92 protein-coding genes, 1 tRNA gene, 1 pseudogene and 1 riboswitch are annotated in these 96,914 nt (G+C 35.8%); of the genes and pseudogenes, 64 read left to right on the forward strand and 30 right to left on the reverse strand.

The features are described 5' to 3' along the window. Positions 1–199: 199 nt before the first annotated feature. On the reverse strand, positions 200–607 hold the full coding sequence (locus DRF65_RS21430; RefSeq protein WP_228407563.1) for a thioredoxin family protein: 408 nt from the start codon (positions 605–607) through the stop codon (positions 200–202). A gap of 50 nt (positions 608–657) precedes the next feature. Beyond that, positions 658–2,727 (reverse strand): TonB-dependent receptor plug domain-containing protein, encoded by a 2,070-nt coding sequence (locus DRF65_RS21435; RefSeq protein ID WP_115972783.1) that lies wholly within the window; start codon positions 2,725–2,727, stop codon positions 658–660. Positions 2,728–2,849: 122 nt separating this feature from the next. Between DRF65_RS21435 and DRF65_RS21440 the strand changes: the two genes are divergently transcribed. From DRF65_RS21440 to DRF65_RS21480, 9 genes are all read left to right on the forward strand, one after another. Beyond that, entirely contained in the window at positions 2,850–4,001 is a 1,152-nt protein-coding gene (locus DRF65_RS21440; RefSeq protein WP_115972784.1) for a homogentisate 1,2-dioxygenase, read from the forward strand. 184 nt (positions 4,002–4,185) lie between these two features. After that, on the forward strand, positions 4,186–5,697 hold the full coding sequence (locus tag DRF65_RS21445; protein WP_115972785.1) for a succinate CoA transferase: 1,512 nt from the start codon (positions 4,186–4,188) through the stop codon (positions 5,695–5,697). A 220-nt stretch (positions 5,698–5,917) separates the two neighbouring features. Then, complete coding sequence (locus DRF65_RS21450) at positions 5,918–7,192, forward strand: acetyl-CoA hydrolase/transferase family protein (RefSeq protein ID WP_115972786.1); 1,275 nt, start codon at positions 5,918–5,920, stop codon at positions 7,190–7,192. Positions 7,193–7,330: 138 nt separating this feature from the next. Then, complete coding sequence (locus tag DRF65_RS21455; protein WP_115972787.1) at positions 7,331–8,125, forward strand: hypothetical protein; 795 nt, start codon at positions 7,331–7,333, stop codon at positions 8,123–8,125. A 235-nt stretch (positions 8,126–8,360) separates the two neighbouring features. Beyond that, positions 8,361–9,491, forward strand: a complete 1,131-nt coding sequence (gene hppD / locus DRF65_RS21460; RefSeq protein WP_115972788.1) for a 4-hydroxyphenylpyruvate dioxygenase — start codon at positions 8,361–8,363, stop codon at positions 9,489–9,491. A 73-nt stretch (positions 9,492–9,564) separates the two neighbouring features. After that, positions 9,565–10,026 carry a hypothetical protein gene (locus DRF65_RS21465; RefSeq protein ID WP_115972789.1) on the forward strand — a complete coding sequence of 154 codons (462 nt, stop codon included), beginning with the start codon at positions 9,565–9,567 and terminating at the stop codon, positions 10,024–10,026. 56 nt (positions 10,027–10,082) lie between these two features. Further along, on the forward strand, positions 10,083–11,330 hold the full coding sequence (gene fahA, locus DRF65_RS21470; RefSeq protein ID WP_115972790.1) for a fumarylacetoacetase: 1,248 nt from the start codon (positions 10,083–10,085) through the stop codon (positions 11,328–11,330). 57 nt (positions 11,331–11,387) lie between these two features. Next, entirely contained in the window at positions 11,388–12,125 is a 738-nt protein-coding gene (locus DRF65_RS21475; protein WP_115972791.1) for an FRG domain-containing protein, read from the forward strand. Positions 12,126–12,133: 8 nt separating this feature from the next. Then, complete coding sequence (locus tag DRF65_RS21480; protein WP_115972792.1) at positions 12,134–12,955, forward strand: flavin reductase family protein; 822 nt, start codon at positions 12,134–12,136, stop codon at positions 12,953–12,955. A gap of 198 nt (positions 12,956–13,153) precedes the next feature. Here the strand turns inward: DRF65_RS21480 and DRF65_RS21485 are convergent, their stop codons facing one another. Together DRF65_RS21485 and DRF65_RS21490 are read right to left on the reverse strand one after the other, a co-directional pair. Then, complete coding sequence (locus DRF65_RS21485) at positions 13,154–13,669, reverse strand: hypothetical protein (protein WP_115972793.1); 516 nt, start codon at positions 13,667–13,669, stop codon at positions 13,154–13,156. Positions 13,670–13,852: 183 nt separating this feature from the next. Continuing rightward, on the reverse strand, positions 13,853–14,695 hold the full coding sequence (locus DRF65_RS21490; RefSeq protein ID WP_115972794.1) for an alpha/beta hydrolase family protein: 843 nt from the start codon (positions 14,693–14,695) through the stop codon (positions 13,853–13,855). 61 nt (positions 14,696–14,756) lie between these two features. Between DRF65_RS21490 and DRF65_RS21495 the strand changes: the two genes are divergently transcribed. The 9 genes from DRF65_RS21495 to tenA all read left to right on the forward strand — a co-directional run bounded on the left by DRF65_RS21495 (position 14,757) and on the right by tenA (position 23,375). Further along, the gene (locus DRF65_RS21495) at positions 14,757–16,010 is read left to right on the forward strand and encodes a T9SS type A sorting domain-containing protein (protein WP_165852289.1); all 1,254 of its coding nucleotides are present in this window, start codon (positions 14,757–14,759) and stop codon (positions 16,008–16,010) included. A gap of 15 nt (positions 16,011–16,025) precedes the next feature. Continuing rightward, the gene (locus tag DRF65_RS21500; RefSeq protein ID WP_115972795.1) at positions 16,026–16,799 is read left to right on the forward strand and encodes a HipA family kinase; all 774 of its coding nucleotides are present in this window, start codon (positions 16,026–16,028) and stop codon (positions 16,797–16,799) included. Next, positions 16,786–17,169 carry a DUF3037 domain-containing protein gene (locus DRF65_RS21505; protein ID WP_115972796.1) on the forward strand — a complete coding sequence of 128 codons (384 nt, stop codon included), beginning with the start codon at positions 16,786–16,788 and terminating at the stop codon, positions 17,167–17,169. The genes DRF65_RS21500 and DRF65_RS21505 overlap by 14 nt, the downstream gene beginning before the upstream one ends. A 22-nt stretch (positions 17,170–17,191) precedes the next feature. Beyond that, entirely contained in the window at positions 17,192–18,229 is a 1,038-nt protein-coding gene (locus DRF65_RS21510; protein ID WP_115972797.1) for an alpha/beta hydrolase, read from the forward strand. Positions 18,230–18,423: 194 nt separating this feature from the next. Further along, positions 18,424–20,265: a carbon starvation CstA family protein gene (locus DRF65_RS21515; protein ID WP_185148478.1), complete on the forward strand. Its 1,842-nt coding sequence runs from the start codon at positions 18,424–18,426 to the stop codon at positions 20,263–20,265. A gap of 59 nt (positions 20,266–20,324) precedes the next feature. Next, positions 20,325–20,417: riboswitch (TPP riboswitch) on the forward strand. A 61-nt stretch (positions 20,418–20,478) separates the two neighbouring features. Beyond that, entirely contained in the window at positions 20,479–21,276 is a 798-nt protein-coding gene (gene thiM, locus DRF65_RS21520) for a hydroxyethylthiazole kinase (protein WP_185148479.1), read from the forward strand. After that, positions 21,273–21,908 carry a thiamine phosphate synthase gene (gene thiE, locus DRF65_RS21525; RefSeq protein WP_115972798.1) on the forward strand — a complete coding sequence of 212 codons (636 nt, stop codon included), beginning with the start codon at positions 21,273–21,275 and terminating at the stop codon, positions 21,906–21,908. Before thiM ends, thiE begins: the two co-directional genes overlap by 4 nt. Continuing rightward, the gene (thiD, locus tag DRF65_RS21530) at positions 21,905–22,738 is read left to right on the forward strand and encodes a bifunctional hydroxymethylpyrimidine kinase/phosphomethylpyrimidine kinase (protein ID WP_115972799.1); all 834 of its coding nucleotides are present in this window, start codon (positions 21,905–21,907) and stop codon (positions 22,736–22,738) included. The genes thiE and thiD overlap by 4 nt, the downstream gene beginning before the upstream one ends. Continuing rightward, complete coding sequence (gene tenA / locus DRF65_RS21535) at positions 22,725–23,375, forward strand: thiaminase II (protein ID WP_115972800.1); 651 nt, start codon at positions 22,725–22,727, stop codon at positions 23,373–23,375. Before thiD ends, tenA begins: the two co-directional genes overlap by 14 nt. Before the next feature lie 139 nt (positions 23,376–23,514). On the opposite strand, the gene DRF65_RS21540 is transcribed toward tenA, so the two are convergent. Together DRF65_RS21540 and DRF65_RS21545 are read right to left on the reverse strand one after the other, a co-directional pair. Then, entirely contained in the window at positions 23,515–26,292 is a 2,778-nt protein-coding gene (locus DRF65_RS21540) for a TonB-dependent receptor plug domain-containing protein (protein WP_115972801.1), read from the reverse strand. A gap of 246 nt (positions 26,293–26,538) precedes the next feature. Then, entirely contained in the window at positions 26,539–28,872 is a 2,334-nt protein-coding gene (locus tag DRF65_RS21545; protein WP_115972802.1) for an ATP-dependent helicase, read from the reverse strand. Positions 28,873–29,091: 219 nt separating this feature from the next. Here DRF65_RS21545 and DRF65_RS21550 point away from each other — a divergent pair, with 219 nt between their 5' ends. From DRF65_RS21550 to secG, 3 genes are all read left to right on the forward strand, one after another. After that, positions 29,092–30,405, forward strand: coding sequence for a M16 family metallopeptidase (locus DRF65_RS21550; protein ID WP_115972803.1), 1,314 nt, complete (start codon positions 29,092–29,094; stop codon positions 30,403–30,405). A gap of 7 nt (positions 30,406–30,412) precedes the next feature. Further along, positions 30,413–32,443 (forward strand): M16 family metallopeptidase, encoded by a 2,031-nt coding sequence (locus DRF65_RS21555; RefSeq protein WP_115972804.1) that lies wholly within the window; start codon positions 30,413–30,415, stop codon positions 32,441–32,443. 275 nt (positions 32,444–32,718) lie between these two features. Continuing rightward, the gene (secG, locus tag DRF65_RS21560) at positions 32,719–33,072 is read left to right on the forward strand and encodes a preprotein translocase subunit SecG (protein WP_115972805.1); all 354 of its coding nucleotides are present in this window, start codon (positions 32,719–32,721) and stop codon (positions 33,070–33,072) included. A gap of 234 nt (positions 33,073–33,306) precedes the next feature. On the opposite strand, the gene DRF65_RS21565 is transcribed toward secG, so the two are convergent. Further along, entirely contained in the window at positions 33,307–34,146 is an 840-nt protein-coding gene (locus DRF65_RS21565) for a glycosyltransferase family 2 protein (protein WP_115972868.1), read from the reverse strand. Beyond that, complete coding sequence (recR, locus tag DRF65_RS21570) at positions 34,142–34,753, reverse strand: recombination mediator RecR (RefSeq protein ID WP_115972806.1); 612 nt, start codon at positions 34,751–34,753, stop codon at positions 34,142–34,144. The genes DRF65_RS21565 and recR overlap by 5 nt, the downstream gene beginning before the upstream one ends. Positions 34,754–35,125: 372 nt before the next feature. On the opposite strand from recR, the gene DRF65_RS21575 reads away from it, so the two are divergent. The 4 genes from DRF65_RS21575 (at position 35,126) to DRF65_RS21590 (ending at position 38,557) form a co-directional block, all read left to right on the forward strand. Continuing rightward, positions 35,126–35,731, forward strand: coding sequence for an LURP-one-related/scramblase family protein (locus DRF65_RS21575; RefSeq protein ID WP_115972807.1), 606 nt, complete (start codon positions 35,126–35,128; stop codon positions 35,729–35,731). 20 nt (positions 35,732–35,751) lie between these two features. Further along, on the forward strand, positions 35,752–36,243 hold the full coding sequence (locus DRF65_RS21580) for a hypothetical protein (RefSeq protein ID WP_115972808.1): 492 nt from the start codon (positions 35,752–35,754) through the stop codon (positions 36,241–36,243). Between the two features lie 122 nt (positions 36,244–36,365). Further along, positions 36,366–37,808 (forward strand): aminoacyl-histidine dipeptidase, encoded by a 1,443-nt coding sequence (locus DRF65_RS21585; RefSeq protein ID WP_115972809.1) that lies wholly within the window; start codon positions 36,366–36,368, stop codon positions 37,806–37,808. A gap of 167 nt (positions 37,809–37,975) precedes the next feature. Beyond that, complete coding sequence (locus DRF65_RS21590; RefSeq protein ID WP_115972810.1) at positions 37,976–38,557, forward strand: LOG family protein; 582 nt, start codon at positions 37,976–37,978, stop codon at positions 38,555–38,557. A gap of 74 nt (positions 38,558–38,631) precedes the next feature. Here the strand turns inward: DRF65_RS21590 and DRF65_RS21595 are convergent, their stop codons facing one another. After that, complete coding sequence (locus tag DRF65_RS21595) at positions 38,632–38,961, reverse strand: 2Fe-2S iron-sulfur cluster-binding family protein (RefSeq protein ID WP_115972811.1); 330 nt, start codon at positions 38,959–38,961, stop codon at positions 38,632–38,634. Between the two features lie 12 nt (positions 38,962–38,973). After that, on the reverse strand, positions 38,974–40,029 hold the full coding sequence (locus DRF65_RS21600) for an NAD(P)/FAD-dependent oxidoreductase (protein WP_115972812.1): 1,056 nt from the start codon (positions 40,027–40,029) through the stop codon (positions 38,974–38,976). Between the two features lie 150 nt (positions 40,030–40,179). On the opposite strand from DRF65_RS21600, the gene DRF65_RS21605 reads away from it, so the two are divergent. After that, a complete protein-coding gene (locus DRF65_RS21605; RefSeq protein WP_115972813.1) occupies positions 40,180–40,950 on the forward strand; it encodes a DUF3108 domain-containing protein in 771 nt (256 codons plus the stop codon). Positions 40,951–41,031: 81 nt separating this feature from the next. Here DRF65_RS21605 and DRF65_RS21610 read toward each other — a convergent pair whose 3' ends face one another. After that, positions 41,032–41,583: a hypothetical protein gene (locus tag DRF65_RS21610; RefSeq protein ID WP_115972814.1), complete on the reverse strand. Its 552-nt coding sequence runs from the start codon at positions 41,581–41,583 to the stop codon at positions 41,032–41,034. 807 nt (positions 41,584–42,390) lie between these two features. Between DRF65_RS21610 and DRF65_RS21615 the strand changes: the two genes are divergently transcribed. The 6 genes from DRF65_RS21615 (at position 42,391) to DRF65_RS21640 (ending at position 47,945) form a co-directional block, all read left to right on the forward strand. Continuing rightward, the gene (locus tag DRF65_RS21615) at positions 42,391–42,657 is read left to right on the forward strand and encodes a hypothetical protein (protein WP_115972815.1); all 267 of its coding nucleotides are present in this window, start codon (positions 42,391–42,393) and stop codon (positions 42,655–42,657) included. Positions 42,658–42,729: 72 nt separating this feature from the next. Beyond that, the gene (locus DRF65_RS21620) at positions 42,730–43,326 is read left to right on the forward strand and encodes a hypothetical protein (protein ID WP_123947413.1); all 597 of its coding nucleotides are present in this window, start codon (positions 42,730–42,732) and stop codon (positions 43,324–43,326) included. Then, positions 43,292–44,194 carry an HTTM domain-containing protein gene (locus DRF65_RS21625; RefSeq protein ID WP_115972817.1) on the forward strand — a complete coding sequence of 301 codons (903 nt, stop codon included), beginning with the start codon at positions 43,292–43,294 and terminating at the stop codon, positions 44,192–44,194. The genes DRF65_RS21620 and DRF65_RS21625 overlap by 35 nt, the downstream gene beginning before the upstream one ends. Next, positions 44,184–46,724 carry a TonB-dependent receptor gene (locus tag DRF65_RS21630; protein WP_115972818.1) on the forward strand — a complete coding sequence of 847 codons (2,541 nt, stop codon included), beginning with the start codon at positions 44,184–44,186 and terminating at the stop codon, positions 46,722–46,724. The genes DRF65_RS21625 and DRF65_RS21630 overlap by 11 nt, the downstream gene beginning before the upstream one ends. Positions 46,725–46,728: 4 nt before the next feature. After that, on the forward strand, positions 46,729–47,514 hold the full coding sequence (locus tag DRF65_RS21635; RefSeq protein ID WP_115972819.1) for a GLPGLI family protein: 786 nt from the start codon (positions 46,729–46,731) through the stop codon (positions 47,512–47,514). Between the two features lie 50 nt (positions 47,515–47,564). Next, the gene (locus DRF65_RS21640; protein ID WP_115972820.1) at positions 47,565–47,945 is read left to right on the forward strand and encodes a thiol-disulfide oxidoreductase DCC family protein; all 381 of its coding nucleotides are present in this window, start codon (positions 47,565–47,567) and stop codon (positions 47,943–47,945) included. Positions 47,946–48,278: 333 nt separating this feature from the next. Here the strand turns inward: DRF65_RS21640 and pheS are convergent, their stop codons facing one another. After that, a complete protein-coding gene (pheS, locus tag DRF65_RS21645; protein ID WP_115972821.1) occupies positions 48,279–49,289 on the reverse strand; it encodes a phenylalanine--tRNA ligase subunit alpha in 1,011 nt (336 codons plus the stop codon). A gap of 127 nt (positions 49,290–49,416) precedes the next feature. Continuing rightward, positions 49,417–50,076 carry a YceI family protein gene (locus DRF65_RS21650; RefSeq protein ID WP_115972822.1) on the reverse strand — a complete coding sequence of 220 codons (660 nt, stop codon included), beginning with the start codon at positions 50,074–50,076 and terminating at the stop codon, positions 49,417–49,419. Between the two features lie 75 nt (positions 50,077–50,151). On the opposite strand from DRF65_RS21650, the gene DRF65_RS21655 reads away from it, so the two are divergent. Next, on the forward strand, positions 50,152–51,087 hold the full coding sequence (locus tag DRF65_RS21655; RefSeq protein ID WP_115972823.1) for a sulfate/molybdate ABC transporter ATP-binding protein: 936 nt from the start codon (positions 50,152–50,154) through the stop codon (positions 51,085–51,087). Positions 51,088–51,443: 356 nt separating this feature from the next. Here DRF65_RS21655 and DRF65_RS21660 read toward each other — a convergent pair whose 3' ends face one another. Further along, positions 51,444–51,788 carry a zinc ribbon domain-containing protein YjdM gene (locus DRF65_RS21660; protein ID WP_045493665.1) on the reverse strand — a complete coding sequence of 115 codons (345 nt, stop codon included), beginning with the start codon at positions 51,786–51,788 and terminating at the stop codon, positions 51,444–51,446. Positions 51,789–52,138: 350 nt separating this feature from the next. Here DRF65_RS21660 and DRF65_RS21665 point away from each other — a divergent pair, with 350 nt between their 5' ends. From DRF65_RS21665 to DRF65_RS21725, 13 genes are all read left to right on the forward strand, one after another. After that, the gene (locus DRF65_RS21665; RefSeq protein WP_115972824.1) at positions 52,139–53,344 is read left to right on the forward strand and encodes an RsmB/NOP family class I SAM-dependent RNA methyltransferase; all 1,206 of its coding nucleotides are present in this window, start codon (positions 52,139–52,141) and stop codon (positions 53,342–53,344) included. 810 nt (positions 53,345–54,154) lie between these two features. Continuing rightward, positions 54,155–55,822 (forward strand): asparagine synthase B, encoded by a 1,668-nt coding sequence (gene asnB, locus DRF65_RS21670; protein WP_115972825.1) that lies wholly within the window; start codon positions 54,155–54,157, stop codon positions 55,820–55,822. A 300-nt stretch (positions 55,823–56,122) separates the two neighbouring features. Beyond that, a complete protein-coding gene (locus DRF65_RS21675; protein WP_228438874.1) occupies positions 56,123–56,965 on the forward strand; it encodes a hypothetical protein in 843 nt (280 codons plus the stop codon). Between the two features lie 140 nt (positions 56,966–57,105). Beyond that, positions 57,106–58,509, forward strand: coding sequence for an MFS transporter (locus DRF65_RS21680; RefSeq protein WP_115972827.1), 1,404 nt, complete (start codon positions 57,106–57,108; stop codon positions 58,507–58,509). A 108-nt stretch (positions 58,510–58,617) separates the two neighbouring features. Next, the gene (locus tag DRF65_RS21685; protein ID WP_115972828.1) at positions 58,618–59,493 is read left to right on the forward strand and encodes a pirin family protein; all 876 of its coding nucleotides are present in this window, start codon (positions 58,618–58,620) and stop codon (positions 59,491–59,493) included. A gap of 224 nt (positions 59,494–59,717) precedes the next feature. Beyond that, positions 59,718–60,029, forward strand: coding sequence for a GNAT family N-acetyltransferase (locus DRF65_RS21690; RefSeq protein WP_115972829.1), 312 nt, complete (start codon positions 59,718–59,720; stop codon positions 60,027–60,029). A 47-nt stretch (positions 60,030–60,076) separates the two neighbouring features. Then, positions 60,077–60,976: a pirin family protein gene (locus DRF65_RS21695; protein WP_115972830.1), complete on the forward strand. Its 900-nt coding sequence runs from the start codon at positions 60,077–60,079 to the stop codon at positions 60,974–60,976. Positions 60,977–60,994: 18 nt separating this feature from the next. Beyond that, entirely contained in the window at positions 60,995–61,531 is a 537-nt protein-coding gene (locus tag DRF65_RS21700) for an NADPH-dependent FMN reductase (protein WP_115972831.1), read from the forward strand. Further along, positions 61,524–62,102 carry a TMEM175 family protein gene (locus tag DRF65_RS21705; protein WP_115972832.1) on the forward strand — a complete coding sequence of 193 codons (579 nt, stop codon included), beginning with the start codon at positions 61,524–61,526 and terminating at the stop codon, positions 62,100–62,102. Before DRF65_RS21700 ends, DRF65_RS21705 begins: the two co-directional genes overlap by 8 nt. A 1-nt stretch (position 62,103) precedes the next feature. Then, positions 62,104–62,322, forward strand: coding sequence for a (4Fe-4S)-binding protein (locus DRF65_RS21710; protein ID WP_115972833.1), 219 nt, complete (start codon positions 62,104–62,106; stop codon positions 62,320–62,322). Then, positions 62,322–62,717 (forward strand): OsmC family protein, encoded by a 396-nt coding sequence (locus DRF65_RS21715; RefSeq protein WP_115972834.1) that lies wholly within the window; start codon positions 62,322–62,324, stop codon positions 62,715–62,717. Before DRF65_RS21710 ends, DRF65_RS21715 begins: the two co-directional genes overlap by 1 nt. Positions 62,718–62,720: 3 nt before the next feature. Next, entirely contained in the window at positions 62,721–63,008 is a 288-nt protein-coding gene (locus tag DRF65_RS21720) for a GNAT family N-acetyltransferase (protein WP_185018954.1), read from the forward strand. Between the two features lie 532 nt (positions 63,009–63,540). Further along, positions 63,541–65,100, forward strand: a complete 1,560-nt coding sequence (locus DRF65_RS21725) for a sodium:solute symporter (RefSeq protein WP_115972835.1) — start codon at positions 63,541–63,543, stop codon at positions 65,098–65,100. A gap of 99 nt (positions 65,101–65,199) precedes the next feature. Here the strand turns inward: DRF65_RS21725 and DRF65_RS21730 are convergent, their stop codons facing one another. Further along, complete coding sequence (locus DRF65_RS21730) at positions 65,200–67,431, reverse strand: reprolysin-like metallopeptidase (RefSeq protein WP_115972836.1); 2,232 nt, start codon at positions 67,429–67,431, stop codon at positions 65,200–65,202. A 345-nt stretch (positions 67,432–67,776) separates the two neighbouring features. On the opposite strand from DRF65_RS21730, the gene DRF65_RS21735 reads away from it, so the two are divergent. The 3 genes from DRF65_RS21735 (at position 67,777) to DRF65_RS21745 (ending at position 70,246) form a co-directional block, all read left to right on the forward strand. Further along, positions 67,777–68,295 (forward strand): hypothetical protein, encoded by a 519-nt coding sequence (locus DRF65_RS21735; protein ID WP_115972837.1) that lies wholly within the window; start codon positions 67,777–67,779, stop codon positions 68,293–68,295. Positions 68,296–68,402: 107 nt separating this feature from the next. Beyond that, positions 68,403–69,257 (forward strand): transketolase, encoded by an 855-nt coding sequence (locus DRF65_RS21740; protein ID WP_259081184.1) that lies wholly within the window; start codon positions 68,403–68,405, stop codon positions 69,255–69,257. 41 nt (positions 69,258–69,298) lie between these two features. Then, on the forward strand, positions 69,299–70,246 hold the full coding sequence (locus tag DRF65_RS21745; RefSeq protein ID WP_115972839.1) for a transketolase family protein: 948 nt from the start codon (positions 69,299–69,301) through the stop codon (positions 70,244–70,246). Positions 70,247–70,446: 200 nt separating this feature from the next. Here the strand turns inward: DRF65_RS21745 and DRF65_RS21750 are convergent, their stop codons facing one another. The 9 genes from DRF65_RS21750 to DRF65_RS21790 form a co-directional block, all read right to left on the reverse strand. After that, entirely contained in the window at positions 70,447–70,962 is a 516-nt protein-coding gene (locus tag DRF65_RS21750; RefSeq protein WP_228438876.1) for a hypothetical protein, read from the reverse strand. After that, on the reverse strand, positions 70,940–71,419 hold the full coding sequence (locus DRF65_RS21755; protein ID WP_115972840.1) for a hypothetical protein: 480 nt from the start codon (positions 71,417–71,419) through the stop codon (positions 70,940–70,942). Before DRF65_RS21755 ends, DRF65_RS21750 begins: the two co-directional genes overlap by 23 nt. 41 nt (positions 71,420–71,460) lie before the next feature. Next, a complete protein-coding gene (locus tag DRF65_RS21760; RefSeq protein WP_123947414.1) occupies positions 71,461–72,009 on the reverse strand; it encodes a hypothetical protein in 549 nt (182 codons plus the stop codon). Between the two features lie 22 nt (positions 72,010–72,031). Further along, positions 72,032–72,571, reverse strand: coding sequence for a DMP19 family protein (locus DRF65_RS21765; RefSeq protein ID WP_115972842.1), 540 nt, complete (start codon positions 72,569–72,571; stop codon positions 72,032–72,034). 37 nt (positions 72,572–72,608) lie between these two features. Further along, on the reverse strand, positions 72,609–73,142 hold the full coding sequence (locus tag DRF65_RS21770; RefSeq protein WP_115972843.1) for a DUF4303 domain-containing protein: 534 nt from the start codon (positions 73,140–73,142) through the stop codon (positions 72,609–72,611). Between the two features lie 112 nt (positions 73,143–73,254). After that, positions 73,255–73,431, reverse strand: a complete 177-nt coding sequence (locus DRF65_RS28590; RefSeq protein WP_165852290.1) for a hypothetical protein — start codon at positions 73,429–73,431, stop codon at positions 73,255–73,257. A gap of 24 nt (positions 73,432–73,455) precedes the next feature. Beyond that, positions 73,456–74,415, reverse strand: a complete 960-nt coding sequence (locus DRF65_RS21780; protein WP_115972845.1) for a DUF3829 domain-containing protein — start codon at positions 74,413–74,415, stop codon at positions 73,456–73,458. 16 nt (positions 74,416–74,431) lie between these two features. Then, positions 74,432–74,905, reverse strand: coding sequence for a hypothetical protein (locus tag DRF65_RS21785; RefSeq protein WP_115972846.1), 474 nt, complete (start codon positions 74,903–74,905; stop codon positions 74,432–74,434). A 20-nt stretch (positions 74,906–74,925) separates the two neighbouring features. Next, positions 74,926–75,246: a DUF4870 domain-containing protein gene (locus DRF65_RS21790; RefSeq protein ID WP_115972847.1), complete on the reverse strand. Its 321-nt coding sequence runs from the start codon at positions 75,244–75,246 to the stop codon at positions 74,926–74,928. Positions 75,247–75,485: 239 nt separating this feature from the next. Between DRF65_RS21790 and DRF65_RS21795 the strand changes: the two genes are divergently transcribed. The 5 genes from DRF65_RS21795 to gwsS all read left to right on the forward strand — a co-directional run bounded on the left by DRF65_RS21795 (position 75,486) and on the right by gwsS (position 81,273). Then, positions 75,486–77,333, forward strand: a complete 1,848-nt coding sequence (locus tag DRF65_RS21795; protein ID WP_115972848.1) for a helix-turn-helix transcriptional regulator — start codon at positions 75,486–75,488, stop codon at positions 77,331–77,333. A 581-nt stretch (positions 77,334–77,914) separates the two neighbouring features. Continuing rightward, positions 77,915–78,112, forward strand: coding sequence for a hypothetical protein (locus tag DRF65_RS21800; RefSeq protein ID WP_115972849.1), 198 nt, complete (start codon positions 77,915–77,917; stop codon positions 78,110–78,112). Positions 78,113–78,194: 82 nt separating this feature from the next. Beyond that, a complete protein-coding gene (locus tag DRF65_RS21805; protein ID WP_115972850.1) occupies positions 78,195–79,103 on the forward strand; it encodes a hypothetical protein in 909 nt (302 codons plus the stop codon). A gap of 12 nt (positions 79,104–79,115) precedes the next feature. After that, a complete protein-coding gene (gene gwsG / locus DRF65_RS21810) occupies positions 79,116–80,018 on the forward strand; it encodes a grasp-with-spasm system ATP-grasp peptide maturase (protein WP_115972851.1) in 903 nt (300 codons plus the stop codon). Between the two features lie 175 nt (positions 80,019–80,193). Then, positions 80,194–81,273 (forward strand): grasp-with-spasm system SPASM domain peptide maturase, encoded by a 1,080-nt coding sequence (gene gwsS, locus DRF65_RS21820; protein WP_115972853.1) that lies wholly within the window; start codon positions 80,194–80,196, stop codon positions 81,271–81,273. A 53-nt stretch (positions 81,274–81,326) separates the two neighbouring features. Here gwsS and DRF65_RS21825 read toward each other — a convergent pair whose 3' ends face one another. The 3 genes from DRF65_RS21825 to DRF65_RS21835 form a co-directional block, all read right to left on the reverse strand. After that, complete coding sequence (locus tag DRF65_RS21825; protein ID WP_115972854.1) at positions 81,327–81,704, reverse strand: hypothetical protein; 378 nt, start codon at positions 81,702–81,704, stop codon at positions 81,327–81,329. A gap of 69 nt (positions 81,705–81,773) precedes the next feature. Further along, on the reverse strand, positions 81,774–82,244 hold the full coding sequence (locus DRF65_RS21830) for an Lrp/AsnC family transcriptional regulator (RefSeq protein WP_115972855.1): 471 nt from the start codon (positions 82,242–82,244) through the stop codon (positions 81,774–81,776). Between the two features lie 134 nt (positions 82,245–82,378). Next, positions 82,379–87,181 carry a translocation/assembly module TamB domain-containing protein gene (locus DRF65_RS21835; protein WP_115972856.1) on the reverse strand — a complete coding sequence of 1,601 codons (4,803 nt, stop codon included), beginning with the start codon at positions 87,179–87,181 and terminating at the stop codon, positions 82,379–82,381. Positions 87,182–87,185: 4 nt separating this feature from the next. On the opposite strand from DRF65_RS21835, the gene tsaD reads away from it, so the two are divergent. Genes tsaD through DRF65_RS21850 form a run of 3 tightly spaced genes read left to right on the forward strand, consistent with a single transcriptional unit; the run spans position 87,186 to position 89,286 of the window. Further along, on the forward strand, positions 87,186–88,202 hold the full coding sequence (gene tsaD / locus DRF65_RS21840; protein WP_115972857.1) for a tRNA (adenosine(37)-N6)-threonylcarbamoyltransferase complex transferase subunit TsaD: 1,017 nt from the start codon (positions 87,186–87,188) through the stop codon (positions 88,200–88,202). Then, positions 88,199–88,594 (forward strand): hypothetical protein, encoded by a 396-nt coding sequence (locus tag DRF65_RS21845; RefSeq protein ID WP_115972858.1) that lies wholly within the window; start codon positions 88,199–88,201, stop codon positions 88,592–88,594. Before tsaD ends, DRF65_RS21845 begins: the two co-directional genes overlap by 4 nt. Continuing rightward, positions 88,591–89,286 (forward strand): RsmE family RNA methyltransferase, encoded by a 696-nt coding sequence (locus DRF65_RS21850; RefSeq protein ID WP_115972859.1) that lies wholly within the window; start codon positions 88,591–88,593, stop codon positions 89,284–89,286. Before DRF65_RS21845 ends, DRF65_RS21850 begins: the two co-directional genes overlap by 4 nt. Positions 89,287–89,356: 70 nt before the next feature. Here DRF65_RS21850 and DRF65_RS21855 read toward each other — a convergent pair whose 3' ends face one another. Further along, positions 89,357–90,031 (reverse strand): TrmH family RNA methyltransferase, encoded by a 675-nt coding sequence (locus tag DRF65_RS21855; protein ID WP_228438878.1) that lies wholly within the window; start codon positions 90,029–90,031, stop codon positions 89,357–89,359. A 164-nt stretch (positions 90,032–90,195) separates the two neighbouring features. On the opposite strand from DRF65_RS21855, the gene DRF65_RS21860 reads away from it, so the two are divergent. From DRF65_RS21860 to DRF65_RS21890, 7 genes are all read left to right on the forward strand, one after another. Beyond that, complete coding sequence (locus tag DRF65_RS21860; RefSeq protein ID WP_115972861.1) at positions 90,196–91,224, forward strand: asparaginase; 1,029 nt, start codon at positions 90,196–90,198, stop codon at positions 91,222–91,224. Positions 91,225–91,270: 46 nt separating this feature from the next. After that, a tRNA-Ser gene (locus tag DRF65_RS21865) sits at positions 91,271–91,357 on the forward strand. Between the two features lie 268 nt (positions 91,358–91,625). Beyond that, positions 91,626–93,014, forward strand: a complete 1,389-nt coding sequence (locus tag DRF65_RS21870; RefSeq protein ID WP_115972862.1) for a site-specific integrase — start codon at positions 91,626–91,628, stop codon at positions 93,012–93,014. A 563-nt stretch (positions 93,015–93,577) separates the two neighbouring features. Next, on the forward strand, positions 93,578–93,844 hold the full coding sequence (locus tag DRF65_RS21875) for a transposase (protein ID WP_115972863.1): 267 nt from the start codon (positions 93,578–93,580) through the stop codon (positions 93,842–93,844). A 178-nt stretch (positions 93,845–94,022) separates the two neighbouring features. Continuing rightward, positions 94,023–94,346, forward strand: a complete 324-nt coding sequence (locus tag DRF65_RS21880) for an IS3 family transposase (RefSeq protein WP_262511440.1) — start codon at positions 94,023–94,025, stop codon at positions 94,344–94,346. Positions 94,347–94,437: 91 nt separating this feature from the next. Continuing rightward, positions 94,438–94,599 carry an integrase core domain-containing protein gene (locus DRF65_RS29300; RefSeq protein ID WP_394337825.1) on the forward strand — a complete coding sequence of 54 codons (162 nt, stop codon included), beginning with the start codon at positions 94,438–94,440 and terminating at the stop codon, positions 94,597–94,599. 56 nt (positions 94,600–94,655) lie between these two features. Next, positions 94,656–95,801, forward strand: a complete 1,146-nt coding sequence (locus DRF65_RS21890) for an IS481 family transposase (protein WP_115972865.1) — start codon at positions 94,656–94,658, stop codon at positions 95,799–95,801. 280 nt (positions 95,802–96,081) lie between these two features. Here DRF65_RS21890 and DRF65_RS28595 read toward each other — a convergent pair whose 3' ends face one another. Together DRF65_RS28595 and DRF65_RS29305 are read right to left on the reverse strand one after the other, a co-directional pair. Further along, positions 96,082–96,243, reverse strand: a complete 162-nt coding sequence (locus DRF65_RS28595) for a hypothetical protein (RefSeq protein WP_165852291.1) — start codon at positions 96,241–96,243, stop codon at positions 96,082–96,084. Between the two features lie 189 nt (positions 96,244–96,432). Continuing rightward, positions 96,433–96,540, reverse strand: a pseudogene (locus DRF65_RS29305) (hypothetical protein); the annotation flags it as partial. Between the last annotated feature and the right edge of the window lie 374 nt (positions 96,541–96,914).

Consider the following 96,914-nt stretch of genomic DNA (forward strand, 5'->3'; position numbering starts at 1 on the left):
CATTCGTTTAGTTCACTTTATTTTCTCTGGTTCTTCAGTATTTAATTATTATCTAATTTACTTCTAAATCCTTTTGCAAATCTAAAGGCATTCGTGGCATTAAAATAAGCAGCATTCAATTTTATCGGAGATAAAATCCTAGCGCCTTAAAAACATATTAAAAAAGAAAAAACTTCGCGCCTTAGCGTATTCCAACATATTACAAAGCAGAAATCTCCAACAATTTCTGTTTCATTTTTTCCGGAGTAAGCAATCCCTCCTGGTAGTATACTAAATTCTGATTCTTATCCAGAAAAATCCACAACGGATACACAGGCTGTTCTTTATTTTTAGACAAAGCCAAAGCTAATTCATGAATTCCCGAATTTCCATTGGATAAATATTCAAATTCTTTTCCTTGAAAACTGATTTTTTCCCTGGTCTTTTCAGCCTCAAAATGAATCAGGTAAAAGTGATCGTTCATTATTTCCACCAGATCTTTATCTTTATTCAAACGATAAGATTCTATTTTACACACTGAGCACCAATCTGTATAAAGATGGATCACAACAGGCTTGGGAGATTCTTTTTGCAGATGCTCCAGTTCAGAAAAAGTCCCTGTCTTCATCTGAGACAAATAAAGACAGGGCACAAACATTAAAAATAAAGCAAAAGGTCTCATTTCAGTGTATATTTTACTCCCAGGAATCCTCTGATACGCTGCATGGGAGCATAGCCGTATGCTGTATCGAAAGTATAATGGTTGGGATTGCTGATGGGATCATCAGCATGTTTATCAAACGGGTCAAAAGGCCTCATCAAAGGATCTTTAGGAGTAAAGTTGAATAAATTTTTCACTCCGCAATAGACTTCAAATCCGGATTTGAAGCTCTTTGAAACCTGGATATTCGCTAAAGAATAGAATGGTGAATACTCAGGACGGAAGTCATTCGGTAAAACCGGAAGTCTCATTGGCCCATAAAACTGGCCTGTAAAATCTATCGTCAGATTACTAGGAAATTTATAGGTTAAATTATAGGTTCCACTCCACTTTGGAGCGTGAAGCTGCTGTGTTTTTTCATTGGCATCATCATATTTCTGGTAAACGTCAAGATATGTTACTCCCAAATTGACGCTTAACGGAAATGAAAAACTGAAATCCACATTCAATGAAGCTCCTCTGGAAATTCCGTATCCGTTGAGATTATCATAAATAATTTTATTCGGGTCGGAATCAAAATCACCTACAATTTTATTACTGAAATAGGTATAGAACGCAGATGCATCAAGATTCACCATTCTTGTTCCTACCGGAATTTTCCAGATATAGCTTACATTTCCGTTGACAGATCTTTCAGGCTTCAGATCTGATTTCACCACCACTTCTCTGGAACCAGTCAATGCTGCATGATCTTCTGTAAAAAGGTTGACCACTCTAAATCCTGTTCCAAAATTAAATCTTAGTGTGTGATATGGGTTCGGAGAAAACTTCCAGGCAAATCTTGGAGAATGTACAGAATGATGCACCTTATCATAATCATAACGGTAGCCTAATAGCAAAGTGTTCTTATCATTAATCTCCCATTGATCCTGCACAAACATACCCCAGATAGGAGATTTCATCGGTGCATTGGTTACGCCATCTGAAGCCAGCGTTCCCGGAGTATTGTCATCGTAAAAAGTTCTTTTAAAAGTTACCCCTGCTGTAATATCATGCTTTCCAAAACTTCTGTCCCAATAGGTTTGCACAAAAGCTACCTTCTGAAGCGCATTGAACGGGTTAGCTCCGTAAAAAGAATTCTGATCGTGATAATTATAGGAAAACTGAGTGACAATATGCTCTTTCATTGGCCATTCATACAACCCGAAAACTTCCGCTCTGTTGGTATAAATACTTTCTCCATACACTTCATCACTTCCGCGGAAAGATTTATTCCACTGCATTTCGCCTCCAAAACGGTCTTCATATAAATATCTCATAGCAAAACTCGCCTGTCTGTTTTCCTTTCTTTTAAAATTCCATTTATTAAACACTGAAATTCGGCTTTGCAGAGTAGTATCTGTAAAATTATCCTTGTTCTGATCTATCTTCTCCTGAAAGCTGAAATAATTTAAACTTAATAATGAAGCTGCATTCTTTCCAATATTAAACTTTGTGGAAAGATCCAGGTTATTCTCAGCCCAAGAGCTGGTCATCATATCTATACTCAGCTTTGGAGCTGTTAAAGCATTTTTAGTGATAATATTAATCACTCCCCCCATTGCCTCAGAACCATAAATAGAAGATGCCGGACCTTTTACCACTTCTATTCTATCCACCAGACTGTTTGGAATTCCACTCAATCCATATACTGTGGAAAGAGAGCTTACAATAGGCATTCCATCAATCAAAATCATTGTGTATGGCCCTTCAAGACCATTGATGTGAATATCTCCGGTGTTACAGACGGAACAATTCAGTTGTGGTTTTACTCCATTTACCATACTGATGGCTTCAAAAATACTTGGAGTAGGATTTTTCTGGAAAAATTTCTGACTGTAGATCTCTACCGCCACCGGGCTTTTAGATCTGCTCATCGGTTTTATGGTTCCGGTAACCACTACATCATCAATATTACTTGTCTTGAACTCCTTCTTGGAAACCTTTACAGAATCCATGCTTTTATGTTGATTTAAACTTAAACTGTCTGTCTCCTGGGCAAAACAATAAGAGGATAAAAAAGTAATAGAAAATAATATTCGCTTCATGAAATTAAAATTGTTAGACAAATCTAACAATTATTTTTGAAATACAAAACTTGTTCATAAATATTTGATTGAGCCAATTCATGAAAAATGATTAAATTTGAGAAACTACATATCAAAGTAAAATGAGATATCATCTATCGGGAAACATCCCACAAAAAAGGCATACAGTCTTTAAATCTCCGGAAGATAAATTTTACTATGAACAGCTTTTCGGAACCGAGGGTTTTCATGGAATCTCTTCTCTATTGTATCATATTCACCGTCCTACGCAGATCAAATCAATCGGGGAACCGAAAGATGTAACGCCGAAAATTGCAGTGGATAAAAATATTACGCCAAGAATGTTCAAAGGAATGAATGTAACTCCTGAAGATGATTTCATGGACAGCCGTAAGATCCTTTTGATGAACAATGACCTGAAAATGGGATTGGCCAAGCCAAGGAAATCGATGGATTATTTATACAAAAATGCAGAATGCGACGAACTTTTATTTGTACATGAAGGCACCGGGATTTTGAAAACGTTTGTAGGAGATCTTGAATTTGTAACCGGCGATTATCTTATTATTCCGAGAGGAACCATTTACCAAGTGGAATTACAGTCTGAAAATACAGTATTCTTCGTACTGGAAAGCCACTCTCCTATTTACACTCCGAAAAGATACAGAAATGAATTCGGACAGCTTTTGGAACATTCTCCCTTCTGCGAAAGAGACATTATTGCTCCTGTTTTCAAAGAACCTAAAGATGAAAAAGGAGAATTCTTAATTAAAGTAAAGAAAGAAAACCAGATCACAGACTTCATCTATGCAACACATCCTTTTGATGTTGTAGGCTGGGACGGGTATTTCTACCCTTATAAATTTAATATCAAAAACTTTGAACCCATTACGGGAAGAATTCACCAACCGCCACCGGTTCACCAGAATTTTGAAGCACATAACTTTGTAGTGTGTTCATTCTGTGCAAGAATGTATGACTACCACCCGCTTGCTGTTCCTGCCCCTTACAATCACTCCAATATTGATTCTGATGAGGTATTATTCTACACAGAAGGTGATTTTATGAGCCGTAATCACATCGATTTAATGGATTTCACTCTTCACCCGGGAGGAATTGTTCACGGACCTCACCCAGGAGCTATGGAAAGAAGTATCGGGAAAAAATTCACGGAAGAATATGCCGTAATGGTAGACCCTTTCCGTCCCTTAAAAATTACGGAAGAAGCTTTAAAAGTGGAAGATCCGTCTTACAAAACTTCATGGTTGGAATAAAATTGTAATAGTGTTTTCATAAAATAAGAAAAAACTATTACTGAATACATATAAAAGCTGCTTTAAATCCTTTATTTAAAGCAGCTTTTTTTGTAAATTTGTAAGGTATGGTTCACATATATTACCATCATTATTTTTCATAACGCATCCTAAGTAATGGTGGTTTAATAAAAATCAATATTACATGTTAGAAAGAATCAGATTAGAAAGTCTACACGAAAAGGTAACAACAGCTGAAAACGCTGTAAAAATGATTAAAGACGGTATGACCATAGGGTCCAGCGGCTTTACCAAAGCAGGTGACAGCAAAGCCATTTTGCCGGCACTTGCAGAAAGAGGAAAAACAGAAGATCTTAAAGTCACTTTAATGACCGGAGCATCCTTGGGACACGGTACAGACGGGAAACTGGCGGAAGCCAATGTCTTAAAAAAAAGAATGCCCTTTCAGGTAGATCCTACTTTAAGAAACAAAATCAATAAAGGTGAAATTCTCTTTATCGATCAGCATTTAAGTGAAAGTGCCGAACTTCTTCACACCAAAAATCTTCAGAGCATTGACGTAGCCGTTATAGAAGCTGCTTATATCGAAAGAGACGGAAGTATTGTTCCTACCACTTCAGTAGGAAATTCAGTGACTTTTGCGGCTCTGGCTAAAAAAATCATCATTGAAATCAATACGGAAGTTCCTGAAGAAGTATATGGTATCCACGATATTTATCAGGCTGAAGATTATCCCTACAGAAACGTTATACCTATCGTAGCTCCATGGAATAAAATCGGAAGAAAAAGTATTCCTGTTGATCCCAATAAAATTGAAGCCATTGTTTTCACCAATCTTAAAGACAGTCCCGCAGATATTGCAGAACCTGACGAGAAAACAACAGCCATCGCCAAACACCTTCTCGGGTTCTTTGAGAATGAAGTACAGCTAGGACGTCTTACAGACAGACTGCTCCCTCTTCAGGCAGGAATCGGAAAAGTAGCTAATGCTGTACTTACAGGTTTTAAAGACAGTAATTTCTACGATTTAACTATGTTTTCTGAAGTGCTTCAGGACAGTACCTTTGATCTGATAGATTCCGGTAAATTAAGTTTTGCATCTGCATCATCTATTACCGTTTCTAAAGAATGCTATGAGCGCGTACTTGGAAACCTTTCAAAATATAAAGACAAGTTTGTTCTAAGACCCCAGAATATTTCCAATACACCAGGATTAATCAGAAGACTTGGAGTAATCGCAATCAATACAGCGATTGAATTTGATATCTACGGAAATGTAAACTCAACGCATATTGGCGGAACAAAGATCATGAACGGAATCGGAGGCTCGGGAGACTTTGCAAGAAATGCTTACTTAAGTATTTTTGTAACGCAGGCAGCTTCCAAAGGGAATAATATTTCACACGTCCTTCCAATGGTTTCTCATACAGATCATACTGAACATGATGTTGATATCTTGGTAACAGATGTCGGATTGGCTGATTTAAGAGGCCTTGCACCCAGAGAAAGAGCTCAGAAAATTATTGACAACTGTGTTCATCCGGATTACAGGGAAGAATTACAGTCTTATTTTGACAGAGCCTGTGAACGTGGAGGGCATACTCCTCACTTACTGGAAGAAGCTTTCAGCTGGCATTTACGTTTCTCTGAAACAGGAAGCATGAAGCAAACCATGGCAGCCGAAGTTTCCAATTAGAAACTTTCACAAGCTTACTAAAATCTATAAAAGGATCAGATGTTAATCATTTGGTCCTTTACTTTTTTATTAGAATTATATGAATTAATATGATAAAAATCTTCTAAAATCATTGAAAATATTTAAAATAAATAAGGATATAAAGGTTATCTTTGAGAGAGAGGTTAGGCATTTTATGAAATAGAAATTAGTCAGGAATTTTATAATAAAAAGATAAAATATGAATAATTACATCAGCGCAGAAGAAGCGATATATACGATAAAAAGCGGTAACCGTGTGTTTTTCCACGGCAGCGCATGTACTCCCAATTACCTTATTGATGAACTGGCAAGACAGGCTCACAGACTGGATAAAGTAGAAATGGTTTCTATTACCCAACAGGGAAATATAGAAATTGCAAAACCGGAGTATAAAGACAAATTCTTTGTCAATTCCCTATTCGTATCTACGCCGGTGCGCGATGCTGTAAATTCAGACAGAGGTGACTTTGTTCCTGTATTTTTAAGTGAAATCCCGATCTTATTCAGAAAGAATATCCTTCCGCTGGATGTTGCTCTGATCACTGTTTCTCCACCTGACAAACATGGGTTCTGTACATTGGGAACCTCAGTAGATATTGCAAGGGCTGCCGTAGATACAGCGAAAACTATTGTGGCAATGGTAAACCCAAGAATGCCAAGAACTCATGGGGATGGAATGATCCATATCAGCAGAATCCATAAGCTGGTTTGGCATGAAGAAGAGCTCCATACTGTAGATTACAGTTCTAAAGTAGGCCCTGAAGAAATGCTGGTTGGAAAAAATGTAGCGGAACTTATTGAAGACCAATCTACCCTTCAAATGGGTATCGGGACTATTCCTGATGCTGTTTTACAATGTTTACATAACCATAAGGACCTTGGCATTCATACCGAAATGCTGAGTGACGGAGTGATAGACCTTATTCAGGATGATGTAATCAATAATAAATATAAAGGCTACAACGATAATAAAACCATTACCAGCTTCTGCTTCGGAACCAGAAAGCTCTATGATTATGTGGATGATAACACCGTCTTTGCATTCAGAGATGTAAGTGAAGTGAACTTCCCGATCAATATCATGAAGAACAAAAAACTGGTAGCTATCAACTCTGCCATTGAAATTGACCTTACCGGACAGGTATGTGCCGATTCTATCGGAACTTTACAATATAGTGGCATTGGCGGGCAAATGGACTTCATGCGTGGGGCTGCTTTAAGTGAAGATGGAAAACCTATTATTGCCATCACAGCAAGAACTAAAAAAGGAATTTCAAGGATTGTTCCTTTCCTGAAACAGGGGGCAGGTGTAGTTACCACAAGAGGGCATATCCATTATGTGGTTACAGAATACGGTACCGCTTATCTGTATGGAAAGAATCTTCGTCAGAGAGCGCAGGAGCTCATTAGTATTGCCCACCCTGATGACAGAGAAATGCTTGAAAGAGCTGCTTTTGAAAGGTTTAAACACTGATAATCAAACATTAATACTTTTTAACTTTAATTTTTGTTTAGAATTTAAAAATATATATTTAACTTATACCAGCAAAACATAAAAAAGCCTTAATATTTTGGCAATGTTTTTGATAAAAATCTTTCTAAAACAAGGAAATTGAAGACTATATATAATTCGATAAGAGAAGAAGTGGTAAAGCATTCAAAAGTAAGGAATTCAGTTTTGGGGAATGTGAATGAATGGAAGAGAAGCCATTATATTATTCTTTCCGAAATTATTAAAGATGAACTTTCTGATGCAGAAGAACTTAAAGGAGGTAAAAAATTTGAGATCGGGAACACTATTTCTCATGTTACCCTACAGCGTTTTTTTGAAAATGACTATCAGGATAAAACCCACAGTGATTTAAGATTCTTAAAAACACTGGATAAAATATGCATTTTTCTGGGGCACAAAGATCTTAATGACTATATCCTTTCTGTAAGGCATAAGAAACCAAACCAGCTGGAAACAGGTGATTTGTCATTATTGACCAGGTTGGTATATGATTATTGTGCGAGAGCCTTTGAATTCTATAAACAGTTTCCCAATCATAATACCGAAGTTTTTAAAGATCTGGTATTTAATGATTCTCCATTTCTGGAAAGGGTTTCACAATTCAGTAAAGAACTATGTGACAAAGATTTTCAGTTGGTAACAAAAAATAACCGTTCCAACTATGAAGTTTTTGACATTCATGTAGTGACAGATGAACCGGATAAAAAAATACTGGAATCCCAGGAATTCTGGAATCTTTTATTTAAAACAGGTGGAACCGGAGAGGAGCATTTTGTGAACCAACTCAGTACACAAATCTATTTTTTCAAAAAAATAGACAACACCTGGAAAATCTGGGACAATTACAATCCGGATGCAGGAATGCTCAACCGAAAGATAGAAACCGTATCATAATAAGAAAGCCGCAGAGATAATCTGCGGCTTTCATGTTCGAAATATTTTTTTCTCACTTGTTTTTTGTTCTACAAATGTAGTCAGCTTATTTCAAACATAAGAAACTTAAATATACTTAAGTGAACACTTCTTGAACTTTATGTTAAATATATTCAATGAATCAACGGTAATATTTTCGCTATATCCAAGAATTTTGTAATTTGCATACCAATAAAATAAAAGTAAAAGAGAAAATATGTCAACACTTACATTTGCCGAGAAGATTGCTCAAGCAGAGAATTTCTTACCGATCAACGGTACAGATTACATTGAGTTTTATGTAGGAAATGCAAAACAGGCGGCCCACTATTACAAAACCGCTTTTGGTTTTCAGTCTGTAGCATATGCGGGTCCTGAAACAGGAGTAAGAGACCGCGCATCTTATGTGCTTCAACAGGGAAAAATCAGATTGGTACTTACCACAGGGCTTAAATCTGACTCTTCTATCAGCGAACACGTAAAAAAACATGGTGACGGAGTAAAAATTTTGGCACTTTGGGTAGATGACGCGTATGCAGCATTCGAAGAAACAACTAAAAGAGGTGGTAAGCCTTATTTAGAGCCTGTAACTTTAACTGATGAGCATGGTGAGGTAAGAATGTCCGGTATCTATACGTACGGAGAAACTGTTCACATGTTTATAGAAAGAAAGAATTACAATGGTGCTTTCATGCCAGGGTATGAGAAATGGGAAAGTGCCTACCAACCTGAAGAAGCTGGTTTACTGTATGTAGATCACTGCGTAGGAAATGTAGACTGGAACAGAATGGTCCCTACTGTAGAATGGTATGAAAAAGTAATGGGATTTGTGAACATCCTTTCTTTTGACGACAAACAGATCAACACAGAATATTCTGCATTGATGTCTAAAGTAATGTCAAACGGAAACGGATATGCAAAATTCCCTATCAACGAACCTGCAGAAGGCAAAAAGAAATCTCAGGTAGAAGAATATCTTGATTTCTATGAAGGTGAAGGAGTACAGCACATTGCTGTAGCAACAAAAGACATTATCCATACTGTAACCGAGCTTAAAAAGCGTGGTGTAGAATTCCTCTCTGCTCCACCAGAAGCTTATTACGACATGGTTCCTCAAAGAGTTGGCCATATTGATGAAGATCTTAAAAAACTTCAGGACTTAGGTATACTTATTGATCATGATGAAGAAGGGTATCTATTACAGATCTTTACCAAGCCTGTAGAAGACCGTCCTACTCTATTCTTCGAAATCATTGAAAGACACGGTGCACAGAGTTTTGGTGCCGGAAACTTCAAAGCATTGTTCGAAGCATTAGAAAGAGAGCAGGAAAGAAGAGGAAATCTTTAATTTTACAATCAGAAATAGTAAGTTTTGTCAGGATGCAAGGTTCTGACAAAACTTTTTTATAAAACACAGCATAATGAGAAAACTTTTAATTGGAATTTTATTCTTTGGAACCTTAGGCGTAAAAGCACAATACGGATCACTGAATGCAATTCTGGACAGACTTGAAGCAAGAAGAGGTATCAATCAGAATCTTGAAAAGGTAGATATCAACAACAAAAAGTTTGTTTTCATTAAAGATGAAGCAGACCACACAGAAAGAGATTTTATTGTTATTAAAGGAAACAGTGCAACCTATGTAGAGGTTTTTGATGATAAAGCCACTGGTGAAAGCAGTTCTAATGTCTTTACCGGCGATATTGTCAGAAAAAAGAACATCGTTTCTTTGCGGGCAGATGTACTTGAAGGTAAAAAAATCCCGATGCCTGTTACAAAAACGTTATTGCTTACTCAACAGGACAATATCCTCTATCTTATCGATGTCAATACCAGAGACCGATGGATTGATGAAGCCTCTTACTCAAAAAAGGCAAAATAAACATCTTGGGGAACGTTTCTCAGGATGATATTTTAATCTAACTAAAATCTAAACTTATGAAATCATTTGTAGACTATTCCTCAAATTCGGATTTTTCTATACATAATATTCCTTTCGGAGTGGCAGTATTCAACAAGGAATACATCGGATGCTGCACAAGAATCGGAGATCAGGTTATTGATCTTGCTACCCTTTACGACCTTGGCTATTTTGAAGATATTGAAGGCTTAAATGACAATGTTTTTGAAGCCTACACCATCAATGAATTTATTGAATTAGGTAAACCAGTTACCAACGCGGTTCGTATCAAAATTCAATCTTTATTACAGGAAGGTTCTGCATTATCAAAAGACCAGAAAACAATTGAAGAGGCTTTCTATGACCTTGATAAGGTAAAAATGATGATGCCGGTTCACATTCCAAACTATACAGATTTCTACAGTAGCATTGAACATGCTACCAATGTAGGAAAAATGCTTCGTGATCCCGCGAATGCATTATTCCCTAACTGGAAACACTTACCGGTAGGTTACCATGGAAGAGCATCCTCAATCGTTGTTTCCGAAACGGAAATCAACCGTCCGAAAGGTCAGACGAAACCTGCTGATGCAGACAAACCTGTTTTCGGACCTTGCAAGCAATTGGATTTTGAACTGGAAATGGCTTTCATCATCAACAGAAATACGGAAATGGGAGAAAGTATTTCTACTCAGGATGCTGAAGATGCAATCTTCGGAATGGTGATCTTCAATGACTGGTCTGCAAGAGATATCCAGGCATGGGAATATGTTCCTCTAGGGCCATTCCTTGCGAAAAACTTCGGTTCATCTATTTCTCCATGGGTCGTTACCCTTGAAGCTTTAGAACCATTCAGAACTGGTTCTCCTACACAGGATCCTGAAGTTTTAGAATATTTAAAATTTGAAGGTGATAAAAACTATGATATCAACCTTGAGGTGTATATCCAACCTGAAAATGGGGAAGAAAACTTAATCTGTGAAAGCAACTATAAGCACATGTACTGGAATATGGCCCAGCAACTGGCTCACCACACCGTAAACGGTTGTAATGTAGAAGTAGGTGATATGTATGCAAGTGGAACCATCTCAGGAAGTGATCCAAAATCTTTCGGTTCTATGATGGAATTAACCTGGAGAGGGCAGAATCCTTTATCATTAAGCAATGGGGAAGAAAGGAAATTCATTGAAGATAATGATACGGTTACCATAAAGGCATGGGCTGAAAAAGAGGGTGTGAGAGTAGGTTTCGGTGAAGTTACCGGTAAAATTATTCCAACACTTTAAAACTAATTGTTTTTATTATTAAATATTAAATCCCTCTAAATTTTATTTTTCAAATATATGAAGAAGCCTCTTAGCTTAAAAAATGGTATAAAAGAATTCATATTAGACGATTGGAATGATTTTCATGATCTTATAATATCAGATATTACAAGAAAAAATTATGTTTATCGTGGACAAAAAGATGAAAAATGGAAATTAGAGCCAACATTACATAGGAATCTAAAATCTTTATCTGAGGACAAATTTATCATACAAAAAACCAAACTGTTAGAGGCATTTAAAATCTCCTTAAGAGGTAAAACTAATTACTATAAAGATGTAATAAATGATGAAAATGAATTATGGGCTATTGGTCAACACAATTTTCTACATACTCCACTTTTAGATTTTACACTATCTCCATATGTTGCTGCATATTTTGCTTTCTATGAGAAAGAATATGATGGTGAATATAGAATAATATATGCTATTTCTCAAAAAAATATTATTGAAAATCATGATGATTCTTTGGAAGTTTTTAAACCTACAACAGATTATAATAACAGATTAATTAATCAAAGTGGTCTTTTTGTCAATTTTAAATCGAAAGATGATATTGAAACTCTAGTTACAAAAAAATATGCTCTAAATAAGGACGGGAAAATTAAAATGTATAAAATTAAGATCAAAAATGACCAAAGAGAAAAATGCTTAATCTCTTTAAATAAAATGAATATCAATCATAATACATTATTCCCGGATTTGTATGGAGCAGCATTATATTGCAATTTAGGATTACAAATAAATAACTATTAAACAAAAACATGAAAACAGTAATCCCTTCTGAAATCACCTCCGTACAACTTCAGACCATTATGCAGACTGCCGTTTCACCGCGTCCTATTGCATTGGCTTCTACGGTGGATAAAGACGGAAACAATAATTTATCTCCATTCAGTTTTTTCAATATGTTCAGTACGGTTCCTCCGATTCTGATTTTTTCACCATCGAGGAGGGTGCGTGACAATACAACAAAACATACTCTTGAAAATGTATTGGAAGTACCGGAAGTAGTGATTGGAACAGTCAATTTCCCGATTGTACAGCAGATATCTTTAGCTTCTACAGAATATGAAACAGGAATTAATGAGTTTGTAAAGTCTGGACTTACTATGAAAGATGCTGATCTGGTGAAACCCAAACTGATTGAGGAATGTCCTGTAAACTTTGAATGTAAAGTTTTAGAGGTGAAATCTTTAGGAGACCAAGGTGGAGCAGGAAATCTTGTCATCTGTGAGGTTCAGAAAATTCATATCAGAGAAGAATACCTGAATGAAGCGGGAAATCTGGATCAGCAAAAGCTTGATATGGTAGCCCGTTTAGGAAGCAACTGGTATTCCAGAAGTAATGAAAACAGTCTTTTTGAAGTTCCAAAACCATTGGTAACAAAAGGAATTGGATTTGATCTTTTGCCGGATGATATCAAATACAGCAAAGTATTTACAGGAAACGATCTGGGAATGCTTGCTAATGTTGAGGTATTGCCTTTAGGAGAATATCATTCGGATGAGAATATTCATCAGGATGCTCAAAAATTATTACTGGAAAGTAAAATTGAAGAAGCCTGGAAAATTTTAATCAGATAATCTGAATGCAGCGTATTCTGAATGCCTGCTAGACAAAGATAAAAAGGCTACCATTCTCACTCCAACAAGTGAGATGATAACAATAAAAAACTTCAGAAGCCTTTTAAAATTAGTAAGAAAATAATGCAATATAAAATAGGCTGCCTCACTTTTGAGACAGCCTATTTTGTATTTTTAATAGGTTAATAGCCTTAATTTTTATTTTGATTTTAAAGCATCTGTTACTGTGATTTTTCCCTTTTCTGCAAAGTCTGTTACTTTACTATTTTTATCAATGGAAACGTTCAGGTTATCATTTTTAGAATCATAATACATGTAGGTAGCATATCCCGGGCAATCGTGTTGTTTACATCCGTGAAGTTTATAAATCCCGTTATCAGATACGATAGGTCCTTCTACATCGAAGTTTTTTACCATTTCATCATATTCTTTTCCAACGAGCTTTTTCACTCTTTCGGCAAAGCTTTTATCTTCAAATAATTTAATATCATGGGGGTACTTTCCTTCATTTTTGGTAATTGCTTCAATGGTAGCAGCTGTAGAAGGGACTGCAGCAGTTACTGAATCTGTCTTTGGAGCCACAGTAGAATCATTTGTCATTACTGTAGCCAGTGTGTCTGTACTTACAGAAGACTGGATTGGAGTTTCTTTTTTACAGGAAACAACAGCTCCCAATAATAGCAATGCAATACTGCCTGTAATAACTTGTTTCATAATAATATTTAGTATGGTGGTTAATATAATACAACGTAATTTTAGCCGTTTTATTTTAGATTCTTTCCTGTATTCAACACTTCCAAAACGGTAATTTTCCTTTTTCTATAAACTCATTGATCTTTCCATCTTCAATCAGAACAAAGAACTGTGCCGAAAAATATCAATCTTTTCATCAGACCTCTATTTTATGTTTTTATTTAAAAAATCAATGCACTTTTTTGTTACCGTATACAGATCCTTTGGCAAATCGGGATCTGTCCAGGGTTCTTTTGCTCCAAAGGTATGATTTCCGTTTTCAATAAGAAAAAGCTCTGAATTCGGATTAAGAATATGAAGATGTTCTGCATGCTTTGCATTTACAGCTTCGTCTTCTGTTCCATGGATAATCAGCATATAAGCCTTAGCCATTTCCGCAGCCCGTTCTACATCAAAACGGTGTATATTCTGTTCATAATCTTCATAAAACTGATAGTAATGGGGCATTTCCTGATTTGTACGACCATTCAGGGCATAATAAACGCCTTCCTTTTTCCAGTTTTCAAAAGAATCACCTGTTGGAAAGCGGTCTAGCGTATCTACACTAGCCAGCGTAATCAATCCGTTGATCCTTTCGTCTTCAAAAGTTTTGATAATAGAGATGCCTCCTCCCCTGCTGTGTCCTATCAGGATTACTTTTTCATGATCTACATGCGGGTCCTGGATAAAATGGTCGATAACAACCCCCAAATCAGACAGTTCTTTTGTATAATTATTATTTCCAAAAGCCTCAAGATCAGCAAAATCATGAGGGGCATCTACCGTTGTTCCGTTATGGGAAAAATTAAATTTCACAAAGAAAAAACCGGCCTGGGCAAACATTTCAGCCATTAAATCCCATGCTCCCCAGTCTTTATAGCCTTTATACCCATGCACAAAAATGACCAGAGGCAGTTTTTTTTGAGTGTCATTATAAAAAGCATCAGCAAGAAAACCTTTTGTTTCCTTATTTTCTAAATAAATATTCTTTTCACTAATCAAATTCATAAAATAATTGGCTTTTATTCAATATTCTTTATATTTAGAATACTAATTTTAATTGAAATTTATGAAAAAAACTCTACTCTTTTTATTTTTAATTGCGTTTTCTGACATCTTTAGTCAGACCAGCAAAAAAGTCTTCTTTATTGGGAATAGTTATACCTATTTTAACGACTTACCCACTTTAATCCAAGATATTGCCCAATCTACAGGGGATATTCTGGAACACCAAAGCCAGACTCCCGGAGGTTCAACTCTTCAACAGCATGTTAACAGTACTACAGTAACAACTCTCATGCAGGGAAATTGGGACTATGTGGTATTACAGGAACAAAGCCAGCTTCCTTCTTTTACAGATCAGCAGGTGCAAAACTTAGTGTATCCTTATGCAGCCCAGCTTTCAGATCTTATTAAAAGTACAAACGGGTGTGGCAATGTTATTTTCTATATGACATGGGGACGTAAAAACGGAGATGATTCCCGTTGTAATGTACAGCCTTCAGTTTGTACTTATGAGGGAATGGATGATTTGATTTCTCAACATTATATTGAAATGGCAAAAATGAATGAAGCCTTATTGTCTCCCGTAGGTAAAGTTTGGCGGACAATCAGACAGCTGGATCCGGCAATGGAGCTTTATGATCAGGACAAATCACATCCCAGCTATATAGGCTCAATGGCAGCAGCATATACATTTTATGCAGTTATATTTAAAAAAGACCCTACCCTTGCTCCTTATAACGGAAACCTTACTGCAGCAGAAGCACAGTTCATCAAAAATACGGTAAAGGATGTTGTTTATGATTCAATGGATACCTGGAATATCCCTTCCAATGATGTATACAGCAGATTCAAATATGAATTCACAGGAGGCTTTACAGTAAAGTTTACCAACAAATCTAAAAATGCAACAACCTATTTATGGGATTTTGGAGACGGAAAAACTTCTACCCTGGAGAATCCTGAGCACACATATTCTGCTCAAGGAAATTACAATGTACAGCTTACAACCAATGCCTGTGGAGGCAATAGTACCAAAACCAAACTATTAACCCTCGGCAGCCTTAGTACAAAAGAAACAGACATAGAAGATCCTGCTCAGATCTATCCTAATCCAACACAAAACTTTATTACTATTATCACCAGAAAGAAAGCAGAGATCCTTTCTCTTACTGATGCCAGCGGAAGAATGGTATCTTATCTTCTGAATACAACAGATTCAGGATATACTGTACAGCTCCATCATTTATCTGCCGGAGTTTATTTTTTAAAGTATAAAACAGGAGAAAAAGAATTCACTAAAAAAATTATTAAAAAATAACCTTATTTTTGCTTCATGCAGAATTTAAGAACAGTAACTGTAATGCGTTACATTCTGCCATTAAGAGAGGGAGGTTCACTTCCTGCTCTGGCAGAAGCTGATGATGATTTTAAATATGTCTTAAAATTCCGTGGCGCCGGTCATGGAGTTAAAATGCTCATCTCCGAATTTATAGGAGGAAGGATTACAGAGGCTTTAGGATTAAAGATTCCTGAGCTGGTTTTTGTAAATCTTGATGCAGACTTCGGCAGGACGGAAGCTGATGAAGAGATACAGGATCTGCTCAAGTTTTCTGAGGGGCTTAATCTCGGTTTACATTATCTCTCCGGCTCTATCACCTATGATCCCGGAGTAAGTGTTGACCCGCTTCTGGCCTCAAAGATCGTTTGGCTGGATGCATTTATTACCAATATAGACCGTACCTATAAGAACGCAAATATGCTGATGTGGCATAAGGAACTCTGGATCATTGATAACGGAGCTTCGTTCTATTTCCACCATTCATGGCAGAATTTTGATGCGGCAGCAAAGACTCCGTTCAAATATGTGAAAGACCATGTTCTTCTTACCAAAGCCAAAATGCTGGATGAAGCGGATCAGTTTGCACATGAGGTCCTGAATGAAACACTTTTCAGGGATATTGTCAATGCTATTCCTGAGGACTGGTTACATTGGAATGATGCCGATGAAACTCCTGATGAGATCCGTGAAATTTATTTTCAGTTCATGAAAACCCGACTGGAAAATTCTCAAATCTTTTTAAACGAAGCTAAAAATGCAAGAGGATAAAATATACGAATACGCGGTAATACGCTTGGTACCAAAGGTTGAAAGAGAAGAGTTTTTCAATATCGGACTGGTGATGTTTTCTAAAAAGGAAAAATTCATACGGGTAGAATTCTATTTATGTCCTGATAAGTTCAAGCTGATGCACAGCAAACTGGATTATGATGATGTCATCCAAAACCTTGAAAGTTTTCAGAAAATAGCTAATGGCGATAAAGAGGGCGGACCTATTGCTCTGTTTGATATTCCTGAACGTTTCCGATGGCTGACTGCTGTAAGAAGTGCTGTTGTACAAACTTCAAGACCTCATCCGGGGAAATCTAAAGACTTAAATACTACTTTTGGTAAACTTTTTGAGGAGTTAGTAAAATAACATACTTCTTAAAAAAGTTCTTATGAAATCATCTATAAACAACATATCAATCAACAGGTTTTTTACAAACCTGTTTTTTGTTTTATTTTTAAGCTTTTCCAGTTCATTTTTTTCACAATCTTTTTCACAAGGACCGCCTCCTAAAACTCCTCGTGTAAAAAGTATCCTACTTCCGGAAATCACAGCGCTTACCGAAAATATTGTATACAAAACCAATAAAAAAGGAAATCCCATTGCATTGGATCTTTATATGCCGAAAAATATTTCTGCTGAAAAAATCCCCGTATTAATCTATGTACATGGTGGTGGCTGGATAGAAGGTGATAAAGTGATTCATGCAGATGATTATGTGGAAACAACCATAAAAAAACTCACCCCAAAGCAATATGCCATTATCAGCATCAATTACACACTTCTTAACGACAATACCCATTTCCCACTCCCTTTGGAAGACACTAAAGATGCCGTAAGATGGGTTAGAAAAAATGCGGAGAAGTATAATTTTGACACTAATAATATTGGTCTTTTCGGAGCTTCTGCCGGAGCGCATCTTTCACTGTTGGCAGCCTATACGCCCGACAATACTTTTATTGGAAGTCAGGAACTTTCTTCTTATTCTGCAAAAGTAAATTATGTGATTGATCATTATGGTCCCGCAGATCTGAATAAGCTTTTCCATACCGGGCTGGGTACAATTCCTGTTTCTATGATAAAAATGATGTCCAAAAAGATTGTTAGTCTGCAGCAGGGACTCGTAAAAGGAATTTCCGGCTATGATCTGAATAAAGACCAGCAAAGAGCTATAGATTATTTAAAAACAGTTTCTCCTGTTAATTATGCTTCAGAAGGTGTTCCTACTTTAATTGTACAGGGAAATAAAGATAAAGTGGTTCCTTTAAGCCAGGCCAAAAAACTACACAGGAAATTAAAAAGAGAAAAAATACAGACTTCTTTACTTATTATTGAAAACGGGGTTCATAGCTTTTCAACCACAGATAAAGAGACTCTGGATAAAATGACCCATCAGATGGTTGATTTTATTATCTCCCAAAAGAAATAATATACATATTCTAAGATAAAACACACACAAACACCTGTAAATAAAATATTTAAATTAATACCAAACAACAAATATGCTAGATTGATATACATATTCATATTTTTTACCTGAAAAATAATTACCTTGGCTATTGTTTACATTATTTTCAATAAAACAATACTCTAATTATTTATTCATTAAAAAAAATAAGAAATATGGATTCTTTAAACAATATCAATGCGCTTACCCTCATATTTGTTTCTGTTCTTATTTTCGCGATAGCTTACCGCTTTTATGGTATTTTTATCGCCAATAAAGTCCTTAGACTTAATGATCAAAATATGACTCCCGCTGTAGAATTTGCAGATGGTAAAGATTATGTAGCAACGAATAAAAATGTACTCTTTGGGCATCATTTTGCTGCTATCGCAGCAGCCGGACCACTAGTAGGACCTGTTCTCGCTGCACAGTTCGGATATCTTCCCGGCGCACTATGGATCTTAATAGGCTGCGTACTGGGAGGTGGAGTTCATGATATGGTTGTCCTCTTTGCCTCCGTGAGGCATAAAGGCCAAAGCCTGGCAACTATTGCCTCAAAAGAAATAGGGAAAGCAACAGGAACAGTAGCAGGTTTTGCGATCCTCTTTATCCTGGTTCTTACACTGGCAGGTTTATCTCTGGCATGCATCAATGCAATGCATGAAGCTTCATGGTCTCTTTTTACCGTAGTGATTACCATGCCTATTGCCATCATTATGGGACTGATCATGCGCTATAAAAAAAACAGTGTTCTGTTTGCAAGTATCTTAGGAGGTATTCTATTGATTGCCGGAATTATCGGAGGTCATGGACTGATGCAGAATCCAACCATGAATAATTTATTTTCATGGAATATTAAAACAATTTCCATTGCCATCCCGTTGTATGGTTTTATTGCTTCCGTATTACCGGTATGGCTTCTTTTAGTTCCAAGGGATTACCTTTCCACTTATTTAAAAATAGGAACTATTATTATGCTGGCTATCGGGGTAATTGTTATACATCCTACGGTGCAGATGCCTGCTATCACAGCTTTTGTAAACGGTGGAGGCCCCATTATAGGAGGCCCGGTACTTCCTTTTATTTTTATTGTTATTGCCTGTGGAGCAATTTCCGGATTCCATGCTGTAATTGCTACAGGGACCACGCCCAAAATGCTGAATAAAGAAAGAGAAATTCTTTTCGTAGGCTACGGAGCTATGCTTGTAGAAGGTTTTGTAGCATTAATGGCCCTTATTGCCGCCTGTACATTAATGCCTGGGGATTATTTTGCCATCAATACCCCAAAAGAGGCTTATGATTCATTCCTTGCAACTCATCCTTCTCTACACGGTGTAGATATTGATTATTATTCTCAAAAAATAGGAATTGACCTCTACGGCAGAACAGGAGGTGCCGTATCCCTTGCCGTTGGGATGGCTCATATCTTCAATAAAATCCCATATATGGATCAGCTGACTGCTTATTGGTATAATTTTGCGATTATGTTTGAGGCTGTTTTTATCCTTACTGCTATTGATGCAGGAACAAGGGTGGGCCGTTTCTTTTTGCAGGAAATGCTGGGATCTGTAGTTCCAAAATTTAATGATAAAAACTGGATTCCCGGAATCATCATCAGCAGTCTTCTTTTCACTTTTGCCTGGGGATATCTGGTGTATACAGGGAATGTAAACAGTATCTGGCCGTTATTCGGAATCAGTAATCAGCTATTGGCGGCCTGTGGACTTATTGTCTGTACAACGATGCTGATAAGAATGAACAGGGGAAAGTATGCATTATGTTCAGCTATTCCCGGTGTGTTTATGGCCATCATTACATTCTGGGCCGGTTATATTCAGGTAACCTCTATTTATATTCCCAAAGGGCAGTATTTACTTGCCGCATTGGCAGCAACAGCAATGGTCCTTATGCTTATTGTATTTATAGGAGCTTTCAGAAAATGGTATCAGTTACTGCAAATTAACAAAACAGAGATTGATCATTATGGAGAACCGGTGAAAGAACTGGTAGAGAGATAATAGGCTTTCTACAAAATCCATTAAAGGTTTTTGCTTCCTCTGATAATTTTTATACATTTGTTTTGCTTTAGGGGTATTCTGAAAAGAATTGAGAGAGTCCCTTTGAACCTGATACGGCTTACACCGACGTAGGGAAAAGCAAAATGACATGATTTCTTGATGTCTTTTGTTCCGGATTTTTTCCTAAAGCTATTTTTATTTTTAATCATAACAATGGAAAAAAATCTTTGGGAACAAGTTCAACTTGTACGACAAAAGTCTCCTCTTGTTCATAATATAACCAACTATGTAGTGATGAACAATACGGCCAATGCTCTTTTGGCTGCAGGAGCTTCTCCGATTATGGCACACGCCCACTCTGAAATCAAAGACATGATCAATATAGCCCATTCGGTGGTTATTAATATTGGCACCCTTGATGAATACTGGGCTGAATCTATGCTGCTGGCTGCTGAAACGGCTGATACCCTCCATAAACCATGGGTATTGGATCCGGTAGGTGCAGGAGCTACTTCTTTTCGCGATCAGATATTGCATCAGCTGTTACAATTTCATCCAACAGTGATCAGGGGCAATGCTTCTGAGATTATTGCACTCGCTAAAACGAATACAACAGTAACCAAAGGTGTGGACAGCACCGCAGCAAGTAATTATGCTGTTGAAGCCGCCCAAATCCTGGTTAATCAATATAACACTATTGTATGTATTTCGGGTGAAACGGATATTATCCTGAGCCGAGATCAATCTATACAGATCAAAAACGGACATGCTCTCATGACCAAAGTAACGGGTCTGGGATGTTCTGCAACAGCTTTAATCGGCGCATTTATAGGTGTTGCGGAAGATAAAGCATCAGGTACCGCTGCTGCAATGTCATTATTGGGAATAGCAGGCGAACTGGCTGTTCGTGAAAGCAAAGGTCCGGGCAGTCTTCAAGTCAACTTGATAGATAAGCTATACAACATTACTGAAGAGGAATTTACCAACCATTTAGAAATTGAAATATCATGAGTATCAATACTTTTCCTTACTCATTATACCTTGTGATTTCTGAAGCAGATTGTATGGGGAAAAATTTTCTGAAAGTCGCAGAACAGGCAATCTTAGGGGGTGTGGATATGATACAGCTTCGTGAAAAAAATGACAGCACTGAAGTCTTCCTTCAAAAAGCTCTGCAGCTTATTGAAATTACAGATAAATATGGTGTTCCTCTTATCATCAACGATAATATCACCGTTACTGAAAAAGTAAATTCAGCTGGAATACATGTTGGCAACAGTGATGCAACTCCTCAGGATCTAAGACAACGACCTTTGATCAACAATAAAATAATTGGATATTCTATAGAACATCTGGCTCAACTTGACAATGAACAAACTGCTGCAGCCGACTATCTGGGAATAAGTCCTGTTTTTAAAACAAAAACCAAAACAGATACTGTTATAGAATGGGGACTGGAAGGCATTACTCAAATCAGACAGATTACGAAAAAACCTTTGGTCGCAATAGGAAATATTCATCTTGAAAACGCTAGAACTGTCATCAGCGCCGGAGCAGATTGCCTTGCCGTAGTTTCTGCAATATGCAGTGTTGCTGATCCCCAAAAAGCAGCGTATGAATTAAAAAATGAAATTGTAAAATGAAAAAATACAAATACCCTTCAGTATTAACTATTGCAGGTTTCGATGGAAGCGGCGGTGCCGGTATCCAGGCTGATATTAAAACAGCTTCTGCTTTAGGCTGCTTTTCAACATCAGTATTAACGGCCTTGCCTGTACAAAACACACAAGGAGTACGAAAAATATACCCTATTCCTGTAGAAGCAGTTGCCGATCAAATAAAAGCAATTCTGGACGACATTGTTCCTGATGCTATAAAAATTGGAATGGTTCATACCCCTCAACTCGTAGAGACCATTGTTTCCACATTGGCAACATACCCTAAAATACCTATTGTCTTTGACCCTGTAATGGTGGCCACCAGCGGGCATCGTTTAATTGAAGAAGAAACCATCACAGCACTCACAACATTACTTTTTCCCATTGCTGATGTGATCACTCCCAATATGGATGAGGCTTCCATTTTAGCAGATATGAAAGTAGAAACGCTGGAAGATTTATACACTGCCGGAAAAAAAATCAAAAAACTGGGATGTAAAACAATTCTCCTTAAAGGTGGTCATCAGGAAACCTCAACCATTACTTCCCTCTTCTATGATGAACACGAGAATTTTCATTCTTTTGAAACAATAAAATTTAATACCAATAATACCCACGGTTCAGGCTGTACACTATCATCTGCTATTGCCGCCTATATTGCTCAGGGTAAGTCCCTTTACGAGGCAGTTTCTCTGGGACAGCAATACATTTACCAAGCCATTGAAAACGGAATAGATGTACAAACAGGTCATGGAAACGGACCGTTGAACCACTTTTTTAATCCTCAAAAACTTATCAAAAATGAAATGGTCTGAACAAACTTGGAACGCAATAGAAAAACATTATCAATCTATCCTTGATATGCCTTTTATCAAAGAGCTATCTGATGGTACCCTACCACAAGATAAATTCCGTTTTTATATGGCTCAGGATTCTTTATATCTGGAACATTTTGGAAGAACGCTTTCCCTTATAGCAGCAAAGATTACTGATCTTCAGGATGTACTTACTTTTATGCGTTTCGCTGAAAATGCCATTGTAGTAGAAAATGCTCTGCATGAATCTTACTTCAAAGATTTTGGTTTAAGTGACAAAGGGGTTTTAGAACCTGCTTGTCATCATTACATTCACTTTCTGAGAAGTACTGCCGCTCTGGAGTCTGTGGAAATTGCTGTTGCTGCAGTTCTCCCTTGCTTCTGGATCTATCGTGAAGTTGGAAATTATATTTATGAGATTCAGAATACGGTGAACAACCCGTATGAAAAATGGATTGCTACGTATGCCGGAGAAGAATTTTCAGCAGCAGTGGATGAAGCTATTGCCATCTGCGATAAAATTGCTGAAAACAGTACCGAAGAAACCAGAAAAAAAATGACAGAAGCCTTTATTACTGCATCAAGAATGGAATATCAATTCTGGGAAGCGGCTTATGATTTGAAGACCTGGAAGTAAGGAAGCTGGAGAATGGAAGTTATTGAAATCACTACTATTGCCTGGGGATTCTTTTACAGATGATTCATAATATTAGTAGTTACCATAATAAAAAACGGAACCCATTCCAGGTTCCGTTTTTTATACATTTCAATTTTGATTAAAAATTGAAATTAAGTCTTGTGAATACATACCGTCCATTCTGCCCAAACTGTGAAGTGGAACGTGAGTAAATAAACTGATCGTTGTTACTTGAAGCCGGCAGGTTTTTGGTAGGATAAATATCAAACAGGTTATTAACCCCTACAGTCAATCCTATATTTTTAGTAAACTGATAGGCCGCAGAAATATCAGTAATGATTTTATCTCCTATCGTCTGGTGTTCATTAAATCCAATAATTCCATCTCCGTTAGCATCAAGAACATCTGCTCCTGTCACTTTTCCAAAATACGTATTTCTAAGATAGAAACTTGCACCCTTCCATGTAAGCGTATGAGAAAGACTTGCTTTCACTCTAGGAACAGCCTCTTCAAGATAAATTCTAGATTTTTCAGAGAAATAAACTTTTTCAAGAGCTGGAGATTTCAACAGCCCTGCTGAATGAATCTCTCCTACCTGCTTAGTCTGATTTAAATTGATCCCAAAACTATTATCCAGTTTTATACCTGAGAATCGTGCATTATGTGAAATAACGATATCCAGCCCTTTTGTTTCCGTATCAATAGCATTGGTGAAAAACTGAGCTGCATTAACGTTTAATTTATCAAACTCTATCTGAGCTTCACCAGGTACATCTTTTCTTAAAAACTGATCAGTAAGAATGATTCTGTTATCAATTTTAGTAAAATATCCGTCTGCTGTGAAGGTCAAATTCACAGATGGAATTTTATATGTAAATCCTAAACTGGCAGATTTTGAAGTTTCCTGCTTCAATTTTGGGATATTCAGCTGTGCTGCCAATTGAGAATCATTGCTGTATGTTCCCACTTCAAGAAGCTGACCTCCTGTAAACAATGTAGAAGTAACATTATAATAAATCTGGTGAATAGATGGAGCCCTGAATCCTGTAGATCCTGCAAATCTCACATTGAAATTAGGAGCAACCTTGATTCTTGATGCTAATTTATAGTTAAATGTAGATCCAAAATCTGAATAGTTTTCATACCTCGCCGCTGCATCCACCAATAACCAGTTCGTAAAGTTCAATTCTACATCGGCATAGGCTGCCAGTGATTGTCTGTTTTTGTTTACTGCATTTTCAGGTCTGAATCCACTGAATACTTGTGAACCTCCCGGAAGAGAAGCTCCAAAGAAATCTGTAGGTCGTTGGGTAGCATTGTTCCAAGGATTTCCCAAGACATCATAAGTGGTATAAGACGCTTCTTCACCAGCCGTCATTTTAAAGTTTTCAAAGCGGTGCTCCCCTCCAAATGCCACATTCAATCCTTCCAGGACATCATACTTTTTAGAGAAATCTAAATTGATCGTGTTTTGGGTAAATCTTAATCCCCCAGCATCAAATTCATTAGGAGAAGCAAATCTTAAAGAAGTATTCCCCGTATTTCTGATATTGTAGGTAAAAGAGTTCTGTCCGAAAGTATTACTGAAATCAATATTCCAACCTTCCCATTTTCCTTTAATACCTGCTGCTAGTGAGATATCCTGAATGTCAGTTCCGATCTGTGGCAGATAACCATTAGGGTATAAACCTGTAAAAGTTCTGCTTTCTCTCGGTCTTCTGTAAAATCCTCCGGAAACACCATGTCTTAAACTATATCCACCAAAAGTATACACTTTCCAGTTATCACTTACAGGAACCTCAGCATTAATAAAAAGCTGATGATTATTAAGCTTAGACTGGCCTACCTGCATGTTGAAATCTTTTCTGGTAAGACCTCTGTACGCCAGTTCCTGATCGGTAACATCAAAGTTTAATAAAGACTGAAGCCCTTTCTGAATAACATTTCCTGCTCCATCTTTTATATCCTGAATAGTAGTTGCTCCTTGTATACCAGACAATTGGCCAGGAGTAAAATAATTTACCCCTTGAGCATACTGATGAACATAATCGATAATTTGCTGCGAATTGGGGGTATTATTGATATTACTAAACAGAGAAGAAAGGTTCACCCCATCTTTCAATGCACGCTGTTCGATAGCATTGTAAGCATTATAGATTGCTCCTGATTCTGTTCCTGCTCTATAAGTAGGATTTCTGAACTGTGAGGACCAGGTAATATTGAAAAAACCGCCTTTGGTTCCGATCTTATTTCCATAATTCAGGTCCAGCTGAATATTCTGTCCGTCAAAATCTCCGGTATGATCATTGGCTGCAGGGGTTAGATTTCCACCATAGCTGATCTGGCCGGTCAGTTTTCCAGTATCTCTTTTCAACTCAAGGTTCATTACACCGGCAATAGCATCAGAACCATATTGTGCCGCAGCCCCATCCCTTAAGACTTCTATTCTGTTTAAAGCGAAGGAAGGAATGGCATTCAGATCAGTTCCTACAGTTCCTCTTCCCGGAGTTCCGTTTACATTAACCAATGCTGAGGTATGTCTTCTTTTTCCGTTCACCAAAACCAATACCTGATCAGGTCCCAATCCTCTCAGCTGGGCCGGATCCAAATGGTCTGTTCCATCCGAGTTCGTCTGAACAGTAGAAGTAAAAGAGGGTGCAATAGCATTCAGAATTTGTCCGATATTAGACTGTGGAAGAACCATTGAAGCTTCTTTAAGATTGAATACATCTACCGGAACCGGGCTATCAGCCTTTGATCTTGCGCCGGCTCTGGAACCCAGAATCACAACTTCTTCTACACTATTCGTTTTGACAGTGTCTTTTTTTGCTGCCGTATTTTCTTTTTCCTGTCCGTAAGTGAAAACTCCCAGAAAAAACAAAACAGAAGCTGAAAAAATAGTTTTTTTATTTCTCATATCATTTTATCGATTTGATTAAATATTTATGTTTTTTGCAGGTGCAAATGTAAAGCATATTTATTAGTCCACAAAGTCAATAGACTTTGTTTTTGTAAAAAATGATAATCGTTTCTTTCTATCCCTTATTTAAAATTACTGTTTTTTTAAATACATGGCGGAAATTCTCCATAAAAAAACGGATTCATGTTTTTTGAATCCGTTTTTAAATTTTATAAAATATATCTCTGTCTGAGAAACTCTACTTTAAGAGATCTTTGTAAGCTTAGCATATTTCAGGATCAGGTTTTTCTCTCCTTCATGTATGAATATCACTTTTGCTTTGATATTCTGAGGATCTGTTCCATCAAGGAAAGCAACTTCCCCGATACCAAAACGGTCGTGTCTTACTTTATCACCCACTTCAATATCCTGAGAAGAGGCACCGCTTGGATTAATGATCTTGGCAGTACTTACCGGTTTCAGTTTTCTTACTTCCGGAGCAGGTTTGGAATCGTCTCCCTTATTAATCGACTTTTTCTCTACCTTTTTAAAAGCTTTCACTTCAGAAGGATGTTCATCAAAAATATTGGATTTTACTCCTGAATTATTGATAAACCTCTTTTCCAGTGCAGGATTAAGGAATTCTATATATTCATCATCAATTTCGCTCAGGAATCTTGAGGGTTCCGCATCAGTGATTTTTCCCCATTGGAAACGGGAAACAGCATATGAGAAGAACACCTGCTTCTCTGCTCTGGTTAACGCCACATAAAACAGACGTCTTTCTTCTTCAAGATCTTCTCTGGTAGCCGAACTCATGAAACTCGGGAAAAGGTTTTCTTCAAGACCTACCAAATGAACAACCGGAAATTCAAGACCTTTGGATAGGTGAATCGTCATTAATGAAACCATATCATCTTCCAGTTCCTTATCCTGTGTATCTGCAGAAAGTGCAATATTTTCAAGGAAGTTGGAAAGACTTGGGTCACCGTCTTCCAGCTGCATCTGTTCTTCAATAAACCCTTGCATGGAGTTCATTAATTCCTGAACGTTTTCTACTCTGGAAATACCTTCAGGCGTCTGGTCATCTTTCAAGAATTTGATCAAACCGCTTCGCTTAGCCACTTCCATCGCTACACTATAAGCCGTTTCTGTTTTTAATAATACCTGGAATGCTTTAATCATCGACCAGAAATCATTCAGTTTGTTTAAAACACCGTTATTTAATCCTAATTGAGGAGCATACATCGGTAAATTATCCAGAACTTTTGATACAGCAATATTTTGAGCATCTGCAAAAACGACCAGTTTATTCTGTGTAGTGTCTCCAATTCCTCTGGTCGGATAGTTTATGATTCTCATCAATGCTTCTGAATCATTTTCATTGATTAAAAGACGCAGATAACCGATTAAATCTTTAACTTCTTTTCTCTGATAGAAAGAAAGCCCGCCATATACCTTGTACGGAATATTTTTACGTCTCAGGGCATCTTCAAATGCTCTTGTCTGAGAATTGGTTCTGTATAAAATAGCAAAATCGCTATACTTCCTCTGATCACGGTTACGAAGTTCCCAGATATTTCCGGCTACAAAGTTGGCTTCATCAGCATCAGAAAGGGAACGGTATATTTTAATTTTATCTCCTTCTTCGTTATCACTGAAAACATTTTTCTTAAACTGCTGTAAGTTTTTAGCAATAACAACATTCGCTGCATTCACAATGTTTTGTGTAGAGCGGTAATTCTGTTCCAGAGATACTGTGATGGCATCCGGATAATCCTTTTTAAAATTCAGGATATTATAGATATTGGCTCCACGGAAAGAGTAAATAGACTGGGCATCATCTCCTACCACACAGATATTTTCAAACTTTGAAGCCAGCGCTTTTACGATAAGATACTGGGAATGGTTGGTATCCTGGTACTCATCTACCATGATATATCTGAATCTGTCCTGATATTTAGCTAGTACTTCCGGAAAACGGGTTAAAAGTTCATTGGTTTTCAACAAAAGGTCATCAAAATCCATAGAACCGTTTCTGAAACATGCCTCTACATATTTTTGATAAATCTGACCGATAAATTTCATATTTGCTTTTTCATCAGCTTCCATCAATTCCGGATTGTTGAAGTAAGCTTTAACGGTAATCAGATTGTTTTTATAGGTTGAAATTCTTGCCTGAACTTTTTTGGGTTTATAAAGATCAGCATCGATATTCATATCCTTCAGTACTTTTCTAATCACATTCAATGCATCCTGCTGATCATAAATGGTAAAATTGGAAGGATATCCAAGATTATGCCCTTCAATTCTCAGAATCCTGGCAAAAACAGAGTGAAAAGTTCCCATCCAAAGACTTCTTGCATTGCTGTCTCCTACAACCTTTGCGATACGTTCTTTCATTTCACGGGCTGCTTTATTGGTAAAGGTAAGCGCGAGAATATTGAAAGGGTCTATTCCGTTATGGATAAGGTGGGCAATACGCATCGTAAGCACACGTGTTTTACCCGAACCTGCTCCGGCAAGTACCATCAGGGGGCCCTGTAGAGAAGTAACGGCTTCATATTGTGATTCATTGAGTCCTTTCAGATAATCCATACTACAAAAAAATTTTGGAACCACAAAATTAATGTATTCAGAGGAGAATTCAAATTATGAAATGTCAATAGTCTGTTTTGCTTTGAAAATGAATAGTAAATGATACCTGAATATAGAAATTGACAAGCGGGGCAAATTGACGATTCACCATTCACAACCAATCAAAAGTGTAACATTTAATTCACTTTTCCTACTCATTGATAAACAATTTCTAACTTTATGAAAAAGCGACTTCTTTCGGCGGCTGCCGTAGCTTTCTTCGGGTTCATGCTGAATGCACAGCAAATTAAATTCGAAGAGTATGACCTTCCCAATGGCCTTCATGTAATTCTTCATCAGGATAATTCGGCTCCGGTAGTCACTACAGGTGTGATGTATCATGTAGGAGCAAAAGATGAAGTAAAGGGAAGAACTGGTTTTGCCCACTTCTTTGAACATCTTTTATTTGAAGGAACTCCAAATATTAAGAGAGGAGACTGGTTTAAGATCGTCTCTTCAAACGGAGGACAGAACAATGCAAATACAACTAACGACAGAACCTATTACTACGAAACTTTCCCTTCCAATAACGAACAACTCGGACTTTGGATGGAAGCTGAAAGAATGCGCCATGCCGTGATCAATCAGGTGGGAGTAGATACCCAGAGAGAAGTGGTAAAAGAAGAAAAGAGATTAAGAATGGATAATCAGCCTTATGGAAATCTTTTCTCTACAATTCAAAAGAACCTGTTTACCAATCACCCATACAACTGGCCAACGATTGGCTCTATGGAAGATCTTAACGCTGCTAAGCTTGAAGAATTCCAAGCTTTTTATAAGAAATTCTATATCCCGAACAATGCTACTTTAGTCGTTGCAGGAGATATTAAGCCTGAGCAGACTAAAAAATGGATTGAAGAATATTATGGGGGCATTGCAAAAGGAACATTGTACCCAAAAGATTTCCCTAAAGATGCTCCGATCACTCAGGAAAAAGAAGTTACTGCAACAGACCCGAACATCCAGCTTCCTGCTTATGTTTTTGCTTACAGAACACCTGCCAATAAAGAAAAAGACGCTTATGTTTTAGACATGCTTTCTTCTTATTTAAGCAATGGTAAATCTTCTGTTTTATATAAAAAATTAGTAGATCAGGATAAAAAAGCGCTTCAGGTAGCTGCTTTCAACCAGGGGCTTGAAGATTACAGTATTTTTGCATTCTTTGCGATCCCAATGGGGCAAACGTCTAAACAGACATTGCAGACTGATATTGATGCAGAGATTAAAAAACTTCAGACTACTTTAATTTCTGATGAAGATTATCAAAAAATTCAAAATCAGTTTGAAAACCAGTTTGTCAATCAGAACTCAAGCATTCAGGGAATTGCTGCTTCTTTAGCAACAAACCATGTGTTAATGGGGAATACCAATCTCATTAATAAAGAGATTGATATCTACAGATCCATCACCAAACAAGATATTCAGGATGCAGCTAAAAAGTATCTGAATCCCAACCAAAGAATCATTATCAATTACGTTCCTGAGAAAAAATAATTTACCCATGAAAAAGCAATTCACTTATATAGCAGCGGCATTTTTATTTGCAGGAATGCTTTCTGCCCAAAAAATTGATCTTAATGCAATGCCAAAGCCAGGACCTACTCCTGTGATCAACATTGCCAAACCAAAAACGTTTCAGCTTAGCAACGGATTAACTGTAATGGTCGTTGAAAACAACAAACTGCCAAGAGTAAATACTACACTTTCGATGGACAGACCTCCTTATAACGAGGGAAATATAACGGGAGTAAGCATGATTATGGCGGAACAGCTTGATAACGGAACTACTAACCTTAGCAAGGATGAATACAATAAAAAAGTTGACTTTTTAGGAGCAAATATCAACTTCTCTTCCAATGGAGCTTCTTCTAATTCCCTTTCAAAGTATTTCCCTGAAGTATTGGGATTGATGGCTGATGCTATTGTAAATCCAAAATTCTCTGCAGAAGAGCTTAAAAATGCAAAAGAAAGAATTACTGAAGGATTAAAAGCAGATGAAAAAAATGCTTCCTCTATTGCTGAAAAAGTATCTAATGCTTTGATGTATGGAAAAAACACTTCAAGAGGAGAGTTTGCAACTATTGAATCTATCAACAAGGTTCAACTAGCAGATATTCAAAATATTTACAATAAATACTACGCTCCGGATAATGCTTACTTAGTCATTGTTGGAGATGTAAAATTTGACCAGATCAAACCTTTGGTTGAAAAAGCATTCGGAAACTGGAAAAAGTCAAATACTAAGTTTGCAGCTTTAGAACCAGCCTCGAATGTTACCAAGACAGAGATCAATGTAGTTGATGTTCCGTCTGCTGTGCAATCTGTACTGTCTGTAAACAACCTGAACAATCTTAAAATGAAAGATCCTAACTACTTTCCTGCTACTATGGCCAACTATATTCTTGGCGGTGGCGGTGAAGCAAGACTTTTCATGAACCTTAGAGAAAAGAACGGGTTTACCTATGGAGCTTATTCCAGCATGAATGCAAGCAAGTATTCACCTGATTTTTCAGCAGAAACAAGTGTCAGAAATGAGGTTACGGATAAGGCTGTTAAGGAAATGATGAACGAACTAAACGCCATTTCTACCGTTAAACCTGAAGAATTAGAAAATGCAAAAGCAAAACTGAAAGGTTCATTCATTATGTCTTTGGAAAAACCTGAAACTATTGCCAAGTTTGCTCTGAATCAAAAAGTTCAGGATCTTCCTGCTGACTTCTATACCAATTATTTGAAATCAATTGATAAGGTTACTTCTGCTGATGTATCTAATGCTGTAAAAGCAACAATTCTTCCAAACCAGAGCAGGATCTTCATTGCAGGTAAAGCCTCTGATATTTCTGAAGGACTTGAAAAATTAGGATATGCTGTAAAATATTTCGATAAAGAAGCTAATCCGGTAACCAAACCTACAGCACAGAAAATTGATGCCAACGTAACGATTGGTTCTGTAGCAGATAAATACATCAGTGCAATCGGAGGTCTAGCCGCTGTTCAAAAAATTTCTTCCGTTACTCTGGATGCCACAACCAAAGTTCAGGGGATGGATATGAATATGAAACTGATCCAGGGGAAAGGAGGAAAGATGATGATGGAAATGAAAATGATGGGCAACACCCTTCAGAAGATCGCTTTTGACGGCAAAGACGGATATGCTGAAGTACAGGGTAAAAAAATGCCTCTGAATGACAAACAAAAAGCTTCTATGGCAGAACCGGAAATTTTCCCGGAACTTACTTTTACAAAATCAACGGAACTAAAGTTAGCAGGAATCGAAAAATATAACAATGAAGATTCTTATGTGATAAAAGGTCCAAAACAGACTTATTACTACAGCGTAAAAACCGGTTTAAAAACGGGTGAGATAAAAGTTGGAGAAGGAGGTTCTATGCCTACAAACTTTGCTGATTATAAAGAAGTTTCAGGAGTAAAGCTTCCATTCACTATTATCCAGAATATGGGTGGAATGGAAATCAACCTGGCTGTACAGTCTTATCAGCTTAACCAGGCTAAAGATTCTGACTTTAAATAATATACAAACAATTTATAGAAAAAGGCTGTCTCAATATTGGGACAGCTTTTTTTGTAGTTGATTTCACCGGACATTAAAGCTGTGAGAAAAATTAACAACTCATACATTTGAATGTGGAGATTCTTATCTTCTCATTTGTTTCTTCCTCTATTCTAAGCATAAAATCATTGTTTGATTTTTAATTTTTTTGTTGTTGTGCCATATTTACCGATATCTTTTTTTGTCATTCAGTAAAAAAAGATTAAATTTGCCCATTCAAAAAGATATCAGAATTAATGGATACTATATTTACACTATTGATGGTTCTTATTATGATTGCTAGTATTTTATTAGTGATTGTTGTTATGGCTCAAAACCCAAAAGGAGGAGGTCTTTCCAGTACTTTCGGAGGGGCATCATCTGCTCAGTTTGGAGTACAGAGAACCAATGATTTCATGGAAAAAGCAACATGGACTCTAGGCGGAACTATCATCGTTCTTATCCTTTTAAGCGTTGTTATTACTGGTAAACCGTCACAAGTGGCTCCAGCTCAGCAACCTGCTAAAAAAGAAGCTCCTGCAAAACAATCTGCTCCTGCTTCTTCTACAACCACTACTCCGGCATCAGCACCAGTTGCACCGGCTAAATAAGAAGATTATTTTCTACATAGAACAAAAGCAACTCAGATTGAGTTGCTTTTTTATTTTTATACTTTTTCAAAATTTAATTTTTGGAGGATGGTTATTCTTAGATTCTTCATTTCACTTCGTTACATTCAAATAACCCAAACTGTATAAATCGTATATATTTATCTTATTTTTATAGAAGTTATAAAGTAAATTATAGGTGTTTTTTTCATCAATATCCTACAGCTTCCTATTCATTTATTTCAGCTTAATCTTCTCAATCTTATGACGCAGCTTTAGACCAGCTTTCAGAAAAGAGTACTGCATCGGCTTCGATTCTTTATAATATTTGTCAATAAAGATCTGCATGGCCCCATAGAACCGGTTCAGATAAACATCATCCTTTACTGTACTTTCTCCCTTGTGATGAAGAAGGGACGCTTTTCCATAATAATAATTCCTATAGCCTTTGTTCAATAAAGTGTAGCAGAGATCAATATCTTCACCATACATAAAATAAGCCTCATCCAATCCGCCTACCTTTTCGTAAACCTCTCTTTTTACCAATAAAAAGGCTCCTGTAATAACTTCCACTTCAGCCACAGCCGTTTCTGCTATATCATTCCTGTAATAGGATTTGGAATTATTCTTCTTAAAACTGGTAAATAATTTTTCAAAGGAATTGAACATATCCGGCACTGATCGTTTGCTCTCCGGCAGGAAATTTCCTTCGGCATCATGCATCCGGATTCCAAGACATCCGAAAGCCTGCTGCGTGTCTGAAAAATCTAAAAGATCCTTCAAATAAAAACCTTCCAGCTCAGTATCAGGATTTAAAAGCAGTAAATATTCTCCTTTTGCCGCCTGTATTGCCTCATTGTTTGCCTTTGAAAAACCACCGTTAATTTCTGAAGAGATAAAGTGCACTTCAGGAAATTCAGGAATAAGATCCTGCCAGGACCTGTCTGTGGAAGCATTGTCTATCACCATTACCTCATACTCTACCTCTTTTACATATTTCTGAATAGATAAAAGGCAGTTTCTGAGTAATTGGGTAACATTGTAATTAACAATAATAATAGACAGCTTCATATTAATCCTTTTCGTTATAAGGTAATCGGTTGATAATAGATCTTCCAAGTGAAATTTCATCTGCATATTCCAGTTCATCTCCTACTGAAATTCCTCTGGCAATACTTGAAAAGTTCACATTGAAATTTTTAAACTTTTTATAAATATAATAGGCAGTGGTATCCCCTTCCATGGTAGCACTCAGCGCAAAGATAAATTCCTTTACATTCCCCTCATTCAGCTTTCTTTCAATACTTGGAATATTCAGCTGGCTTGGGCCTACTCCTTCCATCGGGGAGATTTTCCCACCCAAAATAAGGTATTTACCTCCATATTTACCTGTATTTTCAATAGCAATAACATCCCGTACATCTTCAACAATACAAATCAGCTCACCGCTTCTTTTTTCATTACTGCAGATCTCACAGATGTCAAAATCAGAAAAATTATGACATTCTTTACAGTATTTTATTTCATTGACAAGATTAATCAGGGAATTCCCAAGGCTCACCGCTCTGGAACTGGGCTGCTTTAATAAATGTAATGCTAATCTTAAAGCCGTTTTTCTTCCGATTCCAGGCAAACCTGAAATTTCATCAACTGCCTTTGCCAATACTTTACTTGGGTAATCCATAGCTGCAAAAATAAGGATTATTTGAGGAAAATTATCTATCCTAAAGAGGAGTTTTTGATGTATTGAAAAGGAATGTTCAATATCAATTCGCTACGCTTGTCAATCTTAGTAACCCATGATCACCCACTATTCACCAGCAAGGCAAAATTCTCTATTGATATATAAAACCCAAGATAATTCCTGTTGTTTTTACGGTTTCCATCTATTCTATTCGTCTATCATCTATTATCATCATTTTTACATCTCCTCTTCCCAATTTCCACAATGTCTCATTTCGATATTTTAATTCCCTATTCTACCCCCATACTCCATAACTCTAAAAAAACAGTTATATTTGCGGCTTAATTAAATATGAAAAAAATAAACTAACACATGGTACTTAACAACCTAAATTATCCACTGGATTTCAAGTTTAAAATTTCGACACTAGCCAGTGACTTCAACATTACTGACAAAAATGGGAATTACGTAGCTTACGTACGTCAGAAAATGTTCAAACTGAAAGAAGACGTTATTGTTTTCAATGATGAAAGCAAATCAAAAGAACTTTTCAGAATCAGAGCCAATAAATGGATTGACTTCAACGCGTCTTATTCGTTAAATGATATTGTTGACAACAAAAACTACGGTAGATTAGCAAGAAAAGGGATGCGTTCTCTTTGGAAATCAAGCTATGATATCCTGGATGCTAACGACCAGCCCAAATTCAAAGTACAAGAAGACAACGCATGGGTAAGATTCTGGGACAGCTTTGTAGGAGAACTTCCTATCATTGGAATGTTTACAGGATATTTCCTTAACCCATCTTATACTGTTACCGGTATTGACGGAAAAGCATACTTCAAACTTAAAAAAATGCCTTCATTCTTTGGAAGAAGATTCCAATTAGACAGATTAATCGATATTGATGATGAGGAAGAAAGTTTGGTGATTCTTTCATTATTAATGATGACCCTCCTTGAAAGAGCAAGAGGCTAACATTTTAAAACCACAAACACATGAAATACCTAATCATTTTACTTTCTGCATTTCTTTTAGTTGCCTGTAAAAAGGACAAAGAAACAGTTTCTGCAAGTACTACAGCCGATTCTTCAAACATGGTTAAAGATTCTGCCACAGCAAGTATTCCTTCCGGGAAAATTCAGATTGAAAATATCTCATTTCCTGAAGAAATCAAAGAATGCTCATGCTATTTTGCAAGAAACAAGGCTGATTTTGAAGCTGAAAAATATATTTACGCTGATGATGCCGGAAAAACTGCTTATATGAACCTTGATGGTAAAAGACTCGCCATGAACCTTATCTCTTCAAGTGATATGGAAGTGGATGAGGAATTGACCAAAGAAATAGAAAATAATGATTACAAAATCTCTGTAAAAGGTAAAAAGATAAAAGGTGAAGAAGCCTTACTCTTTGAAGGTACCCTAACCATTGAAAAACCAGACGGCAGTGTTATTACAACACCGATCTACGGAGAATGTGGCTGTTAATAGCAAAAAGTGAATAAGTTCATTCTCAAATTTACTTATTCATTCTTTTATAACTCATAAAAATGCTTCTGTATTCTACGGAAGCATTTTTTATTTTGTAAATTTGAGAAAAATAAATTTCAATGGAATTATCTAATATAGAACCGCAGATAATCTGGAAAAACTTCTCCAAATTAAATGCTGTTCCAAGACCATCAAAAAAAGAGGAAAAAGTAATTGCCTTCATCAAAGGATTTGGTGAAAACCTAGGCTTAGAAACTACTGTAGATGAAGTAGGGAATGTAATTATTAAAAAGCCTGCTACTGCAGGAATGGAAGACCGTAAATCTATTGTACTTCAGTCACATTTGGATATGGTTTGCCAGAAAAACAATGATGTTAATTTCGATTTTGAAACAGAAGGAATCAAAATGGAAATTGACGGAGATTGGGTAAAGGCAAAAGGAACCACTTTAGGAGCTGATAACGGTTTAGGAGTGGCTACCATTATGTCTATCCTTGAAAGTTCAGATATTCCTCACCCTGCATTGGAAGCTTTATTCACTATTGATGAGGAAACAGGAATGACAGGTGCTATCGGTTTAAAGCCAGGACAGCTTACCGGAGAGATCCTATTAAACCTTGATACGGAAGAAGACGATGAAATTGACATCGGCTGTGCCGGAGGTGTTGATGTTACTATCACTCAAAACTACACAACAGAAGCTCCGAAAGGACAGACTGTAAGAATTGAAGTAAAAGGATTACAGGGAGGTCACTCAGGAATGGATATCCATAAAGGTTTCGGAAACGCAAACATTATCCTTGGAAGACTTCTTTACAAAGGAATAGAAAATCAAAATATTGAACTGATCTCTATTGATGGTGGTGGATTAAGAAATGCCATTCCAAGAGAAGGAGTTGCTATGATCTCCGTAAGAAATGCTCAGGAGTTCATCCAGGAAGTTACAGTTCTTAAAACAGAAATTTTAGAGGAATTTGCATCTGTAGAACCAGCTCTTCAAATCAATATTGAAAATTCTACTTCTTCAGACAAATCGATTTCAGAAGGTGATTCTAAAAAAGTGATTCTTACTTTAAAAGCTCTTCACAACGGAGTATACAGAATGAGCCCGGATGTGGCTGATCTTGTAGAAGCTTCCAATAATGTAGCAAGAGTTGAATTGAAAGGTGGAGAATTAAAGATTCTTAACCTTACCAGATCTTCAGTAGACTCTTCTAAATATTCTACAGCAGAACAATTGAAATCTGTAGCAGAATTAGCTGGAATGAATGTAGTATTCAGCGGTTCATATCCAGGGTGGAAACCAAGACCAGGATCTGAAATCGTACAGATCATGGAAAAGATCTATACAGAGAAGTTCAATGAGAAGCCTCATGTTGTAGCTTGCCATGCAGGTTTAGAATGTGGTATCATTGGAGCTAATTATCCTGAAATGGAAATGGTAAGTTTCGGACCTACGATCAGAGGAGCACACTCTCCTGATGAGAAAGCAAACATTCCATCTGCTCAGAAATTCTGGAGCTTCCTGAAAGATATTTTAGCGAATATTCCTCAGAAATAGAATAGTAAAATAACTATATTGAATATCCAAAGTCAAGAGACTTTGGATATTTTTAATTTTATCAAATCATTAAACTATATTAAGAAATTAAGAACAAGTAGGGTAAACATAAATATCAATAAATAATTTCTTACCTTATTTAGCTTTAATCATAAAGACATTTAAATATGAAAAGTATTACAGTATTTTGCGGCTCAAGTTTCGGTACAGATAAAACCTATGAAGAACAGGCATTTTTACTTGGTCAGACTTTAGCAAAACAAAATATACAACTCATTTACGGTGGCTCTCAAACCGGTTTAATGGGAACGATTGCCAACGGAGCATTAAGTGAAAACGGAAAAGTAACCGGCGTTCTTCCTAACTTTTTACAGGCCAAGGAAATTGCCCATAAAAACCTTACTGAACTGGTTCTTGTAGAAACAATGCATGAAAGAAAAACCAAAATGAATGAACTTTGTGATGGGGTGATCGTCCTTCCCGGCGGCTACGGAACGTTGGAAGAATTCTTTGAGATGATTACCTGGGCACAGCTTGGTCTTCACAAAAAACCAATCGCCATTTTGAATATTGACGGATTCTACAATGACCTGATAAACTTAGTTCAGAATATGGTAGATAAAGGCTTTTTGAAGCAGGTAAACAGAGATATGCTTCTGATCAGTGACAATATAGATGAATTGCTGGAAAAAATGAGAAATTATCAGGCTCCTACGGTTGGAAAGTGGATTTCTAAAGAGGAAATATAAGTTCTCAATCAAAAAATATAAAAAACCCGTTCGGATTTTCCAAACGGGTCTCTTATTAAGATTAAAAAATATTTTTAAGGATAAGGAGCAATTTCCACTTCAAGTCCTTCCATGGCATCTGCAATATGCAACTGACAACCTAATCGGCTGTTGTCTTTCACATGGAAAGCTTCAGCAAGCATCGCATCTTCTTCATCTCCCATTGGTTCCAGACCAGGATCATTGATTACATAAACCTGGCATGAAGCACACATCGCCATTCCACCACATACCCCAATAGTACCTTCTTCAGCCAATTCATAAGAACGGATGATTTCCATTAAGTTCATGGACATATCCGTAGGAGCGACAACGTCGTGGATTACACCTTCTCTGTCGGTGATTTTAATATTAATATCTGACATAATTCTGCAAAATTAGTCAATTTTTTTCACAACAGCCTTCTCTGCTTCTTTACGGCTTCCGTCAAATCCGTCTACTCCACTTACTGTAGTATATTTCAATACGAATTTCTTACCAGGATTCAATCTGTTATAAACACTTTGACACATTAAAGTTGCTTCATGGAAACCACAAAGAATCAACTTCAGTTTTCCAGGATATGTATTAATATCTCCGATAGCATAAATACCGTCAATATTAGTCTGATAATCAAGGGCATTGTTTACAACAATTGCATTTTTCTCGATGTTCAGTCCCCAGTTTCCGATCTCCCCCAATTTTGGAGTCAACCCGAATAATGGAATGAAATAATCTGTTTCAATTTCAAAAGCATCTTCACCATCTTTCTGTATAGTGATTGCTTCTACTTTACCATCACCTCTTATTCCAGTTACTTCAGCTGGAGTGATCAACTTGATTTTTCCTGCGTTTTTCAGGTCCTGAACTTTTTCTACAGAATCCAAAGCTCCTCTGAACTCATTTCTTCTGTGAATCAAAGTAACTTCACTGGCTACGTTAGAAAGGAAAATACTCCAGTCAAGGGCAGAATCTCCACCTCCGGCAATCACTACTTTCTTATTTCTGAAATGCTCAGGTTCTTTAACGAAATACTCCAGACCTTTTTCCTCATAATCAGCTACGTTTTCAAAAGTAGGTTTTCTAGGCTCAAAAGTTCCCAATCCACCTGCAATAGCAATCGCCTTACATCTGTGAACAGTTCCTTTGTTAGTAACCACTTCAAACCACTCATCATCTACTTTTGTGTAAGAAACGGCTGTTTCTCCCAATGTAAATCCAGGTTGAAACTGCTTGATCTGCTCCATCAAATTATCCACTAATTCTCCAGCGTTTACTGAAGGATACCCCGGAATATCAAAAATAGGTTTCTTCGGATAAAGTTCAGCCAATTGCCCTCCCGGTTGTGGAAGTGCGTCAATAATATGGCACTTCATTTTTAAAAGCCCTGCTTCAAAAACGGCAAAAAGTCCTGTAGGACCTGCCCCTATGATCAATATATCAGTGGTTATCATAATTTAGATAATTTAATTATACATGTAACTGCAAATTTACTAATTTTAATGCGAAGCATATTTAATTGATTCTAAATAAAAACCTGAGATTTGTCAAATATCTATTATTTAAGATATTAAATTTGGCAATGTTTTTGTAAATGTCTTATCATGAAGAAAATTTTAAACCTTTTTGCAGTATTTATATTCTTTTTAGGCTCTGCCCAGATTGATAACATCGCAGACGGCGAATCCATCACCCTTAGAATCCACTATGGCTTCTTAAATGCAGGAACCGCTAATCTTACTACTAAAAAGACTACTTATAAAGGCGCTCCTCACCTTTATGTAAAAGGTACCGGACAAACTACTGGTGCGGTAAAAGCATTCTTCAAAGTAGAAGACTTATATGAAAGTTTCATTGATACAGCAACCGGTTTACCTAGCTACTATGTAAGAAATGTACGTGAGGGAGGTTATCGTCAGCATTTTGAAACTGCCTTTAATCACGATAACAATACTTTAATTTTAACTGATAAAAAAACACCAGCTAATGGTTCAAAGGTCATCAAATCCGTGAAAGGAGTTCAGGATATGCTTTCCTGCTTCTATTATCTTCGAAGCAAAAACCCGGATGAATTAAAAGTAGGAACTGTTATCAATATGAATGTATGGATTGATGATGAAATGTTTCCTTTTCAGCTTAAAGTGACAGGAACTGAGAACTTAAAAACAAAATTCGGTACGATCAATTGCTTAAAAATAATTCCTTCTGTAAAAAGCGGAAGAGTATTCAAGGAAAAAGAAGGGGTTACCATGTGGGTTTCCAATGATGCCAATCACTTACCGATGCTCTTGAAAGCTGAATTGGCTGTGGGTTCACTCAAAGCAAGTATTGATGATTATAAAAACGTAAAATATCCTTTAAAGTTTACCAAATAGTTTCAGAATACAATAAAAACAAAACAGAGAATCTATAGCCAGACTCTCTGTTTTATTTTATCCCTTAAGGCATTCTGTATTTTAAAATCTATAAGAAACCCCAGCCTGGGCTATTCCTTTCATTCCAATATTAGTTTCCACAAAAACACTTAGATCTCCTCCATATCTCAGCCCAATGGGAACAACATTAAATCCAAATCCAGTACTGCTATCTTTATTCTCCTTTTCAGTATCCTTATTCACATAAGTTGTACTCGTAAAATTAACACCAATGCTACCTCCTGAATACAGTCCTAGCTTATTCTTTCTAAGCCAGAAATAATCTATTTTTGGAAGTATTGAGGTTATGTTTTGTTTCGAAACAGACTCTGTTTTTCCAAAGAATTCATTGGTAACATCTATCCCATAGCGCCACTTCATATTTTCACTGTACATCATTACTCCAAAAGCAGCAACACCTTTGCTTGAAGGACTTATTGTGGAAGTTCCAGAAACGAAAGCTAGAACAATGGTAGGAGCTAGTTCATACGCAATCCCATACACAGAAGGAGCTCCATAACTGGCTGCAATTTCAATTTTTTGAGCATTAAGACATGCCCCCGCAATTAAAAGCAGAAATAACAATTTTTTCATAATGTTTATAATTTAACTAGATCAAAAATAAAAATCTAACTAAATTAATTGCAACAAAATATAACTTTAATGAAAAAAACAACCATTTGATTCAAAATTACCCAAAGAGTTAGAATTAATTACACTTTTAATGAGTGTGTGTTATAAATTTTAAATTCAAGTTGTCTTAATAATAAGAGAAGCTGCAAACAATATTTAAAAGCTTTATTAATTCTCTTAAACGAGATAAAAAAAACATCAATTTCTGAAATCAATATTTGAAAAATATAGATTTCCTGGCAATTTAAAGGAGAATAAATAAATTTAACAAACTGAATATCAATTTATTAAATAATTATTTCCAATAAAAGTGAAAAAAAATTTGGATTCTTATTTTTTTTGAATACTTTAGCAAAATAACCACGAAACAAAACTAATAACAAAGATTAAACAAAATTATTATGAATTTAATAATATTGAAACTCTGAGAACTATCATGAGGAATTTAAGGAGCAAGAAGAATTTATTTCCGGCTTTTTAGATACAGTAACATTATTATTTTAAAATATGTGTTACAAGCTTAATTCTTCTGCAAGGTTAAATTTCAATATACCTTCTCTCACAAAGACCAGGATCTACCGGTTTATGACATACTGAGGTCTTTACCCATTCAATATTATACTCCTTACAGGATACAATCATCATTGATATCCTAATATCAAAATCCGATCTTTCATCCATTTAAGTTTGTAGTGGCCAATACAGACCAGGAAGGATTATAGATAAAAGTGAAATTAATTAATTTATTAAATCTTAAAATTTACAACCATGAACAAAAGATTATTATTCGCAGCAGGCGCTACTGCTGTTTGCTTAGTAGCATTTTCATTTAAGCCACTAGAGTCTCAAAAAGGAGTTTACGATCCTGTATCAGGAAATATCATCTTCAACGCAGGGACTGCAAAATCATTTACAAGTTCATATGACAACCACTCTGACAAGCAGGTAGTTTGGTCTAAGTACCACAAAGACTGGACTGCTGTACAGGAAATTGAAACTGTACAAAAGGTTTCTAATGTTCTTAACAAGTACTAGAACTATTTCCATTCAATAACCTATGCAAAGCTGTTGAATTCAACAGCTTTGCTTTTAATATAACGACTGATCATGAGGAAATTATATTTTTACTTTACCCTGCATTTCTTTTTAGTCTTAAGCATGTCTTTTTATTTGTGTATCTCATCCTATTATAAAGTAAAGGAATCTAAGGATGTAGACGTTTGGGTTTTAAAAGATATTGTAAAGTTCAGCAACAGAAATCTGCATCCGTATTTTGTTTTTACAGGAATTAATACCGGTTATGGTTTTTTTGGAACCAGTGTTTCTACGCAGAAATTCATTGAAATGGAACGTTATGACATCAATAACAAACTGCTTGAAAGCAGTGATAATTTTGGATTTACCACTGTTACCGGAAGAATACGATACGAAGGATTTCCTACTCATATTTCCAACTTTATTTCAGAAACTGAGGAAATGGCTGCCAAAGACAGCACACAAAAAAAATCAAAAGATATCAAACTTAGGGAAGACTATGCTTATAAATTATTTAAACATTTAGGAAAAAGAGCTGTAGGAAACGACACTAATACCCAATACTACATTATCAGGCTTTGCACTATCATTCCGCATGATATCTGGCAGGGACAAATAACAAAAAACAAAGTATATGTTGAAAAAGAGTATAAATACTATATTAAATAAAGCTGATACTTTCTGGAGAATTCCACAAAATCAGACAACAGAGATGTTTCTCCCATTCTTCAGAATTGGGGTTGTATTCATTGCTCTGGTAGATATTTTATCTATGTATAAGGATATCAGGCTGCTTTTTTCTGCAAATGAAACTTTCATTCCGAGAGATTTTCTGTTCTTATATTCTGAATATTTCGATTATCTGAACGGGCTGTATAATTACCTTGACATCAACAATTTATCAGGTATTTATTATAAATATATTTTAATTATTTATATCGCTGCATTAGTATTTGTATTAGCAGGACTCTTTACCCGGTTTTCTGTATTGATTGCACTGGTGGCACAGCTTATCATCTATCGCTCATTCGCGGAGGTAGGCTATGGATATGATCAGTTTGCAACCATTTCTCTATTCTATTGTCTTATTTTCCCTACCAACAGGAAGTATTCTATAGATTCCATATTGTTCAAACAGAAACAGCTTTCGGATTTCAACTATGCAAGGGTAATACAGATTCACCTGTGTATTGTCTATTTCTTTGCCGGGATTGCAAAAGCATTGGATATAGAATGGTGGAACGGGATTTCTTTATGGAGGTCTTTTTCATCTATTTACGATAATAATTTTAAACTTCCACCTTTCTTCTTTCTTATATTCGGGATTGGAACTGTCTTGTTGGAAACTCTTTATCCCCTGCTTGTTTCCATCAAAAAAACGAGGTATATCACTGTTATTATGTGCATCATTATGCATTTGGGGATTGCCTTCATTTTAAAGCTGTATTCTTTTGCGTTTATATTGATTTTGTGGAATATGTTGGCTTGGTTTTCAATATCCAAGGAATATAAAACTCAGGTGGTAAATGAATTCTAAGATTTTTACATTTTCTTTATTGTTTTGTCTTCAATTTTTTTTTTCACAGGAAAAAATAAACATTTCCGTTTATAACAGTCAGAATAACGGAATCCCGGGTGCTATTGTAACTTTATCGGATAATGAAAACAATATCCTGTTTTATAAAGAAACCGATGCAAACGGAAAAGTAGATTTTCACAATAAGGAAGGTAAAAACCTCAATATCTCGGTTTCTAAGCTGGGATATGAAAAACATGTAGAAAAAAACCTTAAAGCGGAACAAAAAATCAGCATACTTCTATCCGAAAAAACCAATCAGATTAATGAGATTATAATAAAGAACACCAAATATAAAGATACAGTAGCTGTAAAAACAGATCATCCAAGCATCACTGAGAAATCTTCTTTGAGGGATGCGCTCAATAAGGCTGAAGGCTTTATTGTTACCAAAGAAGGAGGAATCAGCTACAATGGGGTCCCTATTACAAAAATACTGGTCAACAAAAGAGAAGTTTTCGTCAATCAGAATAAGATTGCTCTGGATAATATCAATATGGAAGCCATCGAAAAAATACAGATGGTCAATAATTACAGGGATGGTTTTAAAGTAGATTTTGATAATTTCACTGCATCAGTTCTTAATATCAATACCAAATCCAATTACAAAGGAATTCTGAAGAAAAGCCTTCAGGGATTATACGGAGCAAAAAATGCCTATCTTATAAAGGGAAGTGCTATGTATTTTTCTGATAACATCAATGCATTTTTTACTACCAACACCAATAATGTAGGGGAAAAGGACATTAATACAGATAAACTTGACGGTATCTTTAGCTTATCAGGAAATATTCTTGGAGAGAGTATTAACCAATATTACATCTCGGATAATCTTGTAAAAAAGGATGAAAATTCCAACAATAATCTTATCCTGAGAAAACAATGGAAATACAGCAGGCTTAATTTTTCTGCTGAATACAATTATTTAAACTGGGAAAAAAGCACTCTTCAAAGATCTTACTATGCAGAAAACAAAGAACCAATAAGAGATCTTGATAATTCTACTACCAATCAGGGGAATTACCTGAACAGTAAAATTATGTATGATATTAAACTGAGTGAAAAAAGTATCCTGAGTATTGAGAATTCAATCATCAATAATCATATGAAGAATTTCCTTTCAGGAGATCTGACGACCAATTCTGTCTTATACAGAGATGAAGCAAGGATAATTCCTAATACATTCGCTATCAACAATAAGATTTCCTATGGAGGATTAATCAGCGATAAAATTCTGGTAAGTGGCAGCACTTCTTACTTCTATGAGAAATCCAGCAGTAATTTTTCATCTTATTTAAATACAGGGATCAGAAATAACCAGTCGCTGAAGCAGTTCAATCATGTCTTCGATTTTGATGCAAATATCAATTACAAACATTCCAATCTATTGACATTCTACCTTTTCTCTGAAGTAAAGTCAGTAGATAATGCATTATTTTCAGATGATAAAAAATATCAAAGAGAATATACTGTATCAGATATTTATCCGGGTATCCGTGGAAAAGATAAAAAATGGGAGTATTCTCTTGCAGTGGGTCAGAGAAATTTCTCTTTCCGTAACCAGTCGGACAAAAACAATACAGACCTTATGATCAGTGGAAATATGACCTTCCGTCTTTCCGGAGGTGCGAATCTTATTCTTGATATTGACAAAAGCAACAGAGTTGAGGATCTTGTAAAAGGAGTTGATATATTATATACCTCTTTAGCAACTGTAAATACGGGAAATATAGATTCTCAATATAATATTTCAAAGAATTTCAAGATAAAGCTGGGCTATTATCTTTCGAATATTGCACGATCTAAATCTTTTAATATAGATTATTCTTTTGTGGAAAGCAGAAATATCATACAGCCTGTTTTTACCAATTTTGATGGCATCACTACCTATTACAGGAATATCATCATTGATCATGTATATAAAAACAATTTCAATATATCCTGGAGAAAAGGATATTATTTTTCCACAGAGAACAGAAAGGTTGACTTCACTACAAAATTCAGCTATAACAGAAGTGATTTCCCTATTAACAATACCAGCGACAAGTATAATAGTAATACTTATACCATCAGCTTGCAGACTTCTTTAAATTTAAAATCCAGGATATTTAATGATATCAGTATTGCCTATCATAAAAACATTCAGGATATCAATATCAACCGAAAAAATGTAAACAGCTTTACTGTAAATTCATTTTTTTTAGATGTAAAAAGTGTCATCGGGAAATTCGAGAACCTTCTCTCAGCAAGCTACTCTTACAGCCCTGCTGAAGGAATCAATTACAATACTCCTAACCTTGACCTTTTATCATCCTACAAATATTCGGATAAAATAAGTTTTTTCCTGAGAGGAAAAGCTTTATTCGATCTATTATCCAGCAATAACAAGACTAAAGATCTCAATGTGTATTCAGATGGTAATATCATTACAGAAACAATCAATCCATACAGAATGAAATATCTGATGGCAGGAGTAGAATATAAATTTTAACACAATGAAAACTATTTTAAAAATCAACGTTTGCTTTTTATTACTGATACTAAGTACTCAAAAGCTAACCGCACAAGAGGCCGCTGATCAGAGAATAATTAAAGTATCCTATATGAACATGCCTCTAAGCTCCCATCAGGTGAGTAATAATGCAGGAGTATCTCAGGAGAGCCGGGATAATGACATTGCATTACAAAGTTCTCACAAGTTTTATTACACCTTATTGATTGATCCCAAAACCAACCGTTCTATTTACAAAATGGACAGCACTAAGATCAATAAACCTGAAAACCAAAAAGACGTACAACTGATGATCAATGACGAATTTAAATATTGTGTAAGACAAAATCAGGACTCCTATTTCCTCAATGAATCCATATTCAACCAGAAGTTCTACTCAGAAGGTAAGTTATCTGATATCGAATGGAAAATAACTGCCGAAGAAAAAGAACTTTTAGGATTTAAAGCCCGAAAAGCCGTTTCCAAAAAAGAAGAATATTTAATAACAACATGGTATACCGATGACATTCCTGTATCCAGCGGCCCTGTGAATTTCTTTGGTTTACCCGGATTGGTAATCTGGTCTGAAGATTTTTTCAGAACTACCCAGATGACTAAAATTGAGTACCTGAATAATTTCAGTTCAAAATTTGATGAACTCTACACCTCTTTACAACAGGATTTCAATACCAACAAAAAGAAATTTCTTATCAAGGAAAACATCTTTTTGGAACAGAAAGCTGAGCTGACCAAATCAATGATCAGTGTGATGGATAAAAGTTCCCAATAATACCTGGAAGCCCATAGTAAAGATTAATTATTAACCCTAAAATCTACAGTATGAGTAAGCAAGTCATTGTTTTTTATGATAACTGGTGCCCCAATTGCACACGATTTATAAACATCGTAAAGAAAGTCGATTGGCTACAGGGAATTCACGAGGTTCCCTTAAGAAATCCAGTCCTTTCAAATCAATATCCTGGATTGGATTTACAGAAAGCCTATAAAGAAATGGCTTCTTATCAGGAAAAATGGAATTATGGTTTTATTTCTATTTATCTCATACTGATAAGACTTCCCCTTGCATGGGTTTTTATTCCTATTTTATTTTTATTAAAAATTTCAGGAATTGGGGAAATTATTTACAAAGAACTGGCTATAAAGCGAAAAATCATCCCCATTCACTGTACTGAGGATAGCTGCCAGATTCCGGAACATTAAAAAAGAAAAAAAAAATTAATGACTGAATTTTATTGATGAGAACTTCACCCGATGTACAATAACTGGGCCCCATTGAAAAAGAAACAGATCTTCGTTTTTTTTCTGTCAACCGTGTAATATAGTATGGTTTTAAGTTGTCTTAATAATAAGAGCGAAAATATAATACCAGAGAAATAAAGGGCAAATGTTCCTAAATGTGGATGAATATGCAGCGTATTATAGAAAGAAACAAGACACGTGTAAATTTTTCAATAAAATCAGTTTTTAATTACGTTTTGTTTCTTAGGTCAGTAATTAAAAACAAAAACCTCCGGAGCTCCGGAGGTTTATTTTTTATAGTGTCTTGAATTGCTCCAAGGTTCTTATATCATTTTCAAAGAACATTCTGATATCACTCATTTGGTAAAGAAGCATGGTGATTCTTTCAATTCCCATTCCGAATGCATATCCTGAATATTTTTCAGCATCAATATTTACATTCTTTAATACTGCAGGATCTACCATACCACAACCCATGATTTCTAACCATCCTGTTCCTTTTGTGATTCTGTAATCTGTTTCAGAGTTTAATCCCCAATACACATCAATTTCAGCACTTGGCTCTGTGAACGGGAAGAATGAAGGTCTCATTCTGATTTTAGATTTCCCGAAAAGCTCAGTAGTAAAGAACTGGATTGTTTGCTTCAGATCTGCAAAGCTTACATTTTCATCAATATATAATCCTTCAATCTGATGGAAGATACAGTGAGAACGTGAAGAGATCGCTTCATTTCTGAATACTCTTCCCGGAGACAAAATTCTGATAGGCGGCTGATTTTCTTCCATATAGCGGGTCTGTACAGAAGAAGTATGCGTTCTCAAGAGAATATCCGGATTCTGCTCAATAAAGAAAGTATCCTGCATATCTCTTGCCGGGTGATACTCCGGAAGGTTCAATGCAGTAAAATTATGCCAGTCATCTTCAATTTCAGGACCGTCAGCAACTGCGAAGCCAATCGATTTGAAGATTTCAATGATTCTGTTTTTAACCAGATTGATCGGGTGTCTGGAGCCCAATTCCAATGGAAAAGCAGGTCTCGTAAGATCTTCTTTTTCTAACACAACAGAAGATGTGGAAGTATTTTTCAAATCTTCCAGTTTTACAGCAACTGCCTGTTTTAAAGTATTGATCTTTTGTCCGAATTCTTTCTTCTGGTCGTTAGGAACTTCTTTAAATTTTTCAAAAAAATCATTCAGAACCCCTTTTTTACCGTTGTACTTGATTCGGAAGCTTTCTATATCTTCCTTAGAGGTAGCATTGAAGCCGTTTACTTCGATCAGTAGTTCTTCTATCTTTTCTATCATTATTTTACCCTTTCAAAATGTTTTGCAAAAATACGACTTTTAAGTTGAATAATAAGTCCGTCATAAAAAAATCTGCCTCTTTTTCGGGAGGCAGACTTCAATCACTTATTTCACTTAAATAAAAAAATTATTTCTTTTCTAAAGCTTTAACGTTGATCTGAAGAGTTACCTCATCTTTAATCACTCCATTTTCAGCCGGAGCCTGGAACTTCACGCCAAACTCTTCTCGTTTGATATCTTTTGGCTCAGTCGCTACACTTACTTCTCCGTCTTTCACAGAAACATTAGCTTTAAACTGTACAGGTTTTGTAATTCCTTTAATCGTTAAATTACCGTCCAAAAGAGTATTATAATCACCTTCTGTAGAAGGAGTAACCTTTGTAATCTCATAAGAAGCCGTAGGGAACTTTTCTACTTCGAAGAAATCACCGCTTTTAAGGTGACCGTTTAATTTACCCATATCTTCAGGACTGTCTTTCAAGTCTACAGAAGTCAGGGAGTTCATATCAGAAACAAATTTACCGCTTTCCAGTTTTCCATCCTTTACCGTTACATCTCCACTTTCAAACTTGATTGTTCCGAAGTGGCTCGTATTTTCAGATTTAAATACTTTGTATCCTTTCCATTCAACCTTACTGTTTAGCGTATCCAAAGTGTACTGGTTACCATCCTTGGTTGTAGTCACCTCATTACCTTCGCTGGTAAGCGGTTTATCTTTTTTACAAGAAACCACTACAGCAGCAACGAATAAAGCAGGAATAGCCAACGAAAACAGTTTTTTTCTCATTTTTGATTTATTTTTATTACTTCCGCTAATATAATAAAAAAAATTATGTTTTCATAAAAACCTTACATTTGTAATATGCTATTAGAAATAAACAATTTATTTTTCTCACACACCAAAGATAATCCCTTGTTTCAAAACCTTAATTTAAGATTTGAAGCCAATAAAATCATTGCTCTGGCAGGGGAAAGCGGATGCGGAAAATCCACTCTTTTAAACCTGGTGTATGGATTACTGAATTGGGAAAGCGGAGAGATTATTTTTGATGGAATCAGATTGCTGGGGCCTAAAGGAAACCTTGTTCCCGGAGAAGCTCAAATGAAATTTGTAGCCCAGAATTTTGACCTTATGCCTTATGCTACTGTTGCTGAAAATGTAGGTAAATTTATTTCAAATATCAATTTAGCAAAGAAAAGAGAAACCGTCATGGAACTTCTTGAAGTAGTCGGACTTCAGGAGTTTGCCCATGTACTTCCTAAATATTTAAGTGGCGGACAACAACAAAGAGTTGCTATTGCAAGAGCACTTTCCGTTTTGCCCAAACTGCTTATTCTGGATGAACCCTTCAGTAACCTGGATTTTCCAAGAAAAATAGAACTTAGGGAGAGACTTTTCCGATACGTAAAGGAGCAGCAGATCTCTCTGATCATTTCTACCCATGAACTTCAGGACATCATGCCATGGGTGGATCAGATTGTTATTCTTCAGGATGGAAGACTCATTCAGAATGACAGTCCGGAAGAAACCTACCGAAAACCTTACAATGCCTATGTTGCTAAATTATTCGGAGAAGTCAATCTGTTTACTGAAACTGAAGCAGCAGATTTCCAGCTTACAAAACTTTCTTACTACCCAAAAGAAATAAAAATATCCGAAGCTGGCCCTGAAGCTGAAGTACTGGAAAGCAGATTTGCCGGAAACTATTACTGGAATAAAATTAAAGCAAGAAACAAAGAACTTGTGATCTATACCGATGAAAAATTAGAAGGCTTAGTTAGTATTTCGTTTATTTAAATCGAAGAATAATGAGACAGCAAATGATTAATATTTAAACCTAAGCACATTAGCTCCCCTGACCTTTTAAGCCTTACAAAAAAGCACATAACTCATACATTTACTTACACTTATCAATAAAAAAAACACAAACATAAGAATCTGTTATCAAACTTTTTCTTACATTTGTATTTCCACAGCATAAGGAAATTATTGGTTATTTCTCTTTCTGCCTTCTAGACGGACATTAGCAATTTTGCAATTAAGTTTATTGAAAGATTACACTGTCCAATTTTTTCCTTTTTTTATGGTCTTAAGCTAAAAACTTTTAATCAAAAGTATAGTATCAACAGCAAAAAGCTATTCACTAACAGCTATTATGCTTTCTTCACAAATTCTGACTTTAAAGCCATTGCTCCGAAACCATCAATTTTACAGTCGATATTGTGATCGCTTCCTGGTCTCAGACGGATATTTTTTACTTTAGTCCCAGCTTTTACTGGCTTTGGTGCTCCTTTTACAGGAAGATCCTTTACCACCACCACAGAATCACCATCCTGAAGCTCATTTCCGTTAGAGTCCAATATTTTCCCTTCGTTTGCTGCTTCAGAAGCTGCTTCTTCAGGATTCCATTCGTAGAAACACTGAGAACATACCATCATGTTATCATTTGGGTACGTAAACTCAGAACTACATTTCGGACAAAGTACTGTATCACTCATATTTTTAATTTTTGCAAAGGTATAGCTTTTTGGAGGTTGAAGTCAAGAGGGAATCTGGATGAGAGGTAAAAAGACGGAAAGATGACAGACTAAGAGATGGGAGACAGGAAGGACAAAGCTGATAACTTCAGTCCTTTTAAATATCAATAGTGAATTTTTCTTAGGAAGTGAACAGAAAATCATTGATGGCTACAAAAATTGACAAGTGAAGCGAATTGACCATTCACCATTCTCCTTCCCCCCTCTTATTATCCAACTCTAAAACCCACTACCCGTCAAACTCTCCAACTCAATCTTCAACTCTCAACTTTAATTCGTATTTTTGCAGATTCAAACAGCGAAGCAAATTTATGGAACTTATTCACAGAAACTTGGCTATCGGGATTCACGATGCCTTACAAGAAACATTTTTTGAAAAAAACAAGTATGCCGATAAAGTTATTGAAAGACTTTTAAAGGCAAACAAAAAATGGGGAAGCCAGGACAGAGCCGTTGTTTCTGAGATTTTCTACAATATTATCCGTTGGAAAAAACGCCTTGAATATTATATGGGTGAAGGGGTAAAGCCCAACAATATTTATAAACTTATCATTGCTTATCTTCTTTGGAGCAAGACCAATTATAAAAAGTTTGAGGAGTTTGACGGAATCAAGATTGCGGATATCCTTACCAAGCTTAAAAAGAATACGGTTCCTACAAAAGCAATAGAACATTCTATCCCGGACTGGTTGGCAGAAACGTTGGAAAAAGAATTGGGAGCTAACTGGGAAAGAGAAATGATTGCTTTGAATGAGCAGGCACCTACTGTTTTAAGAACAAACTCATTAAAAACAACTACAAAGGAACTTATTTCAGACCTTTCGGATGAAGGTGTTGTATCCTTTTCTATTAAAAACTATCCTGACGCTATACAGCTTGAAGAGAAAAAGAATGTTTTTCTTACTACAGCTTTCAAAGAAGGATTATTTGAAGTTCAGGATGCCTCTTCTCAGAAGATCGGGTATTTCCTTGATGTAAAGGAAGGACAGAGAGTTGTGGACGCATGTGCGGGTGCAGGAGGAAAGACTCTTCACCTGGCAGCACTAATGGGAAATAAAGGTCAGATTATCGCTTTAGATATTTTCGAGTGGAAACTGACTGAATTGAAGCGTCGTGCTAAAAGAGCGGGAGCACACAATATTGAAACCCGTATGATCTCCGACAATAAGGTGATCAAGCGTCTTCATGATAAAGCAGACAGGTTATTGATTGATGCACCATGTTCAGGTCTTGGAGTTTTGAAAAGAAATCCGGACAGTAAATGGAAAATTGATCAGGACTTCATTGACAGAATCAAGAAAGAGCAACAGCAGATCCTTCAGGACTATTCTAAAATACTTAAAAAAGGAGGAAAGATGGTATATGCCACATGTTCTATCCTGCCATCTGAAAACAACCTTCAGGTAAAAGAATTCCTTCAAAACAATCCGGGATTCAAAATGATCAAGGATGAGAAAGTAATGCCAAGCGAAGGGTATGATGGATTCTATATGGCGTTGATCGAAAGAGTTTCTTAACCGATTCCTCCATACAACTATAAAAACTACTCTAAGGAGTAGTTTTTTTGTTTTTTGTAGTTAAAATGTAACATTTTATACCAATTCCCTACTAACTCTATAGATTAACCGTTTTGTTGCTGTAAAGTACATTTGTAAACCAAATTACTTTATTGCCAAATAATATTATGAATAAAGGAACTGTACTTAAATTTCCGGCTACCCTTTTACCTTACCTGTCTTCTACACAGGCATACGGGAGCCGTTATATCAGTTCTTATCATATAAAAAACATCCGACTCCCATTCTGGCTATGAGCAGGAAAAATTCATCAGGAGTAGCACCAACAGTAAATACAAAACGATTACTCATTTAAAAGACGACCTGACAATGCTGTCTTGCCTTTTTTAAGCAGGAAAAACCATTTCAAGGTCTGAATATAAAGATTAGTAAGAAAACAGGATTTTTAGCTTACTAATAGAGTTTAAAAAGAACTTATTAAAAGTCTATAAAAACAAAACCTTCTTGCATGAGAATTGCAAGAAGGTAAAAACACAAATGATGAAAAAAAATTATTTCGAGCCACAAAGTAAGGGCTAAAATTCACATAATAAATTACCATATATTAAGAAATATGTCATTTTTATTTTGTATAGAGGTAACATCTATTTTAGCCTAACGAAAAAAATTAATCAAAAACATTACAATTCTCTTAAATAGTTAATATTTTTCTTTCAAATAAATTAATTAATTGAAAATTTTAACTTACACGTAATTTTAATTGTTATTTATAAACATCCCCTTTACTTTTGTCATATAAATAATAAAAATATGTGTGGAATAGTATGTTTATTTGACGCCAAGCAGAAAACCGAGACATTAAGGCCTCAGGTTTTAGAAATGTCAAAAAAGATCCGTCATAGAGGACCGGATTGGAGTGGAGTTTATCAGGATGAAAAAGTAGTTTTCTCTCATGAAAGACTTGCTATTGTAGATCCTACTTCCGGAAAGCAGCCTTTATTTACTAAAGACGGAAAAGTAGTATTAGCCGTAAATGGTGAGATCTACAACCATAGAGAATTAAAAGAAGAATTTACCGATTATGAGTTCCAGACTCAATCTGACTGTGAGGTTATTCTGGCACTTTACAGAAAATATGGAAAAGACTTTGTTGAAAAGCTGAACGGGATTTTCGCATTTGCATTATACGATACAGAAAACGACGTGTATCTCGTTGCTCGTGATCATATGGGAATCTGCCCACTGTATCAGGGATGGGATAAAAACGGAAATTATTATGTAGCTTCTGAACTAAAAGCTTTGGAAGGCATATGCAAAACCATTGAAACATTCTTACCAGGACATTTGGTATACAGCAAAGATGGAGCTGAGCTTCAGCAATGGTATACCAGAGAATGGGAAAGCTTTGACCACGTAAAGGATAACGAAACAGATATTGATAAACTAAGAAAGGGGCTTGAAGATGCTGTTCACAGACAGCTGATGAGTGATGTCCCTTATGGTGTATTACTTTCCGGTGGGCTTGACTCGTCTGTTATCTCAGCGATTACAGCAAAGTTTGCAAGGCAAAGAATTGAAAGCGGAGATACTCAGGAAGCATGGTATCCAAGACTGCACAGTTTTGCGGTAGGACTTGTAGGTTCTCCAGACCTGGCAGCCGCTCAAAAAGCAGCCAAGCATATAGGATCTGTTCACCATGAAGTTAACTTTACCGTTCAGGAAGGATTGGATGCAGTACGTGATGTAATCTATCATCTGGAAACTTATGATGTGACAACCATCAGAGCTTCCACCCCAATGTATCTTTTAGCACGAGTGATCAAATCAATGGGAATCAAGATGGTATTGTCCGGAGAGGGTGCTGATGAACTGTTCGGTGGCTATCTGTACTTCCATAAGGCGCCTAACGCTAAAGAATTCCATGATGAAACGGTAAGAAAACTTGGAAAGCTTCATTTATATGACTGCCTGAGAGCCAACAAGGCTTTAATGAGCTGGGGAATAGAAGGCAGGGTTCCTTTCCTTGATAAAGAATTTATGGATATTGCCATGACGCTTAACCCACAGGATAAAATGATTAATGTTTCTGAAGGGAAAATTGAAAAATGGGTACTAAGAAAAGCTTTTGAAGATATTCTTCCGGAATCTATTGTATGGAGACAAAAAGAACAGTTCTCGGATGGTGTGGGATATTCATGGATTGATACGTTAAAAGAAGTTGCTCAAAAAGAAGTTACTGATGAGATGATGACTAACGCAAGATTCAGATTTCCGTTAAACACCCCACAAAACAAGGAGGAATACCGTTACAGAACTATTTTTGAAGAGCATTTCCCAAGTGAGACAGCAGCAGCAACTGTTCCATCTGTTCCATCTGTCGCCTGCTCTACTCCTATCGCTCTGGAATGGGATGAAGCTTTCAAAAAGATGAATGATCCAAGTGGAAGAGCAGTGAAAGTACATGAGACATCGTACTAGAAGTTTGAGGGTTTGAGGGGGTAAAGTTTGTGTGATCCTAAATTCACGATTCGCTTGCGAAGCCAAATGGATGATTGACATTAAAAAGATCTAAGATTTCAGGTTCTATTCACTTTGTCTATTATCTATTATCTTTTCGTGTCTTTACCTCTTATCCGGATTATCTTCCCTCTTGTTTCTAAACTCTACCACAATAATTTATTAATCCTGTAGCAATACGGGATTATTTTTTGAATTAACAATAACAATATGGCACAATTTAACTGACAATCAAAAATAATATCTAATAAATAATTATATTTGGAAAACGAAAATATCAATTATAAAAAAATGAGAAGAAACCTTACTGTTTTATTTGCCTTATTATCCATCAGTTTTGCTTTTGGACAGGGAAAATATGGCAAATATCTGAACTCAAAAAAGCTTGCTTTAGCTTATAAAAGCGTGAAAGATGCTGATAAGGATGACTATTATCAACAGTTCTACTGGTTGGTAAAAGCTGAGCAACTTAAGACTTATCCTCACCTTAAGGATATAAAGCCAGTAGTGTTGTATGAATTTGTAAAATACGTAAACCCTCAGAATCCGACAAAAAAACTGGATAAAAGAGACAAAGAGCTTAGAGCTACTGCAGAATTGTCTTTAAATCAATACTTCAAAAACAAGAATTTTGAGAACAATTCTGTTTTAATGTACAACCTTGAAACTTACGTTGATCCATCAAAAGGACAATTCTATACAAAGGTTGATCCTGAAAAGATCAAAGAGCTGGTTCCGAAAGAATTGTTTGCCTTTAATTCTTTCAACAGAAATTTAGGAGAAGAAAAGACCTACTATCTTTGGGTGGATAAGAAAAAAGATGATCTTAACATTGTAGATATTATTCCTAGTGAAAAAGATGACAAATCATTCTACACCAGATTGAGACAATACCTTCCTAACTATAAGTTTTCAAAATATGTTCCTTCTGTAAAAAAAGGAAACAAGTCTGATAAAACAGATATAGAATATTATTATATCATGCCTTTCGAGCAGAATACCGATAATATTGAATACAAAACAAAGGATTTCAAAAATTTCACTTTAAGCCAGTATAGAAAAGCCGGTGACGAATGGAAAGGAGTAGAAAAACCTAAAAAATAAATCAAAAAGTCCTGTGATATTTCACAGGACTTTTTTAATTTTATATGGATTTCTTTATCTAAGAATCAAATTGCTTAAAGCAAGCATTTTCTTCAATAAAAATAAGTCTGGAATTTTTTGAATATTCCAGCCTATACAAAATGACAGAAACAAGCCCCCAACAGACCTCAATAAAGAAAATTCTTCCTTTGATTCTCGCCACTGCTATTTTTATGCAAATGCTGGATTCAACCATTCTGAATACTTCTCTTCCCTCCATTGCCAAGGACCTTCATGAATCTCCGCTGAATATGCAGAACGCTATCATCAGTTATGTATTGACATTGGCTGTCTTCATGCCTGCAAGTGGATTTTTGGCAGACCGGTTCGGAACGAAAAAAGTATTTATTTTCTCATTGATACTATTTAGTTTGGGTTCATTATTCTGTTCACTGTCTCAAAACCTTACCCATCTTGTTATTTCAAGGGTAATTCAGGGTGTTGGAGGGAGTCTGATGACACCTGTCGGAAAGCTGGCACTCATTAAAACTTTTGATAAGAGTGAATTGCTTAAGGCGATGAACTTCGCTATTATTCCTGCCCTTATCGGGCCTGTTCTCGGACCTTTGGTAGGTGGTTATATGGTGGATTATTTGTCATGGCACTGGATATTTCTTATTAATATTCCTATTGGTTTTTTAGGAATTATTTTAGGGTTAAAATTTATGCCTGATTATAGATCTGATGATGTAGATTTTGATTTTAAAGGATTCTTAATCTTTGCAGCAGCCTCTCTCTTACTCTCTATTTCCTTAGAACTTTTTGGAAATATGCAGAATATAACACCGGTTCTCATTGTATTTATCCTGGGATTCCTGTTTCTTTACTATTACTATAAACATGCAAAAAAAGAAGGACATCCTATTTTCCCTTTAAACCTGTTTCAGGTAAGGACTTTCCGCGTTGGGATTGTAGGGAACTTAGCGACAAGACTCGGGATCAGCTCTGTTCCGTTACTGCTTCCGCTTATGATCCAGATTGCTTATAAACAGTCTGCCGTAACTTCAGGATGGATCATTGCTCCAATGGCTCTGACTGCTATATTCGGGAAATCATCTGTTATTAAAATTCTTGATAAATATGGCTATCGGCAAACGTTGATGATAAATACATTTATCATCGGAACTTTAATCTGCATGCTGGCTATTCCTGATATTCACACTTCATTATATTGGTTTGTTCCTATTATTGCTGTGCTTGGATTTTTCAATTCTATACAGTTCACTTCTATGAACACGATTTCCATTGCAGATCTCCGGAATTTTCAGACCAGCAGTGGCAATTCATTAATCTCCGTTAATCAGCAGCTCGCGATCGGTTTCGGAATTGCCTTTGGATTGATTGTTTTAAAAATATTTGAAAACTCTGACCTCATCCAGGGAGAAACTCACAATGCTTTCCGATATACCTTTCTTACGGTAGGAATATTAACGATATTATCAGGTTTTGTGTTTAGAAGACTACACATTTCAGACGGAAAGAATATGAAATCAAAAGAGGAATAAGTAAAGGTTAATTGTACATCAGTCTTTTACTACAATACGAACTTATCACAGATCAATGCATTTGCTTTATAAGTATGGTAATTTTGTTTACATAAAATCAACAATATTATGGCAACTAAAAAAGTAGAAATGGTAGTATCTCCAAGACCTGCACACTTTGTAGGTGACGGTTTTAGAGTTCATAATTTTATTCCGGGCGTACATGGCTTAGATATGAAAAGAATGGATCCGTTCATTATGCTTGATTATAATTCAAAATTTCATTTTAACGGTTCAGATAGACCAAGAGGTGTAGGAGTTCATCCACACAGAGGTTTTGAAACAGTAACCATAGCCTATAGCGGTAAAGTAGAACATCATGACAGTGCCGGAGGCGGTGGTATTATTGGCGAAGGCGATGTACAATGGATGACGGCTGCCAAAGGAGTTCTTCACAAAGAATACCATGAAACAGAATGGGCTAAAGAAGGTGGAATCTTTCAGATGGTTCAGCTGTGGGTCAACCTTCCTGCAAAAGATAAGATGAGCCATCCAAAATACCAGTCCATTGAAAACTCTAAGATAGAAAAAGTAGATCTTGGTAAAAATGGCTTTATTGAAGTAATTGCCGGAAATTATAATGGAAACAAAGGTCCTGCATTTACCTTCACTCCTATTCATATGATGAATGCAAAACTTAAAGTTGGAGGTAAAGCAGAATTTAATTTCCCTGCCCACTTCAACACAGCCGCTTTGGTTATTGAAGGAAATATTACTGTCAATGGAGAAGAACAAGTGAAAGCAGATCATTTTGCATTATTTAAAAATGAAGGGGAAAGCTTTACCATTGAAACCCAAGAAGATTCAATTGTTTTAATCATCAGTGGAGAGCCAATTAATGAACCCATCTTTCCTCATGGACCTTTTGTAATGAATACAAGAGAAGAGATCATGCAGGCTTTTGAGGATTTCAATACCGGAAAATTCGGATATCTTGAAGATTAAAAGGATAGATTTAAGTTTTCCTTAATCTTAAATGAGTTCTTTTTTACTAACTTTATATAACATTATACTGGGTTTAAGATGTCAAAGATTAATGTTAAATAATGGATGGATATAAACCTTATAGGTTTCGAAAACCTATAAGGTTTGTTTCTTTCTTTTATAAGTACAAAAGACATTAACCTCTTTAGACCTAGACCTTAACCAACTTTTTAATACAAAAAATTATGAAACCAGAATTTGAAAATATCCCCCTTGTAAAAGCCGAAAAAAGATTTGAAATAGAAGTTAATGGACATTATGCTTTTATTAATTATCGTGAAACAAGTCATCAGATTGCTTTGATCCACACTGAAGCAGAACCAGAACTGGCGGGAACAGGTGCAGCCGCTGCTGTAGTGGAAAAGACCCTGAATTATATTGAAGAAAGCGGTAAAAAACTTCTTCCGTTCTGTCCGTATGTTTTTGCCTTTATCAAAAAGCATCCTGAATGGAAACGTATCGTAGATGAAAAATTTGATGGATACGATAAACTGTAACTATTTATCAACATTTATTTAACACATTAAAAAAGCATTACATCATTATGTCAAATATTGGACTTATCATCGAAGAAAAAGCAGCAGATATCGGAAATTTTCTGGTAGGAAGACTTCTTCCGTTCCGTGAAAAAAGAGCGGTTGGACCTTTTGTATTTATTGACCACATGGGCCCTTCGGAATTAAAGGATTATCAAAACCTAGATGTTCCCCCTCATCCACATATCGGATTATCTACATTAACTTATCTGCTGGAAGGATCTATTTTCCATAGAGATAGCATCGGAAGTGCTCTTGAGATTAAACCCGGTGCAGTAAACTGGATGACTGCCGGAAAAGGGGTGGTACATTCTGAAAGAACGCCTGAATATTTAAGACACAGTGATAAAAGACTTCACGGATTTCAGATTTGGGTGGGACTTCCAAAACATCTTGAACAGTCTGAACCTACTTTCCATCATATTGAAGCGGATGAGATTCCGGTTTGGGAAGAAGACGGCATTCAGTATAAATTAATTGCGGGAGAAGCATTTGGAAAAACCTCTCCTGTTCCCGTACACAGCAAATTATTTTTCATTGAAATCAAAACCAAAGAAGCGAAGAAAATCAGCATAGGAAAGGATCTTTATGGGGAAGCTGCTATGTATGTTCTGGATGGTACGGTAACTACTGAAGGAAACTCTTATGGTTCAAAACAGCTGATGATCGCCAAAGACACTAAGCTGTGTGAATTTGATATGAGTGAAAACGGAACGGTCTATCTTTTCGGAGGTGAACCTTTTGATGAAGAGCGTTTTATCTTCTGGAACTTTGTAAACTCTGACAAAGAAATAATTGATCAGGCTAAAGTAAACTGGAACGATCAGAATCATGATGCATTTCCTTTGGTTCCAGGTGATGAGCAGGAATACGTTCCATTGCCAAAAGCGATTTTAAACAGAAAATAATTTCAGCTGACATAAACCATGAAAATATTAGCATTTGCAGGAAGTAGTTCTTCCACTTCCATCAACAGGGAACTGGTAAAGTTTGTTTTAAAAGATTTCCAGCATGAAGAGATCAACCTTATTGATCTCAACAATTTCACAATGCCTGTTTTTTCCGTAGATCTTGAAAAGAAAGGATTTCCGGATGAAGCTCATCATTTTTTAAAAGCCATTGAAGAATGTGATGTTATCATCTGTTCTCTTGCAGAACACAACAGGTCTTACAGTACCGCTTTTAAAAATCTTTTCGATTGGGCATCAAGGATTAATGTGAAAGTATTCCAGAATAAACCGATGCTTCTGATGAGTACTTCTCCCGGAGGGTATGGTGGTGGAAATGTTATGAATACAGCAAAAACATTTTTCCCTCAATTTGCAGCGGATATCAAGGATACTTTTTCCCTACCCAAGTTCTATGAGAATTTTGATCTTGAAAGCGGAGTGATCAATCCTGATATGCTGAGCGAGCTGAAAATGAAGATTGAAAACTTTAAAAATTCAATTACCAATGACTAAGGGAAGACTGGAAGCTTTTAGTGATGGAGTTCTTGCCATCATTATCACCATTATGGTTCTTGAACTGAAAGTACCTGAAGGAAGCAGCTGGATAAGCCTAAAACCTCTGATTCCTAAATTTTTAGCCTATATTTTCAGCTTTATCTATGTAGGAATTTACTGGAACAATCATCATCACTTATTTCAGACAGTAAAAAAAGTAAACGGAGGTATTCTTTGGGCCAATCTTCATTTGTTATTCTGGCTTTCCATGATGCCTATTGCTACAGAATGGATCGGCACTACCGGTTTTGCAGAAAATCCTGTAGCAACCTATGGTATTGTCCTCGTATTATGTGCTATTGCCTATAGTATTCTGGAGAATGTTATTATCCGGTGTGAGGGTGAAAATTCAAAGCTGAAAGAAGCTATCCATTCAAAAAATAAAGAGAATATATCCATTATATTTTATATTCTGGGAATCGCTACTTCATTTTTTTATCCTTATATTGCCATCGGTTTTTATTATATAGTGGCTCTTATATGGCTGATTCCGGACAGAAGAATCGAAAAATCATTAAAAGACAATTAATATGGAAACACACGAATATCCCAACGGCAACATTACTGTCATCTGGCAGCCTCAGAAGTGTATCCACTCGGCTGTATGTGTAAAAATGCTTCCCAAAGTCTACAATCCAAAAGACAGACCCTGGATAAAAGCAACCAATGCAACCCCGGAAGAACTAAAAATACAGATAGATCAATGCCCATCTGGAGCATTAAGTTATAAATTCAATACTGAAAAATAATGGCAGTAACGGTAAAAGCAAGTTTAGGAAAAACAAAATATTATACAGAGGTAACAGCGGGAGAAAATACGATTATTACCGATGAACCTATAGATAAAGGCGGACAGAATAAAGGTTTCAATCCCATGGAAATTCTGGCTACTTCTTTGGCAAGCTGTACAGCAGCAACCCTTAGAATGTATATTGAAAGAAAGGAATGGGATGTGGAAAACATCAATGTAGAAGTGGAACTTGAAAATTATCCCTTGACAAAAAAAGCAATCTTCAAAAGAGATATTACCTTTGAAGGAATTTTGGATGATGAGCAAATAAAAAGACTTCATACCATTGCTGATGCATGTCCGGTACATAAAATATTAACCAACGATATAGAAATACTAACTAAATTCTCATAAAACATGATCGAAGTAAAACAAAACAACGACGAGAAACACGGAAGTTTTGAAGCTTTCATAGATGGAAGACGCGCAGGAATAATGACGTACACCTGGGCAGGAGAAGAAAGATTTATTATTGACCACACCGAGGTGGAAGAAGCCTACAACGGAAAAGGGGTAGGTAAGGAAATGCTTTTGGCTGCTGTAGATTTTGCAAGAAAAAACGGAAAAAAAATCATTCCGCTTTGTCCTTTTGCGAAAGCCAGTTTTCAGAAGAGTGAGGAATTACAGGATGTTTTGGTGAATTAGTCACAGTTTCCACCCTTACAATACAAACCTTTCAGAGCAGATCTGGAAGGTTTTTTCTTTAATTGAATTGGGAAATAATTTTCTTTTTTACGCTAAGTTCGCAAGGATGCTTCACTTAGCAGAAACTCTTTATCCCTCACTAGGTTCTTTCTTCACGCAAAGGTCTATTTTGGATTATATTAAATTTTAAGTGAGCAAAGAGGGAATCGACTTTCAATCGATTTGATAAAAAGAATTGTCATCATTAGCTTAGAAAATAGACCCCCCGCTTTAATAAATGCGAAGCTAATTTTAATGAAACAATTACTCTTTATCACTATAAAAAAGATGAAGCAGCAGAGAATAATTGCTTTTATAAGTGCCATAACTTCCTGCTCCCAGCTCCTAGCTTCAAACCTTTCTGAAAAACATAAGCTTAATCCCAAGCTTAGGTTACTTCACCCTAAGTAATTATATAAAAATTACCTCTTAACTAAATTCATGATTCACGATGCTTCTTTTTTATATATTTGCTAAAATTTAAAATCTAAGCATGAATCCAGGAACTGTCCTTTTGCTGTTTGTCTTTATCTACTTTATCGGCCTTTTGGTGATCTCATATTTCACCAGCCGAAATTCTGACAACCAGTCTTTCTTTATCGGTAATAAAAAAAGCAAATGGTGGCTTGTTGCATTCGGAATGATTGGGACCAGTTTAAGTGGGGTTACCTTTATTTCAGTTCCGGGAACAGTTGGAAAAATGACCGGCTCCGAATATATTTATGGAGGTTTTGAATATTATATGATGGTGATCGGCTTCTTCATTGGATATTTTATTGTTGCTGCCATCCTTCTGCCTCTGTATTATAAGATGAACCTTACTTCCATTTATACATATTTGGGAAAAAGATTCAATGTGGAAGCGCATAAGATCGGATCGATATTTTTTATTATTTCAAGAGCAATCGGAGCTACAGCAAGATTATATCTGGTAGTAAATGTCTTACAGATTTTCCTTCTTGAAGGATTAGGGGTTCCATTTTGGGTAACTTCCATGGTGCTTTTACTCATGGTTCTTCTTTATACTTTTGAAGGCGGAGTAAAAACCATTGTGATTACAGATACTTTACAGACTTCTTTCATGATTATCAGCCTGGTAGCATGTATCGTATACATCCTATCTAACCTGAACCTGTCTTTTGGTGAAGCATACACAATTTTAGAACAGAAAAATTATACTCACTTTATCAATTTCGATCCTAATTCCAAGACGTTTTTCCTTAAAACCATCCTGGGTGGAATTTTCATTACGATTGCCATGACCGGACTGGATCAGGAAATGATGCAGAAAAATATCTCTGTAGATAATCTCCAAAACTCAAAGAAAAACATGTTAACTTTTGCAGGAACTCTTCTGTTAGTTAATCTTGCATTCCTATTTTTAGGTGGATTACTTTACCTTTTTGCTTTGCAACATGGAGCAGAATATGGAACAACAGGAACCGATCCTGTAAGCAATATCTTCGGATTCAAAGATGCTGCAGGAAACATCAAGAATGTTATGGGTGATGATCTTTTCCCAGCCTTATCTCTTAACGGATATTTCCCGATGACCATTTCTGTAATTTTCATTATTGGATTAATCTCAGCATTATTCCCTTCTGCGGATGGGGCATTAACGGCAGTAACAAGTTCGTATTGTGTAGATTTATTAAACCTTAACGAAGATAAAACAAAGACTGAAAAAGAAAAGAAAAGCCTTCGTATGAAAGTGCATTTGACATTCACCATTATGTTTTTCATTTTAATCATGGTATTTAAAGCTCTGAACGACAAATCTATTGTATACCTGATTATGGAGGTTGCCGGATATACTTATGGGCCGTTATTAGGACTTTTTGCCTTCGGAATTTTCACCAAGTTCCATATTTCCAAGAAGTATTCAATTCTTACAGTAACGATCCTTGCTCCTATCATCACTTATTTAATCAACTCTGCTGTGACTTCTTACACAGATTACAGAATTGGTGTAGAGCTTATTGTTCTTAATGGGCTACTTACCTTTATCGGTTTATGGCTAGTTAAGGATAAACAGCATTTAAGAGTTGTTTAGGATTAAAAGACTTTAGTGTCCAACCTTTTGGATCTTTATAAAAAGTAAAAAGGCTGTTTTCTTTTTTGAAAACAGCCTTTTTTGTGAATTGTTTATTCTTTATTCTTTAATCCATTTTATGGTTCTGTCAAAAGTTTTTGTTTTAACTTTAATCAAATAATCTCCTTTTATAAGCTGAGCCACCTTAAAAGTACCCAGATTATTGTGATCAGGTGTATTATTCAACTTACTGAATACTAGTTTTCCACTTACATCATATATGGTAACATCATAAACTTCATTTGTATTTACAAATTTAATATTAAGAAATTCTTTACCTGGGTTAGGATATATGACAAATGCATCTTTATTTCCGGTTACTTCATTTATAGCCAATACATTTTTACTGATTGTAAAATTAACAGGATTAATATTAAAAAATACGTTTCCTGCCCCTGCTACCATAATTCTAGCCGTTGTTGTATTTACGTCAGGAATAGTTATAGCTTCGGATCCATCATTTGGGGTAGAGGCAACCAGAGTAGTTGGATAAGTAAGACCTCCATCCGTTGAGAGTAAAATACTTACATTGGCACAGTTTACCGGAGCAGCGGCAGTATTGGCTACATCCCATGTTATAGTCTGTGTAGAGCTAGCACCCCATGTTACTGCAGTATTGGGTGCAGTTACTTTAAACGGACCAGAGTTTCCGGCAACCGTAATAATTGCATCATCATTGGCTACTCCCCCACAACCTGCATTATTATCTCTTACAGTAAGTCTGAACTCCATTGTTCTTCCATAAGATGGTAAAATCTCTCCTTTTGATACCGTATTGTTGAGAATACTTGCCAATTTTGGAAAGTATCTGTAGGAAACGGTTTCCGGTACAAATGATCTGAATATAGCAGCGTTTCCGGTTGGAGTATTCCAATCTCCTTCAGGACCGTTATCATTTTGTTCCCAGCAATAGGTAAGCGCATTGTTTTCAGAGTCTGTTGCAGAACCAGTAAGCTTAAATGGTGTTCCTTTAGGGATTGTATAATCATTTCCGGCATTTACTGTAGGGGCAGTGTTGCTGACAGGAGTGATCACCGGACAATCTGCTGATGCTACTGCTGTAGTGATCGACTGAAATGAATTGGTATGAAAAATAGGAATACTGTTGCTAGCCAAATTATTCAGAGATCCGCAAATTCCGGCATATCCCATAATCGTAATCCCGCTTCCCGGTTCTACGGCAGCATCAGCATCCCGGTTACCGCCTCCGCAATTTCCAGTTACAGCATTAAAAGTATGGGGTCCCCAAAACTGATGCCCTACTTCATGAGCAACGTAATCAATATCATAAGGATCACCAACCGGGTTACTTCTTCCTGTGATTCCTTTTCCTTTATACTCAGGATCACATATACCATAATAAGCTACACCACCACCTGTGCTAAAAGTATGCCCTATATCATAACTGTTAATTCCAATTATTGCATTAATCTGAGTCTGACTTTCCTCAACTAACAGGTCTGAATTATTATTACCATTAAAAGGATCCGTAGCAGGATTTGTAAAAATAAGACTCGTCTCATCAGGAACTAATATTAGTCTCACAGCCACTTCTTGCTCATAAACACCATTTACTCTGTTTACGGTTGTTACAATAGCAGACAGTGTTTGAGCCACAGTAGGAGAAGCTAGCCCTGTTGCAGCTTTTGCATATTCACCTGTACAGGCTACTGCAAACCGGAAAATTCTAATTTGATTTCCTACGCCCGGAGTGACGCTTTTTTGTCCGTTTTTTTTTTCTGCTTGAAATTTCCCGTCTTTAGTACCACAAGTTATCGGGCTCTTATTAATTAAATCGCCTTTTTTGTAGATGATATAATTATTCACATCATTTTTTGCATAAGGATCAATATACATATCTCCCGCCACCACAGATTTTATCTGAGCATGAAATCCCAATTCTGTAAAATCTAATTTCACAGTAGCATACTGATCATCAACTCCTTGCCCTGTAAAAGTAACCAATTGGGGGAATTTATCAGCTAATTCAGGAGCCATTACTGAAGATTTCCAGATTTTGAATTTTGCTTTTGTTCCATCAGGCATAGGCAAAATAATAATGGGAGCCTTATCTTTAAAATCAGTATCCCTCAATTCCGGAACTGATTGGAAGTAGCTTTTCATTCCTGCTACATCTAACCTGTAGCTGAGAAATCTTTCTGGTTGTATCAACCTGTCACCTTGTTTAGCCTCAACAGACCTTTCACTAATTTTTGTGAAAAAGTCCTGGGCCTTCCCCAAAGAAATGGATATCATAAATATCCCTAAATAAAGTAATTGTTTAATTTTCATTGTGTATGTGGTTTTAACTCTTAAATAAATAATCAAAGGGGTTAAAAATAAATTATTTAACCAAAAATAATTATAAATCTAGACAATAAACCTATACAAAAAAACAAATATTCTCTATCTATTCATAAAACAATACAGATTCTAATAATCTGAAAAATAAATACTTAAAAAACAATAAACATCATGGAAAATATTAACAAGAACACTTTGTTTCACTTCTCACTGGTAAAAAAGCTCATACTTCTATCGGCAAGACTTCAAATATTCCGTTATTAACCCTTATAGAGTGATCTATTTCAATATCTTTGAGGGCAAGAATTAAAATAAAAAAACAGTATTAAAACTATGAAAAAAATTATTTCACTTTTCATCTTCGTATTAACATTTAGCTCTGTGGCTGCTCAGGAGAATTTTGAAATCTCTACCTTAAGAATCGGGCCTTACAAGATCTTCATGGAAAAAAGTGAAGCAGAAAAAATTGCAGGGACTACAATCAAAATTTCTGACGGACAGCAAAAGAGTTTTGTAAAATACAATGGAGAGGCTATTAGTATTGAAGTTTTTCAGGGGTATGGTGGAGCAGCAAAGCCTGATGCTGTTACCATTGCAGGAATGACCACTACCAGTAAAAAATTCAAAACCAAAAGCGGAATGGGTGTTGGAAGTACCAGAGATGAACTAATCAATGCTTACAAGAACTATCCGATATTCAGTGTTCGTCCGGAGGTAGATGATAATGGGAAGCGTATTAAAGATGCAGGATACTTTAATATTGAGGACTATGATGCAGGAACTCAGTTAACATTTAAATTTATTAATAATATCGTTACAGAAATTACTGTTTACATCAACGAAGGCTGTTAAAAGCAGGAAAATATTCAAATCAATCAATATCCGGATTTTTATATCCGGATTTTTGCATTTCCGTAAGCCGGTAAAAAATTGTAAATTCGCGTGCAAATAAATCAGATATAATGAGTAAAAGTATTGAAGAGTTAAAATCTCTTACTACGCAGATCAGAAGAGACATTTTAAGAATGGTTCACGCTGTAAATTCAGGACACCCGGGAGGAAGCTTAGGCTGTACAGAGTACTTTACAGCACTTTATGGAAAGGTGATGAACTATCATCTTCCTTTTACAATGGAAGGCAAGAATGAAGATCATTTTTATCTATCAAACGGGCACATTTCTCCTGTGTACTACTCTACTTTGGCAAGATTCAACTTCTTCCCGGTAGAAGAATTGAAGACTTTCAGAAAGCTTGATTCAAGATTACAGGGACACCCTACTACTCATGAAGGTCTTCCAGGGATCAGAATTGCTTCCGGTTCTTTAGGACAAGGTCTTTCTGTAGCTTTGGGAGCTGCTTTAGGTAAAAAAATGGACGGAGACCAGTCTCTTGTTTACACTCTTCACGGAGATGGTGAACTTCAGGAAGGTCAAGTCTGGGAAGCACTGATGTTTGCTGCTGCTAAAAAAGTAGATAACATTATTTCTACTATTGACTATAACGGACGTCAGATTGATGGTGATACAGATGATGTATTAAGCCTTGGAAATCTTCATGCTAAACTTGAAGCTTTCGGATGGATTGTTTTAGAAGAAAAGAACGGTAACGATCTTGAAGCTGTAATCGGTATTCTTGAAAGAGCAAAAGCTGAAACAGGAAAAGGAAAGCCTGTAGCCATCATGCTTCACACAGAGATGGGTGCCGGAGTAGACTTTATGATGGGATCTCATGCTTGGCATGGTAAAGCTCCTAATGATGAGCAATTGGAAACTGCATTCAAACAATTGTATTTAGAAGCTCCTGCTGACTACTAATCCCTAACCATCAGTTAAACTCTCGATTAATAAAAATAAAAATGAAATATACATATACAGAAAAAAAGGACACACGTTCAGGATTCGGAGCCGGATTAGCTGAGCTTGCTGATAAAAATCCTAATGTAGTAGCACTTTGTGCAGACCTTATCGGATCTTTGAAAATGGAGAAATTCATTGAGAAAGCTCCTGAAAGATTTATCCAGGTGGGTATTGCAGAAGCAAACATGATGGGTATTGCTGCAGGTCTTAGTATCACAGGGAAAATTCCTTTCACAGGAACTTTTGCAAACTTCTCTACTTCAAGAGTATATGACCAAATTCGTCAGTCTATTGCTTACTCTGGAAAAAATGTGAAAATCTGTGCATCTCACGCAGGTCTTACGCTAGGAGAAGATGGAGCAACTCACCAGGTATTGGAAGATATCGGGATGATGAAAATGCTTCCTGGAATGACGGTAATCAACCCTTGTGACTACAACCAGACAAAAGCGGCTACTCTTGCGATTGCTGATTTTGAAGGTCCTGTATATTTAAGATTCGGTAGACCCACTGTTCCTGTATTCATCCCTGAGGATATGCCTTTCGAAATTGGAAAAGGAATCATGCTTCAGGAAGGTACTGATGTAACGATTGTTGCAACAGGGCATCTTGTATGGGAATCTCTTGTAGCTGCTGATGAACTTGAGAAAGAAGGCATTTCTTGTGAGGTAATCAACATCCACACGATTAAGCCTCTTGATGAAGAGATCATCTTAAAATCTGTTGAAAAAACAGGGAAGATTGTAACGGCTGAAGAACACAACTACCTTGGTGGTTTAGGGGAGTCTGTTGCGGGAATGCTTGCAAGAAAAAGACCTACAAGACAGGAATTTGTAGCAGTAAACGATACATTCGGAGAATCTGCAACACCTGCTGAACTAATGAAGAAGTATAAGATTGATGCTGCAGCAGTGAAAGAAGCTGTAAAGAGAATTTTAGCTAACTAATCATTAGCTTTATCATAATAACTGCGGGCTGTTTCTTCGAAACAGCCCGCAGTCTTTTATTGAATGAATGATTCAATGTTGAAGTTAACCACCCCGTCAAAAATTCTTTAAATTTTTGACACTCCTCCACAGGAGGGGAATAGTTATACATAGAGTTATCATGGTTGTAGTTTCTACCCTACTTATCGTTTGTTTTTTTATTATTCCGGTTGATTCAAAGGAATTCCCACTGCTAGAAGAATTGGGCATAATATTTCTGTTATATACTCTTCCTGTCTTCTGTCTGAAGCTTTTGATCCTGAAAAGTAATTGCTGATCCTGTAGTTTTTCACAAACTGATTGCGTTTCTTTCCTATGGAATAGTAATATCCACCTGTTTCATCATTGATAAAATAGGTCATTTCATCAAAAGTCATAATTTTTTTAGAAAGGATCCATTTTTTGTAAATACATTTCTCAGATTTATCAAAAATATATTTCACAGGAATCCTGAAAAACAGATCAAACAGGAAATATATCATATAAATCCCCCATATTATCAATGCAATTTTGAACTGATCTGCAGACATTTTATCCATAAAATAATAGATAATGACCAAAAGGGCAATCATTCCAAAGGCCAGCCACCAGATTAAAGTGCGCAGGAAGCTGTAATTGGGCATAAGGCTTATTTCACTGCCATTCTCTTCAAATTTATAACGGTCTGTTATGTTCATTTCCTGAATCATTAATTTTCATGATGTCTTCTGTTTCATTCACCATCTTTTGGATTCCTTTTTGCGACAAAGCCTGCCCAATGGTCAGATGTTTTTCTTTCCCGTCTACTTCAAAATAAATAGACAATATTACATTCGTGGTAATAAAACCCATATACTTTGTAGCCAATACATGGAAATTGGTAAAATCCTTTAAATCATAAGTTTTTGCCGGAACAAAAATGGTATGCTTCCCGGTAATGGTTTTTCGGTCCATATCAATAATAAACTTCTTGGTAAAGAAATTAATAGCGATAAGTACTACCAATGCAATAAGAATAAGGCTGAGGATTCTTACATCTTTAAAGATCCATCCTGCTATTATTAAAAAGAAAAGACATAAAACAGATACGAAAACCGGTTGATTTTTAAAAATGTATTGGTTTCCTTCCTGTTTGTAAAATTTATAAGAGTTCATAATAGATTTGGGTTTATATTTTGTTTAGTATTGGGTTTGAATCAATTTTCATAGCGTAGGGCAATCTCATCTTCATTAATGGTCTTCAGAGTATTTAAATCTGTTCTGAAATAGGTATCATGAATAGAAAAATAGGCATCCATTTTTACTTTGGTCTGTTCTGAAGCTTTCTTCCAGCAGTCAAAAAACCATTGTTCAAACAGTTTATATTTTTCGTCATCATATTCATCCAGTATATCATCAAAATCCTCCCCTTCATAATGATCCTGAAAATCTGAAGCTGCCATCCATATTTTTTCCGGGATCAGCGCATCCCAATCACTATTTTCTTCAGCATTGCCATTCTTTTCAGTGGGCAAAGAAATTGTATTGGTCGCGATTTTATTGTTGCGGTCTACGCCCCAGAATACAATATTCAGATATTCATATTCGTACTCGAAATAGAATGCTCTGATATCAGATCTTCCGTTGTTCCCAACATAACTGATATGGTCTCCGTTCAGCAGATGACTCAAATCTTCTGTAAGCTTATCACTGATTGCTTCCAGATAATTTTTAAATTCAATATTGAGCTTTTTAAGATCTTCCATAAGACTGATTTTGTTGTAATGATTATGATCTTTCAATTTTTCTCCCAACAAGTTTTTCTAACGCTGAAAACATTTCTTCAACAAACAAAACCTGTAGATCAGGATGATTTCTCAACCATTGCGAATGTAATACTATTAAATCTTCTTCCAAGCTATAAAATGAACTATTTTTTAGCTTATCCCTGGTCTTATTAGGTCCGAAATATTCGCTTTTCAGATATTTTTCAAGTTCTCCTTCTTCCAGGTTTTCTACTTTTGTACACTGTTCAAGAAAAAGGATAAGGTTCTTTTGCGCGCCGGTTTTTTTCAACCCTTCTTCAATATCCCGATTGAGTTCCGGTGACCATCCTGAATTCCATACAAACTGGGAAAAATTCCCGTTGGAATATTGGGCGAGATAGTAATCAAGATAATAACTGATGATAGAATCTTCATGCATATTTTCTGGCTCAAATCCTTCTTCGTTCAGGAGATTCACCACAGAAATATTGGATAGGATCAGATCATAAGGATCGTTACTGTTATAAGATGTGTCTGAGACAATTATTTTATCTTGCTTCATATGATATAATTAATGTGTTTTTTTATTCTTCATTCTTTTAATTGCCCCAGGTTTCCATCCACTCCAGATATTCACTTTTATACTCATTATCGTTCAGTCTGATAATGATATCTTTCAGATCCTGCTTCTCAAATTCATAATCTGACACCGTAAAAATCAGGAAAATATCTTTCCCTATAGTATTTTTAAAAAAGTTCTCATTTTTAAGTTTTTCCAATACTTCAATACAACTAGTATAGAGCTTAGCCTGAAATTGCTGAAACCATTCGTCATCTTCATCATGTTGATCAAGCTCTCTTCTCAGATGGGTACAAATTTCATTAAAATCCTGATCTGCACCTTCCATTTCGTGCGTCCATTCCGCAGGTTCGTATTTATAATAGACGCCATCATCTTCATCAATCTCTTTAAGGGTCTCCACTGTATTGGAAGAAGGACAGACTGTCATTGCTCTTTCATCACTATACAACGCAAAACTGTAAATGTTTTCAGCGCCATGCTTTTCATACATTTCCAAAAAAGCCTTTTTTGCTGCTTCTTCTATCTGTTGCTTCAACGTTTCAAAATCCATGCTTCATATCTTCTTTAAAATGGGCGGTAAAATTACCCTTATCCTGCTTTATATTTTTAAAAAGTACAGCCAGTTTCATGATTATGGCTAGTCTTTTTTTTATTATTGAAGATTATCTGTTTTTGTTATACAGGATAAATCCCGGAATTATAATGGCCGCTGCAATGAGTAATAGAGGAAGTTCTCCATATCTGAACATCCAGGATGTTTCTTTAGAAGGTCCTATTTTCACAATAACAGTCAAACAGAAACCTATAATAATCATAATAATTCCTAGTGTTTTTTTCATAATCCAAATATTAATTGTTATCAATTAGTCTACAAAATTGTTATAACGGCTAAGTACAGTATTTGCTTCGCTTTCAAGGTCATCAAAATCTTTGTTCAGTTCAGCACTATTTTCGTTCAGGCTTCTTTGAACAATTCTCATTTTACCCAGGAAATCATTTACCGAATTATTAAAAGCTGTATAACTTCCTTCTTTCTGTTTTTCAGATGATGGGATTTTTTCATCAATATTCCGTTTATACAGTTTTTCCATCTGCTGATACTGTTGGGTAAATTTCTGTTTGTAAGTGTTCAGATCTTTAATATCATAAGAATCATCAACGATCTTTTGGGCAAGTTCCATCACTTCTTTAGACTGAATGATGTGATCTTTCAACGGATGCCCTTTAAGAACCTCTATTTCTGCCTTATCCGCCTTGGGAGAAAGTTTGGAAAACAAATCATTGGCTGCCTTACGGTTTTCCTGAATAAGTTTTTGGGATTTTTCAGTGATCTCAGTGATTTTCTTTCCCTTATCATCTTTCCAGTCTTCTGCCGTTTTATAAGTTTCCAGCTCTTTCTTCAGCACTTCCAGCTCAGAGGCTGTTTCCTTCATCTTATCAACAAGTACCTGATAATCTTTACCCAATGCATCCGGTGCCTTAATGTTCTGGTTGACCCACATCATAATAGTAGGGGTAAATATGGGGGACATCCCGATATGTTGAGGATTAGCCGTTACACTCTTTACATATTCATCCATCTGCATCAATGATTCCTGAAAATTTTTAATAAAATCCGTCTGGGCTTCATCCATTTTCACAACCTTATTATTAAAAGCAACGATATCCCTGTTTTCATCTCCTGAATTGATACTAAAAGGGTTTGTCTGATTATTATTACTCCCATTTTGTGAAAGCTTTTCCTTAATTTTCTCTAGTTTATCACAGGAGGTCATCGAAAACCCGAGACTGAGTATTCCTGCAATGAGCAATGATTTCTTCATAATCTGATATTAAAAATTAAATAAGTGTTCTGTTGTATTTTTTATTAAGGTCTTCCAGCTCATTTACTACTTCCTGCATGGTTCTCTTACTGAAGGATTGAGATATGACCGGACGCTTAAAATGGGATATATTTTTGAAATTACCATATAGATAACAACCTAAAGGAATCATACTCAAACCGATGGTCTGCAGTTCAAATCCTTCAAAATCATTAAGATCATAAGTAAATTTCCTACGTACCAACCCTGTATTGACAACTGTCAGAACTTGTGAAGCAGGATCAAAATAAATTTTAGGGGGAATAAAGGAAATAATGGTTAGTAAAAGTGAAAATACCAACATTCCGATTCCTGTCTTGAGATAACTGGTATTCACAATCACAATGATAGAAATCAATACCCAGATCACTACTATCAGATGTTGTAATGATATGTACTGCTTCACCTGATAGCCTGCTCCTTCCCTTTTTAGATGCTTGAATCCTTCCATTGATGTAAGTTTTTCAGATTCTATCCGATAAACGAAAATTTATCTTCAACAATTTTTCCGATTAACGGCAAAGGTTTTTCAACTTCATTGGCTGCATTAATGGCTCCAATAATCATCAGTACTAATGGTAATAATCCTATTACTCCCAAAATACCGAGATGAGTAACCGAAATTAAAATACCAAGAATTACTGGCAGAATAAGAGAAAGAATAGCTGCTCCTAAAGACTGCTTAAGATGATATTTTAAAAAGCTGTCTGGTTTTTCTTTTCCTAATACAAAAGAGATCAGCCATCCTATAATGGTGATGTATGATACGATAGATAATGTCTTGTTGTCCATAATAAAGTTTTTTAATTAATATTTTTTTGATTTTTTACTGCCTCAAAATTGTGACAGGAAAGCATATCTCCAATTTTCTATATTACTACAAAACAACTTCAACTCAAAGAAGGGGTGTCTACAAAGCGTCTACAGAACACTATAACAAACTATTTAACAACTATTTAAATAAAGACTACAATTTCTTTTTTTTACTTTTAATCAGTGATCAGTCTTTGCAATTTTTGTACTTTCACCTCATGAAACGGCAGTTCACTTTTTTATATTTCATATTCTTTATCTGTATTTTTTGCCCGGCTCAAAATACATACATTGATGGGCTTAAGAACCAGTTGAAGAGCAATACTTCTGCTGAGGAAAAATTTAAAATATACAATGAACTTACAGAATATTACAGAGTCAGTGATCAGTATTCTACTGCTGAAAAATACATTCAGGAACAATTAAAACTGGCCAAAAGTGAGCGTAATTATACTGAAGAAGTAAAAGCTCTGGTTCAGAATGGAATCATTAAACTTAATCAATCTGAATATGATAAGGTTCCAAATCTCATTGATGCTGCTTATGCAACTGCCCAAAAATCAAATGATAAAACGGCCTCCCTCTATGCTGCTTATCTGAATATTTATTATAATAATACCTTGGGAGAGTCTGAAAATACCATTAAACTTATTCAGAAAATTCTTCCGGAAGTTGAAAAGCGCCCTTCAGAGATTCTTTTGAATGCTAAACTCAATTATCTCCTATATGGTATTCACTCTGAATGGAATGATGCAAAAAATGCAACCCTATATGCTCAAAAGGCAGTAGAACTAGCCCAAAATTCAGGGAATAAGAACATGTTGAGTTCAGCCTATTCTGCTATGGCAGTCTGCTATTATTTTCCCTATGAAAAAACCGGCGATCTAAAGGATTTAAAACGTGTAACAGATATGTGTAAAAAAGCTGTTGCTCTTTATCATGAATTTCCGGGACAGGTTTCTGCTCATGCTCATGCTCTGGCATTATTAAATCTTGCCAATTATTATCTGAGCTATCCGGTCATTACGCCGGAAATCCGTAAGGAAATTCAGGATGATGCAGCTGAAATCCTCAAACTCACTCAACATACGACTTTAAACCAAGGTATCCAGGCCGGAGCATTAGGAATTCTGAGCAATCTTGCAGCACGTGATCACGATGATGCATTATCAGAACAGTATCTTTTAAAATCTGAGCAAATCTTACTCACACAGCAACCTGTATACTATCACGTCATGATTAATATAGTTACTGACCTTTCTAAGCTGTATGTAAAACAGAAAAATTATCAAAAGGCCTATGAATACCAGGCTAAAGTAACAAAATACAGTAATCTGCTGTATAACGAAGGACAGGCAGAGACCGCAAAAAGACTGGAAGCCCAGTTTCAGTCCCAGAAAAAAGAGACCGAACTGAAAGCTCTTACAGAAAAAACAGCAAGCCTTAAGAAAGAGAAGTTCCTGTATATAGGACTTGTAATAATAGGACTGATAGGAACATTTTTTATGTTCCGTTCTTATCATTATAAATTACGCTACTCTATTGTAAGGGAAAAAAAGCTGAATACTGAAAAATACAAAGCTGAAATGCGGGTAAAACTTCAGGAAGAGGAACAGGCCAGACTAAAAGCTGAGCAGGAACTTCTTACCTTACAACAACAAAAACTTCAAAGTGAAGTTCTGGCCAGTCAGTTGCATATTCAGCATAAAAATGAGGTGCTTCAACAGCTTCAGACCCAGCTTTCGGATACAGATATCAATATCAACCAGGTGGTGAAAGAACAAAACCGGGTAGATAATGATTTTGAAAAGATCAGGTTTACCATCCAGGAATTACATCCTGACTTCTTCAAAAACATCAATGAAAAGGCTAAACAGAAGTTAACACCATTGGATTTGAAATACTGCGCTTATATCTACCTTGGGATGGATACAAAACAAATTGCCAATCTCCTAAACGTGGAACCTAAGAGTGTAAGAATGACTAAATACCGTTTAAAAAAGAAATTTGGACTGGATGAAAATATGGCCTTGAATACTTTCTTTCAAGGCGTATTTTCAGCTTAAAACCATCGGTGTATTTTTTAGCGGAAAATAGACGTATTATTTGACACTGTTTATATACAAAAATTTAGCAGCTCACACATTCAAAATATATCTCCATTATTGCCCCATAAAGACATCATTTTTTCAAAAATACTCCTCAAACTACTATTTAATATCTATCCGGTTAAAAAAATTAGATACAACTTGTATCTAATATGTAATTTATGTACAATAGAAAATAATTCATGCTTTTCAGCTTCACTATCCTGATTCCATTTTCTTTTCTCACAACAAAACTTTATCCTTTTTTTTATTTTCCATCAACTTGTTAAATCACACTCAAATTGAATGTAATAAATCATGTACAATTACTTCAATAACTGTACATTTTACGGGTTTCCGTAATAAAATATTACAAAATAAACACAAATTTAATCACCATTAAGTGATGTAATTATTTTTAGTTTTGAACCATCGACGTTGATAAAACATTCTGTATTTGGATTGTATATGTACAGTACATATTTAAACATCAGAATGAATCACCCAATGCCAGGGATCATATGGCAGACTATTTTATTTAACAAACAAAAACTCTTAAAATGAAAAAATTAGTTGGAATGAAGAGAAATTTCTCTTCTTTAGAAAACAGAAAACTGAATAACTCAAAGGTTATATTTGGTGGCGGAACAAATACTAGAACCACTTCAGAAACAGGAGCAAACGGAAATCCTGGCAATACTGGTGATACCAAATTATATAATGACGGGGAGCTCGTTGCTACGTTAGAAATAGATTAATTAATATATGGAGGGAGACTCTCCCTCCATATTCTTGACAAACTAACAGGCAATCAACATAAACCGGTCAAAATATAAGAGAATGAATTATATAAAAAATATTTTTATACTCATTGTTGTCTTATTATTCTTTTCCTGCCGGACTAGAAAAGTAAATTATATAGACTATTACCATAAATTATATGCCATTGATAGCAGCTTTAGAGTAAATAAAGATACACTATCAACCATTAAACAGTATAAAAAATTATTTAGGAAATATCCTTTGTTTCAACAAAATGAAAGACTTAAGGAATATGAAACTTATATTAAGCTTTCTGATAAATTCAATAAAAACTTTGGTGGAAAAAAAAGTCTTTACAGGCTTATAACACAGGTTGCTCCCTATTGGAAATATAAAAAAGCAGATCCGGATTTTTTCAAACTTTATAAAAAGTATGGAATTGATAGCATTCAGATAGAACAGGAAGTGATACAATGGAAAAAAAGCCTTAATAAAGAATTAGTAGATTCTTTCAGTATTGCATTTAACAGAGATCAATATAATCATCGTATTGGCCCAATCGTTAGTATTAACGATAGGAAGAATGCAGATCTATTAGTTTGGACTTTAAAAAAAAATAGATTTCCCTCAATTCAGAAAATTGGTCTGTATGGGAATAACGGCGTTTTTATGCCAATGGGACTACTATTCAACCATATGGCAGGTTATGAACATTATGAATACTTTAAAACAATGCTATTAGAATATGTAAAGTCCGTTGAATGTACTCCTAGAGATTACATGGAAATGGTTGACAAACATCAATATATTAATCATCTGGAAACTCAATACGGTATATTCGTACATTATTCTACACCCGATTTTAATGCATCAGATTCTGCAAGGATAAACCGTAACCGTAAAGCAATAGGTTTTCCAAGCCTTAAACAATCTGCTAACATTACAAAAGACTTTCAAAAGCTCAATAACCGGAAGGTTTCAAAATAGAATAAAGCACCTATGATACTGATCATTTCGCAAAATAATGAAGCTACTACAAATGAAGTTATCAGATATCTGATGATCATGAAGAAAAAATTTATCCGTATTCATGAAGATGAGGTATTTGAAATCAGAACACATAAAAAGAGGATATTCTTACAAAGCCTTACCAATCGTTTTTTTCTTGATGAAATTAACAGTGTATGGTATAGAAGAGGTAAATTAAATTTTAACCGTTTAAAATATAGTAATCCTTCAATTAACCTTGATATGTACGAAACACAGCACTGGCTTGAAGATTACGTCAGAATGACTCTTGAATCAAAAAAACATATCAACAAAGAAAGCACATGCCATATTAACAAGCTTACTGTGCTTGAAAGGGCCAAAGACTTTGGTTTTGATGTTCCTGAATATTTTCTCGCTGAAAATACCGAAGAAGTAGAGATTAATAAAACGATCGTAAAAACTATAGGGGGAAATGTTATGTTGGAGGAAATCAAAAAGGACTACGGTGGTTTTATGTATACCTCAATTGTTGAAAAAGAGGAAAAAAATGATTTTTTCATTACTTTTTTTCAGGAAAAAATTGAAAAAGATTTTGAAATCAGAACTTTTTATTTGAATACAAAGTGCTGGTCCATGGCAATTTTCTCACAAAATGACCAACAAACAAAAATAGATTTCCGAAAGTATAATGATAAGAAACCTAATAGAAATGTTCCCTATCAGCTTCCAAAACACATTGAAGAAAAGATCAATCTGTTGATGCAATCCTTAGATCTCAATTGTGGTTCAATAGACTTTATCAAAAAAGAAAACAAATTTTATTTTCTGGAAATAAATCCCATAGGACAGTTCCTGGGATTATCAAATATCTGTAACTATCAATTGGAAAGAAAAATAGCTGAATATTTATGAGAAATTTATACAAAGAAAAAAATAAACTGCCACTCACCTTCCAGTATATGGATATCTTCAAAATCACGAATTCTGCTAAGCTAGATAGCAATTCATTTTATTATTCAATATGTAAAAAATACCAAACTGATTATTATCTCAGGGAAAAACCTTGTAAACCACTCTCCAGACTGCTATGAAATATTTTACCTTATTTAGTAATATTCTGATTACAAAAGGAGCCAACAGGATACTGATTTCAGATCTCCAGAGAAATGCTTCAGAATTATATCCTCTGGAATTTTATGACCTTATTGAACAGTTGAAAAAGAATTCCATTGAAGAAATTCTGGAAACATATAATGATGAATCTCAAGATATTGTTAAGGAATATGTAGAGATTCTTTTAAACAATGAATACGGTTTTATTACAGAGAATGACCGGGATGGTAATTTTCCGGCCTTATCTCACCAATATAGCGAGCCTAATAGTATTAATAACCTCTTTATCGAGATGGCAGATATCAGGCTTTTAAACAGGCTTAAAGACTCTGTAGAAAATCTTGAGATCAGGCATATGGTAATTTATAGTTCAAGATCATTAACATTAGAGGAGATTATTAACATAGACCGTACATTTAGCTCATCTGCCCTTAAGGGAATAGAAATCATTTCTCCTTTTCACTCAGCAATAGATCGGTTATTCATACAGAAACTGAACCATAGCACAGAAAGAATTTACAATCTTATTTTCTATCTGTGTACGCAGAAGCCTTTTAAAATAAAAGATGAATTCAGGTTCAGTCTGAACTTTGTAAAGGAACCTCTAAAAATATCATCCTGCGGAAAAGTGGATATGAAATACTTCAATACCAATCTTCCCAAGGTTCTGGAAGCCATTAATCATAATTCCTGCCTGTATAAAAAAATGGGAATAGATCAGGAAGGAAACATTAAAAACTGTCCTTTAATGGCTGAAAGCTTTGGAAACATTCAGAAGATAAGCCTTGAGGATGCTTTACTTCAACCTGGTTTCAAAAGATACTGGGATATAACCAAAGACGCCATAGAAGGCTGCAAAGACTGCGAATTCAGGTATATCTGCACAGATTGCAGGGCTTATACAGAACGGTCTCATTATACACAGGAAAACAGGGATATTTCGAAGCCGTTAAAATGTGGCTATAATCCTTATACCAACGAATGGAAAGACTGGAGTAAAAATCCGTTGAAGCAGAAAACCATTCAATATTATGGGATCCGGAAAACAAAATAGCTTTTAAACATGGTTTAAAAGCTATTTTGTTATGTAGAAATAAGAAAAAACTCTTATTTAAAAAACTTCCATTTCGGAATAATGGCCAGCATACCAAAACCTGTAAAAAGGAAAAGGTTTGTAACATCCGTATACAAAAATGTAGACAGGTAATAGTTGTGCATAAAAAAATGCATGACCAAAAGCGCCGGGAACATAATAATTCCGACTTTTCTATAGAAGAACATCAGGACCAATCCTATCATCATCAATGCATCAATTGAAAAGATAATATAAAAGTACCACCTTGGGATATCAAGGTATTCATGCTGAAGGTACTCATCAACATCAATTCCCAATCCCATTACTGTAAACAACATCAAGGCTGCAAATGCCAGTACAAATCCCCATCCTTTCTTCGGATCTTCGTCAAAATAGCTGTATTCTTCCATAGGTACAAAAATAAAGAACTTATGAGAGATTTCATAAGTTCTTTTATAGTTATTCGTTTAAAATTTGAATTAAATAGAGATCGCGTTGATCAGTCTATTTTTGTCACTCAAGAATTCTTCCATAGAGATCATACTTTCAGTTCTCATTACGTCCTGAATGTCGTCAATCTGATAGATAATTCTCTTAGCATCATCCGTGTTTTTAGCTCTTACTTTACAGAAAATATTATATTTTCCAGAAATAACGCTAGCTTCAATTACGTTAGGAATAGTTGACAATTCTTTCAATACTTCCTGAGTACGGTTTGATTTTGTCAAAAGGATCCCGATGAAAGCTGTAAAGTGATAGTCCAGCTTACCATAATCGATGCTTAGAGATGATCCCAAAATAATACCTGCATCTTCCATCTTTTTCACTCTTACGTGAATTGTCCCAGCAGAAACATCCATCTGCTTAGCAATTTCTGTAAAAGGCATTCTTGTGTTTTCTACTAAGAAATCAAGAATCTTCTTGTCTATTTCGTCCAGTTGATAGTTCATATTAGTTAAATTACAATTTCTTTAAAAAATCTATGTATTTTTTGCAAATTTACGAAAAATAATTTAACTAAAAAAAATATATCAAACATTAACAATAATTAACACGGATGATAAAAATCATTAAAATATTCCGATTATTTAGCATTTGATTTTATAGAATCTGTTTTTATTTCAGTTTTCTGTTCAGTCACTTTTTTGTCTTTTTTCTTCTTTTTAAACAAAGAATTGAAGCTTTTGCTCCACATGACCCCTACTCCATAGGCTTGATTTGCAGCTCCGTTCGTACTGATCATTCCGATGTTTGTTGGCTTAGAATACCCTCTTACCACCAAAGTACCATCATTCTTTTTAGACAAATCATATTCTATAGACCCTTCTCCTGAAAGATAATTATTCTGTGCTCCGGTAGCACTTGCATCTGTTTTTGACAACGGAATTCCCAATCCTGTCTTTATATTCATCCTTGGCGAAAGGGCAACACTTACCCCTGCATTGGCCCTATCTCCGATATTTGAGTTCTGATCACCTTTCACATAATTCAGGTCAATCTGGAATTCATTACTCATTGTATTAAGAACCGATCCCAGCTGTTTCAGAAGCATATTATATCCTTGTGATTCTGCAACGTTACCCATATTCACTTCTACTCCACCACTATTGGATACGTTAAAGGTACTCAATAGAAGAACGGAACCAAACTGAAGTACTTTTTCCCCTTCCTGGCTCATTTTTGCCGCTAAAGTTTCTCTTACCTGGCTGGAAACATCCATTGCTGTAACATTCAGCTCTACTTTAGGATCTATCAATGATTCGGTAATATTAGCCTGAAGCAAAACACTGATAGGCTGCAGTTTTCCTAAGCTCAGATATTCCCCTACATTGGAAACCATTCTTACATAGTTAGCCGTGATATCCAGTCCTGGTTTCATAGCGTCACCATCCCATCTGATGCTGCTGTTTTTCTGAATCTGAAAGGTTTTATTAAGAATCGCCTTTGAAATAAATGTTCCGTTATCTACCTTATAAGTACCGTTCATGGCAATATTTCCCTGTCTGTTCATCTGGAACTTCAAAGGTTCTGCAACTCCTTTTACAGTAATACTTCCCACATCATCTCCAATAAGAACATTTACAGTGGTTCCTTTATCTACAGCCAGATTGAAATCAATATTCATGTTGGCACCAGTCTTTTTCTTATCTTCCAAGGTTATCAACCCATCTTTTCCTTCTTTCAGGAATCTCAGCATCTTGAATTCTTCAACATTTGAAGTGGAACCTGAATTAAAGGTAAAAGTACTTCCGTTAAGAGCCTTCATATTAGGTGTCGTTATGCTCAATCCTGATACCGGTCCATCCACATAAAGATCTCCCTGTCCGTAAACCCTTCCCCAGAAAAGGTCGAAATCTTTTTGAGAGCTATTCAGCATCAACAGGTTATCAGCCCTCATTACAAGAGATACCCCCATTGAAGACAGGGTCTCAAACTGAATCGCTCCAGAAATATTTCCTTTGGAATTGGATCTCCCGTCATGAACTTCAATATTATTGAGAATTGCAAGCCCTTTGGTTAATTGGATCACGGTATCATCAAATGAATAGTCTACCCCTGTAAACAGAAGTTTTAATCCAAAACCTTTCAAAGCAATATCACCATTGTAATCAAGGTTATTAAGCTTTCCGTTAATCTTAAGATCGCCGGTTGCTTTCCCTCTGAGGTTTCCAAAAATAGTATGAACAAACTGTTGGGTAAATGAAAGGTCAAAATCACGCATTTCAGCAGTAAGATCAATATCAGGAGAAGCTGTATTATTATTAACAGTACCCGTAAGATTTAAACTGTTATTCCCCAATATACCTGCAGAATGAACTTTTACATCAATATCATAAACGTTGAGTGAGAATCCGTTGGTAGCAGAAATTGAGATATCACCCATGTCATTACCATTCATTTTGATATCATCCACCGTAACGTCTACAAGAGGCTGCAAAGTATTCTTATCCATTTTGATCTTTACAGTTCCGTTAGCCAGACCTTTTATATCCATTCCATTTCCACCCGACTGCATTTCCAGGAGTTTCTCTATTGCAAAATCGTTGATATCAGCATCTACATAGAAGTCTTTAGCAGATTTAAATTGGGCTTCTTTTATAAACAAAGCACTCTTATCTGAATAGATCCTCAGATTTCTGATATCAAAATCGCCTGTCTGTTTTCTGTAGGTAATGGAATGATTCAGCTCCGGACTGGTATCAATAGCCCAGGAAACTTCATTGAATTTAACTTCAGTAGGTTCAAACCTGAAAACATAATCACCGGCTGCATCTGTAGACTGATCTACATTAATGGCATATTCTTTAAGCTTTTCATTAATTTCATCATCCGGGCTTCCATGCTTAAATAGGGTAGCCAGATGAAGGGTATTTCCGTTTTCGTTATTCCCTTTAAGTTCGAAATCTTTAATAATATTTTTATTGTACTCCAACCTATTGATCCTTGCATACACCTGCTGAGCAAGATTCGCAGTATTGATCCTTACTTTAACACTGTCTACCATAGCACTGTCTCTGCTGAGGCTCTTTCTGCCATTGATCTGGTAGTTAGGATTGGAAGCTGCCAAAGCTTTATCAGCATCGGTAATTTCCTCTTCTTTGGTCATAATATATTTCAGCGCAGTGGCATCAAGGTTCAGGATCAGGTTATTTGAATTTCCATCATACTCTCCTTCTACCAAAGCTCCGTGAGGAAGCTTCAGATCAGGTAAAAAATAATTAACCAGTCCCTGCTGAACATCAAATTTCATTGCAAAATTCTGATCTCTGTATAATTTTCTTGGTGGTGGCCCCACAAGAATTCTTCCCACTCCGTTTTCTACCATTCCTACAAGATCTGCAAGATTATATTTACCCGAGATTTTTCCGGTAGCAGCTCCAGGAGCATCTACATCTATTACACGTCCTCCTGCTTCAACAAAAGTTTTTAATTTTGCAGCTGGGATACTGTATTTCTGAGTAGCAGTTGCAAAGTGAAGATTATTGGCATTAACGTCAAGTGTAAGATCATTAATGGATGACATAGACATTTTACCTTCTACCTGGCCGCTTACAATCTGACTTCCAGGTTTATTGGTAAAATAATTCATATTCAATTGGGTAACATCAGCATTTACATCCATCATAATTTTTGATGTACTGAAATCTATTAATCCTTTGATGGTTGCTTTTGCCTGCTCATCATTTACCGTAATCAGCCCGTTGTATTTTTTATGATCCAATAAGCCGTCCAGATAAAGATTATTGATCACCTTATCCATTATTTCAATGCTGGAAATCTGAGATTTGGTGGTAAGACGCATTGTATTGACATCGAAACTTTGTCCGTTAAGATCAAAATTACCGGAAATCAATCCTACCGATTTATTTTTTGTAATAACAGACGTATTAAGGTCTTTTACCTCAAGACGACCGGAATACTTTGGCATCGCTGTGCTGTATCCCGTTAAAGAAAGCTTAGAAATTTTTGCCTGTCCTATTCCCGTCATTAAGTTTCCGTTGTCAACATAAATCTGATCAGGATTTACTTTTGCCGTTCCGTTATATTTCAGTTTTCCGAAATCATCTGCAAAATTCTTCATCTTGCTGGAGATAAAAGTAGGCATCATAGCCTTCAGATCTTTATAAGTAAAGTCTGTAGAAAGGTCTTTTGTTTCAATGGAAAAGTGTCCTTTCAGCAGATTATCAACCTTCATCGTTTTGGTGGCAATATTCACATCAGGATTCCGGATCAGAAAGTTCTCTAAATGAAATTTATTTAAAGGACCGGTCATTTTTCCTGAAAGGTTGAATGGCTTGATATTATCCCAGTTTGTAACAAAATAGCTGATATCATATCCGCTCATCTGGCTTCCCTGTGCAATATTCATATCCCAGCGAACCTTATCTTCAAAATCTGCCCATGAACCATCATGAAGATTAAATTTAATATCTCCCTGAAGTAAAGTATGATCTGTATTTAAAGTAAGGTCTTTTAAGGACAAAAACTGCTTGGTTAAAGACAGCTCTGTTGAAAAGGTGTCTACCGTATGGGATTTCCCCCATCTGGTAGTTACAAAAGACATATTATTAATAAGCGCCGAAATATTAGGTCCGTTCACCTTAACATTGGGTGCTTTTAAATTAAAGTTCGTTGCAGTAAGCCATTTTCCGTGATCTCCGGAAGAATTTTCATTAACAATAGAAACTTTGGAATCCAGGATCTGAATTCTGGAATTCAGCTGAAAAGGCGGTTTGTTTGGATTTCTTTTTTTACCATCATCAAAAAGGTCGACAAATCTGATAAAATTAGAAATACTGTCTCCTTTATAGGTAATCACTTTTACATCTGCATTCACAAGCTTCAGGGAATTAAAGCTTAAAGAATTACTGTTTCCTGAAATAGCATTCACCGCAAGAGAGATCCAGTCTGAATCAGCATAAAACTCGCGGGCTTTGATAAACTCGAGTCCTTTATAATCTTTTACTTTTAATCCTTTTATGGTAACATCTCCGAAATAGTTCACCTCTACACTTTCAGTAGAAAATTCAGACTTGAAATCATTGTTTACCAATTTTAAAGCCTGATCTGCAGCCCATTGTTTAGTTACCGGAAGATTGACTGTAATAAGAACTCCTGCAACAAGAACGATACCCAGCCAAAAAAGAATAAGCAAAAGCTTTGCCCACCAGGTGTAGCTGGTGACATCTTTCATAGCCTGTTTTCCAAACTCCTCTGCTGTTTCTACAGGATGATTGATAGCGTCTGAAGCCAGTTCAGATGCTTCTTTTACAGTCTCCCGTACCTTTTCCTCCACATTTTCAACAGTCTTCTGTACCTGATCCCCTAGGTTTTCAGTTACTGATTTTTTATTCTCATTCTCGTTATTATTCTCTAACTTTGCCATTATTATGAGCGACTCTATAATTTTAGGTATTGAATCGTCTTGCGACGACACCTCAGCAGCTATCATCAAGGGGAATTCTATTCTTTCAAACATTGCTGCGAATCAGACCATCCATCAAGAATATGGAGGTGTGGTTCCTGAATTGGCTTCGCGAGCCCATCAACAAAACATTATTCCCGTTGTTGAAAAATCTTTTACGAAAGCAAATATACAACAAAATGCAATCTCTGCTATAGGATTTACACGCGGCCCCGGACTTTTGGGATCACTTCTTGTAGGAACATCATTTGCTAAGTCTCTGGCTATGAGTCTTAATGTTCCGTTAATTGAAGTTAATCACCTTCAAGCTCACATTCTGGCCCATTTCATCGAGGATGCAAATCCTGTGCCGCCTACTTTTCCATTTCTATGTCTTACCGTAAGTGGAGGTCACACCATGATCGTACTGGTAAAAGACTATTTTGACATGGAGATTATCGGAAAAACCATTGATGATGCCGCCGGAGAAGCCTTTGACAAAATCGGAAAAATCTTTGATCTGGATTATCCTGCCGGTCCTATTATCGACAGACTTGCCAAAGAAGGAAGTCCCAATGCTTTTACATTCAACAAACCCAAACTGGAAAATTATGACTATTCTTTCAGTGGTATAAAAACTTCCGTTTTATATTTCATTCAGAAAGAAGTCAGAAAAAATCCTGAGTTCATTAAGGAAAACCTCAACGATCTTTGTGCTTCCGTACAAAAATGTATTATTGAAATCCTGATGAACAAACTTGAAAAAGCAGCTAAAGATCTTGAGGTGAAAGAAGTAGCTATTGCAGGTGGGGTTTCTGCCAATTCTGCACTAAGAAAGGCAATGGAAGACAATAAAGAAAAATTAGACTGGAATATCTACATTCCAAAATTTGAATACACTACCGATAATGCAGCCATGATTGCTATGGTAGCACAGCTGAAGTTCGAAAGAGGTGAATTTACAGATTTGAAAACTACTGCGACCGCAAAATATGACTTATGAAAATACTCTTAGAAGAAAAAGTACTGGGAACGCATTCTAAAAAGAACTCAAAATATTATTGGGTATTAGAAACCATTACAGGAAAAATTGAAAATCCGGAAGACGCTATGGATTATTTTCCGGCAAGCTCTGAAAAAGGATATATTCAGGATGTAAAAGAGGAGATTCTTGAAACAATAAATTCAGAAGAAGTTTTCAGCTTTCCCTATACACCAAAAGAAGGTGATTATTTATCTATAAAAAATAACTTAAGAAAGCAGGAATATTTAAATCTGATTTTTATTAATAATAAGTGGATAGAAGAAATATTCATGTGTACTTACCGTGAATGTGATACAGATATTTACACGACTATAAAAACAGGAGTTGCATTCTTAACTCAGGATATATGAAATTATTTTACGGAGAAATAGAAGGTAAAAAAGTAATCATCAACGACGAGGAACAGCAGCATATTGTAAAAGTTCTTCGTATGAAGCAGGGAGAGGAAATTTATGTAACGGACGGAAATGGAGCGTTAGCTTCAGGAAAACTCGTTATAGAAGGAAAGAAAGCCGCTATTGATGTATCTGAAATTAAAGAGAACCTAAAGGATTTCAATCCGAAACTTCATATTGCCATTGCTCCTACTAAAAATATTGACCGTATCGAATTTTTTGTGGAAAAAGCTGTAGAAATGGGTATTTCAGAAATCAGCATTATTATTACAGAAAAAACGGAACGTAAAAATATTAATATTGATAAGATCAGAAAACAGGCTGTAGCTGCCTCTAAACAAAGTCTGAGATTTCATTTTCCGGTGATCAATGATCCGGTAAAGCTAACTGATTTTTTGAAGGATATTAATTCTGAAAATACTTTTGTAGCCCACTGCCATGAAAATCTTGAAAGAATGGAACTCAAAAGTATTCCTACAATGGAAGAGATTACTTTTTTAATTGGTCCTGAAGGTGATTTCTCTGAAAAGGAAATTGCATTTTTGGCCGAACAGAAAATTAAAGCGGTTTCATTAGGAAATCAAAGGTTAAGAACTGAAACGGCAGGCGTATTTGTAGCAGCGTGGAATTATTACAATATGATATAGGTAATGGATTTTTAATCTATCTATAAAAAATAAAGGAGGTTCAGCGACCTCCTTTTTATATTTTAACTGATTATTTCCAATCAATGTTATTTTCGTTCAGATACTTTTCAAAAATCTGCTGCCCGCTTCTTATAGAGTTTACTGTCCAAAGGATTTTCATTCTTAACAGTTTTTCTTCATCTAGTTTATAATCAATACCGGATTTTATCAGCTTCTGTTTCAATTCATACATACAGATTGAAGCTGCCACGGAAACATTAAAGCTTCTTGTAAAGCCATACATCGGAATCGCCAGTGTTTCATCGGCAAAATCCAGAATCTCCTGAGAAACTCCTTCCATTTCTGTCCCGAATACCAATGCCATAGGTTCCGTAATTTCATATTCGGGTAACATTTTAGCATTATTTTCCAGTGAAACCACTACAATTTTGTAGCCTCGGTCTTTAATTTCCTGAAAAGATTCCATATTACGTGGCATTTTTTCAACCTCAACCCAGGTATCTGCTCCTTTGGTAACCCGAAGATTGGGTTCAAAGCTATATTCTTCCTGCAAAGCCACTACTTTATGAAAACCACAGGCCTCTACAGAGCGCACAATGGCTGCTGCATTCCGGAACTGATAGATATCTTCCACCACCGGAAGTACAAAATCAGAACTTTCCTGGGAAAAATGTTCAATCTTTGATAATCTTTCTTCTGTTAAAAACTGTTTTAAATATTCATAAGTCTGTGCTAAATCTTTCATCTGCATTTAGTTATTTTTTCAATAGCTCTATATAAAGCCTATAATTACAATCTTATTCTTATAAAATTTAATCATAAGCCTTTATTCATTTTCAAATCTTTGCAAATTAACGTAATTTTGGGCTATGATCCTTAATCGGGATCATTCTTAATTAAAAATAATACATGAAACGAAAAGTCCTGCTCATCTATACCGGAGGAACCATCGGTATGGAAAAAGATTATGAAACCGGCAGTCTGCGTGCCTTTGATTTTGGTAATATCTTCGAAAAGATGCCTGAAATGAAGCTTATGGAATGTGAAGTTTTCGTACATCCTTTTGCCAAACCACTGGATTCTTCAGATATGGGACCTGAAGAATGGAGAGTAATCGCCAATTATATCCTGAAGAACTATAATGACTATGACGGTTTCCTGATCCTTCATGGGACGGATACGATGTCTTATACCGCTTCTGCTCTAAGTTTCATGCTAAAAGGTTTAAGAAAGCCTGTAATCATGACTGGTTCACAACTTCCAATTGGTGATCTGAGAACCGATGCCAAGGAAAACCTTCTGACAAGTCTGTATTATGCAAGTCTGTATGAAAATGATGAAGCAGTCATTCAGGAGGTTGCCATCTATTTCGAATATAAACTTCTGAGAGGAAACAGAACACTGAAGTATTCTGCCGAATATTTTGATGCATATGCAAGTCCGAACTACCCTATTCTTGGGCAATCCGGAGTTCATTTAAATATTCTCAAAGACAATCTTTTCCGTTGTGATCCTGAGATTGAATTTCATGTTGACGAATATATCTCTGAGGATGTTCTGTTCTGGAGAATTTTTCCGGGAATGCATCTGAGTCACTTCAGAGAAATTCCTAAAATGAAGGTCCTGATCCTACAGGTTTTCGGTTCGGGAACCATTTTCAGCAGTGAAAAGACTCAGGAAACTCTTCAGGAGATCAGAAATAACGGTACAGAGATCGTAGTAGTAAGTCAATGTATCTCTGGTGGAATTTCGTTTGGCAAGTATGAGAACAGTAATATCTTCTCAAGGATCGGAGCGATCAGTGGAAGAGATATGACAGCAGAAACGGCCATCACAAAAGCTATGCACCTGATAGACAATCCTAATTACTCCGGAAGCTTCGCGGATAACTTTACCCAAAGCCTTTGTGGAGAAATTACGGCTGAAAAAATGCAGTAAAAAATTTGGTATTTAAAGAAAATATCCTATTTTTGCAATCTCAAATAGAGAGGTGTCCGAGTGGTTGAAGGAGCTACCCTGGAAAGGTAGTATGCGGGTAACTGTATCGAGGGTTCGAATCCCTTCCTCTCTGCTAAGAAGGAAGCATAAAGCTTTCAAAATTGTCAAAACGCTTTAAAAGCCTGTAATTTCATAAAATTACAGGCTTTTTGATTTTCTTGCGTATTCGCAAAATTTTTAAAAACACTCGTAATTTTTATTGCAAAATCATGGCAGTTATCAAACTCAAAAAAAAACTGCCACAAAAAGCCTATAAAACACTGTATATCAACATGTAAAACTCATTAACGACTTGATTTAGATACAACATAATTCGATATTTATTAATTAAAAATTGTGTTATGATTGAAAAAAGTTTTGGTGTAATGTTTTTTTTGAAAACACCTGAGAAAAAAGAGAATTCGAGAATCCTGTATCTAAGGATAACTGTTGATGGAGTTCCAAAAGAAACATCAACAAAGAGAAGATGGGATGTTACTCGATGGAATCAAAAAACCGGACGAGCAACCGGTAGTAAAGAAGATGCAAAGTCATTGAATTATTATATAGATTCAATAAGTACTAGAATTTCCAATTATAGAACTAAATTAATCAACGACGATCAAACCATCACTTCACAAAGACTTATTGACTTTGTAAAAGGAAATAACGTTTCAAAAGCTAAAGTTCTAGAGGAGTTCCTAGAACATAATTTAGAAATACTTTCATTGGTCAAAAAGAAGGAATATGCAATGGGTACTTACGAAAGATATAGTATTGCTCGATCCCATGTAGCTAAATTCATAAAGTTTAAATATAAGAGAGAAGATCTCGAATTCAGAGAATTAAATTTTGATTTTGTCAAAGATTATGAACTTTACTTGAAAACGGTCAGAAATTGCGCAAATAATACGGCACTTAAATATATTTCCAATCTCAAAACAATTGTTCTTAGGGCAATCGCAAAAGATATTATTCCTAAAGATCCTTTTAAGCTTTTTAAAAGGAAAAAAATTAAATGCAACAAACAACCGCTATCTACAGCCGAACTCCACCGGCTTGAAAATAAAGTATTTTCCTCCGATAGACTATCTTTAATTAGAGATATATTCGTATTTCAGTGCTATACCGGATTGGCCTATATTGATGCATATCAGTTAAGACCCAATGACATTAAAGAGGGCATAGATGGCAGTTTATGGATTATGTCCAATCGCCAGAAAACAGAATCAAAGACAGACATCCCCCTTTTACCAAAGGCAATTGAAATTATGGAGAGATATAAATATCATCCTTTGTGCATTACAAGAGGAGCTGTCCTACCAGTAAAGTCTAATCAAAAAATGAATGAATATCTTAAAGAAATAGCCATACTTTGTGAATTAACTGGCACTCTCAACACTCACAAAGCTAGAAGAACCTTTGGTAGTACTGTAACCCTTAAAAACGGTGTTCCAATCCATATTGTCAAAGAAATGATGGGGCATCACTCTGTAAAGCAAACAGAAGAATATGCTATTACTGAGCAAGAATCAATAGGTATCGAAATGAAACAATTAAAAGAAAGGCTTAGTAAAAACGACAATAATGATAAAAATGAAAATCCAATGCATTTATTACTAAAGCTTCAGCACGAGGTGGCGGTTTTAAGCCAACAACAAGTGCGAAATGATAACGAGCTACCACAGGAAGAGTTGAGAACAATTACAAGAAGATTAGATTCCATTAAAGAAATACTGCTAACGAAATAATCTCTAGATAAGAGTATTTAACTAGAATCTTCCAATAAGTCCACTTTACAAAAACTCCTGAATTACGCTTGTGGTTTGGGAGTTTTAGCAATATCCCCTTTTTAACAGAATTGGCAAATTGCAACAGTGGTCTTAAATTCTTGTACCACAGAATTGCATTTTGAAAATTAAAGGCAAAGTCATCACACAATGTTTATTGCATCCAGCCCAAATTCATAAATAGAAAGAATTTTGGAATGTCATTGTACTTATCAATAAATGGTGAGTTTTACACTCCATATCAAATGTTCAATCTTCTTTTTAGCGAGAATGGTTACTTTTCGATACAGAATTTCGAATTCTTTGTTTATCAGTGGTTCACGATAATAAAGGGCCAATGTGGTAACAGTTATTATCACACCCTAACAAACTGAAACAAAGATATTTAAAAATTTTAAATTGTCAAAAAAAATATTTTCCAAAAGAGGATTTTTGGCTTCTTATTTGGACGAGATTTTTGTCGGGATGTAATCTTCCCCAAAAAGAGGATCATTTAAAAATATAGTTTTTAAATTTGGAAGACTATGAAAAACAGTAAATTTTCAGAAGTTAAGAGTATTAAGATTCTATCTAGACAAAATCAAGGTAAGACCGTAAATGAGATTTGTCGTGAACACGGCATTAGCCAGCCGACATTTTACAAATGGAAGAGTAAATATGGAGGTTTGGATATTCAGCAACTTTCCAAAATGAAGGAACTTGAGAAAAAACTTTCGCAATACAAAAAAATTGTGGCGGAACTTACCTTGGAAAATGTGGTGATGAAAGATGTGATTGCAAAAAAGCTTTAACACCTTTCGAGAAGCGGGAACTGGTTGCTTATTCCGGATCAGAACACGGGATCAGCACTCGGAATGCGTGTAAACTTTTCATCCTAAAGAGTTCGGTATTTTATTACAAAAAGAAAAAAAACAATGAAGATGATAAAATCCGTGAGGAACTGGTTTTGCTCGCAGGACAGCATCATACCTGGGATTTTGGACGATGCACCACCGCTTGAGAAATTTGGGTTTTGGATGGAATCACAAGCGGGTTTATAGAATTTACAAATCAATGAAACTGAATCTGAGAAGCAAACGAAAGAAACGGCTTCCGGCGAGTTTTAAAGAATCATTGCTTCGTTCTGTTTATCCCAATGTAACGTGGAGTATGGATTTTATGCACGATACTTTGGAGAATGGTAAAAGCATGAGAAGTCTTAATATCATTGATGATTTTAACAGAGAAATCTTCAATATTACTATTGATAATAGTTTGCCATCGACAAGAGTGGTTTTGCAACTGGAACATTAATCGACTGGCGTGGAAAACCATAAAAAATAAGAGTGGATAACGGTCTTGAGTTTATTGCAAAAAAATTAAAGATTGGTGCGTCAAGAATGAAATAGTTCTTCATTATATTCAGCCCGGAAAACCAACGCAAAACTCTCTGATAGAAAGATTCAACAGGACTTTTCGGACAGAATTTTTGGATGTTTATCTTTTTGAAAACATCAGGCAGATGGGAAATTATTCAGAAATCTGGATGTATAATAATGTGAAGTAGTCAAGACTTAATCTGACAGTTGCGATAAATTAACAACTGTAAAATAGATTAGAGTTATGACAACACAAGAAAAAATCATCAAGAACAAACTGGGTGTTTTAGAACTTGCCCAGCATCTAGGAAATGTATCAAGAGCCTGTAAAGTAATGGGCTATTCCAGAGACAGCTTTTATAGATTCAAAGAATTGTATGATCAAGGAGGCGAGCTTGCACTGCAAGAACTTTCTAGAAGAAAGCCTATATTAAAGAACCGAGTAGAAGAGCATATTGAAAAAGCTGTTGTCGATCTAGCTATAGACCAGCCTGCTTTAGGTCAATTACGTGTTTCTAATGAGCTGAAAAAGCAAGGCATATTAATATCTCCTGGAGGAGTTAGGAGTATATGGATGAGGCATGATCTGCAGACCTTCAAGCTCAGATTAAAAGCCTTAGAGGCAAAGTCTGCACAGGAAGGTATTGTTTTAACGGAAGCTCAGCTTGTAGCTCTAGAAAGAGCTAAAGAAGAGAAAAAGGCACACGGTGAGATAGAAACTCATCATCCCGGATATCTAGGTGCTCAGGATACATACTATGTCGGGAATATTAAGGGAGTTGGACATATATATCAGCAAACTTTCATTGATACCTATTCCAAAGTCGCTTTTACAAAGCTGTATGATCGTAAGAATGCATTAGTTGCTGCAGATATGCTAAATGATCAGGTCGTACCATTTTTCGAGCAACATGACTTAAGGTTGTTAAGGATATTGACAGATCGAGGAACGGAATACTGCGGGGTAAGAGACCAGCATGAATATCAGCTCTATCTAGCCATCGAAGATATAGATCATACAAAAACCAAAGCAAAAAGTCCTCAAACAAATGGTATTTGCGAACGTTTCCATCGTACTATTCAGGACGAGTTTTATGCAGTTGCATTCAGAAAGAAAGTATACCGAAGCATTCAGGAACTCCAAAACGACCTTGATCGTTGGATGACTTACTATAATCAGGATCGTACCCATACAGGAAAGTACTGCTTTGGAAAGACACCTATGCAGACCTTCAATGATACAATTAATTTGGCAAAAGAAAAGATGCTGGAGACACTAAAAGAAAATCAACTTGTTACTTATCCGGTGCAAGAAAATAAGCAACAAGTTGAATCTATAGATTTTGCGGAAACATTACTATATTCGAATAGGCAATCTGACAATTTTTAAAAACAACCAACTGTCAGATCAAGTAGTGGCTATTACAAATAATGAGCGACCCCATAAGGCTCTGCAATACCTCACGCCTAGAGATTTTTTATTGAAATATGGAAAGCTCAATCCTATAAACCAAATGAGTTTCCCACATTTTCAACAAAATTTTAACATCAACAACAAGAAATTATTATTAACCGAAACTCTACTTTTGAGTGTACCTAGGTTAGGGAAGTTTACAATCAGTTTGGCAACAAAAGGGCGAGAAGATCTTATTCCTTTTGATCCAGTTCCCTTACAATCCGGGGGCTTCCATATCTGCCACGGCTCCAATGATAGATACTGAAGATCTCCGCAGATAAAACAGCTCTTCTTTCTGATCGCATAGTAGGTTTTCTTTTCTTCCAATGATAGAAACTGCTCCTGCCATCACACATCTTCCCGCCAGGAAAAACACTAGCGTTTTCTTTGATAAATTTATATCTTATCCGTCTCTCTTGGAGAAGATGCCTACCGCCTTTTTTAAGATGTCACGCTCAAGCTTTGTTTCTTCAAGTTCCTTGCGAAGCCTCAGTAAATCTTCTCTTATAGGATCGGAGGAAATTTGTTTTTCCTTGGTAAGCTTACCTTCTTTGTCAAGCTTTCTTCAATTGCCTAGACTTTCTTTGCAAATACCCAATTCTTGAGCCACCAAGGATACATTGCCTCGCTGTTCACTTAATGATACTGCTTGGATCTTAAACTCTAAACTGTAATTTTTTCTTTTTCATACTCTTAAAGCTAAACAGTATAAGAATTGTGTCCTAACAAAGTTAGCAACTCCAATTTACAGCTATCACAAATGTACAACTTATTTGGACTGTAATTTACAGTGGTTAACACTAGTTAACACTAGTTAACACTAGTTAGTAGTCGATTAACAATTTAGCTTATAGGACTTCTTTAAGTTTGCATATCCAAATTAATCAAAAATGTATTAGTAAATAGTTAGATAATGATTATAAAATTATTAAGGTTCCTATAATCTAAAAAAAATGAAAATGAAAAGTAATTTGATTACTCTATTTTACCTTTTAATATTCATCTTTTTTATTAGTTGCGAAAAATCCTTTACAGAAGAATTAAATG

This window comes from Chryseobacterium pennae, from assembly GCF_003385515.1.
GTDB lineage: Bacteria > Bacteroidota > Bacteroidia > Flavobacteriales > Weeksellaceae > Chryseobacterium > Chryseobacterium pennae.

Coding starts and splice junctions, on each gene's coding strand:
- DRF65_RS28590 (WP_165852290.1), bottom strand. CDS start 73,431: ATGAAAAAAACACTAGGAATTATTATGATTATTATAGGTTTCTGTTTG.
- thiD (WP_115972799.1), top strand. CDS start 21,905: ATGAAAAAATACAAATACCCTTCAGTATTAACTATTGCAGGTTTCGAT.
- thiM (WP_185148479.1), top strand. CDS start 20,479: ATGGAAAAAAATCTTTGGGAACAAGTTCAACTTGTACGACAAAAGTCT.
- DRF65_RS21710 (WP_115972833.1), top strand. CDS start 62,104: ATGGAAACACACGAATATCCCAACGGCAACATTACTGTCATCTGGCAG.
- DRF65_RS21450 (WP_115972786.1), top strand. CDS start 5,918: ATGAATAATTACATCAGCGCAGAAGAAGCGATATATACGATAAAAAGC.
- DRF65_RS21805 (WP_115972850.1), top strand. CDS start 78,195: ATGAATTATATAAAAAATATTTTTATACTCATTGTTGTCTTATTATTC.
- DRF65_RS21505 (WP_115972796.1), top strand. CDS start 16,786: ATGCAAGAGGATAAAATATACGAATACGCGGTAATACGCTTGGTACCA.
- DRF65_RS21430 (WP_228407563.1), bottom strand. CDS start 607: ATGAAGACAGGGACTTTTTCTGAACTGGAGCATCTGCAAAAAGAATCT.
- asnB (WP_115972825.1), top strand. CDS start 54,155: ATGTGTGGAATAGTATGTTTATTTGACGCCAAGCAGAAAACCGAGACA.
- DRF65_RS21680 (WP_115972827.1), top strand. CDS start 57,106: ATGACAGAAACAAGCCCCCAACAGACCTCAATAAAGAAAATTCTTCCT.
- DRF65_RS21790 (WP_115972847.1), bottom strand. CDS start 75,246: ATGGACAACAAGACATTATCTATCGTATCATACATCACCATTATAGGA.
- DRF65_RS21650 (WP_115972822.1), bottom strand. CDS start 50,076: ATGAGAAAAAAACTGTTTTCGTTGGCTATTCCTGCTTTATTCGTTGCT.
- DRF65_RS21580 (WP_115972808.1), top strand. CDS start 35,752: ATGAAATACCTAATCATTTTACTTTCTGCATTTCTTTTAGTTGCCTGT.
- DRF65_RS21705 (WP_115972832.1), top strand. CDS start 61,524: ATGACTAAGGGAAGACTGGAAGCTTTTAGTGATGGAGTTCTTGCCATC.
- secG (WP_115972805.1), top strand. CDS start 32,719: ATGGATACTATATTTACACTATTGATGGTTCTTATTATGATTGCTAGT.
- recR (WP_115972806.1), bottom strand. CDS start 34,753: ATGGATTACCCAAGTAAAGTATTGGCAAAGGCAGTTGATGAAATTTCA.
- DRF65_RS21500 (WP_115972795.1), top strand. CDS start 16,026: ATGCAGAATTTAAGAACAGTAACTGTAATGCGTTACATTCTGCCATTA.
- DRF65_RS21875 (WP_115972863.1), top strand. CDS start 93,578: ATGAAAAACAGTAAATTTTCAGAAGTTAAGAGTATTAAGATTCTATCT.
- DRF65_RS21480 (WP_115972792.1), top strand. CDS start 12,134: ATGAAAACAGTAATCCCTTCTGAAATCACCTCCGTACAACTTCAGACC.
- DRF65_RS21545 (WP_115972802.1), bottom strand. CDS start 28,872: ATGGATTATCTGAAAGGACTCAATGAATCACAATATGAAGCCGTTACT.
- DRF65_RS21485 (WP_115972793.1), bottom strand. CDS start 13,669: ATGAAACAAGTTATTACAGGCAGTATTGCATTGCTATTATTGGGAGCT.
- DRF65_RS21760 (WP_123947414.1), bottom strand. CDS start 72,009: ATGGAAGATCTTAAAAAGCTCAATATTGAATTTAAAAATTATCTGGAA.
- DRF65_RS21610 (WP_115972814.1), bottom strand. CDS start 41,583: ATGAAAAAATTGTTATTTCTGCTTTTAATTGCGGGGGCATGTCTTAAT.
- DRF65_RS21445 (WP_115972785.1), top strand. CDS start 4,186: ATGTTAGAAAGAATCAGATTAGAAAGTCTACACGAAAAGGTAACAACA.
- DRF65_RS21595 (WP_115972811.1), bottom strand. CDS start 38,961: ATGTCAGATATTAATATTAAAATCACCGACAGAGAAGGTGTAATCCAC.
- DRF65_RS21735 (WP_115972837.1), top strand. CDS start 67,777: ATGAAAAAAATTATTTCACTTTTCATCTTCGTATTAACATTTAGCTCT.
- DRF65_RS21475 (WP_115972791.1), top strand. CDS start 11,388: ATGAAGAAGCCTCTTAGCTTAAAAAATGGTATAAAAGAATTCATATTA.
- DRF65_RS21490 (WP_115972794.1), bottom strand. CDS start 14,695: ATGAATTTGATTAGTGAAAAGAATATTTATTTAGAAAATAAGGAAACA.
- DRF65_RS21625 (WP_115972817.1), top strand. CDS start 43,292: ATGTTGAAAAAGAGTATAAATACTATATTAAATAAAGCTGATACTTTC.
- DRF65_RS21755 (WP_115972840.1), bottom strand. CDS start 71,419: ATGAACTCTTATAAATTTTACAAACAGGAAGGAAACCAATACATTTTT.
- DRF65_RS21640 (WP_115972820.1), top strand. CDS start 47,565: ATGAGTAAGCAAGTCATTGTTTTTTATGATAACTGGTGCCCCAATTGC.
- DRF65_RS21685 (WP_115972828.1), top strand. CDS start 58,618: ATGGCAACTAAAAAAGTAGAAATGGTAGTATCTCCAAGACCTGCACAC.
- DRF65_RS21855 (WP_228438878.1), bottom strand. CDS start 90,031: ATGAAAGATTTAGCACAGACTTATGAATATTTAAAACAGTTTTTAACA.
- DRF65_RS21825 (WP_115972854.1), bottom strand. CDS start 81,704: ATGGAAGAATACAGCTATTTTGACGAAGATCCGAAGAAAGGATGGGGA.
- DRF65_RS21620 (WP_123947413.1), top strand. CDS start 42,730: ATGAGGAAATTATATTTTTACTTTACCCTGCATTTCTTTTTAGTCTTA.
- DRF65_RS21795 (WP_115972848.1), top strand. CDS start 75,486: ATGAAACGGCAGTTCACTTTTTTATATTTCATATTCTTTATCTGTATT.
- DRF65_RS21780 (WP_115972845.1), bottom strand. CDS start 74,415: ATGAAGAAATCATTGCTCATTGCAGGAATACTCAGTCTCGGGTTTTCG.
- DRF65_RS21765 (WP_115972842.1), bottom strand. CDS start 72,571: ATGAAGCAAGATAAAATAATTGTCTCAGACACATCTTATAACAGTAAC.
- DRF65_RS21745 (WP_115972839.1), top strand. CDS start 69,299: ATGAAATATACATATACAGAAAAAAAGGACACACGTTCAGGATTCGGA.
- DRF65_RS21750 (WP_228438876.1), bottom strand. CDS start 70,962: ATGAACATAACAGACCGTTATAAATTTGAAGAGAATGGCAGTGAAATA.
- DRF65_RS21830 (WP_115972855.1), bottom strand. CDS start 82,244: ATGAACTATCAACTGGACGAAATAGACAAGAAGATTCTTGATTTCTTA.
- tsaD (WP_115972857.1), top strand. CDS start 87,186: ATGAGCGACTCTATAATTTTAGGTATTGAATCGTCTTGCGACGACACC.
- DRF65_RS21860 (WP_115972861.1), top strand. CDS start 90,196: ATGAAACGAAAAGTCCTGCTCATCTATACCGGAGGAACCATCGGTATG.
- DRF65_RS21850 (WP_115972859.1), top strand. CDS start 88,591: ATGAAATTATTTTACGGAGAAATAGAAGGTAAAAAAGTAATCATCAAC.
- DRF65_RS21550 (WP_115972803.1), top strand. CDS start 29,092: ATGAAAAAGCGACTTCTTTCGGCGGCTGCCGTAGCTTTCTTCGGGTTC.
- DRF65_RS21715 (WP_115972834.1), top strand. CDS start 62,322: ATGGCAGTAACGGTAAAAGCAAGTTTAGGAAAAACAAAATATTATACA.
- DRF65_RS21495 (WP_165852289.1), top strand. CDS start 14,757: ATGAAAAAAACTCTACTCTTTTTATTTTTAATTGCGTTTTCTGACATC.
- fahA (WP_115972790.1), top strand. CDS start 10,083: ATGAAATCATTTGTAGACTATTCCTCAAATTCGGATTTTTCTATACAT.
- DRF65_RS21720 (WP_185018954.1), top strand. CDS start 62,721: ATGATCGAAGTAAAACAAAACAACGACGAGAAACACGGAAGTTTTGAA.
- DRF65_RS21600 (WP_115972812.1), bottom strand. CDS start 40,029: ATGATAACCACTGATATATTGATCATAGGGGCAGGTCCTACAGGACTT.
- DRF65_RS21845 (WP_115972858.1), top strand. CDS start 88,199: ATGAAAATACTCTTAGAAGAAAAAGTACTGGGAACGCATTCTAAAAAG.
- DRF65_RS21725 (WP_115972835.1), top strand. CDS start 63,541: ATGAATCCAGGAACTGTCCTTTTGCTGTTTGTCTTTATCTACTTTATC.
- thiE (WP_115972798.1), top strand. CDS start 21,273: ATGAGTATCAATACTTTTCCTTACTCATTATACCTTGTGATTTCTGAA.
- DRF65_RS21615 (WP_115972815.1), top strand. CDS start 42,391: ATGAACAAAAGATTATTATTCGCAGCAGGCGCTACTGCTGTTTGCTTA.
- DRF65_RS21700 (WP_115972831.1), top strand. CDS start 60,995: ATGAAAATATTAGCATTTGCAGGAAGTAGTTCTTCCACTTCCATCAAC.
- DRF65_RS21835 (WP_115972856.1), bottom strand. CDS start 87,181: ATGGCAAAGTTAGAGAATAATAACGAGAATGAGAATAAAAAATCAGTA.
- gwsG (WP_115972851.1), top strand. CDS start 79,116: ATGATACTGATCATTTCGCAAAATAATGAAGCTACTACAAATGAAGTT.
- DRF65_RS21465 (WP_115972789.1), top strand. CDS start 9,565: ATGAGAAAACTTTTAATTGGAATTTTATTCTTTGGAACCTTAGGCGTA.
- DRF65_RS21870 (WP_115972862.1), top strand. CDS start 91,626: ATGATTGAAAAAAGTTTTGGTGTAATGTTTTTTTTGAAAACACCTGAG.
- DRF65_RS21695 (WP_115972830.1), top strand. CDS start 60,077: ATGTCAAATATTGGACTTATCATCGAAGAAAAAGCAGCAGATATCGGA.
- DRF65_RS21435 (WP_115972783.1), bottom strand. CDS start 2,727: ATGAAGCGAATATTATTTTCTATTACTTTTTTATCCTCTTATTGTTTT.
- DRF65_RS21440 (WP_115972784.1), top strand. CDS start 2,850: ATGAGATATCATCTATCGGGAAACATCCCACAAAAAAGGCATACAGTC.
- DRF65_RS21510 (WP_115972797.1), top strand. CDS start 17,192: ATGAAATCATCTATAAACAACATATCAATCAACAGGTTTTTTACAAAC.
- pheS (WP_115972821.1), bottom strand. CDS start 49,289: ATGATAGAAAAGATAGAAGAACTACTGATCGAAGTAAACGGCTTCAAT.
- DRF65_RS21660 (WP_045493665.1), bottom strand. CDS start 51,788: ATGAGTGATACAGTACTTTGTCCGAAATGTAGTTCTGAGTTTACGTAC.
- DRF65_RS21635 (WP_115972819.1), top strand. CDS start 46,729: ATGAAAACTATTTTAAAAATCAACGTTTGCTTTTTATTACTGATACTA.
- DRF65_RS21730 (WP_115972836.1), bottom strand. CDS start 67,431: ATGAAAATTAAACAATTACTTTATTTAGGGATATTTATGATATCCATT.
- hppD (WP_115972788.1), top strand. CDS start 8,361: ATGTCAACACTTACATTTGCCGAGAAGATTGCTCAAGCAGAGAATTTC.
- DRF65_RS21890 (WP_115972865.1), top strand. CDS start 94,656: ATGACAACACAAGAAAAAATCATCAAGAACAAACTGGGTGTTTTAGAA.
- DRF65_RS21770 (WP_115972843.1), bottom strand. CDS start 73,142: ATGGATTTTGAAACGTTGAAGCAACAGATAGAAGAAGCAGCAAAAAAG.
- DRF65_RS21785 (WP_115972846.1), bottom strand. CDS start 74,905: ATGGAAGGATTCAAGCATCTAAAAAGGGAAGGAGCAGGCTATCAGGTG.
- DRF65_RS21605 (WP_115972813.1), top strand. CDS start 40,180: ATGAAGAAAATTTTAAACCTTTTTGCAGTATTTATATTCTTTTTAGGC.
- DRF65_RS21655 (WP_115972823.1), top strand. CDS start 50,152: ATGCTATTAGAAATAAACAATTTATTTTTCTCACACACCAAAGATAAT.
- DRF65_RS21575 (WP_115972807.1), top strand. CDS start 35,126: ATGGTACTTAACAACCTAAATTATCCACTGGATTTCAAGTTTAAAATT.
- DRF65_RS21590 (WP_115972810.1), top strand. CDS start 37,976: ATGAAAAGTATTACAGTATTTTGCGGCTCAAGTTTCGGTACAGATAAA.
- DRF65_RS21690 (WP_115972829.1), top strand. CDS start 59,718: ATGAAACCAGAATTTGAAAATATCCCCCTTGTAAAAGCCGAAAAAAGA.
- DRF65_RS21540 (WP_115972801.1), bottom strand. CDS start 26,292: ATGAGAAATAAAAAAACTATTTTTTCAGCTTCTGTTTTGTTTTTTCTG.
- DRF65_RS21555 (WP_115972804.1), top strand. CDS start 30,413: ATGAAAAAGCAATTCACTTATATAGCAGCGGCATTTTTATTTGCAGGA.
- DRF65_RS21630 (WP_115972818.1), top strand. CDS start 44,184: ATGAATTCTAAGATTTTTACATTTTCTTTATTGTTTTGTCTTCAATTT.
- DRF65_RS21585 (WP_115972809.1), top strand. CDS start 36,366: ATGGAATTATCTAATATAGAACCGCAGATAATCTGGAAAAACTTCTCC.
- DRF65_RS21515 (WP_185148478.1), top strand. CDS start 18,424: ATGGATTCTTTAAACAATATCAATGCGCTTACCCTCATATTTGTTTCT.
- gwsS (WP_115972853.1), top strand. CDS start 80,194: ATGAAATATTTTACCTTATTTAGTAATATTCTGATTACAAAAGGAGCC.
- DRF65_RS21665 (WP_115972824.1), top strand. CDS start 52,139: ATGGAACTTATTCACAGAAACTTGGCTATCGGGATTCACGATGCCTTA.
- DRF65_RS21800 (WP_115972849.1), top strand. CDS start 77,915: ATGAAAAAATTAGTTGGAATGAAGAGAAATTTCTCTTCTTTAGAAAAC.
- tenA (WP_115972800.1), top strand. CDS start 22,725: ATGAAATGGTCTGAACAAACTTGGAACGCAATAGAAAAACATTATCAA.